Below are 109,917 nucleotides of genomic sequence, written 5' to 3'. Positions count from 1 at the left end.
GATGCTGGACGTGCACCACAAGGGCAAGGCGGTGGTCTCCAGCGGGGCCCGGGAACGCATGGAGCACGACGCGGCGCAGCTGCACGCGTACGGCCTGTGGGCGACGGTGGACCGGTCGTGAGCGTGCGGAGTGAGCCGGTGCTGCGAGCCCCGCAGTCGGGACCGAGGGCGGCGCGGTGAGCATGTTCCGTCGCCGGGGCGACAGCTACGTGGCCAGTTTCGCGGTGGACGAGGTGCGCGTGCTGCGCAAGGTCGCCTCCGAGGTGGTCGGGCTGCTCACCGACGGCTTCGACCACGGCGACCCGGTGGTCGGCCGGCTCTTCCCGGAGGTCTACCCGGACGACGACGCCGGCACCGCCGAGTTCCGCCGCTACACCGAGGGCGACCTGAAGACCGCGAAGATCGACCAGGCCGGCGCGATCCTCGCCGCGTTGCCCGACGGCGACGCGGGCGGCGAGGTGCGGCTGGACGCGGAGGCGGCCGAGGCGTGGCTGCGGGCGCTCAACGACGCCCGGCTGGCGATGGGTGTCCGGCTGGAGATCAAGGACGGCACCGACCTGGGTGAGGAGCTGGACGACGCGGTCGCCGCGGACCCGGCCTCGTCCCGGGTGTTCCAACTGTCGGTCTACGCCTATCTCGGATATCTCCAGGAGTCCCTGCTCAACGCGCTCATCGACTGAGTGGTGACGGCGGCCACCTCGCCGCCCGGGGTGGCCAGGCGCTAGGCTGGTCGACGTGCTGAGCATCGACCGGTCGATCATCGACGCGATCGTGGCCCACGCGCGCCGGGACCACCCGGACGAGGCGTGCGGCGTGGTCGCCGGTCCCGCCGGCGGCGACACCCCGACCCGGCACATCCCGATGGACAACGCCGCCCGTTCGATGACGTTCTACGAGTTCGACTCGATGGAGCAGTTGCGGGTCTGGCGGGAGATGGACGACCGCGACGAGGAGCCGGTCGTCATCTACCACTCGCACACCGCGACGGAGGCCTACCCGTCCCGCACGGACGTCTCCTTCGCCGGCGAGCCGGGTGCGCACTACCTGCTCGTCTCCACCCGTGAGCCCGACACCGAGGAGATCCGTTCCTTCCGGATCGTCGACGGGGTGGTCACCGAGGAGCCGGTCGAGATCGTGGACGCCGCCGTGGACCCGAACGCCGTCCAGTCCTACATGTTCGGGCAGAGCCCGGCGACGGTCGACTACGAGTGTTCCGGCCGCTGATCCCCCAGCGCCGGCATGCCCTTTCCCGTCCGTCACCTGGCACGACCCTGAACGAGGAGCACGAGACACCATGGCCATCGAGGTTCGCATCCCCACCATCCTGCGCAGCTACACCGGCGGCGCGAAGGTCGTCGAGGGCAGTGGCGACACGCTCGCCGACCTGCTCACCGACCTGGACTCCCGGCACGCCGGCCTGCGGGGCCGGCTGGTCACCGACGCCGGTGCGTTGCACCGGTTCGTCAACGTCTACGTCAACGACGAGGACGTCCGCTTCCTCGGCGCGCTGGACGCGAAGCTCAACGACGGCGACAGCGTGACCATCCTGCCGGCCGTGGCCGGCGGCGCGTTCGGCTTCGCCGCCGCAGCGGCGCTCGCGTCGCACAGCGCCGCCGCGGCGGCGACCGCGCGCGCCGTCGCCGTCCGCTAGGCGGCCCGCCATGGCGCGGTACGACAGCCTGCTCGACGCCTCCGGGGGCACGCCGCTGGTCGGCCTGCCCCGGCTCTCCCCGACCGTGCCCGACGGGGCGCCGCCGGTACGGCTCTGGGCCAAGCTGGAGGACCGGAACCCGACCGGCAGCATCAAGGACCGCGCGGCCCTGTTCATGGTCCGCGCGGCCGAGGAGGCCGGCCGGCTCCGTCCCGGCGACACCATCCTGGAGCCGACCAGCGGCAACACTGGCATCTCGCTGGCCATGGTGGCGAAGCTGCGCGGCTACCGGCTGGTCTGCGTGATGCCGGAGAACGTCTCCACCGAGCGGGTGCAGCTGCTCCGGATGTACGGCGCGGAGATCATCTTCTCGCCGGCCGCCGGCGGCTCGAACCAGGCCGTCGCCACCGCCAAGCAGATCGCGGCCGAGCACCCGGACTGGGTGATGCTCTACCAGTACGGCAACGAGGCGAACGCCCGGGCGCACTACGAGACGACCGGGCCGGAGCTGTTGCACGACCTGCCGAGCATCACCCACTTCGTGGCCGGGTTGGGCACCACCGGCACGCTCATGGGCACCGGCCGCTACCTGCGGGAGAAGGTCGACGGCATCCAGATCGTGGCGGCCGAGCCGCGCTACGGCGAGCTGGTCTACGGCCTGCGCAACATCGACGAGGGCTACGTGCCCGAGCTGTACGACGCCGGGGTGCTGTCCCGGCGCTTCTCGGTGGGCACCCGGGACGCGGTGCTGCGTACCCGGCAGCTCGTCGAGGTGGAGGGGATCTTCGCCGGCTTCTCCACCGGCGCCATCCTGCACGCCGCGCTCGCCGTGGCGCACGAGGCGGTGAAGGCGGGTCGCCGCGCCGATGTGGCGTTCGTGGTCTGCGACGGCGGCTGGAAGTACCTGTCCACCGGGGCGTACGGCGGCACACTCGCGTACGCCGAGGACGCGCTGGACGGTCAACTCTGGGCCTGACGGCCCGGTGGCGATCCGGTCGGTGGGGACACACCGGCCGGATCGCCGCGATCTCCCGGATCCTGGACGCGTATGGGTGTCACGTTGATGACAACTTCCGGTAGATGATTCTTGCCCGACCGGCCGCCGCGTAGGCTGCGCAGCGTGGCGAGCGCGTCGGTGGAGATCAACGACGGGGCGGCTGCCGACGCATCGACTACCCACGGTGAGATCGAGGCAACCGGATGCGACTGACCGTCCTCGGCTGTGCGGGCAGCTTCCCGGGCCCCGAATCGCCCTGCTCCGCCTATCTGATGGAGGCCGACGGGTTCCGGCTCCTGGTCGACTTCGGCGCGGGTTCGCTCTCCACGCTCCAGCGTTACGTCGGGCTGCACGCCCCGGACGCCATCCTCCTCACCCACCTGCACTGCGACCACATGTTCGACGCGGTGAACTACGTGGTGGTGCGCCGGTACGCCCCGGACGGCCCCTACCCGCCCCTGCCGATGTACGCGCCCTCCGGCGCGCCCGACCGGCTGGCCAGCGCGTACGGGCAGGAGGAGGGCACGGTGGAGGACGTCTACCAGTTCTACAGCCTCCAGCCGGGCACGTTCCCGATCGGCCCGTTCACCGTCACCGTCGACCGGATGAACCACCCGGTCGAGACGTACGGGGTGCGGCTGGAGCACGGTGGCCGGGTGTTCTGCTACTCCGCCGACACGGCGCCCTGCGAGGCGCTGCTGCGCCTGGCCCAGGACGCCGACGTGTTCCTCTGCGAGGCCAGCTACCTGGACGGCATGGACAATCCGCCGGACCTGCACCTGACCGGCCGGGAGGCCGGTGAGGCGGCCACCAAGGCGGGGGTGGGCCGTCTGTTGCTCACCCACCTCGTTCCCGCGTGGGGCAGCGAGTCGCACACCGTGGAGTCGGCGGCCGGGGCGTACGCCGGGCCGATCGAGGTGGTCCGGGCCGGCGCCGGCTACGACGTCTGAGCACACGCGGGCACCGGCAGGCGGCGCGATCGGCGCACCGCATAGGGTGCAGGCATGGCGCGACCTGACGGGCGGCGGCCCGACCAACTCCGACCGGTGACCCTGACCCGGGGCTGGAGCACCCACCCGGAGGGCTCGGTGCTCGTCGAGTTCGGCGCGACGCGGGTGCTCTGCACGGCCAGCGTCACTGAGGGGGTGCCCCGCTGGCGCAAGGGTTCCGGGCTGGGCTGGGTGACCGCCGAGTACGCGATGCTGCCGCGAGCCACCAACACCCGCTCCGACCGGGAGAGCGTCCGCGGCAAGGTCGGCGGTCGCACCCACGAGATCTCCCGGCTGATCGGTCGCAGCCTGCGCGCCTGCGTCGACCTCAAGGCGCTGGGCGAGAACTCCGTGGTGCTCGACTGCGACGTGCTCCAGGCCGACGGCGGCACCCGCACCGCCGCGATCACCGGCGCGTACGTCGCGCTGTACGACGCGGTGACCTGGCTGGCCGAGCGCAAGTCGCTGACCGGCAAGGTGGAGAAGGTGATGCACCGGTCGGTGTCCGCGGTCAGCGTCGGCGTGATCGGCGGCGAGCCGATGCTCGACCTCTGTTACGCCGAGGACGTGACCGCCGAGGTGGACATGAACGTGGTCTGTACCGGCGCCGGCGACTTCGTCGAGGTGCAGGGGACGGGCGAGGCCGGTGTCTTCGCCCGCGACCAGCTCGACGCGCTGCTCGACCTGGGCGTGGCGGGTTGTCTGGAACTGGCCGACGCACAGCGGAAGGCGCTGAACCTGTGACCGACAACAAGGTGCTGCTGGCCACCCGTAACCGCAAGAAGCTCGTCGAGTTGCAGCGGATCCTGGACGGCGCGCTCGGCGCCCACCGGGTCGCCCTGGTCGGCCTGGACGACGTGCCGGAATATCCGGAGCTGCCGGAGACCGGCCTGACGTTCGGCGAGAACGCGCTGATCAAGGCGCGGGAGGGCTGCCGGCGCACCGGCCTGCCGACCATCGCCGACGATTCGGGCATCGCGGTGGACGCGCTCAACGGCATGCCCGGCGTGTTCAGCGCCCGCTGGTCCGGCCGGCACGGCGACGACCGGGCCAACCTCCAGCTCCTGCTGGACCAGGTGGGCGACGTGCCGGACGAGCACCGGGGCGCGGCCTTCGTCTGCACGGTGGCGCTGGTGCTGCCCGGCGGCAAGGAGCACCTGGTCGACGGCCGGCAGCCGGGCCGGCTGCTACGCGCGCCGCGCGGCGAGGGCGGGTTCGGCTACGACCCGATCTTCCTCGGCGACGGGCAGGAGCGGACCAACGCCGAGCTGACGCCGGCGGAGAAGGACGCGGTCAGCCACCGTGGCAAGGCGCTGCGGGAGCTGGCCAAGCTGGTCGCCAAGGTGCTTCCGACGGCCGGCTGACGGCGTCCCGTGACGGAGCGGACGACCGTGGACCTCGCGGGTCCAGGCGTGCTGTGGAGCCGGTGGGGGGTGCTCGGCGCGACTCTCGCCGCGCTCGGCCACGACGACGTCTGGTGGATCGACGCCGACGGGGCCCACCACGACGACCACGGGGGCAACTGGGGGCGGCTGGTCCTCGTCGCCGACGACCGGGCGGTGCTGTTCGGCTACGACCACGAGTACAGCGACACGGTGGACGCGAGCCCCCCGATCGACCTGCTCGCCGGTGCGCCCGCCTGGCTGCCCTGGGCGGAACTGGTTCGGCACGCCGACGACGACCAGCTCGGCTACGTCTACTGGCACGAGCACGGCGACTGGCACCGGGTCCGCTACCCGGACCGGGTCGCCGACGGCCTCCCGCAGACCGTCGGCGCCGTCCTCGACGCCGACCGCGCCCGCCGGGAACTGGCGGAGGTGGTCTTCGAGTGGGCCGGGCACGACGTCGACGACGAGGCGGAGCGGGTGGACGTGGCGACCCACGCCGACCGACTGCTCGCCGCCGCGGCCGGCCACGCGGTCGACGCGGCTGCGCTCACCGGTCTGCTCGGGCGGGTCCGGTCCGTTCCGGTCGATCTGGACGCCGCCCTCGCCTCGGCAGCGAGGGCCGGTCTCACCCCCGGCACTGTCGTACCGGTCGTGCCGGCGAATGCCGAGGTGCCGCCCCGGCGGGTCCGGAAGCTCAGTGAGACGCAGCACGAACGGCTGGTCTGGGCGGCCATGGGTGAGGCGGCCGAGCTGCCCCGCCCGGAGCCGGCCGGCACCGGGGCACTGGCGGCGCTGGTGGACTGGGCGCGGCTCCGGGCCCCGGGCGCGGACGGCCGGTCCTCGGTGATCGTGGAGGCGCTGGACGGCGCGATGCGCCAGATTCCGGGCGAGTGCTGCCCGGTGGACCGGCCCGGGGACGGTTTCCGGGACCTCTTCACGCTGGTCGAGGAACTCCGGGCGGCCGAGGCCGATGCCCGGCACGGGCGCTGGATCTTCCTGCGGTTGGCGACCACGTCGGACGGTTTCTCCGTCGAGCGCCGTTACGACTCCTGGCCGGACTGGATGGGGTCGCGGGACAGCGGCCCGTGGCTGTCCCACCTGCGCACCGAGATGCGGTCCCGGGCCGCCGAGTTCCGCCCCCCTTGGAGCGCCCTGCTCGACCCGGACGTCGCCTACCTTCCCACCCCACCCGCGGACCCCGGTCGCTGATTCACGGAAAGCGCGGCCGTTCGACGTCGAATGGCCACGCTTTCCGTGAATCCGTGCGAAAGCAGGGGCGGGCGTCAGGCGAGGGGGCCGGTGGCGCGCTCGATGGCGGCGCGTAGGTCGGGGCCGGCGACTACGGATCGGGCCGCCTCGATCAGCGGGGCGAGGAAGACGTCCGGACCGGGGTCGCCGATCGTGTCGCCGAGCGCGTCCAACGCGGCCCGGCCGGCCGGGGACGGCTCCAGCGGCGCGCGGAGCTGGAGCCCGCGTACCGCCGCCAGCAGCTCCACCGCGAGCAGGCTGGTCAGGTTGTCCAGCACGGTGCGCAGCTTCTTGGTGGCCGCCCAGCCCATCGAGACGTGGTCCTCCTGCATGCCGCTGGTGGGCAGCGAGTCGACCGAGGCGGGGGCCGCCAACCGGCGGTTCTCCGCGACGATGCCGGCGGCGGTGTACTGCGCGATCATCAGCCCGGAGTTCACCCCGGCGTCGGGGGAGAGGAACGCCGGCAGGTCCCGGTTACGGGCCACGTCGAGCAGCCGGTCCACCCGCCGCTCGGCGATCGCGCCCACCTCGGCGGCGGCGATGGCCAGGTAGTCGGCGGCGAAGCCGAGCGGCGCGCCGTGGAAGTTGCCCGTCGACTCGACCCGCCCGTCCGGCAGCACCACCGGGTTGTCCACCACGGAGGTCAGCTCCCGGCCGGCGACCACCTCGACGAAGTCCAGCGTGTCCCGGGCCGCGCCGGCCACCTGCGGCGCGCAGCGCATCGAGTACGCGTCCTGCACCGCGTGGGCCAGGTCGTCGCGGTGCGAGTCCATCACCGCCGAGCCCTGGAGCAACCGGTGGATGTTCGCGGCCGAGGCGGCCTGGCCGGGGTGCGGGCGGATGGCGTGCAGCTCGGGCAGGAACGGCCGCTCCGAGCCGAGCATCGCCTCGATGGCCAGCGCGGCGGTCACGTCGGCCATGGCGAACAGGTGCCGGGCGTCGGAGACGGCCAGCAGCAGCATGCCGAGCATGCCGTCGGTGCCGTTGATCAGCGCCAGCCCCTCCTTGGCGGCCAGCTCGATCGGGGCCAGCCCGACCCGGCGCAGCGCGTCCGTGGCGGGGATCCGGTCGCCGGCCGGGCCGAGCACCCAGCCCTCGCCGAGCAGCACCAGCGCGCAGTGCGCCAGCGGCGCCAGGTCACCTGACGCGCCCAGCGAGCCGTGTTCCGGCACCCACGGGGTGATCTCGTGGTTGAGCAGGTCCACGAGCGCCTCGGCGACGAGCGGGCGGACGCCGGAGCGGCCGAGCGCGAGCGAGCGTACCCGCAGCAGCATCATGGCCCGCACCACCTCGCGGGGCATCGGCGCGCCCACCCCGGCCGCGTGCGAGCGGATCAGCGCGGCCTGCAACTCGGCCCGTCGCTCGGGGGCGACGAACGTGTTGGCCAGCGCCCCGAACCCGGTCGAGACGCCGTACACCGGGCGGCCGGCGGCCTCGATGCCGTCCACGATGGACCGGCTGGCCGCCATCGCCTCGACGGCGGCGGGGTCGAGCACGACCTTGGCGGTGCCGCGGGCGACCGCGAGCACGTCGGTGGGGGTGACCCCGGTGGACAGGATGGTGACGGTGGTCATCGTGGCACTCCGTTGTGCAGAACCTGACGGATCAGTGGCACCCCCGGCCGGTAGGCCAGGTGCAGGTGGGTCGGCGCGTCGAGGACGACCAGGTCGGCCCGGGCTCCGACGGTCAGCCGCCCGACGTCGGTGCGGCGCAGCGCCGCCGCCCCGCCGGCGGTCGCCGCCCACACCGCCTCCGCCGGGGTCATTCCCATCTCGCGTACGGCGAGCGCGACGCAGAACGGCATCGACGAGGTGTACGACGAGCCGGGGTTGCAGTCGGTGGCCAGCGCCACGGTGACACCGGCGTCGAGCAGCCGGCGGGCGTCCGGGTAGGGCGACCGGGTGGAGAACTCGGCGCCGGGCAGCAGCGTGGCGACCGTCTCCGAGCCGGCGAGCGCGTCCACGTCGGCGTCGGTCAGGTGCGTGCAGTGGTCGACGCTGGCCGCGCCCAGTTCCACGCCGAGCCGGACGCCCGGCCCGGGGCCGAGCTGGTTGGCGTGTAGCCGGACGCCCATCCCGACCGCCTGCCCGCAGGTGAGGATCGCCCGGGCGTGGTCGGCGTCGAACGCGCCCCGCTCGCAGAACACGTCGATCCAGCGGGCGTACGGCGCGGCGGCGGCCAGCATCGGCCCGCACACCAGCCCCACGTAGTCGTCGGGCCGGTCGGCGTACTCGGCGGGCACCACGTGCGCGCCGAGGAACGTGGTGTCCTCGGTGAACTCGGCGGCGATCCGCAGCGAGCGGGCCTCGTCGGCGACGCTCAGGCCGTACCCGCTCTTGATCTCGACGGTGGTGGTGCCCTGCCGCCGCATCTCCGCGCGCAGCCGGCCCACGGTGGCGCGCAGGTCGTCGTCGGAGGCGGCGCGCGTCGCGCCGACGGTGGTCCGGATGCCGCCGCCGGTGTACGGCTCGCCGGCCATCCGGGCGGCGAACTCGGCGGCCCGGTCACCGGCGAAGACCAGGTGGGCGTGGCTGTCCACGAAGCCGGGCAGCACCGCCGCGCCGGCGGCGTCGACGCGCCGGCCGGCGGCGGGCGCGTAGCGGGCCGGACCGACCCAGGCCACCCGCCCGTCCTCGACCAGCAGCGCGGCGTCGCGGCGGACGCCCAGCGGGTCACCGCCCCGGCCGTCGTTGGTGACCAGCTCACCGATGTTGTCCACGAGCAGGCTGCCGGTCATGACGTGACCGCCGCGATCGAGTCCCGCAACTCGGTGGGGACGTCCACGGTCAGGTGCCGGCCGTCGGCCACCACGGTCCGGCCGTCCACCACCACCTGCGTGACGTCGGCGGCGGTGGCCGCGAAGAACACACCGACCGGCGGCACCCCGGCGGTGCGGGCGCTGTCCAGCCGTACCGTCACCAGGTCGGCCCGGTCGCCGACGGCGAGCCGGCCGGCATCGCCCCAGCCGAGCGCGGCGTGGCCGGTCACGGTGGCGGCGGCGAACAGTTCGGCGGCGGTGAAGTGCCCGCGCCTGCGGGTGCGCAGCCGTTCGTCCAGCTCCACCGCGCGGGCCTCCTCGAACAGGTCGACCACGGCGTGGCTGTCGCTGCCCAGGCTGAGCGGGCTGCCCGCCTCGACGATCCGCCGGGCCGGGCCGATCCCGTCGGCCAGGTCCCGTTCCGTGGTGGGGCAGAGGCAGACTCCGGTACGGCTGTCGCCGAGCAGCGTCACGTCGGCGCCGGTCGGGTGGGTGGCGTGCACGGCGGTGGTGTGCCGGCCGAGCACCCCGTGGTCGGCCAGCAGCCGGGTCGGCGTGCAGCCGTGCACGGCCCGGCAGGCGTCGTTCTCGGCCGGCTGCTCGGAGACGTGCGCGTGCAGCGGCAGCCCGTGCCGGTCCGCCCAGCCGGCCACAGTGGCGAGCTGCCCGGCCGGCACCGCGCGCACCGAGTGGATCGCCGCGCCGCGCCGCACGTGCCCGTCGGTCGGGCGGAACGCGTCGACCCGTTCCGCCCAGCGCAGCGCGTCGCCGTCGCCGAACCGGCGCTGCGGTCCGACCAGCTCCGCGCCGTCGACGCCCGCCGTCAGGTACGCGGCGTCCAGTAGCGTGAGCCGGATCCCGGCGTGCGCGGCGGCCTCCACCAGCGCGGCGGACATCGTGTTCGGGTCGTCGTACCGGGTGCCGTCCGGGCCGTGGTGCAGGTAGTGGAACTCGCCGACGCAGGTGATCCCGGCGAGCGCCATCTCCGCGTACGCGGCCCGGGCCAGCGCCAGGTAGGAGTCGGGGTCGAGGCGGGCGGCGACCGCGTACATCGGGTTCCGCCAGGACCAGAAGTCGCCCCGGCCGGCGTGGGTACGCCCGCGCAACGCCCGGTGGAACGCGTGCGAGTGGGCGTTGGCCAGGCCGGGCAGCGTCAGGCCGGGCAGTCGGACGGCGTCCACCGTCACGCCGGCGGCCGGCGGACCGCCACCGGTCAGCGGCGTGACCGCGGTGAGCCGCCCGTCCGTCGCCTCGATCAGCACGTCCGGCGTGGGTTCGGCGTGGTCGGGCAGCCAGGCGTACTCGGCCAGCCAGCGGGTCAGCGGCATGCCAGTTCCTCCAGCACCCGGGCCAGGGCGGTCACCCCGGCCGCGCAGTCGGCGTCGGTGGCGGACTCGGCCGGGGAGTGCGACACCCCGGTCGGGTTCCGCACGAACAGCATCGCGGTCGGCAGGTGCGCGGCCAGCACCCCGGCGTCGTGCCCGGCGCCGGTCGGCAGCGTCGGCGCGTCGAGCAGCGCGACCAGCCGCTCCGCCAGCCCGCCGTCGAACGCGACGAGCGGCGTTGCCGACTCCCGCGTGCAGGTCAGCGCCGTGCCGTCCCGGCCGGCCCGCTCGGTGGCCTTGGCGCGTACCGCCTCGACCAGGCCGTCCAGCGTCGCCGCCTCGGCCGCCCGGGCGTCCAGCCAGCCGGTCACCCGGGACGGGATCGCGTTGGTGGCGTTCGGCTCGACCGACACCCGGCCCACGGTGGCGTGCGCGTCGCGCAGCCGGGCCTCCTTGTTCGCCGCGAGCACGGTGAACGCGTAGGTGAGCATCGGGTCGCGCCGGTCGGCCATCCGGGTCGTACCGGCGTGGTTGCCCTCGCCGGTGAAGTCGAACCGCCACCGGCCGTGCGGCCAGATGGCGGACGCCACCGCGACCGGCGCGTCCGTGTCGACGAGCGCGCGGCCCTGCTCGACGTGCAGCTCCACGAAGGCCGCGAAGCGGCCGAGCAGCGCCGGGTCGGCGCCCGCCGGCCGCCCGCCCAGCGCGTCGGCGAAGCTCACCCCGGCCTGGTCGCGCAGCCCGGCCGCGCGGTCGACGTCGATCTCGCCGGTGAGCAGCCGTGACCCCAGGCAGGGTACGCCGAACCGGGCGCCCTCCTCCTCCACGAACGCGGCCACCACGACGGGCCGACTCGGGGTGGCCCCGGCGGCCCGCAGCTCGTCCACGGCGAGGAACGCGCTGACGATGCCGAGCGGCCCGTCGTACCCGCCGCCGTGCGGCACCGAGTCGAAGTGGCTGCCGGTGAGCACCGCGCCGCCGGTCGCCGGCTCGCCCCACCAGGCGAACAGGTTGCCGTTGCCGTCCTCGCTGACCGGCATTCCCCGCCGGTCGGCCTGCTCCCGGAACCAGCCGCGCAGCCTGCGCTCCGGCTCGGTCAGCGCGTACCGCAGGTAGCCGCCGCTGCCGGCGTCCCGCCCGACCGGCGCGATCTCGTCCCACAGCACGCGGAACCTGTTAACAAGGGGCCCGTCCTCTACCGAATGCGTTAACAAGGGGCCCCTCCTTACGCCTCGGCCATGGGGACGCGGACGGCGGTGCGCTCCGCGACCGCGCGGGCGTCGTCGTAGCCGGCGTCGACGTGCCGGATGACGCCCATCGCCGGGTCGTTGGTGAGCACCCGCTCGATCTTCTGCCCGGCGAGCGCGGTGCCGTCGGCGACGCAGACCTGGCCGGCGTGGATGGACCGGCCGATGCCGACCCCGCCGCCGTGGTGGATGGACACCCAGGACGCGCCGCTGGCGGTGTTGACGAGCGCGTTGAGCAGCGGCCAGTCGGCGATCGCGTCGGAGCCGTCGGCCATCGCCTCGGTCTCCCGGTAGGGGCTGGCCACGCTGCCGCAGTCCAGGTGGTCCCGGCCGATCACCACCGGCGCGCTCAGCTCACCGGAGGCCACCATCTCGTTGAACCGCACCCCGGCGCGGTCCCGCTCGCCGTAGCCGAGCCAGCAGATCCGGGCCGGCAGGCCCTGGAACGCGACCCGCTCGCCGGCCATCCGCATCCACCGGGCGAGCGACTCGTTCTCCGGGAACAGGTCGAGGATGGCCCGGTCGGTGGCGGCGATGTCGCGCGGGTCGCCGGAGAGCGCCGCCCAGCGGAACGGGCCCTTGCCCTCGCAGAACAGCGGCCGGATGTACGCCGGCACGAAGCCGGGGAAGTCGAACGCCCGCTCGTACCCGCCGAGCTTCGCCTCGCCCCGGATCGAGTTGCCGTAGTCGAACACCTCCGCGCCGGCGTCGAGGAAGCCCACCATCGCCTCGACGTGCTTCGCCATCGACGCCCGCGCCCGGTCGGTGAACTCGGCCGGCTTGGCCGCCGCGTAGTCCCGCGCGTCGCCCGGGTCCACCCCCTCCGGCAGGTACGACAGCGGGTCGTGCGCGCTTGTCTGGTCGGTCACGATGTCGATCTCGACGCCGCGCGCCAGCAGCTCGGGGAAGACGGTGGCCGCGTTGCCGACCACGCCGACGCTGAGCGCCCGCCGGTCCCGCTTCGCGGCCAGCGCCCGCGCCACCGCGTCGTCGAGCGAGTCGGCGATCTCGTCCAGGTAGCGGTCGTGCGCCCGGCGCTCCAACCGGGTCCGGTCCACGTCCACGATCAGGCAGACGCCGCCGTTCATGGTGACCGCGAGCGGCTGCGCGCCGCCCATCCCGCCGCAGCCGGCGGTCAACGTCAGCGTGCCGGCCAGGCTCCCGCCGAAGCGCTTGGCGGCGACCGCGGCGAACGTCTCGTAGGTGCCCTGGAGGATGCCCTGGGTGCCGATGTAGATCCACGACCCGGCGGTCATCTGCCCGTACATGGTCAGGCCGAGCGATTCGAGGCGGCGGAACTCCGGCCAGGTGGCCCAGTCGCCGACCAGGTTGGAGTTGGCCAGCAGCACGCGCGGCGCCCACTCGTGGGTGCGCAGCACGCCGACCGGCCGGCCGGACTGCACCAGCATGGTCTCGTCGTCACGCAGCTCGGTGAGCGTCCGCACCAACGCGTGGTAGGACGGCCAGTCCCGGGCCGCCTTTCCGGTGCCGCCGTAGACCACCAGGTCGTCGGGGCGCTCGGCCACCTCCGGGTCGAGGTTGTTCATCAGCATCCGCAGCGCGGCCTCCTGCGGCCACCCCTTCGCGGTGCGTACGGTGCCGCGGGCGGCGCGGACGGGCTGGTGCATCTCGTACTCCTCTCAGCCGAGGAACAACTGGCGGCGGGCGGCGGACGACTCGAACGCCTCGAGCCGGGCCTGGGTCTCGGCCGGGGCGGCGTCGCAGATCGCCTGCAACACCACCATGGCCAGCGTCATCGGGGCGGTGTGCAGGTCGAAGACGAGGTCGGTGCCGACCGCGGCGGGCAGCACCACCTCGGCGTGGTCGGTGGCCGGGCTGACCGGGGAGTCGGTGATGGCCACCACCGTCAGCCCGGCGTCGCGGGCCTCGCGCAGCGCGTCCAGCGTCTCCCGGGGGTAGCGGGGCAGCACGAACGCGAGCAGCGCGGTGGCGCCGGCGGCGACGGCCTGGTCGAGACGGTCGGCGAGCAGGCTGCCGCCGTCGTCGAGGACCCGCACGTCCGGGTGCACCTTCGCGGCGAAGTACGCGAAGTACGCGGCCAGCGGCGCGGCGGCGCGCAACCCGAGCACCGGCAGTGGTCGGGTGGCCGCCAGCAGCTTGCCCACCTCGGCGATCCGGTCGCCGTCGGCGAGCTGCCCGGCGAGCCGGTCGAGGTTGTCCCGCTCGGCGTGCACCGCCCGTTGCAGCGGGTTCCCGGCCGCGGCCGGCTCGGTCGTCCCGGTGGCGGCCAGTTCCCGCAGCCGGCGGCGCAGCGCGGGGTAGCCGTCGTGCCCGAGCGTCATGGCGAACCGGGTCACCGACGGCTGGCTGACCCCGGCCAGCTCGGCCACCTCGGCCGCGGACAGGTACGCCGCCGCGCCGGCGTGGCGTACCAGGCAGTGCGCGATGCGGCGCTGGGTCGGGGTGAGCCGCACGCCGTGGAAGAGGTCGAGCAGGCGGTCGGCGCTGGACGCAGCGCTTTCATTCACCCGCTGACTCTATGCATGAAAACTTTCAGCAGGCAAGCGGGGTGGCGGCGGTCCCGCTCAGGCCGACGGGTGCGCGCCCAGCCCGGCGGTGAAGGACCGGCAGGCGTCGTAGTCGGGCAGCCGGCCCGCCGCCCGCGCCTCGGCCAGGCTCGGCGCGGCCGCGTCCCGCGCGGACAGCAGCGGCGTCGCGGTCGGCCAGTCGATGGCGAGGGCCGGGTCGAGCGGGTGCACGGTGTGCTCGGCCGCCGGCCGGTACGTGGCGGAGCAGAGATAGCTGATCGTGGCGTCGTCGGTCAGCGCGCAGACGCCGTGCCCGAGCCCCTCGGCGAGGTAGACGGCCCGCCGGTCGGCGTCGTCCAGGCGTACCGCCTCCCACCGGCCGAAGGTCGGCGAGCCGACCCGGACGTCCACCACCACGTCCAGCACCGCCCCCCGGACACAGGTCAGGTACTTCGCCTGGCCGGGCGGGACGTCGGCGAAGTGGATGCCGCGCACCACGTCCCGCGCGGAGACCGAGAGGTTGGCCTGGGCCAGCCGCAACGGATGCCCCACCGCCTCGGCGAGCCGGTCGTGGCGGTACCACTCCAGGAAACGCCCGCGCGGGTCGCCGTGCTGCTGCGGCGTGACCTCCCAGGCCCCCTCGATGCCCAGCGGCCGGATCCTCACGAGCCGCTCCGGACGGTGCCCGGCCGCTCGGCCAGCAGGCCCAGCAGGTAGTCGCCGTAACCGCTGCGGGTCAGCGGGTGGGCCAGCGCCCGCAGCCGCTCGTCGTCGATCAGCCCGGACCGCCAGACCACCTCCTCGACACAGCCGATCTTCATGCCCTGGCGCTCCTCGATCACCCGGACGAACTCGGCGGCCTGCATCAGCGAGGTGAACGTGCCGGTGTCCAGCCAGGCGGTGCCCCGGTCGAGCACCGTCACGGACAGCTCGCCCCACCCGCGGTAGGTCTCGTTCACCGCCGTGATCTCCAACTCGCCCCGGGCGCTGGGCGTCAGCTTGCGGGCGATGTCGACCACCCGGTTGTCGTAGAAGTAGAGGCCGGGCACCACGTACCGGGAGCGGGGCCGGGCCGGCTTCTCCTCGATCGACAGCACCCGGCCGGCCGCGTCGAACTCGACCACGCCGTACGCCTGCGGGTTGGCGACCGGATACGCGAAGACCCGCCCGCCGGCCGGGTCGCCGTGCTGCGCGAGCTGCCGGCCGAGACCGACGCCGTGGAAGATGTTGTCGCCCAGGACCAGCGCGACCGAGTCGTCACCGATGAAGTCCGCGCCGATCAGGAACGCCTGCGCGATGCCCTCCGGCCGGGCCTGCTCGGCGTACGTCAGCCGCAGCCCCCACTGGCCGCCGTCGCCGAGCAGCCGCTCGAACTGCGGGCGGTCCTCCGGCGTCGTGATCACCAGGATCTCCCGCACCCCGGCCATCACCAGCGTGGACAGCGGGTAGTAGACCATCGGCTTGTCGAAGACCGGCATGAGCTGCTTGGAAACGGCCCGCGTGATCGGCCAGAGCCGGGATCCGCTGCCACCGGCGAGAAGGATTCCGCGCACCCGCGGAGCGTACCGTCGCGTAAACTCTACGATCCGTGAGGATCCTCGTCACCGGTGGCGCCGGCTTCATCGGCTCGGAGTACGCGCGGATGCTGCTCGGGCGGCCCGGCGGCGACGGGGCGTGGACGCCGGACCCGGTGCCCGCCGCGGTGACCGTGCTGGACAAGCTCACCTACTCCGGTAACCCGGCCAACCTCGACCCGGTACGCGACGATCCCCGCCTGCGCCTCGTGCCCGGCGACATCTGCGACGCGGCCCTCGTCGACGACGTGGTCGGAGGCCACGACGTGATCGTCCACTTCGCCGCCGAGTCGCACGTGGACCGGTCCATCACCGGCGCGGCCCCGTTCGTCACCACGAACGTGCTCGGCACCCAGACGCTGCTCGACGCCGCGCTGCGCCACGGCACCCGCCGCTTCGTGCACGTCTCCACCGACGAGGTGTACGGCTCGATCGACGTCGGCTCCTGGACCGAGGCGTGGCCGTTGGCGCCGAACTCCCCGTACTCGGCCTCGAAGGCCGGCGCCGACCTGCTGGCGTTGGCCTACCACCGCACCCACGGCCTCGACGTGGTGGTGACCCGCTGCGCCAACAACTACGGGCCGTACCAGTTCCCGGAGAAGGTCGTCCCGCTCTTCGTCACCAACCTGCTCGACGGCGGCACCGTGCCGCTCTACGGCGACGGCGGCAACGTCCGGGACTGGCTGCACGTGCACGACCACTGCCGGGGCATCGCGCTGGTGCAGGAGAAGGGCCGCGCCGGCGAGGTCTACCACATCGGCGGCGGCACCGAGCTGACCAACCGCGAGTTGACCGGCCGGCTGCTGGCGGCCTGCGACGCCGGCTGGGACCGGGTGGTGCCGGTCCCCGACCGCAAGGGCCACGACCGCCGCTACTCGCTCGACATCACCAAGATCCAGAACGAGCTGGGGTACGCCCCGCGCATCGACCTCGACCGGGGCCTGGCCGACACCGTGCGCTGGTACCGGGAGAACCGGGCCTGGTGGGAGCCGCTGAAGGCGGCGCACCGGTGACCCGGCTGCTGGTCACCGGCGCCGGTGGCATGCTCGGCCGCGACCTGGTGACCGTACTGCGCGCCCGCCCCGACCGGTCCGTCACCGCCGCCACCCGCGCCGACCTCGACGTCACCGACCCGGACGCGGTACGGGACGCGGTCGCCGGGCACGACGTGGTGCTCAACGCCGCCGCGTGGACCGATGTGGACGGCGCCCAGACCCGGGAACGGGACGCCACCGCCGTCAACGGCGACGCGGTCGCGCACCTGGCCCGGGCCTGCGCCGCCACCGGCGCCCGACTGGTGCACGTCTCCACCGACTACGTGTTCGGCGGCGACGCCACCCGGCCGTACCCGGAGGACGCGCCGACCGGCCCGGTCAACGCGTACGGGCGGAGCAAGCTCGCCGGGGAACGGGCGGTGGCCCGGCTGCTGCCCGAGCGCGGGTACGTGGTGCGGACCGCCTGGCTCTACGGCGCCCACGGGCGCAACTTCGTCACCACCGTGCTGCGGCTGGCCGCCGACCGCGACCGGCTCGACGTGGTGGCCGACCAGCACGGGCAACCGACCTGGTCGTACCGGCTCGCCGAGCGGCTCGTCGCGCTCGCCGACGCGGCGCTGGCCGGCGACGCCGCGCCGGGCGTCTACCACGGCACCGCGTCCGGCGAGACGACCTGGTACGGCCTCGCCCGCGCGGTGTTCGCACTGTCCGGCCTGGACCCGGCGCGGGTCCGCCCGACCACCGGCGACCGCGTTCCGCGCCCGGCGCCCCGCCCCCGCTACAGCGTGCTGGGCCACGACCGGTGGGCCGCCGCGAAACTGCCGCCGCCCGGCGACTGGCACACGGACCTGGCCGAGGCGCTGGCCGGCCACCGGGCAGGTTGGCGGCGGTGACGTGCGCCCCGATCACGGCCAGGTCGTCACCCTGGAACAACGTCGCGACCGATCTCGACGACCGGCCGGGAACACCTCCGCCAGGATGACTCGTCCGGACGGACGACGTCGCCCGTCGGTCGGCCCGCCCGCCCGGCGCGGGCCTTGCGGCCGAACCGTGCGGGATCGATGATGGCCGAAACGACCGGATCGGACCGAGGAGTCGACATGCAGGTGATCCACCAGCCGCGGGTGGCGTGGGACACGGCCCGGGTGATCGGCGACGCGCTCCGGGACGACGCCCTGTTCGGCTGGCTCCACCAGGAGTTCGGCGGCCTGTTCGGGCCCGCCGCCGGGGATGCCCTCACGGAGAGCCGCGACCGGGTCCGCTGGGCCGGCGACGCCCGCCTCCCGGTCGAGACCGGCCTCTGGCGGGTCCGCCTGGAGGACGCGCTGCGGCAGCGCCCGGAGCTCGCCGACGAGCTGGCCGGTCTCGCCTCGGTCGCCCGCGCGCACCGGCCTTAGCTTTCGCTTAGCCCGCTTGTCCGGCGACCACCCGGTCCGGCAGCATCGACCGGCGTGACCGACGGCAGCGCGCCCCACCCCTCCACGTCCACCGGCGACGGACTCCCGCCCATCCGGACCGGCCGTCGCCGTACCCCGTCCCGGGCCCGCCGCCGGCTCGCCGCCGCCGGCCTGGCCACCCTCGCCGCCGTGGTCGCGGTGACCCTCGCGGTACGCGGCGGCGCGGCCCCCGCCTGCGCCGCCCCACCCCGCGTGGCCCTTCCGTTGGCCGCCGTCCCCGCTCGCGCGTCCCTTCCGTTGGCCGCCCCGCCGGCTGGTGGCGTCACGCACACCGGCAAAGCCACGTTCTACGACTCGAAGGGCGCCGGCGGCAACTGCTCCCGGCCCGCCGCGCCCGCCAACCGGCTCTACGTCGCGCTCGGCCCGAGCGAGTACGCGGCCGGCGCGTCCTGCGGCGGCTTCCTCGACGTCACCGGCCCGCGTGGCACCGTCCGGGTGCTCGTCATGGACCAGTGCCCGGAGTGCGCCCCCGGCCACCTGGACCTCTCCGCCGAGGCGTTCGCCCGGATCGCCGACCCGGTGCAGGGCGTGGTGCAGGTCCGCTACCGGGCCGTGGTCGACCCGCCGCTGCCCGGCCCGCTCACGTTCCGCCTCAAGGAGGGCGCGTCACAGTGGTGGTTCGCCGTCCTGGTCGGCGACCACGGCAACCCGCTGCGCTCGGTGGAGGTCCGGCAGAACGGCTCGTGGCGCGCGGCGGCGCGCGAGGACTACAACTACTGGCTGATCCCGTCCGGCGCCGGCCCCGGCCCGTACGCGATCCGGGTCACCGACGTGTCCGGCCACCGGGCCACCGCCACCGGCATCCGGATGCTCCCCGGCCAGGTGCAGCGCAGCACCACCCGGATGTACGGGGGCGGCACCGCGACCACCGCCCGTACCGCGAAGCCGTCCCGCTCGCCGTCGTCTCCCCGCCCGACCCCGACCCCCAGCCGTCCCGCCTCCCCACCCCCGTCCACGCCACCCTCGGCCACCCCGCTCCGGGCCTCCCCGTCCCCGCTGACGCCCCTCCGCGAGGCCGCCGCCCCCACCTGCGCCTGACCCCCCACCCCCACCCCCTCACCCACCCCGTGCCGCCTGATTTACGGAAAGCGTGGCCATCCCGGCCGGAATGACCACGCTTTCCGTGAATCAGCGCCCCTTTTCGGGGCGGGTGAGGGGTCAGGGGAGGGGGGGGTCTTGCCACATGAGGATCTCGTCGCGGGAGTCGGTGGGGGAGAGGCGTAGGGCGGCGGGGAGACGGCCGACCTCGCGGTAGCCGAGGCGGCGGTAGAAGCGGTCCAGGCCGAGGCCGTCGCGGACCGTCACGTGCAGCGCCGTCACGCCCAGCGAGCGGGCCACCCGCTCGGCCTCGCGCATCAGCGCCGCGCCGTACCCGCGTCCCTGGGTGTCGGGGTGCACCATGACGCGCTTGAGCACCCGCCAGTGCGTCTTGAGGTGGAAACGGTTGTCGCTGATGACCAGGACGGCGACCAGCCGGTCACCCTGGTAGCCGGCGAGCAGCCGGTCCGGTCCGTCGGCGACGTCGGCGAGCGTCGACTCGGCGACCGGGCGCACCTCGGCGGCGCTCACCGGGGCGACGAAGCCGACCGCGCCGCCGGCATTGGTCGCCTCCACCCAGAGGGCGACGAGCCGTTCGCGCAGCTCGGGGGTCAGGTCGGGGTCGAGCACGAAACGCAGGTCCACGCCGCCATCCTGCGGTGGCCGCCCCAATGACGGCGCGTGTTGGTGACACGGTCGACATCGCTGATGGTGCGGGAGGGGGGTTTCGAACCCCCACGTCCTCTCGGACACAGGCTCCTAAGGCCTGCGCGTCTGCCGTTCCGCCACTCCCGCCGACCTGCTGAGTCTAAGGCGTGGGGCCGGAGTGGTGTGCAGCCCGGCCCGTGCCGGAACGACGGGCGTCGCCGGCCTTGTTGCGGCCCGCGAAGGTGTCGGTCTGGCTGTGACAGTTCGGGCAGAGGATCCGCAGGTTGGGCGGCCGGTTGTCGAGGAAGTCACCGTTGATGTGGTCGACGTGCAGGGTCAGTGGGCGGCCGAACCAGACCGGCCCGCAGCGGCACTGCTCACATTCCTGCGGCACACCGATGTCGCCCAGCGCCCACTTCAGCCGGGTGCCGGGAGTACGCCGTGAGCCGGCCGGAAGTCGGAGGAGCAGTTGTGACGACGTCGTCCGGCGCGGGCTCGGCTGTCCCTTGTTGTGGGCCTGCCCGGTGAAGTGTGAGGTGTCGATGCCGAAGCGCTTGAGCTGCCGGCTGATGTGCGCGTGCGACCCGCCGCTGATCCGCACCCCGAGCAGCCGCATGACCTCGGTGACGCTGTGCGCCCGCGCGGCGGTCGCGGCCAGCAGCTCGGGGGAGTACCGGTAGCGGACCACCCGCAGACGGTAGCGGCGGCCTCCGACAGCGTCAGTCGAGACCGAGGTCGCGGCGCAGCTTGGCGACGTGCCCGGTGGCCTTGACGTTGTAGAGCGCCCGCTCGATCTTGCCGTCGGCGTCGATGACGAACGTGGAGCGGATCACGCCGGTGACGGTGCGCCCGTACGACTGCTTCTCGCCGTAGGCTCCGTACGCGGTCAGCACCGCCTTGTCCTCGTCGGCGACCAGCGGGAACGTGATCGAGTCCCGCTCGCGGAACTTCGCCAGCTTCGCCGGCTTGTCCGGGGAGATGCCGACCACCTGGTAGCCGGCGGACTGCAACGAGGCGAGCGAGTCGCGGAAGTCGCACGCCTGCTTCGTGCAGCCGGGCGTCATGGCAGCCGGGTACGCGTACAGGATGACCTTGCGACCACGCAGGTCGGCCAGGGAGAGCGTCCCGCCGTCGTCGGTGGGGAGCGCGAAGTCGGGGGCGGGGTCGCCGGGGTTGAGGCGGTCGGTCATGGCGGGAACGATACCGCCGCGCGCGGGCCGGAGGCGGGCGGCGACGCGCGGCCGGCCGGTGATCATCACCATGGCTTGTTGCAAGGGATTGGCAACAACGTCTCCCGGGAAATAGGCTCTGCCCGTGGAAACCCTGGCGATGCACATCTCCAACGGGATCATCGACGGTCCCGTCGCCGCGATCTTCGCGGCCTTCGCGCTCGCCGCGCTCACGTTCTGCGTGCTGCGCGGCCGGGCCGACCTCGACGACCGGCTGGCGCCGATGGCCGGCCTGGTGGCCGCGTTCATCTTCGCCGTGCAGATGCTCAACTTCCCGATCTTCACCGCCGGGGTGAGCGGTCACCTGCTCGGTGGCGCGCTCGCCGCGCTGCTGGTCGGCCCGTGGGTGGGCGCGCTCTGCGTCGCCGTGGTGCTGGTCGTGCAGGCCCTGGTGTTCGGGGACGGCGGGGTGGCCATGCTCGGCCTCAACATCACCAACATGGCGATCCTGGGCACCGCCGCCGCGTACCTGCTGATCGCGCTGCTGCTGCGGGTGCTGCCGCGCACCCCGGCCGGGCTGGCGATCACCGCGTTCGTGTCCGCGCTGGTCAGCGTCGTGGTCGCGTCCCAGGGCTTCGTGCTCCAGTACTGGCTGGGCGGCACCACCGACCTCGGCGGCAACCTCGGCGGGCTGGCCGGCACGATGGCCGTCGCCCACCTGCTGATCGGCATCGGCGAGGGTCTGATCACCGCGACCACGGTGGTCACCGTCGCCAAGGTCCGCCCCGATCTGGTGTACGCGTTGCGCGCCCTGAAGAAGCCGGCCGTACCGGCCCCCGCCGTCCCGGTCGCCGGAGGTGCCCGATGAGCAAGCGTTCCTGGCCGTTCCTCCTCGGTGGCCTGCTGGTCGCCCTGCTGCTGGCCGGCGTGGTCAGCAACTACGCCTCGTCCCACCCGGACGGGCTGGACTCCTCGCTGCTCAAGGGCTGCACGGTGAACGCCGACGACGAGATCACCGGCGGTAGCTGCCCGGCCCAGCAGGCGAAGGACCACGAGTTGGCGGACAGCCCGCTGGCCGACTACGGCGTCCGGGGGATCGGCAACGACTTCCTCTCCACCGGCCTGTCCGGCGTGCTCGGCGTGCTGCTCACGTTCGCGCTCGGCGGCGGCCTGTTCTGGCTGGCCCGCCGCCGCGGCCCGACGAGCGGCCCGGCAACCGGCCCGACGAGCGGCCCGGCCACCGGCGACAGTGGGACCACCACGCAGCCCGCCGGCACCCGCTGAGCCCGGGGGAGCGACGAATGGGCGCCGGGCACGGGCACGTGCTCTACCGCGAGTCCGGCTCGCCGGTGCACCGCCTCCCGCCGGAGGTGAAGATCACCGCCATGGTGCTCTTCACCGTGGCGGTGGTGGCCACGCCCCGGGAGGCGTACTGGGCGTTCGGCGGGTACGCGCTGCTGGTCGTCGCCGTGGCGGCGCTGGCCCGGGTCGGCCCGCGCTGGCTGCTCGGCCGGGCGCTGATCGAGCTGCCGTTCGTGCTGTTCGCGTTCGCGCTGCCGTTCCTCGGCACCGGTGAGCGGGTCGGGGTGGCCGGGCTGAGCCTCTCCGTCGACGGGCTGCACGGCGCGTTCAACATCCTGGCCAAGGGCACGCTTGGCGTACTCGCGTCGCTCCTGCTGGCCGCGACCACCACGACCCGGGACCTGATCCTCGGCCTGGACCGGCTGCGCTGCCCGCAGATCCTCACCCAGATCGCCACGTTCATGCTGCGCTACCTGGAGGTGCTGGTCGGCGAGGCCCGGCGGATGCGGCTGGCCCGGGTGTCCCGGGGCGACGACCCGCGCTTCCTCTGGCAGTTGCGCGGCTTCGCGGCCGGTGTCGGCGCGCTGTTCCTGCGCGCGTTCGAGCGCGGCGAGCGGGTCTACCTGGCGATGGTCTCGCGCGGCTACACCGGCCGGATGCCGGCGGTGTGGCAGGGGACCGGCGCGGCCACCGCCGGGCAGTGGGCGGTCGCCGCGACGGTCCCGGTGATCGCGGCCTCCATCGCCGCCGCCGCGCTCGTCCTGCAATGATCGGGTACGTGCAGCCGCCGCCCTCCCTGGACGTCCGTGGCGTCCGGTACGCGTACCCGGACGGTCACGTCGCCCTGCACGGGGTGGACCTGACCGTGCCGCGCGGCGACCGGGTGGCGCTGCTGGGGCCGAACGGCGCCGGCAAGACCACGCTGGTGCTGCACCTCAACGGCATCCTCACCCCGACGGAGGGCACGGTCGAGGTGGGCGGCCTGACCGTCTCCCGCTACCGGGGCACGCTGGCCGAGGTGCGCCGCCGGGTCGGCATCGTCTTCCAGGACCCGGACGACCAGCTCTTCCTGCCCACGGTGGCGGAGGACGTCGCGTTCGGTCCGGCCAACCTGGGGTTGCGCGGGGCCGAGCTGGCGGAACGGGTCGACGAGTCCCTGGCGGCGGTGGGCATGGCCGAGCACCGGGACCGCGCGCCGCACCACCTGTCGTTCGGCCAGCGCCGGCGGGTGGCGGTGGCCACCGTGCTCGCGATGCGGCCGGAGATCCTGGTGCTGGACGAACCGTCGTCGAACCTCGACCCGGCGGCCCGCCGGGAGCTGGCGGAGATCCTGCGCGCCCTGCCGGTGACGCTCCTGATGGTCACGCACGACCTGCCGTACGCGGCCGAGCTGTGCCCCCGCGCGGTGATCCTGGACGGCGGCCGGATCGTGGCCGACGCCCCCACCAAAGACCTCCTGGCCGACACCACCCTGCTCGCGCAGCACCGCCTGGAACTCCCCTACGGCTTCACCCCACCCCTCCCCCACCCCTAACCCGCCCCCCACCCCTCGCCCCCACCCCTCGCCCCCGAACCTCGGCGATCTTGCACTTTCTGCCCCGGCAAAAAGGGCAGAAGCCGCACCAACCGGGCCGCAACTGCAAGATCGCCGGGCCGGGCCGGGGTGGGGTGGGGTGGGTTAGGGGATCAGGGTTGCGTGGGGCGGGGTGGGGCGGGGGGTGGCGCGGGCGGTGGTGCGGAGGCGGAGCAGGCCGGCGGCGACCGCGCCGGCGCCGGTGGCCAGCGCCACGGTGACCAGGACCCGGATGAGCGTGGGTGGGCCGGCGGCCGGGGGGACCGAGCGGGCCAGCACGGCGAGGTTGGACACGCCGGCGAACAGCGTGAGGCAGGCGCCGGCGAGTGCCAGCGTGAAGTCGGCGGCCGGCCGGCGGGCCAGCGCGTACCCGCCGGCGGCCAGCGCGCCGAGGCCGGTGAGCAGCGTCCACACCTGGCCGGTGACCAGTTCGGCGAGCAGACCGCCCGCCCCGGGCGCGCCGGTGTCGAGCGCCCGGCCGACGGTGAGCGCCACGGTGGCCGCGCCACCCACGGCGAGCAGTCCGACCACCGCGCGCAGCGCGCGGACGCCGGCAGCCGTGCCGCCGGGCACCAGCCCGGCCGCGCCGAGCGTCAGGAAACCGAGCGTGGCGGCCACCCACCACGGGTACGGGTCGGGCGGCGGCACCCAGTCCAGCGTGCCGCGTACCTCGGTCGGGGTGTCGCCGGCGCGCAGCGGCACCACCCAGTCGCGGACCCGCTGGACGCGGCCCGGGTCGGCGGCGGCGGCGGGCGGGCCGTCGGAGCGCCAGAGCGTGCGCTGGTCGTGCCAGCGGTAGGTCGGCCCGTCGGCGATCCGTCGCCAGGCCGGCGCGGCGGCCGGGTCGGCCTCGGCGGGGAGTCGTGTCTCCCCGGCGATGGTGCGGTTCAGCCAGGTGGCCGGCGAGCGGCTGTTCTCGAAGACCCCGCCGGGGCCGATCCGCAGGTACGGCTCGCCGGAGTAGCCGAGCACGGTGACGTCGGCGCCGCCGCGGTTGGTCAGCTCCAGCCGCGCGCCGGCCTCCACCATCCGGGCGGTCAGCCCGGTCCGCTCCGGGCCGACGCCGGTGACGGTGGCCCGGTAGTCGGTGCCGTCCGGCGCGTCCGCGCCGTGCGCGGCGGCCGGCGAGGCGAACGCGAGCAGGGCGGTGGTCGCGGCGGCGGCCAGCAACCCGGCCCGGCGCAGCGGTGCGGGGATCACTTGCCGGCCGCCGCCACGGCCGCCTTGATGCCGTCCGGGCTCTTGTCCGCCAGGTCGGTGCCGTTGACCTTGATGGTGGGGGTGCCGGTGACGCCGGACCGGCTGGCCTCGTCGGTGACGTGCCCGGTCCACGCCGTGTACGTGCCGTCGTTCACGCATGAGCCGAAGTCGTCCCGGTTCAGCCCGAGGCCCACGCCGATGTCGATCAACTCGTCGTTGCTGAGCCCGGCGCTGCCCTCGGCCGGCTGCTTCGCGAAGAGCTGGTCGGTGAACTCGCGGAACTTGCCGCCCTTCGCGGCGCAACCGGAGGCGGCCGAGGAGCGGGTGGAGTACTCGGTGGTGGAGAAACGGTTCAGGAACGCGACCGGGTGGAAGACCACCTTGGCCTTGCCCGCGCTGACGAGCTGGTTCACCGTCTCGCCGTTGACCTGCTGGAACTGTTTGCAGACCGGGCAGAGGTAGTCCTCGTAGAGGTCGATGGTGACCGGGCCGGAACCGTAGACGATGCCGGTGCCGGCGTCGTTCGCGCCGGGCGGGGCGGTGAAGTCGTCGGACTTCTGCGAGGAGTAGACGGCCCAGCCGATGCCGCCGGCGATGACCAGCACCAGCACCGCGGCGATGGTGGTGAAGAGCGTGCGCTTGCGGCGCTTCTCCCGGGCGATCTGCTCGCGTACCACGCGCGAGGCGTCCTTGCGGCCCTTGCGGCTACTCATCGTCGTCCTCCACGGTGTCGCCCGCGAGCCACCCGTCCACCGAGAACGGGGTGCGGGGCCAGATCAGCAGGAACCCGGCCAGTGCCAGGAACCCGAGGTCCCGGAGGATCTCCGGGAGGTAGCTCGGCGTCTCCCCGGCGCCGAGTTGGCCGCCGCTGCCGAAGCACCCGCAGTCGATGGCCAGGCCGCGGACCCAGGCCGACGCGATGCCGGCGACGAAGACCACCAGCAGCGCCGCGGAGACGCCGGCGCTCACCCGGGTGGCCAGCCCGGCGAGCAGCAGCAGGCCCAGGGCCAGCTCCACGAACGGCAGCGCCGCCCCGATCACGGTGGCCACGTCGTACGGCATCACCTGGTAGGCGTTCACGGCCCGGCCGGAGGCGGCCAGGTCACCGACCTTGGCGCCGCCGGCGACCAGCCAGACGGCGGCCAGGCCGAGGCGGGCCGCGACGCCCAGCCAGGGGCGCAGCGCCGGCCAGCGCGCGGCGGCAGGGGAGGGGTGCACAGTCATTCGTCGTCCGGCGGCCACGAAAGGTTCCCGCTATCCGGCCCGCGTGTCGCCGACGGCGTCGACCAGTTCGTCGCGGGCCCGGGCGACCCGGGAACGGATGGTGCCCACCGGCACCCCCTCCACGTCGGCGGCCTCGACGTAGGAGAGGCCGAGCAGTTGGGTGAGCACGAACGCGGAGCGTCGCTCGGCGGGCAGCCGGCGGACCAGGTCGGTGGCGCCGAGCTGGCCGGCCGGGTCCGGGTACGGCCGGTCGGTGGCCGCCTGGGCGGCGAGCCGCTCGTCGAGCCGGCGGCGGCGCACCAGGGTACGCAGGTGGTCGGCGCAGGCCCGTCGGGCGATGCCGAGCAGCCAGGTGCGGGCGGTGGACCGACCCTCGAAGCCGGGCAGCGCGCGCAACGCCCGCAGGTAGGTCTCCTGGGTCAGGTCGTCCGCGCTGTCCGGGTCGACCAGGGCGGCGGTGAAGCGCCAGACCTCGGCCTGGGTGGCCCGGACGAACGCGGCCCGCGCGTCCGGGTCGCCGTGTCGGGCCGCCAGCGCCCAGTCGGTGACCGTCTCCCGCGCAGCCCCGGGCCCCGCCCGGAGGCGGTCGGCGGCGGTGTCGCGCGGGGCGGGGATCACGTGAGACGAGGTTACGCGGCGTACCTGTGCCGGACAGGGTCCTTCGGCCCATTCCGTGGTCCGGCACACGCCGGGAACTTTTTCCACCCACTCACCGACTACCCCCGCATGACCTCCGACCAGCACGCGGGCCGGGCACCTCGCCGTGCCCGACGGAGGTCGGCTCGCCGGAGGCCGCGCGGTTCGGGAACCATGGCGGTCATGAATGCTGCCGTACGCCGCCCGCCCGGGGCCGTCGCCGCCCGCTCCGGGGCCGCCGCCGGGCTGCTGCTCCTCCTGCTCGCCCTGCTCCTCGCCCCGGCCACTCCGGCCAGCGCCCACGCGGTGCTGGTGAGCAGCAGTCCGGCCGCCTCCGCGGTGGTGCCCGAGGCGCCCGCCCAGGTGGTGATCACGTTCAGTGAGGGGGTCCGCAAGGTCCCCGGGAAGGTGCGGGTGATCGCCCCGGACGGTTCGCGGGCCGACCGGGGCGAGCCGACGTTCCGGGGCGCCGAGGTCAGCATCCCGGTGGACCCGTCCGGCGGGCGCGGCACCTACCTGGTGAGCTACCGGGTCATCTCGGCGGACAGCCACCCGGTCTCCGGCGCGTTCACCTACTCGGTCGGCGCCCCGTCCGAGCCGCCGACCGACACCGGCTCGGACAACCGGGCGAACCCGGTGACCGAGAACGCGGTCAAGGTGGCGAAGTACGCCGGCTACGTCGGTCTGCTGCTGCTGGTCGGCCCGGCGCTGGTGCTGGCCGCGCTCTGGCCGCGCCGGCTGTCCCGGCGGGGGCCGGCGCGGCTGGCCTGGGCCGGGCTCGGCGTGCTGGCGGTGGCCACGCTGGCCGAGCTGTGGCTCCAGGTGCCCTACACCAACGGCGGCGGGCTGTTCGACGTCACCTCGGCGGGCGTGGGCGACGTGCTGGGCAGCACCTACGGCGCCACCCACCTGGTCCGGCTGGGCCTGCTCGCGGCGGCGGCGTTCCTGCTCCGTCCGCTGTTCGCCGGGCCGGTCGGTCGCACCGACGGGATCATCCTGGCGGTCCTGGGCGGGGCGGCGTTGTTCACCTGGCCGCTCGCCGGCCACGCCGCCGCCTCGCCCGCGCCGGCGGTCTCGGTGGTGGTCGACGCCGTACACCTGGGCGGCATGGCGGTGTGGCTGGGTGGCCTGGTGATGCTGGCCGTCTTCCTGCTGCGCCGCGCCGACGAGCGTGAACTGGGCGCGATCCTGCCGATCTGGTCCCGCTGGGCCGCGCTCGCGGTGGCCGCGCTGCTGCTCGCCGGCACCGTGCAGGGGCTGATCGAGGTGGCCACCCCGAAGGCGCTCGTCGACACCACGTACGGCCGGCTGCTGCTCGCCAAGATCGCGCTGTTCGCGCTGGTGATCGGCGTGGCCGCGTACTCCCGGGCGCTGGTGCGGCGGCGCGTCGCCGCCGGCCGGCCGGGCGCGATGCGGCGGGCCGTGGTGGCCGAGCTGGCGATCACCGCGGTGGTGCTCGGCCTGTCCGCCACCCTCGTGCAGACCACCCCGGCGCGGACCGCGGGCACCGGCGTGACCGGCGGCTCGGTCGACTACTTCTCGACCACGCTGAGCAGCCCGAAGTATTCCCTCCAGGTGGAGCTGGACCCGGCCGGGACCGGCAACAACTCGCTGCACCTCTACGCCTACACGACCGACAACCGGCCGCAGGCGGTGCAGGAGTGGAAGGTCACCGCGGCGCTGCCGTCGGCCGGGATCGAGCCGATCACGGTGCCGCTGCTGCCACTGAGCGACAACCACGCCACCGGCGAGGTCAGCCTGCCGTCCCGGGGCGACTGGCAGCTCCGGATCACCGTCCGCACGTCCGACATCGACCAGGCCACGGTGACCGCCACCGTGCCGATCAAGTAACGGAAGGTTCCCTCTGATGATCCGTCTCCGGCGTTCCGCGACCGCCGCCGCGCTGACTCTCGCCGCCGTCTCCGCGACCGTGCTCGGCCTGGCCGGGTCGGCCTCGGCGCACGTCACGATCAACCCGAAGGAGGGGACGCAGGGCGGCTACGGCCGGTTCGCGTTCCGGGTGCCGAACGAGAGCGACACGGCGTCGACCGTCAAGGTCGAGGTGAACCTGCCGGCGAACGCGCCTGTCGGGTCCGTCTCCACCATGCCGGTGCCGGGCTGGACGGTGGCGGTGGAGAAGCGCAAGGTCGACCCGCCGGTCGAGGTGCACGGCAGCCAGCTCACCGAGGCGGTCTCCAAGCTCACGTTCACGGCGGCGCCCAACGGTGGCGTGAAGCCTGGCGAGTTCCAGGAGTTCCCGGTCTCGATGGGGCCGCTGCCCCAGGTCGACACCATGGTGTTCAAGGTGCTCCAGACGTACTCCGACGGCAACGTCTCCCGCTGGATCGAGGAGCCCACGCCGGGCGCGGAGGAGCCGGAGAACCCGGCCCCGGTGCTCGCGCTGGCCGCCGGTGGGGCGTCCGCGTCCCCCGGCGCGAGCGCGCCGGCCGTCGCGGCGGACGACGACGATGACGACGCGGACTCCGGGGCGGCCACCGCGTTCGGGGTGGCCGGGCTGGTCGCCGGCCTGGCCGGCCTGGTCCTGGGTGGGCTGGCGTTCGCGCGTACCCGGCGGGAGCCCACCGCGAAGTCCTGAGCACGGCACGGTCACCGGCCCGGCGGATCACGTCCGCCGGGCCGGTGACCGTCGGGGGGCCGGGTGCGGTGGATATCCGGCGATCGGTGGAGCGTCGTCGGTAAGGTCGGCCGGGTAGTTGGCTACCGAGAGGGACGACGCGAATGCGTTTCGTGCGCACGATCGCCGGCATGCTGCTGCTGGCCCTGGGAATTCCGGCGCTGCTGCTGGGCGCCGGGCTCTGGCTCACCGCCCGGCACGCCGATCCGGCCGGCGGCTTCACCGCCCGTTTCGAACCGGTCCGCACGCCCGCCCGCGCGGTCGTGGTGACCGACGTGGACGCGCTGCTGCGGGCCGACCTGCCGGCGGCCCGCACCGGGCAGATCCGGCTGCGGCTGGCCGCGCGGGACGCAGGTGGCCCGGTGTTCCTCGGCCTCGCCCCGACCGACCAGGTGCGCCGGTGGCTGGCCGACGTCCCGCACAGCACCGTGCGGCGTGTCGCGGTCACCCGGGGCCCGCTGCCGGTCCGGCTCGACCCGGCCACCGCCGGCGTCGCCACCGCCGTCCCGGACGGGCAGTCCTTCTGGGTACGCCAGGGCGTCGGCTCGCTCCAGTGGCGCCCCGCCGAGCTGGGCGACCGGTCGTTGAGCCTGGTGGTGATGCGCGCCGACGGCGCCGGCGGGCTCGACCTGAGCCTGCGGGGCGAGGTGCGGGCCGGCTGGTTCCCGGGCGTGGCGTGGGCGTCGCTGGCCGGCGGGACGCTGCTGGTGGTCCTGGCGGTGCTGGTGCTGCTGCGCCCGCACCGGCCCCGGGAGGTGGTCTTCGTGGTCGAGCCCGACCAGGTCCCGGTACTGGCCGGGCAGCTCGGCATCAGCTCACTGAGCGGGCTGGGCCGGCAACCGGACCGGGCGTCCGGCCCGGACCGGCAACTGGTCGCCGTCGGCCCGGTCGCCGGTGAGCGGAGCCGCGCGGCGATCTCCGCCGCGCCGAGCCGGCGCCCGGCCAGCCTGGCCGACCTGCCGGCCGGCCGTGACTGGTCGTGGCCGCCGATCTCCCGGCGGGACGACAGGTGATCCCGGCGCGACGGCAGGTGGCCCTCCGCGCTGCCGACGCGGAGGGCCACCGTCACCGGGGGAATTCGGTGCTACCTGGGAGAAAACAGAGGTAGTTGGGACAAGATTAGCGCCGAACGCCACCGTTTGCGAGGTCTGTCCGTTCAACGACCGTCGCGGTTCGCCGGCGGACCGGCAGCACCGCCAGCAGCAGCAGGCTCAGCAGCACGTACGCGTTACGCGTGACGAAGTCGACCGGGTCGTCGGTACGCGCCGGACCGGCGCCCCAGTCCTGGAACGTCACCACCCCGTACACGATCACCACACCGGCGCCCACGGCCAGCGCGAGCAGGCCACGACGCCGGCGGATCCCGGCCGCCGTCGACCGGTCGGCGTCCAGCGCGGCGTCCACCAGCACCACCACCGCCGGAATGAACCAGTACAGGTGGTGGGTCCAGGTGATCGGGGAGATCAGGCCGCCGACCAGGCCGGTCAGCGTCAGGCCGGCCAGCGCGTCCCCGGCCCGCGCCGCGCGCGCCGCCCGCCACAGCCCGTAGCCGGCGACCAGCAGCGCGAGCACCAGCCACGGCAGCCGGCTCGGCTCCTCCGGCGCGGTGATCCGGCTGAGCAGCCCGAACAGGGACTGGTTGCCGGTGTAGTCGGTGCGGCCCACCCGGTCGGTGGCCCACAGCTCATGGGTCCAGAACCGCCACGAGTCGTTCGGCGCGACCGCCGCCGCCAGCAACGTGGCCGCCGTCGCGGTCGCCGCCGCCACCGCCGCGGCCCGCCACCGCCGGGCGGCCAGCAGATAGAGCACGAAGATCCCCGGGAACAGCTTGAGCGCCGCCGCCAGCCCCACGCCCACACCGGCCCAGCGCCGCCCCTGGGGTACGGCGAACAGCAGGTCGGCCAGGATCAGCACCACCAGCAGCATGTTGATCTGCCCGAAGGTGATCGTCTCCCGGGTGCTCTCCACCGCCAGCACCAGCAGCACGGCGACGGTCAGGCCGAACACGCGGGGCAGGCCGTGCCGCCGCAGCACCGGCGTCACCAGCCAGCGGGTGGTGACCACCACGCCGGCCACGGTCAGCACCGTGAACGCGGCGATCGTGGCCCCCAGCGGCAGCAGCGCGAACGGGCGCAGCAGCAGCGCCGCGAACGGGGGATAGGTGAAGTAGAGCGCGCCCTGGACCCGGTCCGGCTGGACGTAGTCGTAGAGCGGGTGCCCGGCCGCCCACCAGTCCATGGCCCGCATGTAGATCTTCAGGTCGAAGTAGTCGTGCACGAAGCCGGGCAGGTAGAGCGCCGGCAGCATGGCCGCCAGCGCCAGCACCGTGACCACCCGCCGAGCCGTACGCCCGCCCGCGTCGTCCGGGGTGACGGCGGGTGGGGCGACGGGTTCGGCTGGCACGGGGAAACCCTAGCGGTCCACCTGGCCGACCGGGCCGAGGCGCGGGCGGGTCGGCGGCGCGTAGTCTGTCCCGGTGGCTGATCTTCTCGTCTGGATCGATTGTGAGATGACCGGGCTCGACCTCGGCCGGGACGCCCTGATCGAGGTCGCCGCGCTCGTCACCGACCCCGATCTCAACGTGCTCGGGGACGGCGTGGACGTGGTGATCCACGCCGACGACGCGGCGCTCGCGGGCATGCCGGAGATCGTGCGCACCATGCACGCCAAGTCCGGCCTCACCGAGGAGGTACGCCGGTCCACGGTCACCCTCGCCGAGGCCGAGGACCTGGTGCTCGACTACGTCACCAGCCACGTGAAGGACCCGAGGACCGCGCCGCTGTGCGGCAACTCGATCGCCACCGACCGGGGCTTCCTGGCCCGCGACATGACCCGGCTCGACGCCCACCTGCACTACCGCATGATCGACGTCTCCTCGATCAAGGAGCTGTGCCGGCGCTGGTACCCGCGGGTGTACTTCGGCCAGCCGCAGAAGGGCCTGGCCCACCGCGCGCTGGCGGACATCCGGGAGAGCATCCGGGAGCTGGAGTACTACCGGCGGACCCTGTTCGTGCCGCTGCCCGGCCCGGACGTGGAGACCGCGAAGGCGATCGCCGCCCAGCTCTGACGTCCGGGTCGGAACCCGGTGGACGGGGCGGGGCCGGGTGTGGCTATTATTGGTCCGCGCACCGCCCGGGTGACCGGAGCGGCGAGCATGGTGGCTGTAGCTCAGTTGGCAGAGCACCGGGTTGTGGTCCCGGTTGTCGTGGGTTCAATTCCCATCAGTCACCCCAAGCGTTTCCCGCGTCAGGGCCGGTTTTCACCGGCCCTGACGCGTATTCGGAGAGCACGGTGGGGGCAGCCACCGGCGGCGCATCCTGCCGACGGCCACGCCGACGCGGAACGCCCCACGGTCTGCCGGCTGCGGGGCAGCCGATGAGGTCGCGGGCCCGCAGGTAGAGGGCGGGGAAGCCGACGACCGCGGCGCAGAAGATGTGGGCGATCTCCACGCGGTTGAGGCCGGTGGTCTGGCTGGACGCGAGGATCTACACCACCCAGATGCTCTTGACGGTGGCGAGGGCGCTGAAGACCTTGGTGAGGGTGAGGGGCCCGCACTCGTAGGTCTGATGGTTGCTCTGTCGTGTCGCGGTGTCCGTCACGGTGGTGCTTCTCCGATCGTGGCTGTGCTGGGGGAGGGTGATCGGAGGCGGTAGCGGCCGCCTCCTGCCAGGCCCGGTGTGTCACCGGTGCCGGCGCGTGCCCATCGGGGTGGGCGCGGTGCGGCTCAGGTTGGTCCGGGCTCGATGCAGGTGTGCCGCGAGTCGGGGAGTTGGGAGCGGGCCCGCGTGTGGCTGAGGCGTGCCAGGGCGGGTGGATGAGGGCGGCGGTGGTGTCGGTGGCGCCCCTGGCGAGGGCTGCTGGCCGCCGGGTTGGTGGCGCCGGAGGGGTTGCCGAGTGTGCCGGGGCATCCGCCGTCGGTCAGGGTTCGGTGGTGGGGTCGAGGTTGAGGCCGTCGTAGGTGTGCTGGTCGGCGTGGTCGCGCCCAGGCGGCTGCCAGTAGTCGGGTTCGGGTGGGGCGGCTTCGAAGGCGAAGCCGGGTGGTTCTCCGATTGCAGTCGGCGGGGTGAGTGTTTCGGCGATGGTGGGGCCGGAACAACGCCCCGCTCACCTTCGGGTGGGCGGGGCGTTGCGTTGCGTTGGATGGTCAGACCGCGTGTAGCTCTCGGACGCTGCGGTCGGTCGCCACGTACTGCGGCCAGTCGTCCGTGTGGCACTCCGCGGCGTGCAGGGCGGTGCGTACCTGCGACAGAAGGATGTGGACGGCGCTCTCGAAGTCGTCGGCTTCAATGCTCGTGGCGAACTCCACGGTGCGATCGGCCAGGCTGGCAGCCATCTGCACCTCGCAGTCCAGGTTGTCGAGGTGTTCCTGCACGGCGTCGAGGAACTCCTCGTACTGCGCGTCGGTGCCGTGTGGCGTACTTTCGAGCGTCATCTGGATCGCGATGCGATGCTGCTGCATGATCATCCCTTCTCCCAGCATGTGGCTCGTTTGAGCTGTCCAATAAGATCTTTTAGGTAGTTCGCACCAGAGGGGTGCACTTCACGGTCTTCCAGTGCTTTTCAGGGCATGGGCAGTACAGCTTGAAGTACCTGTTGCCCCCGCCGTCAACTCTCCAGTTCTTGCGCTCAGCCTCGCGGAGAACGTCCTCAAGTTCTTTAACTCTGTGCTTGGGGCGTGACACTCGGTAAACGCTCCTTGCCTCTTGAGGTTACCTACCCGGAAGATCCACTAACAGACGCGGTTGGTCACAGACGCGCCAACGAGTGAAGAGGGCATCGGACGCGGAGCGTAGGGTCTCCGATCGGTGTACCGTGACCGCTTCGTCGGCAACGCGACACCGAGGTCAGGCGCGCGCCCGTTCGTCGCGCCACCGCCGCGCCAGCTCCAGGCATCCGGCTCCGGCTGGCGCGACGCGGCCGGAGCTGAGCAGCTCGCGGAACGCCAGCCTCAGTGAACGGGACTCTCTCCGCCAGAACGGCGCCCTCGTCGTTGCGGTCGACGAAGTCGCAGGCGAGATGTCGAATACCTCCGCGTCGTCTGCGGCACAGCCTCGTCGCGTGGTTGCTGTCGGCGAAGGAGCCGCCGTCGTTGACGGCGATCCAGCGGCGCCTGGGGCACGCGTCGATCTCGGTCACGTCGGACCGCTACGGGCACCTGGTGCCGGCGGTGGATGAGCGGATCGCGGCGGCGTTGGATGCGGCGTTGCCGCGTTCGGGCTGGGGGCAGTGAGCCCGACGCAACCCGTCCCAGCCGAACGCAATCCGAGGCATCTAGCACGGGAAACGGTGGGTCACGCCCGTGGCCTAGATGCCACGGCTGTTTCAATTCCCATCACCCCAACGACGAAGCCCTCCCCTCCGGGAGAGGGCTTCGTCGTGTGCGCTGTGGGATCAGGCGGTCGGCTCGGCGCTGGGCGTCCCGGCGTCCGGGCTGGCGTCGTCGCCCGGCGCGGCCGGCGGCTCGTACGGCAGGGCGCTGCCCTTGACGTACTCGTCCCAGCTCATGTTCCAGTCGGTCCAGCCGTTGCCGTTCTGGAGCTTGCGCTCGGTGCCCTTGACCGTGATCGGGTCGCCCAGGCGGGTGTTGGCGAACAGCCAGTTGCCGTCCTTCATCGAGACGTTGACGCACCCGTGCGAGACGTTCGAGCGTCCCTGCACACCCTCGGACCAGGGGGCCGCGTGGATGAACTCGCCGCCCCAGGTGAGCCGCTGCGCGTAGTCGATCTCGGTGCGGTAGCCCTCCTCCGGGCCCAGCTCCTCCATGGTGTCGAAGACGGTGTGCCGGAGCTTCTCGATGACCACCATGGTGCCGCTGGACGAGGGGGTGCTCTTCTTGCCGAGGCTCACCAGGATCGTCTTGACGACCTTGCCGTCCTTGGTGACGGTCATCCGCTTGGTGCGGTTGTCCACCGTCATCACGAACGACGGGCCGATCTTCACGTCGACGGTCAGGTCGGAACGGCCGTACCAGCCGTCGCCCAGCGGCAGCCCGTTGGCCCGCACCTGGTAGGAGACCGTGCTGTTGGCCTTCCAGAACGTCTTGGGCCGGTAGTGCACCTCGGTCGGGCTGATCCAGCGCCAGATGCCCTCCTGGGCCGGCTGCGCGGTCACCGTCATCCGGCGCTGCATGTCGTCGCGGTAGTCCTCCGGGATGGCCCGGCCGAACTTCACGATCAGCGGCATGCCCACGCCGACGACCTGGTTGTCGCCGAGGAAGCTGGTCACCCGGACCTGCTTGGCGGGCTTGGCCATCACGGTGAACGTGCTGGTGGCGGTCGCCGGCTTGCCGTCGTCGCCGGTCGCCGTCACGGTCGCGGTGTACGTCTGGGCGTAGTCGAGCGCGGCGGCGGGCTCCCAGCTCTTGCCGTCGGCGGCGAGTGTGCCCTCCACCGCCTTGCCGGCGGCGTCCTTCAGCTCGACGGCGGTCTCCTGCGCGTCCTTCGTGGTGAAGGTGATGGCGGTGGTGGCCGGGACGTCCTTGGCGTCGGCGGCCGGCTCGCTGATGGTGGCCGCCGCCTTCGGGGCCTTCTCGCCGCCGTCACCGCCGCCCTGCCAGCTCGACGGTTTGTCGCCGCCGCCGGTGCAGGCCGTCAACGCCATGGTGGCGACGAGCACCGCGGCGGCGAATGCGCGGCGCCCGCCGCGGCGGGCGCTCCCGCCCCGGATCGGTTCGTCCTGGCCAGCTCGCATGATTCCCTCACAAGTGTGCTGCGCGGTCCCGATCGTCTCTGGTCAGACGCGTCGGACCGGGTACTCGTTGCCGGAAGTGAACCGGAACACCCCGGTGACGGTGTAACGATTCTGTCGTCGTCCGGCGCTTCGTTGCTGGGGACGAGTCCCGGCGCCGCCGCAAGCGGCTGCGTCCGACAACGGTACGCCGCTTAGAACGGTGCGCCCTGCCCGCCCTTCGGCACCGGCAGGGCGCTGCCGGCGACGAACTCCGACCAGCTCAGGCTCCATGCCGTCCAGCCGTTGCCGGGCACCAGCCGCCGTTCGGTGCCCTTCACCGTGATCGGGTCGCCGACGAGCGTCTTGCCGAACAGCCACCGACCGTCGGCCATCGAGACGTTCACACAGCCGTGCGACACGTTCCGGCGGCCCTGCACCCCCTCCGACCAGGGCGCGGCGTGGATGTACTCACCGCCCCAGGTGAGCCGCTGGGCGAAGTCGATCTTCGTGACGTACTGGTTGTTCGGGTCCGGCTCGTCGCGGGTGTCGAAGACGGTGGACTCCTTCTTCTCCATCACCACCATGGTGCCGCTGGAGGACGGGGTGCTCTTCTTGCCCAGGCTCACCGGCAGCGTACGGATCACCGCGCCGTTCTCCGAGACCGTCATCTTCTTGGTCGCGTTGTCCACGGTCATCTCGAACGCGCGGCCGATCTTCGCGGTGGCGTTCCGGTCGACGTTGCCGTAGCGGCCGTTGCTCAGCGGGATGCCGGCCAGGGCCAGCCGGACGGTGAGCGTGGTCCCGGTCTTCCAGTACTCCGGGGCGCGGTAGTAGGCCTGGGTGCCGTTGGCCACCCAGTACCAGGCGCCGGGCTGCGGCGGATCGGTCTGCACGAACATGCGCTTCTGCACCGCGGCCCGGTCCTTCTTCGGGATGCCCGGCGAGAACTCGGCGACCACCGGCATGGCCACGCCGTACGTCTTGTCGCTGAACAGGTAGAGGCCGGAGCCGATGGTGGACTTCGGCTTGCCCATCGTGGTGAACGTGCTGGTGCCCTGGTGGGTCGCGCCGTCCGGGCCGGTCCCGGTGACCGTGGCGGTGTACTTCGTGGCGTACTTCAACGGGGAGGACGGCACCCAGCTGGAGCCGTCGCGCCGCATCCGCCCGTTGACCGCCGTGCCGTCGGCGGTGGTCAGGACGACCTTCGACACCGTGCCGCCGCCCGGGACCCGGGCGCTGATCTCGGTGCTGGCCGGCCGGCCGGTCGCGCCGTCGGCCGGGCTCACCGACAGCGGCGAGGCGGCGGGGGCCGCGTCGCCCGACGGGGTGCCCGTCGGATCCGGCGCGGTGGACGAGACGCCACCGACCTCCTGCTGCTGGCCGGGCACGAAGGCCGGCTTCTCCTCGTCGCCGCCGCACCCGGTCAGTGCCAGCGACGCCGTGAGGACCAGGACGCCCACCATCGCCCCGGCCCGCGCGAACCTGCCCATGCCCACCCCTGTCGTAGCGTGCCTGGCGGACATCGTGCCCCATCGACGCCATGACGCCCGTCCCCGTAGGGGCTCGGCTGTCGGTTTTGGTCGGTTTCGCCGGTTAAGCTCGTCCGAAGGGTGGACCCCGGTATCGGATTGGAACCCCGCTCAGCGGGCATGCTAAGGTTCTTCCCGTTGTCAGCGAGCGCCGCTAGCTCAACTGGCAGAGCAGCGGACTCTTAATCCGCGGGTTCGGGGTTCGAGTCCCTGGCGGCGCACCAGCAGCAAGGCTCTGACCTGGGGTTACTCCCCGGGTCGGGGCCTTTCTCGTTTCCGTGCCGATGAAGTCCATCGCGTGGGGTGTGGCGGTGACCGCCGTGGTCCAGGACCGTTGGTGTGCGGTGTTGATCAGGGGTGGGGTGACGTCGGGGGCGGAACCGACGGCTATGCCCGGGCCTACTACGGCATGCTGTCGCAGTCGAACAACAGCACGATTTTCGTCGCCCCACAGGGCATCAACAACGGCTGGGCCAACACCAACGGTGAGGACGTGACCTTCACCGACGACCTGATCCGCATGATCGATAACGCACTCTGCGTCGACACGACGCAACGCTTCTCGGTCGGGTTCAGCCATCGCCGCCGCCGCTCGTCAGCGACGGCCGGTGCGGGCCTCGGGTGACGTGCCGCCGTAGGTGGACGGATCGACGCTGATCAGGGCCGAGTGGATGGGACTTCGCTGCCGGCGGGCTGACCGTGCGGGCCACCGTGGGCATGGGGGATCGCTCGGCGTCCGCGTCCCGGGATCGGCCGGGGCGGTGGTGGCGCCGTCGAGGCGCGGACGACGAGCTCGACCGGTTGGTCGGCCGCCGGTGGAAGCTCGACGTCCGGCTTCTCGATGACCTGTACCAGCAGCGCGAGACCCTGCCGCGTGACCTCGTCGAACGGCTGCCGCACGGTGGTGAGCGGGGGAGTGACGTAGGCGGCGACCGGGATGTCGTCGAACCCCACGACGCTGATGTCCTCGGGCACCCGGCGCCCGGCCTCGAGCTGCGCGCGGATGAGCCCGATCGCCATGTCGTCGTTCGCGGCGAACACCGCGGTCACGGTGCCGTCGTCGGCCAGTTCCCGGCCCGCCGCGTAGCCGGACGCGGCCGACCAGTCGCCCTCGACGACCGGCGGCTCGTCCGCGCCGTGGGCTCGCAACGCCTCGCGCCAGCCGGCGATACGGTCCCGTGCCGAATACCACCGCTGCGGGCCGGCCAGGTGATGGACGGTCGCGTGCCCCAACTCCAGCAGGTGCTCGGTCGCGGCCCGCGCGAGCCGGCCCGCGCCGACCCTGGCGGTCACCACCTGCGGCGCGGTGAAGGTGGGCGGCGCGCCGAGGACCAGGACCGGCACGTCCACGCTGATGAGGCCGACGCCCTCGTCGATCGGCTCGGAGATGACCACGCCGTCCACGCCCTGGTCCAGCAGCGACGCCAGGGCGCCCGTGATGCCGCCCGGGTCGCCCTCGATCGTGGTGGCCACCCGCAGCGTGTAGCCCACCTTCCGGACCGCCCGCTCGACGCCCATGAGCCACGACGCCGGCCCGTACAAGGCGCTGCCGAGCGTCACCACGCCGATCGACCGGGTCCGCCCGGAGGCCAGCGCCCGGGCCACCTGGTTGCGCCGGTAGCCGAGTTCCTCGGCGGCGTCCAGGACCCGCCGGCGCACGTCGGCCGAGACATACGGCTCGTCGTTGAGGACCCTGGACACCGTCTTCTGGGAGACGCCGGCCAGCCGCGCGACGTCCACGCTGCGCGGCGTCGGAGGGCTTCCACCCGGCCTCGCCAGTCGCGTCATGGCACCTCCCACCGCCGGCCATAGTTATGTATGATTGCGCTGTCATGTCTGCGCAGTCAGACACTCGCCACCAAGATCCCGCAACCCACCTGTGATGCTGGCGAGGCACGTTCCCTGCCGACACCCTAACCCCAGTTTCGAACCGAACAGGCCGGGCCGGGCCGCCCACCGGCTTCGCCGATGACCGCAGTGCTGTCCACGCCTTCGACGTGTCACGCGGCCGGGCCCCGCAGCGGCGAATCGATTCGCCGCTCGGTCGGCACCGCGTCGGTGAGCCGGCGAGACGGAATGCCTGAGCGTGACGCTCTAGCGCTCCGGAAGGGGCGTACTCATCGGCGGCCGTTCGAAGCCTGCGAGGTGCCAGGAGCAGGAAGTAACCGCCTTGAAACCTTGACTTCACGCTCCATGGACCCATTAATGCATATCTATGTATCCGGGCCGTGGCTGCCCTTCCCGGGTGGTCGGCGACGCCGGCAGATTCGTCGAATCGGTTCGAGTGTCGGCCTTGAGGCTGCGCCCTGAACCGGTGTTGCCGAGCTGGCGGATGAGTCACAGGAGGTTGCCGTGCATCGTACGAACGCCCGCTGGGGTGGCCGATTGTCGGCGTCGGCCAGAGGGCTTGCCGCGACCGTGGCGCTCGGCCTGAGCCTGACGCTGGGCGGCCTGCCCCTGGCGACCCCCCGGTCGGCCCTGGCCGCGCCGGGCGCGATGAGGGCTGTGGCCGCCGCCGGTGTTGACGGTGTGGCGGCCGGGAACGCCGCGATCGCCTCGGTCGACCTGAGCGGGACCTGGGGCTTCACGCCCGCGGGCCGGGCGGCGACCACGATCGCGGTGCCCGGTGGCGGCTGGTACAAACAGGGCTTCACCACCGTGAACGAGGCGGTGTACTCGCGCAGCATCACCGTGCCGGACTCGGGGCAGCCCCAGTCGAGCTGGATCGAGTTCGGCGCCGTCAACCACCAGGCGACACTGTCGGTCGACGGCCGCGTGGTCGCCACCCAGACGACGGCGTTCACCCCGTCGAACTTCGACATCAGCGCCTACGCGGCGCCCGGCACCACCCACACGATCACCGTGAACGTGAAGGGCCGCGGCGCGTTGAAGGCATCCAACGGCCGGTACCTGGTGCCCGACGCCGCCACGTGGTCCGAGGCGGTACCGCAGGGGATCTTCGGGTCCGCGTTCCTGCGGGTGTACCCGGCGGTGTACGTCAGCGACACATTCGTGCGTACGTCGGTGGCGAACAAGACGCTGACCTACGACGTGACGGTGCGGAACACGTCGGGCACTCCCCGGTCGGTGACGTTGACCGGGTCGCTGTCGTCCAGGAACGGAACGGCTTTCAGCTACCCGGAACTGCCCAGCCGTACGGTCACCGTGGCGGCCCGCTCGACCGTGACCGTGACCGTCGGGCCGGTCGCGTGGAACCTCGACAGCACCTCGTACTGGTGGCCCAACGTGCCGTACCGGTCGGGGTACCGGGCGCAGCTGCACGGGCTGGCGGTGCATGCCGTCACCGACGACGGCCGGACGAGCGACGCCGAGTACCGGTTCGGGTTCCGGGAGGCCACCCAGAACGGTGACTACTACTACCTCAACGGCGTGCGCGTGAACTTCCGCGGCGACAACCTCCAGGGTGCCGACTATGACCGGATCAACAACGGCGGCAAGGGCGACGCATACCACACCCTGCCCGGCTTTCTGCCCCCGTCGTCCGGCAACGGCGGCTGGCCGCAGGCGGTGGACAACTACCAGCGGCTGAACTACAACGTGGTGCGCATCCACCAGGAGCCCGGGAGCCCGTACATGTTGGATGTCGCCGACGAGATGGGCCTGATGATCATCGATGAGGTCGCGATTCGCGGCTCCCAATCCTCGCAGGAGTGGAAGGAATCCGTCGGGCACGACAACATGGTCAACCACGCCCGTGCGCTGGTCCTGCGCGACCGCAACCACCCCGCGATCGTCCGCTGGAGTCAGAACAACGAGCCGAACCAGAGCGGCCAGGATTCCGAACAGTTCGAGAAGGAGCTGTACGCGGCGATGAACGGCGCCGACGGCACCCGGCCGATCATTGTCGAGGTGGGCGTCGGCGGGAATGTCAGCCTGTATCCCGGCATGACGTACGCCAACTTCGCGGTGATCCCGCACTACGTCGACGGCTTCGGCAGGTACGGGGAGGGCCTGATCACCGTGAACGGACGGCCCGACGGCGAGGGCGAGTACATCTGGCCGGCATGCAACAACAAGCAGGGCTTCGAGTGGTTCGCCACGGCAACCCTGGCCAAGCGCGGCAAGGGCGCCACCGACCTGCGCCCGTACACGCTGCTGTCCGCCTGGGCCAGCGTCGTGCCCGGCGTGCGGACCACCGACTTCACCCCGGAGGAGGGTGGTCACCCCATCTACGGCGTGGACAACCTGCCCGACCCGTGGAGCAACCCGCAGATCCAGCGCGTGCAGGCGGCGTTCAACCCGGTGGCCGCGGTCGACCTCCCCTACTGGTCCGCCTCCGGCAATTCGGACTCGAACGGCACCTTCCCGCTGCCGCAGGCGGTGCCCAGCTACGCCCGCAACGCCACGGTGACCCGCAATATCACCGTGTTCAACGACGATGTCGTCGACACCTCCGTGGGCTTCACCTGGACGGCGCGCCTCGACAGCCCGACCGGCGCGGTCGTGGCATCCGGCAGCACGACCCTGACCGTCCCGCTCGGCTCACGGGTCACCCAACCGGTGACCTTCACCACCCCCGCCACCGGCAGCCGCGTGTATCTGCAGCTGTCGACCACGAAGTCCGGCAGCACCGTCTTCACCGACGCGGTCGAGTACTTCAACCTCGGCGGAGGCAGCGGAACCGGACCCACTCCCGGCACCTACCGCATCGTCAACCGCAACAGCGGCAAGCCCCTCGCCATCGCCGGCAACTCCACCGCCGACGGCGCCAAGGCGATCCAGCAGAGCGGCAGCCCCACGTGGACGGTCAGCGCCACGCAGGACGCCTACACGCTGCGCTACACCGCCTCCGGAAAGGTGCTCGACGTCAACGGCGGCAGCAGCACGCAGGGCCTGCAACTGCAGCAGTGGTCGGCAAACGGCGGCACCAACCAGATGTGGTACCTGCGGCCCACCGGTGACGGCTACTACACCATCGTCAGCCGTGGCAGCGGACTGGCAGCCGACGTCTACGGCGCCTCGACCAGCGACGGAGCGCAGGTCGTGCAGTGGACCGCCAACGGCGGTACCAACCAGCAGTGGCAGTTCGTACCCGCCTGACAGAGAACAGAGGCGGATGTCACGCCCGACCGCCGGTAACGGACTGCCGATCGTTGCGCCGACTCGGGGGTGCGGTTTGTACGCCCGAGTCGGCCACGATCCGATCGCGGTGGGGCACGAGCTACCCATCCGGACAGACGCCAGCCTGGTCCGCTCGCTACCCGAACGTGAGTCAGGCCCAGGGCGTCGCGACTGAGTGCATGGACTCTGGGTGCCGTCCATGCACCCCAGAGGTCGGACGGCTGGGCCGATTGCGATACGCATAGTCGACGGACGATCCGATGGTTGCGCCGTAAACGTCTGACGTCTACGCTGCAAAGCAGCATTCTGTGACCATGGGCAAGCGGGTGTGAGCGGGCATCGGGCGTTACCGACGGCACGGTAGGTGCCGCCGGGCGGTGCTTCTCGCTCGAAGCGCGCGTGGCCCCGCGGCTGTTCTTGCCGCTCCTTGTCAGAGACCCACCATGGTCGGAATCGCCCCCCGTGTTCTCCCTCCGTCGGCCGTTATTCGTGCGGTGGTCCACCGTCGCGCCCCGAGGACGATTGTCCAGCGAACATGCCCTGTCGGCGGTAAGCGAAAGGAATGGTACGTGAAACCAGCCGTCTCTACCGTTCGAAGGTCACTGCTGGCAGTTCTGCTGGCCGTCGCCTCCACAGTCCCGGCAGTGGTCGCGAGTCAACTGCCGGCCTCGGCCGCCGTCCAACAGACCTACTATGTCGCCCCGGACGGAAACGACGCCAACCCGGGAACGCTCCAATCACCATTCCGGAGCCTGCAACGTGCGAGGGACGCCGTTCGTACGGTGAATTCCAGCATGACGGGCGACATCCAGGTCTACCTGCGCGGTGGAAGTTACCCGGTGAACAGCACGATCGAGTTCGGGGCCGGTGACTCCGGCACCAACGGATATCGGGTCAGCTATTCCGCCTACCCCAACGAGACCCCCGTTCTCGAGGGTGGGGTGCAGGTGACGGGGTGGACCCAACACAGCGGCAACATCTGGAAGGCGCCGCTCGACCGCGCCAACAAGCTGCGCGCGCTCTACGTCAACGACAAGCGGGCGTACATGGCGTCGAAGACGATCGGCTCGGCGGGCTGCTACGGGACGTACACCATCACGGCCGGGCAGGCCGCGTGGGCCTGGGAGTCGGGGTCGCAGTGCGACGGCGCCAAGTACAACCTGAACGACTTCCCCGCCGTCGCCCGCAACTCCGACGACATCGAGATCGAGACGGGGACGACCTGGACCACGGCGATCGTGGGGGTCCGCCAGGTGACCACGAGTTCCGACGGTGCCAACCGGGTGGCGCTGTTCCAGCAGCCGGGTGCCGCCATCGCCCAGGGCGCGTTCAACGGCAACGCCCAGACCGGCGGCAGCCACAAGGTGATGAACGCCTACGAGTTCCTGGACACGCCGGGTGAGTTCTACTTCGACAAGGGCAGCCGGACGCTCTACTACTACAAGAGCAGTTCCGAGAACATGGCGACCGCGTCGGTCTTCGCGCCGAACAACGTGACCACCCTGTTGCGGGTCGCCGGCACCTCGACGAGCAGTCACGCTCGCAACATCACGTTCTCCGGCCTCACCGTCCAGCACTCCGACTGGAACCTGTTCAACGTCGCCGGTTCGTCGTTCAAGCAGGCGCAGCAGGGCAACCTCGGTGCGCAGGCGTATGCGAAGCGGAACTTCCACGACTACTACTACCGCAACGTCGACGTCACCCCGGGCATCATCCAGGTGGAGAACGCCGACGGGATCCTCCTGCAACGCAACCGGATCCAGCACACCGGCGCCGACGGCATCAACATGGTCAACGACGTGCAGAACAGCCAACTGGTCGGCAACCACACCAACGACATCGCCGGCTCCGCCGTCACCGTCGGCCATCCCCAGCACGTCTACATCGGCGACGGGACGTCGACCAACCGCGAGAAGTGGTCCCCGCAGGTCGAAGGGCTGCCGAAGAACATCGCCATCAGAAACAACTACATCTACGACAGCGCGGTGCTGTTCAACGGGCACAGCCCCATCTCGGCGTACTTCGTCGACACCCTGACGGTGCAGCACAACCGGATCGAGAAGTCGCCGTGGGCGGGCATCACGCTCGGTTGGGGCTGGTGGAACTTCGACGGATCATCGGGCTCGATCGCGCCCAACCGGCCGACCACGACGGCGCGGAACAACACCATCAGCTACAACCACATCATCGACACGGTGCAGCGCCTCAGCGACACGGCGCCCATCTACACACTGGGCAGCCAACCGGGCACCACGATCACCAACAACTATCTCCAGGGCGTGCCGTCCGGGCACAAGTACGGCCTCCACCCCGACGAGGGATCGGCGTACCTCACCTTCCGCGACAATGTCCTGAGCGTGGACAAGAACGTCACCTGGATGATCAACTCCGACGACTTCGGGCGCAAGCACGACCTGAGCATCACGCAGACCTACGGCCCCATCAACAAGGTCTCGAACAAGAACCTGCCCAACAGCACGATCAACGACATCATCGTCTCCGCCGACTACGTCTGGCCGGCACCGGCGTACGGCATCGCCGTCAACTCCGGCCTGGAGGACGCGTTCCGGGACATCGTCCCGGCGGCCAACCTGTCCCTGCCGAACCATGTCCTGCCGGCCAGCACCTACGTCACGAGCGGGACGGCATCGATTCCGATCCGGAGCGCCGGGGACGCGACCAGGGCGGTCTGGTTGGCTCCCGCCGGCACCACCGTCTTCACCGCCGGCCCGACGATGACCAGGGCCGGGGGCACCGACACGTCCATCGCCGTACCGACGTCGCAGGGCGAGTACCGGCTCTACGTCCTCGACGCGCAGGGCAACCGGTCGGCCGAGTCCAGCTCGATCGTCCGGCAGCAGGGCACCGGCACCGGCCAGCAGGGCGGCCGGCTCGTGGGCGGCCAGTCCGGCCGGTGCGTCGAGGTGCCGAACTCCGCCACCACCAACGGCACGCAGGTCCAGCTGTGGGACTGCGCCGGCGGCGCGAACCAGCAGTGGGCCTACACCGCCGGCAAGCAACTGACCGTGTACGGCAACAAGTGCCTGGACGCGAACGGCGCGGGCACCAGCAACGGCACCACGGTCATCATCTGGGACTGCCACGGCGGCACCAACCAGCAGTGGAACGTCAACGCCAACGGCACCGTCACCAACGTCCAGTCCGGACTCTGTCTCGATGCCAACGGCGCCGCCACCGCCAACGGCACGAAGATCATCCTCTGGTCGTGCAACGGTGGCGCGAACCAGCAGTGGAGCCTTCGCAACTGACCGACGGCCCCGGGGCCGGGCGACCCGGCCCGGCCCCGGGCCGGCGCACCGACGAGCAAGGCCCTGATGTCCGCTTTCGCGGGTCGGGGCCTTCTCCGCGTCCCGCGGGCGGTAGGCGGTCGCTCGGTGCCGCTCGCCGAGGTGGGCCCGGCACACCGGGCCCACCTCGACGTCGGGCTACCAGCTCAGTGGCAGGGTGCCGATGAACCGGGTGAGCGCCCCGGCGATCAACTGGTCGTCGCGCCGCGACGGGTGCCAGTCGCAGCCCAACTTGTCCAGGCCGAGCGCGTTGTCGTCGTAGTAGAGCGAGCGGACCCGGGTGTCGCCCGCGTCCGTCCGGGTCCGGACGACCTGCTGCACGGAGCTGGCGAGCGGCGTGCCGGACAGGTCCGGGTAGGTGAGCACGATGAACGTGTCGGGGCCGTAGCGGGCCCGCAGCTTGTCGAGGAAGCCCAGGTACGCGGTCCGGAAGTCCGCGGCGAGCTGGTCGGGGGTGCTCCACCGCTCACCGGCGTGCAGGGCGGTGGAAAAGTCGTTGATGCCCAGGCCGACCACGACCAGTTGTGGTTGCCAGGTGGCCGGCTTCTGCCACACGGTGCTGTTCCAGAGCGCCTGGAGGTCGGTCTCGTAGTAGGTGCGGAAGTTGTCGGTGCCCCCGCCGTTGTAGTTGCGCACCATGCCCAGGCCGGACCAGGCGATGAGCTGGAAGTCGGCGTCCAGGCTCTGTGCGGTGAGGGCGCCGAACGTGACGTCGGCGTTGGAGTTGCGGGTGACCCCGCCGTTGGCGGAACAGTCCCGGGTCGTCGACATGTTGCCGTAGCCGGCGGTCCACGAGTCGCCGATGAACTCGATCTGCCGGCTGCGGGCGGCGGGCCTGGCGAGGACCACGCCACCGGGTGCGGCGACGAGACCACCGAACTCGCCGGCCGCCCACGGGCTCTCGGTGCGTTTGACGAGCCGTACGGTGTGGACGGCGTCGGCGAGGTTCCGGACCCAGTAGGTGGTCTGCCCGGGGGTGACCAGGGTGGCGACGGTCGTGCCGTCGATCTCGACGGCGTAGTCGTTCTGGCTGTCGTTGAGCACGATCCCGACGCCGGTGCCCCGGAACCGCCCTTCGAAGTAGGTACCGGGCCAGGTGTACTGGACGCTGCTCCCGACCGCCCGGACCCGCCCGACCGTGTTCGTCTGCGCGGCCGACGGCGGCGGCGGGCTGGTGGGCGGCGGGGTAGGCGTGGCGGTGGGTGGCCAGTTGGTCGGTGGCGGGCCGGTGGTCGGTGGCGGGGTGGTCGGTGGCGGGGTGGTCGGCGGCGGGCTGGTGGTCGGTGGCGGGGTGGTGGGGGTCGGGCTTCCGGTGCACGGCACGCCGTTGAGCGCGAAGTCGGTCGGCGCCGGGTTCGACGAGTTGTTCCACGAGCCGCTGAAGCCGAACTGCGCGCCGGCGCCGGTGCCGAGGTTGCCGTTCCAGCCGGTGTTGGTCACGGTGACCCGGCCGCCGGACTGGGCCACCGTGCCGTTCCACAGTTGCCCGACCACCTGCCCGGCGGTGAACGACCAGGTCAACCGCCAGGTGGTGAGCGGATCGCCGAGGTTGGTGAGGTCGACGTTCGCGCCGAAGCCGCCCGGCCACTGGCTGGTGACGGTGTAGGCGACCCGGCAGCCGGCGGCGGCCTGCGCGGAGACGGTGGTGGTGAGTGCGGCGGTGACGGCGGCGGTGACGGCGGTGGACACCGCCACCGCCGACCGGAGCCGGGTACGGGTGGGTGACATCTGGGTTCCTCCGGGGCGACGGGATGACGGGAGCGCTACGCGCCGGAGCAGGTGATTCCGCTCGGGGCGGGGGAACTGCTGCCGTTGGCGAGGAAGCCGAAGCTCGTCGACCCGCCGGCGTTCAGGGACCCGTTGTAGGCGGCGTTGCGCACGCTGACCGGGCCGCTGGCACCGGTGGCCACGCCGTTCCACACGTTGCTGATGCTCTGGCCACCGGCCAGGGTCATCCGCACCGTCCAGCCGCTGATGGCCGCCGTGCTGCTCACCGTCACCTCGCCCTGGAAGCCGCCGGTCCAACTGCTCACCAGGCGGTAGGTGGCGGTGCAGACACCCGAGGGGTCCGGCGGCGGCGTGGTCGGTGGCGCGGTGGTGGGCGGCGGCGTGGTGGGCGGCGCGGTGGTGGGCGGCGGCGTGCTCGGCGGCGGGGTGCTGGGCGGCGGGGTGGCGCCGTCCGGGGCGACCGCTCGGCCGGTGGCCGGCGAGATCATGCCGGCGCACAGGCCGCGGTTGGCGAGATCGCTGACGATCCGCGGAATCGCCGCGATCGTGTTCGCCGGCCAGTCGTGCATCAGGATGGACCCGCCGGCCTGGAGCCGGCTGGCGTTCTGCACGATCTGGTCGGTGCTGGCGTTGTTCCAGTCCTGGGAGTCCACGTCCGCGTTGATCTCGGTCAGCCCGAACTGGGCCTCGACCGCCCGCAGCGTCGCGTTGGACTCCAGGTAGGGCGGCCGGAACAGCTTCGGGGCCGTGCCGGTGGCCTGCTGGATCGCCTGCTGCGTCTGGGAGATCTCCGAGGCCATCTGCGCCTGGCTGAGTTGGGTCATGTGCGGGTGCGTCCAGCTGTGGTTCCCGATCCACATGCCGGCGTCCCGCTGCGCCCGGACCAGCGCCGGGTTGCTCTGCGCGTTCTGGCCGACGTTGAAGAACGTCGCCCGTACGCCGGCCGCCCTGAGCGTGTTGATCAGTGTGGTGGTGTTGCCCGGGGTGGGCCCGTCGTCGAAGGTCAGGGCCACGTAGCCGGTGCAGGCGGCGGCCATCGAGGGCGCGGCGGTGACGGCCAGGCCGGACGTCACGGCGGTCAGCAGCGCGGCGGTGGCCGCCGCCAGCAGCGTCGGGCGACGCGAGGATCGGGTGGGGGCAGCCGTCGGTCCGGCCGGGAAGGGTGTCATCGGTGGTTTCTCCCGCTGGCGTTCGAGGTGCTGCTCGGCGCCGTCACGGCTCGCTCCGCCCGGGAGACGGGCCGCGACGTGGCTCAGTGGCCCGCTGGCAGCGACGTCGGGTGGGTGCCCACGGTTCGCCGGTGTCGGCGCACCGCGAGGTTCGGCCTGTGGCCAGCCCGGCTCCGGTGGAGATTATCCCGCTATGCTTCGACGGTCGTCAATTCCTGGAGGCCCTCCGAATGAAGATCGTTGCGTTGTCCTGCACCCAGAAGCGCCTGCCGTCGGTGACCGACGCGCTGCTGGAGGCAGCGATCAGCGGCGTCGTCCGGGAGGTCGACGGCGCGGAGATCCAGCGGATCCGGTTGATCGACCATTCCATCGCCATGTGCGAGGGCGAGGACACCTGTCTCGATCCCGACGTGGGTCGGTGCCCGATCGACGACGACTTCGCGCACGTCGTCGAGCTGGCCGAGGGCGCGCAGGCGATGCTGCTCGCCATGCCGGTGTACGCGGGGAACGTCCCCGCCGTGCTGAAGATCTTTCAGGAGCGCCTGAAGAGCTTCATGAACGCCCGGCAGCGACCGTTCGGCAACCTGCTGGTCGGGACCATCGTGCATTCGCGCACCATGCTGACCGAACCGGCGCTGGGCGCGTTGTTCCCGTGGTACCTGCGGCTGCGGAACAGGAATGTGGCGTCGGCCTGCTTCACCCGTAACGATCATGAGGACCTGACCCGCACCGCGGCGTTCGACATGTGTGTGGCAGTGGGCCGGCAACTCGGCATGACGCTCGCCGGCAGCGGGTCGCCGGCCGACGAGCGCACGCTGCTGCCGGTGGTTCAGCCGCCGGCTCGTCCGCGCTGCGGCGACCCGTCCGTCTCCTCGCCCGGGACGTGAGACTCCGCGCGCCAGGTGCACCCGTCGCCGGCCCGCACGCACGACACCCTGACGTCCGGTTCCAGGTAGCGGGCGGCGATGGTCTCGTGGAGGGGCTGGCAGTACGTGCACGGTGAGGAGAGCGTCAGCACGACGCCGGCGCGGGCGGCCTTTCTGCGGTAACGCAGGATCCCGCAGTCGGTGTTGCGCAGGACGGTGCCCGAGGGCTGACGCTCGCTGGTCACCGCCGAGTCGTACAGCAGCAACTGACGTTGCAGCCGGGTCATGAAGTGGTCGGTGGCGGACATCCCGGCGGGCCGTTGCGCCCGGAGCAGCGCCGCGGTGATGCGGGAGTTCGCCCGGATCCACGCGGTCAGGCCCGCCTCGCCGTGCTCGCCCAGGACGAACTCCTCGGCGGCGGCCTGGGCCTCGAAGAACCGCTGGCGCCACAGGTCGACCTTCTCGTCCGGGTCGAGGGGGGACGGCTGACCGGTCACGCGGTCCTCCCGGCGGCGTCGTCCAGTTCGGCGAAGACCTCCTGGGCCACGCGCAGCCCGTTGTTGGCGACCGGCCAGCCACCGTAGTAGGCGAGCTGGATGATGACTTCGACGATCTTCTCCCGCGACATCCCGAGGTGCAGGGCGGCACCGATGTGGCCGCGCAGCTCCCAGTCGGTCCGGGCCAGCGCGACAGCGGTCAGCGCGACCAGTTCGCGCTCCTCGACGCTCAGGTGCGGGCGTGTCCAGATCTCCCCGAACAGGTGGTCGACCGTGATCCGCAGGAACTCCGGGTAGGAGCCCGGGCGCGGCTCACGTCCGAAGACCTGCTGGAACATGGCCTCACCCCGCTCGTGGCGGTCAACCGGCTGATCCATCGTCAACTCCTTCGGGTCGGACGAACGGTGGTCAACGTGCCCGACGCCACGAAGGCGACGGCCAGCAGCGCGGCGCCGCTGGCGAAGGCGGCCGGAACGTTCACCCGCTCGGCGACGAGCCCCACGACGACCGGTCCGGCCACGGCGCCGATGTCGGTGCACATCGAGAAGCCGGCGACGCCGCTGCCGGCCCGGCCGGCCACGACGTCACCGACCAGCGCGGCCGGCGCGGCGTTGAGCAGCGCCGATCCCGCGGCGTACACGCAGAGCAGCGCGACGAGCCAGGCGTACCGGTCGACGAACGCCAGGGCGGTGACGGAGGCCGCCGCCACGCCGGTGCCGGTGATCATGGCGGCCCGGCGGCCGGCCCGATCGACCATCCGGCCGGCCGGCATGATCAGCAGCGCCTGGACGGCGGCGGACAGGGTGAACGCCCACCCCACCCATGACACGTCGTGTCGCCACGCCACCACGACCAGCGTGGGGACCAGGGCGCTGCGCAGTCCGAACAGGACCCAGCCCTGCGCCAGCGCGGCGAGGCAGGCCACCACGTAGCGTCGGTCCCGCAGCAGCGCCGGTAGTCCGATCACCGGACGGCCGGGCTCCGCGCCGGCGGTCCGGTCGGTGCGTAGCAGCGCCGGCGTCAGCACCGCGGCGGCCAGCAACATCGTGGCGTACGCCAGGAACGGCGTGGCGAGGGTGACCAGCGCGAGGAGCCCGCCCAGGGCCGGTCCGCAGACTCCGCCGAGCAGGAAACCCGCCTCGAACACGGCGCTGGCCCGCCCCCGCCGGTCGGCCGGCGCGACCGCCAGGAGCATCGCCAGCGCGGACACCGAGAACAGCACCGAGCCGACGCCGCCGAGGCCCCGGAACACGAGCAGTTGCCCGTAGGACCTGGCGAAGGCCGTCAGCGCCGAGGAGACCGCACAGAGCAGCAGGCCGGCGACGAGGACCCGCCGCTCCCCGAAACGCACCCCCAACCGTCCGCAGAACGGGCTGGCGACCAGCCGCATCAACGCGAACAGGGCGACGAGCGCGCCGATCCGGGTCGGCCCGGCCCCGAACGTCGCCGCGTACACCGGGAGCACCGGGAGCACCAGCCCCAGGCCCAACATGACGCATCCGCCGACGACGCTGAGGACGTAGACCTCGCGCGGGAGACCCGGTCGGACGGCGGCGACCGGTGGGACGCTGCCCGGAACGGCCGTCTTCACTGCCCGGTCACAGGATGATGCTGAGCTTTCCGTGCTCGACCAGCGTCTCGTGGTCCAGCACCACGACCCGGCGCCGGGCCCGGAACGACCCGCCCTCGGCGACCAGCTCGAACCGGTACTTCCCGACGTAGGCGTCGGAGCGCCCGTGCCCGAACCGGTGTACGACGACATTCGCCGCCACGTCGAGGTGGGTGCCCCGGTCGGCCAGGATCTCCACGTTGCCGACCAGCCGGTTCGTCCGCGATCGTGGGTTCTCGCACCACACCTCGCCGGTGAGGAGCTGGTCGATGCGCTGGCGCAGGCGGGCCGCGTCGTCGTCGATGAGCCCGAGCACGTTGGCCCCCTCGTCGCGGACGTCGGTGGCCGGCACCCGGTAGCGGATGTCGTCGGTCAGCATCTCGTCGTACCACTCGCGCAGGCGCCACTCGTCGAGCAGTCGCGCCTCCCGGAAGAGGAACTGGTTCACCCGGTGCCACAACCGCACCTGGGCCGATTCGTCGACGGTCAGCTCGATGGTCATCGCGGTTCCGCCCCCTGCCGCTCCGCCGGCCGAGCGATCTCGTGGTGATCGTCGTCGCCGTGCATCAGCCGATCCCACTGCCGCCAGAACTCGCGGGCGGGAAGCTCGTCCGTCGTCTCCGGTACGGCCCTGTTCATGCCGCGGGACAGGTCCGAGTAGCGGACCGACCGGTTGAGGTAACCCCGCTGGCAGGATTCGATGATCTCGATGTCGTCGGGGGTGGCGAAGCCGGCGGGACCGAGGAACGTCAGGTAGTGGCTCTTGCGGAGTTCCCGGATGTCCGGATCCTCGTCCTTCGGGGCCAGCGCGACCGAGGTGATGGCCATCCGGTCGGGGGCGATCGGGTCGATCTTGCGGATCGTGATCGCGATCGCGTCGATGATCATCAGGTTGGGAAAGATCAGCAACGCGCGGTTGGTGCCGGTGATCCGCTCGGCGCGTTCGGCACCGAACCGGTCGACGAACCGGGCGGCCGTCGCCTCGATCCGCGGCCGGACCTCCGGGCTGAACATCGGCGTCCAGTACGCGAGCGGGCGGGCCGCCGCCGGTGGCAGCTCGTTGGCGCCGTGTCCCAGCCCGAGGGCGCAGCCGAAGCCGCCTCGCCGTCGTGGTGGCACCGACCCCAGCGACTCCATGTAGCCGACGTAACGCTTGTGCAGGGCCCGGAAGTGGTAGATGTCGACGCTGTTCTCCATCATGAGCTTCCAGTTGGCCCGCGCGCCGTGGAGCTGCGCGCCCTGGATCACCTCCATCCCGACCTCGGACTGGTCGTCGATCAGGTCGAGGTACTCCGTCGCGCCCGCCAGGTACTCGGTCAGCGTGCGCCGCTGTCGCGGGTCGAAGGTGACGAACACGAATCCGCGGTAGGCGTCACCACGGTGCTGCGTGAGGCCGTGGTCCGCCTTCCGGAAGCCCGGTCCGTACCCGTCCGGGATCGGGACCCCGACCAGGTCGCCCCGGTTGGAGAACGTCCAGTCGTGGTAGGGGCACCGGAACGACCTGGCCCGCCCGGCCGGCTCCGCGCAGATCAGCGCCCCGCGGTGCGGGCAGCTGTTCGCGAACACCCGGATCACCCCGTCGGATCCGCGCGCCATGACCACCGGCCGCCCGCCGACGTCACGTGCCACGTAGGAGCCCGGTCCGGGCACCTCCGACTCGTGTCCGACGTACAGCCAGCAGCGGTCGAAGATCCTGGTCATCTCCCGGGCGGCCAGCTCACCGTCGGTGTACGCGCGGCGATCCACCAGGAAGGAGTCGCGCTCCCGGTCGTCGATCACGATCGGGTCGCCCGCCGGTCGCCGCGACTCGGTCGTCACCGCTTCTCCTCGCGCGGTGGCGTCCCGGCCGTGTCGAGGACCAGCTCCGCCGTCCGCGCGGCGGAGTCGCCGCACTCCGGCTGTGCGGCGCGCAGCCGGGCCCGGTAGTCCCGGGTGGGGTCGAGCAGGTCGGCGACGGCGTCGGTGACCGCCCGCGCGGTGACGTCGGCCGGCGCCAACGCGGTCCCGAAGCCCGCACTGCCCACGAAGTGCGCCTGCACCGGCTGATCCACCGCCAGCGGGATCACCAGCATCGGTGTCGCCGCGCGGATCGACTCGGCCACGGAGTTGTACCCGCCGTGGGTGACGAACACGTCGGCGCGTTCGAGCACCTCACGTTGCGGCAGGTACGGGGCGGTGAGCACGTCGTCGGGCAACGCGAGGTCCTCGGCGAGGTCGCCGACCGCGGCGATCACCTGGGCGCCGGTGGCCGCCGCGCCGGTGATGACCGTGCGCAGCAGGTCGGGTCGCCGGTAGAAGATCGTGCCGAAGGAGACGTACACCACCGGACGGCCCGGCTCGATCCGGTCGAGGCCGGCGAAGGCCACCTCGTCGCCGCGGGCTCCGGCGGCGCCCGGCAGCCCGATCAGCCGTACGCCGTCGTCGGTCACGCCGTCGTTCCCGACGAGCGCGGGAATCGTCGGCATCAGATTGAGAATCGGCGATCGCGCCGAATGGGTCCGGGTCGACCACCGCACCCCGTGTCGGGTCAGATAGTCGCCGACCTGTTCGTCGTAGGCCCAGCGCCCCCGTCGGTGTTCGCGTGGGCAGACGCCACCCAGGTTGGCCCAGATCATCCCGTACGGAATGCCGGAGGCCTCGGTGCCGACCATGGCCGACGCGGTGACCGGCAGCGAGTCGACGAGCACGAAGTCCGGTGCCGTCGCGCGCAGCGCGTCGGTCGTCTGGTCCGCCACCGGGGACGCCTGGAGCATCGCGCCGATCTTCGCCGGATCGTCGCTCCACGGTGCCATCTCGACCTTCCCGACCAGGTGGACCGGCGTGGTGCCGAGGGCCTGGCGGCGCTTGTCGTCGAGCATGCCTCCGTCCGCTGACAACAGCAGCAGCGTGACGTCGCTGCCGGCGGCGCGGAGCGCGTTGACCACCGGAACGTACGGGTTCAGATGACCGTGCTGCGTCGTGGTCAGGAGGGCGACGCGCATCAGATCTCCGATCCGTCGGGAAAGCGGTATCAACTCGTCCTCAAGCACGCGGAAAAGGTGCGTCAGCGAAAGGAAAAGCTGAAATGCGGCCCGCTTTCCGGCGTTCCGCAAAGCCTGCCGGGGCAAGGGATCGATGTCAATGCCTGCTGTCTGTCACCCGTCGTCGGTCAACGGCGTACAAACATCGTCGGGGCTTCGGATAATTGGCACTTGAGTGTTTCGGACGAGTCTGAGCGGTTGGACGCATTTGGTCGACAAAAGGCAATGCCGGGCGCTCTCGCCGATGCCTTTGGCGACCCCGCCCCCTCGCCGACCCGGAGGGCAATCTGATCGGCCTCGCCGCCCTGCCGTGACGCGTCCGCCTGGCGCCCGTCCGCCGCTGGGCGACCGGTCCCCGACAGAGCACGGGCATCGTGGCGTCGCGCCCCTACAGTCCCCTCCATGAAGTGGACGGTGCGTTTCACGACCGGGCTCGCCGTACTGGTGACGGCCCTGGTGGCCGGGGCGGTGAGCGCCGCCGCGGCGCCCGCCGACGGCGGCCTCGGCCTGGCCCTGCGCCCACCGGCGGCGGACTACCGCGCCGGCGGCCAGGTCCGCCTGGATCTCACCGTCACGAACACCACCGCAGCGGCGTGCGCGCTGCCCACCCAGGCCGCCGGCACCGTCCAGGTGACCGGGGTACGCCGGGACGGGCGCGACCTCACGCCGGTGCTCGCCCGCAGCTTCCACGACGACGGGATCGCCGCCGCCGCCACCGCCGGCCTGACCACGGTCGAGCCGGGCGCGACCGCGACCGTGACGCTTACCGGCGTCCGGGTGCACGACGGCGACGCGCCTGGCGACGTGGTGCTCCGGTCGGTGGCCGCCACTGCGGACGGCGGCGGCCTGGACTCGCTCTGGCCGGTCGGCGCAGCCGGCCGGTACGAGGTCACGGCCGGCTACGTGACGCTGCCGGTCACCGGTGCGGCGAACCCCTGCCCGGGCGCGACGGAACTGCGGACCACCACGTTCACGATCGGCGACGGCGGCGCGCCCGTCCGCCGCTGGCTCTGGCCGGCCGCCGGGGCATTGCTGCTGGTGCTCCTCGTCGCCGCGCTGGTGGTCCTGCTGTGGGTACGCCGTCACCGTCGGCCGGCCGCCGCCGGCGTGGCACTGCTGCTCGTCGCGGTCGGCGCGCTGGTCGGCGGCGGGTCGCGGCCCGCCCGGGCCGACTACTCGGTCGACCCGACCGCCGGCGTGCCGGTCAGCGGCGTCGACTTCCAGGCCGCGGTCGACGGCTGCCTGGCCGGGTTCGCGCTGCCCGGCGGGGATCCGGCCGGCCTGCTGCCCCGGTTGAAGGACAAGAAGAGCCCCAAGGTGCGGATCATCCCCACCCCGGGCGGCTCGGGCGCGTTCGAGACGCCGGAGAGCGCCGACGGCAAGGGCTCGTCCACGGTCACCTGGAATCCGGCGTCCACCGACCCGTACGAAGACGGGGTGGCCCGGAACCCCTGCGCCGCGCTCTACCACGAGCTGAACCACGCCGACGACATCTCCCGCGACGCGGTCCCGGCGGGCCAGTGCGGGAGCACCGGGATCCCCACCGCGGAGGTGAAGGCGACGCTCGCGGAGAACCGCTACCGGGCGGCGAAGGGCCTGCCGCCGCGCACCCAGTACAAGGGAAACCCGCTGCCGAAGAGCATCGACGAGTGCAAGAAGCCGGCGAAGAAGACGCCCCCGCCGAAGGGCCCAGTGAAGCTCTGCGAGGACGGGGCCGACTGCGGCGGCAGCAACGGCGACCCCCATCTGGTCACCTTCGACCGGGTCTACTACGACTTCCAGGCCGTCGGCGAGTTCACGCTGGTCGCCGCCGTCGGCGGTGACCCGCTGGAGGTGCAGGTCCGGCAGGCGCCGATGGCCGGCACCCGCACCGCCTCGGTCAACTCCGCGGTCGCGTTCCGGGTCGGCGCCCACCGGCTGGCGCTCACCCTCACCGACGGCACCACCCGGGTCCACGTCGACGGCGCGCCGCTCGCCGCGCCGCCGGAGCGGACCGACCTGGCCGGCGGCGGCAGCCTCACCCGCCGTCCCTCCGACACCGGACCGACCGACGGGTACGACGTCACGTGGCCTGACGGCTCCGCCGCCGCGGTCGACCAGATCGGCCGGTACGGCTACCGCGTGCTGGTCCGGCTCGCCGACGGTCGGGCCGGAAAGGTGCGTGGACTGCTCGGCGACTTCGACGGCGACCCCGCCGACGACATCGCGCCCGCCTCCGGCCCCGCGCTCACCCAGCCGGCGCCGTTCGCGAAGCTCTACCCGGCGTACGCGGACAGTTGGCGGATCACCGCGGACCGGTCGCTGTTTTCCTACGGCGACGGGGAGGACACCGGCACGTTCACCGACCGGAGCTTCCCCGAGCGGCAGGTGACCGCCGGTGACCTCGACCCGGCCCGCCGCGCCGCCGCCGAACAGGTCTGCCGGTGGGCCGGCGTCACCGCCCCCGGCCCGCTCGCCGAGTGCGTCTTCGACGTCGCGGTCAGCGGGCGCCCCGAGTTCGCCGTCGCCGTCGCCACCACCGAACGCGTCGCCCCGCCGGCCGCCGCGCCGATCACCGCCGTACCGGTGGCCACCGCCAGCCTGACGCCGGGCGGTGAGCCGCTGACGTTCGCCGGCCGGGCCGGGGACGCCGTCTTCGTCGACGCCACCGCCCCCGGCATCGACGACCGCTGCTCGCCGTACCTGCTCGTCGATCCTGGTGGGCGGGAGATCGCGAGCGGCTGCAACATCAACGGCGCTGGTTACGTCGACCGCGTCGACCTCCCCACCACCGGCACGTACGCGATCCGGGTCGCCGCCGTCCCCGGCGACGCCGGCCGTGCCGCCGTCCGGGTCTACCTGGCCCGGGACAGCGGCGGCACGCTTCAACCGAACGGCCCGGCCGTGATCGCGACCGTCGAACAGCCGGGCGCCCGGGCGCAGTACCGGTTCACCGGCCGCAAGGGGGAGCGGGTCTTCGTCGAGGTGCCCGAGAGCACGCTGCCCGACCAGTGCTCCCCACTGGAGCTGCGGGACCCGGCGGGGCAACTGCTGCGCAGCGGCTGCGTCGTCAACGGCGTCGGCGAGGTCGACGGCACGCTCCTGCCCGCCGGCGGGACGTACACGGTGCTTGTCGACCCGGTCGAGCGCGGCACCGGCACGGCCACGCTGCGCCTGGTCACCGGCCGGGACCGGGATGCGACGATCATGGTCGGCGGGCCGCCGGTCGTCGCCGGGATCGACCGGCCCGGGGCGGTCACCGGCTACCGGTTCACCGCCGCAGCCGGCACGTCGGTGACGGTCACCGCGACCGCCGCGACGCTGCCCGACCAGTGCGGCACGCTGGTGCTGAGCGCCCCGGACGGCAGCACGCTCGCCACCGGGTGCGTGATCAACGGGGCCGGCGGGATCGACTCGACCACGCTGCCGGCGGCCGGGGAGTACACGCTGTCGGTGGATCCGTCGGGGGCCGCGACCGGGGAGGTCACGCTGGCGGTGCGATGAGGTGGCCCTGCCGTCGAGGGCCGGCGGGCAGGCTGCTAACGTTCCGTCCCGTTGCCGGCGAGCGCCGCTAGCTCAACTGGCAGAGCAGCGGACTCTTAATCCGCGGGTTCGGGGTTCGAGTCCCTGGCGGCGCACCAACGATCAAGGCCCTGACCGGGTGTTTCACACTGGGTCGGGGCCTTTTCGTGTACGTGGTTGGCGGGCGGTCGCTCGGTGGGTGCTCGGGAGCCATTGGACCGGGCCGGCATCCACGCGGGGCCGGTCATCGCCGATTACGCTGGCGGCGTGGGGGGACAGCCTCGGGTTCGTGTGCAGGGGGATCTCTATCACCCGGTGGTGCCGCCGGGTGCCGTGTACGTGGGGCGGCAGGGGTTCGGGTTGCGGCGTTCTCCCTGGGCCAATCCGTTCAGCCTGCGGAAGCATGATCGGGCGGAGGCGTTACGCCTCTATCGGCAGTGGCTTGTGGGGCAGCCGGCCCTTGTTGACCGGGCGCGTCGGGAACTCACGGGGAAGCAGTTGGCGTGCTGGTGTCGGGTCGAGGATGCGTGCCACGCCGACGTGCTGGCCGACGTCATTGGTTGACGTGCAGCCGGTGCCGGGCGGTGGGCCGTCTCGGTGCGTAGACGCCGCCGATGCTGAAGGACTGCGGTCGCGCCGCCTGGTTGCCTACGTAGAAGGCGACATCGCGGTCGGCGGCGCAGAGCTGGGTGAGGAACTTGTTCTTCAGCTGCTCCTCGGCCTCCGGGTCGGTGAGCTGGCCGAGGCGACGTTGTAGGGCGACGAACTCCCAGTCCCAGAGTGTCTGCTGGTGACCGCGGCACTGACGGTCCGCGCAGCGGTAGCGGTAGGTGCCGGTGAAGCGTGGTGCTTGAATCGGGCTGCGTTTGGCCGGTTCCAGTAGGTCGAGCTGGTTGAGGTAGCCGGCGATCTTCCTGCGATCCTCCGCCGACCATCCGGGGTGTCGCTTGACCCGCAGAGCCGAGATGTCGGCCACGCGAATCAGCGCGATCGATCGTGCGCTCGGGTCGTCGCGGGCCTGTCTGTTGAGCCGGCACATGGAGTCTTCGACGAGTGGGTCGAGGAGGTTTCGACGCGACTGCCGACTGGCGAGGTGCCGCTCGGTGGTGATGGTGTCCACGATCGGTTTCCAGCTCTCGCGTCGCTGGTCCTGCCTGGCTGGCAGCGCGTCGACGTGGATGATGTCGTACTTGTGGAACGTGCCGTCGTCGTCGAGGCACCGATAGTGGACCGGGTAGAGGCGAATCCAGCCCGTCCAGGGCGGGTCCATGCCCAGTGCCCCGACGCAGACCGTCTCCCCGTACCGCGCGGAGGGGTTGGGTGCCGCCTTCACTGTGATCAAGAGGCGCAGCTTTGCCGGTCGTGCCAGGACCGGCTTCGGTCTCGGATCTTCGTCGGTGCTCGGTCCCCACAACGGGAGCTGTTCCAATGGAACCACCCACATCGCTAAAAGCAGCCGTATGGACACATTTAGTTACATAGACAGTCTCACATCCAAGTGGAGCGAGCGCCAGCCCGAGCCAGCTCTCGACGACGTCGTACCCGTCGAGGTTTCGTCGGCTGTTCACTGGTGACGGCCTGGAATGCTTCGGCCATGCCTTCCTTCCCACCCACCTTCGCCGACCGGGTCGTCGCGTTGCCGGCCGGCGCCCAGTTCGAGGCGTTCCTCGACGAGCACCGCGACGCGCTCAACGGCTGCCTGGACGGGCTGACCGAGGAGCAGGCCCGCCGGTCGCTCGTGGCTTCCCGGACCACGTTGCTGGGTCTGGTGAAGCACGTGACCTTCGTGGAAAAGGTCTGGTTCGACGAGGCCGTCACCGGCCGGTCGCGCGCCGAGATCGGCATCCCGGAGCGGTCGGAGGAGTCGTTCGTCCTCGACGACGGCGACACGATCGCCACGGTGCGGCAGGCGCACCGCGACGCCTGTGCGGCGTCCCGCCGTACCACGTCGTCCCTCGGTCTGGACGACGTCCTGCGTGGACATCGCCGGGGCCCGCTGCCGCTGCGCTGGGTGTACCTGCACGTGCTGCGTGAGCTCGCCCAGCACTGTGGGCACGCGGACATCCTCCGTGAGCAGCTCCTCGACGGCTGACCTCCCGCGCGGGTCCGGTCGTGCCGCGGCTCAGCCCTGACGGGTGGGCCGGATGGTCAGGTCGCCGATCTCGACGTCGTCGGGCTGGTCGATGGCGAAGGCGATCGCCCGGGCCACCGCCGCCGGGTCGATACCGAGGTCGGCCATGTGCCGCCGGGCCTGCTCGCGCGTAGCCGGGTCGTCCACCGCGTTGTCGATCAGCTCGGTACGGACGTAGCCGGGGGAGATCGACGTGGTGCGCAGCGTGCCGTCGGTACTCTCCTGGCGCAGCGCTTCCAGGAGGGTGCGGACCGCGTTCTTCGTGCCGGCGTAGACCGCCTGGGTGGGGACGATCTTGAGCCCCGAGGTCGACACGACGGTGACCAGGTGCCCGCTGCCCTGGCGGCGGAACGTCGGCAGGGCAGCGGCGATCCCGTGCAGGATGCCCTTGACGTTCACCTCGATCATGGCCGACCAGCCGGCCACGTCGAGGTCGGCCAGTGGGCCGATCCGGGTCATCCCGGCGTTGCCGACCAGGACGTCCAGCCGCCCGTACCGCTGCACGGCGGTGTCGACGAGCGACGTGACGTCGTCGGCGTCGGTGACGTCGACGCGTACGGCGGTCGCGGTACCACCGGCGGTGGTGATCTCGTCGACGAGCTGGTCCAGCCGGTCGGTGCGGCGGGCGCCCAGCACGACGGTCGCGCCGAGCGACGCGAGGTGGCGAGCCGTCGCCGCCCCGATACCGCTGCTGGCGCCGGTGATGGCGACGACCTTGCCCTGGATGGCCATGATGCCTCCCCCTAGACTGGACACATGTCCGGTTACCCCGACCAGCCTAGCGGACACGTGTCCGCTTCCGCCACCGGTCAGCCGTCGCGGCGGGCCGACGCGCAGCTCAACCGCGAACGGATCCTCGCGGCGGCCCGCGAACTGGTGCGCCAACCGGGCGAGCTGAAGCTCAACGCGGTCGCCAAGGCGTGCGGCATCGGGCAGGGGACGTTGTACCGGCACTTCCCGACCCGGGAGGACCTGTTGGCCGAGGTCTACCGCCAGGAGGTCGACGAGCTGGTCGCCGCCGCCCCGCGACTGCTGGCCCGACACCAGCCGGTGGACGCGCTCGCGGCCTGGTTCGACCGGGTGGCCGCGTACGCCCGGGTCAAGCGCGACGTGTTCGCCGCCGTGGAGGCGGCCACCTGGCGCGGCCTGGCCGCGCACAGCCTGGGCCCGATCGGCGAGGCGGTCGAGCTGCTGCTCGCCGCCGGCCGCGCGGCGGGCGCCGTCCGTCCCGACGCGGACGCCCGCGACGTCATCGTGCTCATCAGCTGGCTGTCGCGTCTGGACGACGCCGAACTCGACGCCCGCGGGTCCCGGCTGCTCGCCATCCTGGTCGACGGGCTCCGGGCGGGCCCGGCCTGAGCCGGCGCCCCGCCGGGTTTCCGTCCGGCGACCGCACGGTGCGGGCCGGACGGGACCGGACGGGTCGGCGCGTCAGGCCGGCTGCGGCGTGAAGAAGCGGACGAGGTCCTCGGCGGCGGTGGGCGACAGCATCATCGCGTGCACCCGGGCGGACATCTCGGCGATCGGCTGGATCCTGCGGAACATCGCCTCCTCGTAGGCCCGGATCGCCGCGTCCGGGTCGGCGGGGGAGTCGACGAGCGCGGCGGCGAGTTCCGCCGCGTCGAGCATGGCCTGGTTGGCACCCTCGCCGACCGGCGGCATGAGGTGGGCGGCGTCCCCGACGAGGGTGACGCCGGGCCGGTGCGTCCAGCGGGTGCCGGCGGGCATGGCCTGGATCCGGCGGAGGATCGGCGGGCCGTCGCCGGCTTCGACGAGTGCGGTCAGGCGAGGGCTCCAGCCGTCGAAGAGGGCCAGCAGGTCGTGCTTGGTACGGCAGGTGTCCGGGTGCCGGTCGTCCGCGGGCAGGGAGATCCCGACCCGGATGCTGCCGTCGCCGAGGCGTTGCGCGGACAGGATCTGGCGTACCCCGACGCCCCAGAGGTTGCCGGGGCCGACCAGCTCGGCGATCTCCGGGTGGCGCCGGTCCGCGTCGTCGATGCGGAGCTCCACCGCGGTGGACACGGCGGTGAGGGGAGCGTCGGTGAGCAGCGACCGGACGACCGAGCGGGCGCCGTCCGCGCCCACGAGGAGATCACAGTCGTCGCGGTGGCCGCCGTCGAACGTCAGCCGGAAACCGCCGTCGGGCCGTGGGCCCGCCGCGACGAGCCGGTGCCGCCACCTGACCGTGCCGGCGGGCAGCGAGTCGAGCAGCAGGTCCCGCAGTGCGGCGCGGTCGATCTCGGGGCGACCGTCGAACGAGCCGGGCTGCGGCACGTGGTGCAGGAGGGTCCGGCCGGCCGGGTCGAGGATGCGGTGTTCCTCGCCCTCCGGTCGCGCCTCGGACCGGAACCGGCCGGTGAGGCCCGCCTCGTCCAGGGCCCGCTGGCCGGACTCGGGGTGCAGGTCCAGCATCCCGCCCGGGGAACGCGTCGTGCGGTCGGCCTCGCGCTCGTGGACCACCGCGTCGATGCCGTGCCGGTGCAGGATCCGGGCCAGCGTCAGGCCGCCCAGGCCCCCGCCGGCGATCGCGATTCGCATCGCCACCTCCTTTAACGTACGATGTATTGCATGGATACACCGTACGGTAGCGTACCGTTGCCGGTCTGGGAACGCCCCGAGCCGCAGCCGCGGGCGGCGCCCGTGCCGTTGAGCCGGGCGAAGATCGCCGCCGCCGCGATCCGGCTCGCCGACGCCGACGGCCTCGACGGGGTGTCGATCCGCAAGCTCGCCAAGGCGCTCGACGTCGGCCCGATGCGGCTCTACGACTACGTGCTCAACCGGTCCGAGCTGCTCGACCTGATGGTCGACGCGGTGTACGCCGAGATCGCCGAGGCCGACCGGCACGACGGGTGGCGCGACACGGTGCTGGCCGTCATGCGGCGGACCCGCGAGGCCGCGCTCGCGCACGAGTGGTTCGTCGACCTGCTCGGCGCGCGTCCCCACCTGGGCCCGCACGCGCTCGCCGTCGGCGAGGCGACCGCGGCGGCGCTCAGCCGGGCCCCCGCCGTACGCGGGATCGACGATCTGCAACGGGCCCTGGGCGCGCTCAACGCGTTCGTCGTCGGGGCGCTCCGCCGGGAGATCACCGAGCGACGCACCGCCCGGTCGACGGGCACCGACGTGGCCGCCTGGCAGACCGCCCTCGGGCCCTACCTGTCCCGCATGCTCGACACCGGTCGTTATCCGACAGTCGCCCGGCTCGTCGTCGAGGGCGCCCACCTCGACGCGGCGGAAACGTTCCACCACAACCTGGTCACCGTGCTGGACGGCATCACCGGCCGTCCGTGACGGCGCCGGTCGGGTCCGTGGCGACCGGTCACGTGAGCCGCTCCGGGACGCTCCGGAGTCGACGGTCGGCGTAGCATCGCCTTCATGATCGAGGACTTCGCCGGTCGGTTGGTGCGCGACCTGGCCCGCCTCGACCCGTGCGCGGCGGTGGTCGAGGTCGGCGACCAGGAGGTCGACGGGCTCACCGACTACAGTCCCGAGGGTCACCAGGCGCGCGCCGACCTCGCCGCCTCCGCACTGCGCGAGCTGGCGGCGTGGCCCGCGCAGGGCCCGTGGCACGCCCACCTCACCGAACGGCTGCGTACCCGGATCACCTTCCACGAGGCCGGGGAGGACCTGCGCGAGCTGCACGCGGCGGCCACCGGCCCGCTCTCGCTCATCCGCCAGGCCGTCGAGGCCGGGGTCCCCGGCCGGGACGTCGAGGGTGCGACCTACGAGGATGGCTGGGCGCGGGTGGGCGCGCGCCAGGCCGCGATCCCCGCCACCCTGAAGGGCTACGCCCGCAGCCTCCTGCTCGCCGCCGAGCGCGGCCACCTGCCCACCCGACGCCAGGTGGAGCTGGTGACACGGCGCTGTCATGCCTGGGCGGACGAAGACACCGCCCTGGTGGAGCGGTACGGCGACGGGGCCCAACGGGCGACGTTGCAAGCGACGGCGCGGGGCGCGCGGGACGCGTACCGAGAACTCGCCGCCACGCTTGCCGCGGGTCTGGCGTCGCGGGCGCGCGACGACGAGGCGTTCGGGCCGGAGCGGTACGCCCTCTGGGTGCGGACCTTCCTCGCCGGCGAGCCGGATCCGCGCGAACTGCACGACTGGGGTTGGGACGAGTTCACCGCGACAGAGGCGGAGCTGGTCGCCGAGGCGAAGGCCCTGGGCGGGAGGGTGCCCGAGGTGATCGAGCGGCTCGACCGCCCCGACGGGCCGGGCGTCCGGCACGGCCGGGCCGCGTTCGGCGCGTGGTTGCAGGAGCTGCTGGAGTCCACCATCGGGCACCTGGACGGCGTGCACTTCGACATTCCCGCGCCGCTGCGGCGGATCGAGTCCCGGATAACCAGCTCGGCCGGCACCTCCTACACCGGGCCGTCGCGCGACCTGACGCGGCCCGGCCGGGTCTGGTGGTTCCTTCCCGAGGGCCGGGAGAGCTTTCCCACCTGGATCGCCTACAGCACCGCGTACCACGAGGGTGTTCCCGGCCATCACCTCCAGCTCGGCCGCGAGGCGTGTCAGGGTGGGCTCGGGCAGCGGTTGAACCTGCTCGGCGGGCTATCCGGCTGCCGGGAGGGGTGGGCGCTGTACGCCGAGCGGTTCATGGACGAGATCGGTTTCCACCAGCAGCCGGGTGCCCGTCTGGGGTACCTGCTCATGCAACTGTTGCGGGCCGCCCGGGTCGTGCTCGACACCGGCCTGCACCTGCGGCTGCCGATCCCGTCCGGTGGCGGCGAGCCGTGGACGCCGGGGGCCGCCCTGCGACTGCTGCGGGACCGCTGCCACCAGGGTCCGTACGCGTCGGCGGAACTCGCGCGCTATCTGGGCCGGCCGGGACAGGCGCTCACCTACAAGGTGGGGGAGCGGGTGTGGTTGGCCGGCCGCACGTCCTTCCGCGGTGACCGGCGGGCCTTCCACCGGCGGGCGCTGGCGGTCGGCTCGCGAGGGCTGGACCAGTTGGCCGGGGCGCTGGCCACATGACTGGGCCGACCGTGCTGTCCTTTCCGCCCGTCACCGCCGCATGGGTGGGCGGGATCGAGGCGGCGGGCGTCCGCCGGGTGCGGCACCGGACCCGCTCCTGCGATCATCATGCGATGCGGGGAGCGGCATGAGCATCACGTCGGTGATCAACTACAAGGGCGGGGTCGGCAAGACCACCATCACCGCGAACCTCGGCGCCGAGCTGGCCGCCCGTGGCCGCCGGGTCCTGCTGATCGACCTCGACCCGCAGGCCAGCCTCACCTTCTCGTTCTATCCGGCGGACGAGTGGGAGAAGGACCTCGCGTACGAGAAGACGATCCTCCAGTGGTTCGGCTCGGTGCTGGCCGAGGAGCCCACCGGCCCGCTGCACCCGTACGTGATCACGCCGGAACCGGCCAACGCGCTGCTGCCCGACGAGGGCCGTCTCGACCTCGTCGCCTCCCACCTGGGCCTGGTCGACGTCGACCTGGACCTCGCCGCGGCGCTCGGCGGGTCGCGCTTCCAGCACGGCAGCCCGCACTTCCTGCCGCTGCACCGGGCGCTGGCCGACGCGCTCGCCGCCGAGGAGTTCGCCGGGTACGACGACATCCTCATCGACTGCGCGCCGAACTTCACCATGGTCACCCGGACCGGCATCGTGGCCAGCGAGCACATCCTCACCCCGGCCCGGCCCGACTACCTGTCCACGCTCGGCATCGACTACCTGCGCAGCAAGGTCTCCGAGCTGGTCCGGGACTTCAACCGGGTCGCCGCGCCCGGACCGACCATCGACCCGCAGTACCTGGGCGTGGTGTTCACTATGATCCAGTACGCCGCGGGCGGGCCGATCAACGCGTCCCGCAACTACATGCGGCACACCGACAGCCTGGAGGTCCCGGTGTTCCGGCAGACCGTCCGGGAGAACAAGACCCTGTTCGGCACCGCCGGTGAACGGCGGCTGCCCGCCGTGCTGGTGCCGAACGCCAACGAGACGGTGCAGCACGAGCTGCGGCAGTTGGCCAGCGAGTTCCTGGCCCGCACCCGCCTGTGAGAAGGAGACTCCCGGTGTCCCACCCCGCCGACCTCGCCCACGCCGTCCTGCTGCGGGTGGCGGAGTTCGTCCGCGCGCTCCCCGCCGACCAGCTCACCGCGCTGGCCGACGGCACCGCGAAGCTGGCCGTGGTCGACCGGACGCGGACCGTCGCCCGGCCGGCCACCACCGCGTCGGCCGGCGTGGACACCGACCGGGTCCGGGCCGACCTCGCCGCGATCGGGGACCGCGCGGCCGGCGTCCGCTACCTCGCCGACCTGAAGCTCACCGTGGCGAAGCTGCGGGCGCTCGCCGGCGAGTTGGGCATCGCGGTGCCCGGCAAGGCCCGGAAGGCCGACATCGAGCACGACATCGTGCAGTGGACGGTGGGGCGACGGCTGGACTCGGCCGCCGTCAGCCGTCCGCCGGCCGCCCGGGGCTGACCGCGCCCCCCGGCCGTTCGGGGCTGCCTCCGTCCGCCGGCCGTCCCGGGCTGCCGGCGGTCTCCGGCAGCAGGGTCCGCACCTCGGCGAGCACCTCGGCCCAGAACGCGGCCGGGGCGGCGCTGCGCACCTGCCCGGCCAGGTGTTCGGCGAGCCGCCGCGCCTCCCGCCTGCTGAACGGCGCGTCCGTCGGGCCGCCCACCCGCTGCCGGGGCCGGGCCGGCGCGTCCAGCGGCACCGGGTCGCCGGTGCAGACGATGTCGAGGTGCCCGGTGGTGCGCGTCAGCGCCACGTAGAGCAGCCGGTGACCGCGTTCGTCGCCAGCCACGATCTCCTCCGGCTCGACCACCACCACCGCGTCGAACTCCAGGCCCTTGGCCTCCTGTGGACTGACCAGGTTGACCGCGCCGCCCAGCTCGCCCCGGTCGGCGCTGCTCCAGGCCATGTCGTTCGCCGCCAGCGCCGCCTCGACCGGGCGTCGCTGCCGCGGCGGGCAGACGATGCCGACGAACCGGCCGGCCTCGGCGTGCTCCCGCGCCACCGCGACCGCCCGGGCGGCCAGCTCGGCCAGGCCGACCCGGTGCACGCCGGTGTCGGCCGGGCCGTCCCGGACCACCTCCACCGGCGGCACGCCCGGCGCGGCCACCGGCAGCAGCGCCGCCGCCGTCGCGTACGCCTGCCGGGGCACGCGGTAGCCGTACCGCAGTGGGGCGACCCGGGCCGGATGCACGGCCGGCAGGTGCGCGAGCACCTCGTCCCACGAGTCGCGTGCCCACCTGCCGGTGGACTGGGCGAGGTCGCCGACCACTGTCAGCGACCCGGTGGCGCTGCGCCGGGCCACCGCGCGCAACTGCATCGGGGACAGATCCTGTGCCTCGTCGACCACCACGTGCGCGTACCGTCGGCCCGGCCCGTCGATGAGGAACGCCAGCTCGTCCAGCAGCGGCAGGTCGGCCGCCGACCAGGTCTCCCGGGACAGCCGGTCAGCGCCGCGCCGGTGCAGCGCCGCCACCTCGGCCGGGGCGAACGCGTCCCCGGCGGCGGCCCGCAGCCGGGCGGTGGAGCCGAGCAGGTCGCGCAGCAGCCCGGTCGGCGTCTGCTGTGGCCAGAGCCGCTCGACGAGGTTGCCGACCGCCTCGGACCGGGTCGGGTCGACGCCGGCGCGGGCCGCCACCAGGGCGGCGAGCCGGTCACCGAGCAGCCGGCGCCGGCCGGCGTACGGCAGGGCGGCGGCCCGGGCCATGGCGAGCGCCTCGGCCACCTCGGCGCCGGGCAGCGTGACGAACCGACCGCCGACCAGCAGCCGCTCGGCCGGGTCGGGGACGCCGACCCGGGCGTCCAGCGCGCGGGCCAGCAGCTCGGCCATCCGGGCCTCGCCCTTGATCCGGGCGACCGCGTCGGACTCGGTCCGCCCGCGTGGCACGTCCGGGGCGAGCCGGTCGACGTCGCGCAGCTCCACCCCGTCGTCGCCGAGGGCGGGCAGGAGCTGACCGATGTAGCGCACGAAGGTCGGGTGCGGCCCGACCACCAGCACGTCCGCGGCGGAGAACTCGGTGCGGTGCTGGAACAGCAGCCAGGACACCCGGTGCAGCGCCACGGCGCTCTTGCCGGTGCCGGGACCTCCCTCGATCACCAGCACCTGGTCACGCGGGGCGCGGATCAGCGCGAACTGGGCGGCCTGGATGGTGGCCACGATGTCCCGCATGGTGCCGGTGCGGCCCCGGCTCAGCTCGGCCAGCAGGTGCGCGTCCACCGCCTCGGCGATCTCGGCGAGGATGGTGTCGGTCAGGTCGTCGATGGTGTTGCCGGTGCAGGTGAAGGCGCGCTTGCGGCGGATCCCGGCGGGATTCTCCGGGGTGGCCTCGAACCAGCCGGCGGCGGCCGGGGCCTGCCAGTTGACCACCAGCACCTCGCCGTCGGCGTCCCGGATCAGGTGTCGTCCGACGTACCGGGTCCCGCCGGCCTCGTCGTCGGTCCGGCCGAACGCCACCGCCTCGTCGGCCGCGCCGAGCGCCCGCCCCGCGGCGTCGGCGTAGCGGCGCAGGTGGGCCGCGGCGGTGGCGTGGGCGGCGGCGGACGGCAGCCGGGCGAGGTGGTCGCGGCGCTGGTCGCGGCGCTCGGCCGCGGTGTCGAAGTATTTCTGCTCGGCGGCGATGTCGGCTTCCCTGGACGCCACGCAGCCCTCCCTCACGCCGGTGTGGACCGGTCCGGCCGACGGGACTCGGTCGGGGCTCACCGTACCGGCTCGGCCCGACGTCACGGGCACCTCACCCGCCGGCAACAGCATTGACATACTTCACTGCTCGGCCTAGGGTCTGGTCGAATCGATTCGAGTCGCGCTGTGGCGTTCCAGCGGCGACGGCGGGCGGTTCGGGTCGCGATCGGGCACGTGCGGTGCGGGTGCCGCCGCCGACGCGACGGCCGGCTGGTCGCGCACCGGGCATGCGGACCAGGGGCGAAGTCCGGGACAGCTACGCCGCGCACGGCGGACCCGGTCGTGCGCGTTCTCCCCGTGCCGGCCGGCGGAGTGGCGGTGCGGGGGTCGTCGTCGATCCCCGTACCGGACAGGTTCCCACCAAGTGGCGAAGGAGCCGCGTCATGAGATTACGCAGCACCGTCCTCGGGCCCCTCGCGGCCGTGGCGGTCCTGGTCGTGGTGGCCGCGACGACAGTGGCGGGCGGCCCGGGCGGGTCCGCCTCGGCCGCGGCGTCCGGCACGCTCGCCGGGACCGCCGGTTGTGGCCGGGCGCCCACGCTGACGAGTGGTCCCCGGACCATCCAGAGCAGTGGCCAGAACCGGAGCTTCATCCTGCGGATCCCCGACAACTACGACCGGAACCACGCCTACCGGCTGATCTTCGGATTCCACTGGAACGGCGGCACCGCGAACGACGTCGACTCCGGTGGGGCGGACCGGGAGGCCTGGTCCTACTACGGTCTGCGACAGCAGGCGAACAACAGCACCATCTTCGTCGCGCCCCAGGGCAACGGCAACGGCTGGGCCAACCCCGGCGGTCAGGACGTCACCTTCGTCGACGACATGATCAGGCTGATCGAGGGGGACCTGTGCGTCGACACGACGCAACTCTTCGCGCTCGGCTTCAGCTACGGCGGCGGCATGAGCTATTCGCTGGCCTGTTCCCGGGCGGGCGTGTTCCGCGCCGTCGCGGTCTACTCCGGCGGCCAACTCAGCGGGTGCGCCGGCGGCACGCAGCCGATCGCGTACATGGGGATCCACGGCATCGGTGACCCGGTGCTCAACATCTCCGCCGGACGCTCGCTGCGCGACACGTTCGTGCGCAACAACGGCTGCACCCCGCAGAACCCGCCGGAGCCGAGGGCGGGCAGCCTGACGCACATCACCACCACCTACGCCGGCTGCCGGTCCGGCTATCCGGTGGTGTGGGCCGCGTTCGACGGCGGCCACACCCCCGGTCCGGTGGACGGCGGCGGGGACAGCGGTGCCCGGACCTGGACGAAGACCGAGGTGTGGCGGTTCTTCACCCAGTTCGGCGGCACCGATCCGACCCCGACCCCGACGGTCAGCCCGACCACTCCGCCGCCGGGCGGCACGTCGATCGTCCGCAACGCCGCCTCCGGTCGGTGCCTGGACGTCAACGGCGGCTCGCAGGCCAACGGCGCGGCGGCGATCATCTGGGACTGTCACGGCCAGAGCAACCAGTCCTGGACCTCGACGGCCGCCCAGGAACTGCGGGTCTTCGGCGGCAAGTGTCTCGACGTCAACGGCGCCGGCACGGCCAACGGCAGCTCCGTGATCATCTGGGACTGCAACGGCCAGTCCAACCAGAAGTGGCGGCTCAACGCGGACGGCACCATCACCGGGGTCGGATCGGGTCGGTGCCTGGACCTGGTGGGCGCCGGCACGGCCAACGGCACGCGGACCGAGATCCGGGACTGCACCGGCGCGGCCAGCCAGCGGTGGAGCCGCGCCTGAGCCGTTGACCGTTCCTTGTGTGAACGCTAACATATGACGTCTTATAGATTGACATTGATCGATTAAGCGGGACTGGGAGGCGGATCGGATGTTCAGCACAGTGAGTCGTCCACGGAGATCGTGGCGGGCGGTGATGTCGGCTGCGGCGGCATCGGTCCTCGCGGCGGCGGCCGTTCTGACCGCGTCCGCCTCCCCGGCCCAGGCGGCCACCGCCATCACCATCAACGGGTCGTCCGGCGGGCGGGCGCTCGACGGCGTCGGCGCGGTCAGCGGCGGCGGCGGAAACAGCAGACTGCTGATCGACTACCCCGAACCGCAGCGCAGCGACATCCTCGACTACCTGTTCAAGCCGGGCTACGGCGCCGCGATGCAACTGCTCAAGGCGGAGATCGGCGGCGACACCAACTCCACCTCCGGCGCCGAGCCCAGCCACGAGCACACCCGGGGCAGCGTGAACTGCAACCGGGGCTACGAGTGGTGGCTGATGGAGCAGGCCAGGCAGCGCAATCCCAACATCGCGCTGGTCGGCCTGGCCTGGGGAGCGCCGGGCTGGATCGGCAACGGCAACTTCTGGTCCACCGACTCGATCAACTACCTGGTGGGATGGCTGGACTGCGCGGCGACGCACGGGCTGACCATCAACTACCTGGGCGGGTGGAACGAGAAGGGCTACAACATCACCTGGTACAAGAACCTGCGGTCCACGCTCAACTCCCGCGGTTACGGCAACGTGAAGATCGTCGCCTCGGACGACTTCGGGTGGGGCGCCGCCGACGACTCGCTCCGCGACCCGGCGTTCGCCAGCGCGGTACAGGTCTTCGGCAGCCACTACGTCTGCGGCTACCGCAGCGCCCAGACCAACTGCCCCAGCTCCGCCAACGCCATCTCCACCGGCAAGCAGCTCTGGGCCAGCGAGAACGGCTCCGACGACTACAACGCCGGCGCGCCGGCGCTCGCCCGGGGCATCAACCGGGGCTACATCGACGGCAAGATGACCGGCTACATCAACTGGCCGGCGATCGCCGCCATCACCCCGAACATCCCCTGGGCGACCACCGGCGTGGCGGTGGCCCAGCAACCGTGGTCCGGTGCGTACTCCATCGGCAAGAGCACCTGGGTGATGGCACACACCACGCAGTTCACCGCCCCGGGCTGGCGCTACCTCGACGCGTCGAGCGGCTATCTCGGCGGCAACCGCAACAACGGCAGCTACGTCTCGCTGAAGTCCACGAACAACAGCGACTACAGCACCATCATCGAGACGCAGGACGCCGGCTCGGCCCAGCAGCTCGACTTCACCGTCGCCGGCGGGCTCTCCACCGGCACCGTGCGGGTCTGGGCGACCAACCTACGGTCCAACAACAGCGCCGACCACTTCGTCCGGGGCAGCGACATCACCCCGAACGGCGGGCGCTTCTCGCTCACCGTCCAGCCCGGCTACGTCTACAGCATCACCACCACCACCGGGCAGGGCAAGGGCACCGCGGTCAGCCCGGCCCAGGGCAACCTGAAGCTGCCGTACAGCGACAACTTCGACAGCTACGCCACCGGCCGTGAGGCCAAGTACCTGATGGACCAGCAGGGCTCGTTCGAGATCGCCGGGTGTGCTGCCGGCCGCGCCGGCCAGTGCGTCCGTCAGATGTCGGACCAGGCGCCGATCTACTGGACGTCCGGCCAGGCCGAACCGTACACCCTGCTCGGCGACCTGACCTGGCGCAACTACACCGTCTCCTCGGACGTGCTGCTGGAGAAGCCCGGTTACGTCCAGCTCATCGGGCGCGGCAACACCTACAACCACCAGGGGCCGCAGAACCTGAACGGCTACTACTTCCGGGTCACCGACGGCGGCGCCTGGTCCATCCGGAGCAACAACACCAGCGGCAACTGGCGCACCCTGGCCAGCGGCAACACCTCGGCGCTGGGCACCGGACGCTGGCACAACCTGTCGTTGAAGCTCAACGGCAGCACGCTCACCGCGGCGGTCGACGGCACCACGGTCGGCACCGTGTCGGACGCCACCTGGGTCGCCGGCCAGATCGGGTACGGCACCGGCCAGGGCGTCACCGCCCAGTTCGACAACCTCTCCATCACGCCGGGCGACGGTTCCAGCAGCCCGACCGGAGAGATCCGCAGCGCCAGCGCCAACCGCTGCCTGGACGTCAACGGCGCCAGCCAGGCCGACGGCGCGGTGGTGCAGATCTGGGACTGCAACGGCGGCGCCAACCAGCAGTGGACGGTCGGCACGAACAACCAGCTCACCGTGTACGGCAACAAGTGCCTCGACGTGGCGGGCACCGCCTCCGGCAGCCGGGCGCGAATCATGACCTGCACCGGCGGCAGCAACCAGCAGTGGCGGCTCAACGCCGACGGCACCATCGTCGGCGTCGGCTCGGGGCTCTGCCTGGACGTCAACGGCGCTGGCACCGCCAACGGCACCGCGGTCCAGATCTGGACCTGCAACGGCGGCAGCAACCAGCAGTGGGTACGCGGCTGACCCCGTCACCCGTCGTCGACCCGGCCGTCCCGTCACGGGGCGGCCGGGTTGGCGCGTCGCTCCTACGATGACGGCCATGGATGTCGCCGCGGTGACCAACGTGGTCGTGGCCGCGATCTCGGTGCTCACCGTCGTCGTCTCGGCGTTCTTCGCGCTCCGGCAGCTCCGGCTGGCGCAGGGCGCGAACCACACCCTGGTCGCGATCGAACTGCTCACCCGGGACCGGATGAGCGACACGTTCCTGGACAGCCAGCAGTTCGTGCTCACCGAACTGCGGACCGCCTCCCCGCGCGGCGTGCCGGTCAGCGAACTGCCCGCCGACGCCCGCAAGCACGTGAACCGGATCGCGCTCTACTACAACGGGCTGGGCCAGATGCTGGCCTTCAGGGTGGTCGAGCCGGCGCTGCTGCTCGGCACCGGTGGCTACCGCGCCCGGGAGGCGTGGGCCGTGCTGGAGCCGTACATCCTCGCCGAGCGGGCGGTGCGCGGTGAGTCGTACCTGTCCAACTTCGAGCATCTCGCGGTGCTGGCGACCGAGACGCCGTGGCCGGTCGCGGTGCGCAAGCTGGGCCTGCGCCGGTTCGACCACTACCCGGCGGACGTGGGTCGGGCGCCCCGGCCGGCCGACGAACCGGAAACCTGAGCGTCTCCTCGCCCTGGGCCGACTACCATCCGCGCGATGGCGGAGTTCGTGCACATCACCCGCGCCCGATCGGCGCGACGCATCCGGCGCTCGGGCGTCGCCGCGCGCAGTCGGGGGCGCGTCGGCGAGCGGGGGGTGTACTGCATGCCGGTGCTGCCGCCGTTCACGCTCACCCATCAGTGGGTACGTGAGCTGCGGCGCTGGCATCCGGGCGTGCTGGTCGCGGTGTGGCTGCGGCTGCCCGACGACGAGCCGGTGACCGTCGGCCCCTACGCCGGCCCGGCACGGCAGGTCACCGCCGCCCAGGCGGTCGCCACGGTGCGTGCCCTCGACGACCCGCGCGGCTACGAGGTGTTCGTCCCCCGCGCGATCACGGCCGCCGAGGTGCGACGGATCCGCGACGTGCCGCAGGGCGTCGGGTGGCGTTACGTGCCGGCCGCGCACGGCCGGATCCCGTGCGGCTGTCCGGGCTGCCTCCAGCGCGGCACCTACAAGGTGGCTCGACTGCGCCGCCGGTTCCCGTACGACAAGCCGCCCGGCCCGAAGAGTGAGCTGATGGCACGGTTGCGGGCGGCCACCGGCCCGGACGAGATCATCGATGCGCTGTACGAGTTGGGCCGTGGCCGGCGTGGCGGGGCCGAGGAGTTGGCGTACCTGGCCGACCATCCCGATCCGGACGTGCGGGAGACGCTCGACGGCACGTTGCGGGCGTACCGCGGCCGGGAGGCGCGACGGCTGCGCGAGCGGGTCCGGCGAACGCTGCCCGAGGACCCGTCCCCGTGATCCCCACGACGCGATGCGAGGCGTCAACCGGGGGTTGACGGAGTCCATGCGTCAACCTATGGTTGACGCATGGACGAGACCGAACCGCTCAAGATGAGCCACCCGGTGCGCCTCGACGACCTGATCGAGGGCATCAAGAAAGCCCGCCCCGACGCACTCGACCAACTGGCCGACGCGGTCCTCCTCGCCGACCACCTCGGCGACGTCGCCGACCACCTGATCGGGCACTTCGTCGACCAGGCGCGCCGCTCGGGCGCCTCGTGGACGGAGATCGGCCGCAGCATGGGGGTGAGCAAGCAGGCCGCCCAGAAGCGCTCCGCCGCCAAGGCCGAGACCGCCGCCGCGCTCGACCCGAACGCCGGGTTCGGCCGGTTCACGCCGCGCGCCCGCAACGTGGTGCTGGCCTCGCAGGAGGAGGCACGGGCCGCCGGCCACGCCGAGATCACCCCGGAGCACGTGGCGCTGGGGCTGCTCGCCGAACCGGACGGGCTGGCCGCCGCGTTGGTCAAGGCGAAGGGCGTACCCCTGGAGATGTTCCGGGAGGCCGTGGCCGCGACCCTGCCGGCGAAGGCCGACCAGGTTCCGGACCTGATCCCCTACGACGCGCGCGCCAAGAAGGTCCTGGAGCTGACGTTCCGGGAGGCGCTGCGGATGGGGCACAACTACGTCGGGACCGAGCACATCCTGCTGGCCCTGCTGGAGGAGGAGGGGGCCGACGGCGTGCTCGGTGGCCTCGGCCTGACGAAGGAGGCGCTGGAGTCCGCGGTGGAGGGCGCGCTGGCGGAGCTGGCCCGTAAGCGGGCCTGAGCCGCGTCGGGCACGCGCCACGGGGGCGCGTGCCCGACGTGCGGTTGTCAGTCGGCGGCGGGGAATCCGTAGCGGGCGGCGTGCTCCGGGTCGGCCGGGTCGACCTGGCGGATGCCGGCGTCGGCGAGAAGCTTGTTCACCTCGTCGAGCCGGTCCCGGACCAGCCGGGCCTCCTCCTCGGTGACCCGGCCGCGGTGCGGCCGGCCGGCGTGCTCGATGGTGCCGTAGTCGACCTTCTCGGCGGTACGCCGCGCCTTCGGCGGCCGGACCCGCTCGGCGGTCCGCAGCAACCGCGCCATCGGCACGTCGGTCGCCATCGCGTCGAACTCGCTGGCGGTCAGCACCACCCGGCGCGGCTCGCCGCCGCCGTGCCGGTCGTGGATCTCCACCACGGCCACGTCCAGCGCCGCGTCGTCGATGCTCTCCACGTCGACCGGGGTGGCGTCCAGTTGCACGGGCCCGGCGACCAGGTCCGGGTGCTCCAGCACGACGACCCGGACCACCTCGTCGTCGGGGGACAGCACCTGGCCGGTGAAGTCGGAGACGTGGATCGTCTTCTTGCCCATGCGCGGAGCTTCTCCTGTCGTAGGCCGGAAATCGGACCACAAGACGCTACCGCACAGGCGTACGAAGGCCGGTACGACCGCCGCCCGGTGTGTCGCCGCCCGCCCTACCCCGTCGTGAGGCCGCGCCAGGCGGGGGTGCCGGCCGGCTGCGCGTTCAGCTCGGCCCAACAGGGCCCCCGGTGTCGGGCCTCGCGGTAGGCCGGCTGCGCCGGGAAGCGGCCAGCCGCTTCGGCGGCCCGCCACCTCCGCGGCGGGTCCTGCTGGAATCGGTCATTCGGCTTCTGAGGCATGACCACTACCGTCCCAGAGAAACTTGTCCATGTATGAAAGTGAATATGACGCGGGGTCGAGGCGTTCGGTTCCGCCGAAGCGTCAGATTCCGGCGGCCGGCAGGCGGACCACGAATCGGCATCCGTCGCTGACGTTCTGGACCTCTACCCGTCCGCCGTGCGCCTCAACCAACCCGCGCACGATCGCCAGTCCGAGCCCGCCGGACCCGCTCGGCTCCACCGCCGCCGGCGTACGGGCCGGCTCGCCCCGGAACGCCACGTCGAAGACCCGGGGCAGATCGTTCGCCGGAATGCCGCCACAGGTGTCCGCGACCGCCAGCCAGGCGGTGTCGACGTCCCGCCCCGCGTCGACCGTCACCGTGCCGTCGGCCGGCGTGTAGCGGATCGCGTTCAGCAGCAGGTTGCCCACCACCCGCGCCAGCTCCCGCTCGCTGGCCGTCACCGCCGGCCAGCCCGACTCGGGGGCGACCAGTCGGATCCGGCGGGCGGCGGCCAGCGGCGCCGCGCCGGCCAACGCGTCGGAGACCACGTCGCCGAGCGCCACCGTGGACAGCGACAACCGGAGCGCCCCGGCGTTGATCCGGGACAGCTCGAACAGGTCGTCCACCAGCCGGGTCATCCGGTCGGTCTCGATCCGGATCCGGCGGTGGTACTCGGCCACCGTCACCGGCTCGTCGACCACCCCGTCCTCCAGCGCCTCGGCCATCGCCCGCAACCCGGCCAGCGGGGTCCGCAGATCGTGCGAGACCCAGGCGACCAGATCGCGGCGCCCCTTCTCGATGAGGCGTTCCCGGGCCCGGGCCTGGTCCGCCCAGACCGCGGCGGCGGCCAGCCGGCGGCCGAACAGCCAGCCCACCGCCAGGCTCACCACCGCGGCGGCGGCGAGCGTGGTCAGCACCACCTGGAGGTCGTGTGGGGAGAGGAACATGGCCTGGGCGACCACCGCCACCCCGGCGGCCACCGCGCCGACGGTCGTGGCCAGCAGCACCGAGATGTGCACGGTGATCGACCGGCCGCGCAGCGCCCGCAGCGCCACCGCGCCGGCCAGCCCGACCGCGAGCGCCGCGGCCAGCGACGCACCGAAGATCAGCGCGAGGTCACCCATCGGCCGGCTCGTACCGGTAGCCGACACCCCAGACGGTGACGATGCGCCGGGGACTGGCCGGGTCGGTTTCGATCTTCTCCCGCAGCCGCCGCACGTGCACGGTCACCGTCGACTGGTCGCCGAAGCTCCAGCCCCAGACCCGCTCCAGCAGCTCGGCCCGGCGGAACGCCCGCGCCGGATGCCGCATCAGGTGCGCCAGCAGGTCGAACTCGCGCAGCGTGAGGGCCAGATCCCGGCCGTGCAGGCGGGCCACCCGGGGTCCGGTCTCCACCTCCAGGCCGCCGTCGGTGAGCAGCTCCGGCAGCACGCCGGCCGGCTCGCCGCCGGCCCGGCGCAGCACCGAGCGGACCCGCAGCACCAGCTCGCGCGGAGAGAACGGCTTGCCCAGGTAGTCGTCCGCGCCCAGTTGCAGGCCGAGGATGCGGTCCGCCTCGTCGCCGCGCGCGGTCAGCATGACGATGGGTACGCCGTCCGGCCGCTCCCGCAGCCGCCGGCACACCTCCAACCCGTCCAGTACGGGGAGCATCAGGTCCAGCACCACCAGGTGCGGCGGCCGGCGGGACACGGCGTCCAGGGCTGCCGCCCCGTCCCCGGCGTGCTCGACCTCGTAGCCGGCGTGCTCCAGGTAGCGGCAGACCACGTCGGCGACCGTCCGGTCGTCGTCGACCACCAGCACCCGCTGCCCCACGGTGCACCTCCTGCCGGCCGGGAGGTCAGCGTAGCCACGGGCGGGCGCGTGATCCATTGCCAGGTTCTTACGGTCGGCGGCGACCGGGCGGGCCCGGTGGGCGTACCGTGATCATGTGCTCGACCGACGGCTCTTCCTGCACCTGGCGACCTGGTTGGGGCAGTGGCCGGCGGCGCCCGGGTTGCACGTGGTCCGGTCCTGGCGCCGCGCCCGCCCGGCCTGGGACGGGCGGCTGCGCCCGGCGATCGGGGTCGCGGCGGGCGGCAGCGCGATCCTGTCGGTGGCGCCGGCCCGCGTCGAGGCGGTGCGCGCGCTGGTGGCGGGGCGGTCGATCGAGGAGTGGCTGCCCGCGCTGCCGGCGGCGGTCGGCACCCCGGAACTCACCACGAACCGGGGCGTGTTCCGCTGGTGCACCGACCCGGCGCCGCTGCCCGACGTGGGGGAGTGGCTGCCGCCGGAGATGCCCGGCGCCCCACCGTGGCTGGGTCTGTTCGACACCGACGTGCTGGTGGTCCGGGACGCCGACGGCGCGTACCTGGCCGGCGTGGGGATCAAGCGGCACGACGCGTTCGGGCACGAGCTGGCGGTGGGCACGGTGCCGGCGGCCCGGGGGCGCGGACTGGCCCGACGGCTGGTCGCGCAGGCGGCCCGGCGCGTGCTGGCCGAGGGCGCGATCCCTACCTACGTCCACAACCCGGGCAACCTGGCGTCCGCCCGAGTGGCCGAGGCGGCCGGGTTCCCGGACCGGGGCTTCACCTCGTTCGGCGTCTTCCCGCACTGAGCGGCGGCGCGGACCGTGGATCCCGGGCCGGATCCACGGTCCGCTGCCTCTCCCCCCAGGCCCCGATGTTGGTAACGCTAGGTAAACCCATGCGGCCGAGCAAGACGCTGACCTTGTCCGGTTGTGGACTTGACCTGTGGAATCGTTGTCGCAGCCGAACGGTGGGTCAGTGACGCAGCGTGTGGATCAGTGTGACCGCCTGGCGGGTGACCGGGCGGAGCACCCGCAGCCGGGACAGCCCCACGAGCCGGTCGACCAGCGGGACCACGCCGTCGATGAGCTGCCGGGTCTTGGCCTGGCCGGGCGAGCGGTCGTGCACCCAGTAGAGCACCACGCCCAGGTAGCCGAGCCAGAGCAGCTCCGGCAGGGCCGCCCGCAGCTCCTCGTCCAGTTTCGCGGCGGAGCCCGACAGCACCTCGCGGAAGAGCGCCACCGACGCCTCGCGGGGCGCCGACGACTCGGCGGAGAACGGGCTGAGCGGCGAGGTCGGCTCCGCCGCCGTTTTGAAGAAGGTGCCGGCGAACGAGTGGTACGGGCTCAGCACGTCGACGCCGGCGTGCAGCACGCCGGCCAGCCGCGGCGCGAAGTCCCGCTCCCGGGCGAGCACCGGCGCGGCGGCGGTGCGGTGCTCGCGCTGGGTGTCCGCGTAGAACTCCTGGATGAGGTGTTCCTTCGAGCCGAAGTAGTAGTAGGCGTTGCCCACCGCCACGCCGGCCTCCTGGGCGACGGCACGCATGGTGGTGCGCGCGTACCCCCGCTCGCGGAACAGGCGCATCGCGGTGTCCAGGATCAGCTGGCGGGTCTGCTCACCCCGGGCGGTCGCCCCACCGCTCGGGTCACCCGCACCGGTCGTCGGCGCACTCTGTTCGGTCATCGTGGTCACCGTATCCCGGTTCCCGGACGCGTTCGCGGACCGCGGCGGCGACCGCCACCACCCGCCGGGCCAGTGGCAGCAGGTGCGGGCGGGTCAGCCGTTCGGCGGTGGCGCGGTGCCCGGCGAGCGCCCAGAGACAGGCGAACCAGGCGCCGTCGCCGGTCCAGACCGCGCCGGTGTCGGCGACCACTGTCAGGTCCCGCAGTGTGGCGTCGTGGTCGAGCCCGGGGAAGCGGCGCCGGGCCTGCGCCGACCCGGCCGCCACGAACTCCAGCGGTACGAGGTGGTCCCGCGAGGCGAGCCACCGCCGGGCGGAGCGGCACAGCGGGCAGCCGGCGTCGTAGAGGACGGTGAACCCGCGGATCCCACCGGCCCCGTGCCCGGTGGGATCCGACGGGTGCCCGCCGGGGGCGGACGTCACCGGGCCGGCGGGTTCGGGCCGGCGGGCGGGACCGGTCGCGGGCCACCCTGCGGCGGGTGCGCGGCGCCCTGCGGCGGGAAGACCACGCCGGGCGGCGGGAGCATGCCGGCCGGCGGGAGCGGCGGGTGGCTCGCCTGGTGGCGCAGCCGGCCACGCCGGTAGCGGCCGAGCGCGAACACGTTGAAGAAGTGCAGGGCGCCCAGGACCAGGAGCACCATCCCCACCTTCAGGGACAGTTGCTCCAGCGCCTGACTGGCGTCGCCGATCGGGTCGGACTCCTTCATGGCCACCGTGACGTAGCCGAGGTTGAGCAGGTAGAAGCCGACGACCAGCAGGCTGTTGACCGCCTCGGCCAGCCGGCTGTCGGGGAACACGTCCCGCAGGAAGACCAACCCGTTGCGGGAGAGCGTCCGCGCCACCCAGACGGTTAGCCCGATGCTGACCGCAAGGTACGCCAGGTACATCCAGACCTTCGCATCCATCCCCGCCGCCTTTCTTGAACGCGTTCAAATTTGCGTCGCGCTGAGCGTACGACGTCTTTTGAACGCGTTCAAGTCGACGGTGCCCGGGACGCGCGCCGGCCCGCCGTCGGTGGACGGCGGGCCGGCGGGCACGGACGGATCAGCCGGTCAGGCCGAGCACCCGGGCGGCGGCCCGGCCGTTGGCGTGGCTCGCGCCGTAGGTGGCGACGAACGCGCGCGCCCCGGCCGGCCGCCAGGCCCCCGGCCAGCCCATCTCCACCACGGTCACCGGATGCGTGGCGGCCAGCGTCTCGACCAGCTCCCGCGCCCCGGGCAGCCGGTGCAGGTGCCGCCCGACCAGCACCACCGGCCGCTCGCCGGCGAGCCGGCCCAGCTCGCCCGGGTCGGTCTCGCCGGCCACCGCGCGGACCTGCTCGACGCCGGCGGCCAGGTGCGGACCCAGCCCCCACGGCACCCGCCCCTCGGCGATCGTGGCGGCGGCGTGCACCTGCACCACCAGCGGGGCGCCCGGACCGGGCAGGTCGCCCTCGACGCGCACCGCCCGTAGCGCGGCGGCGTAGCCGAGGCCGTCGGCGGGCGGGGCCGGTGCGTCGGCCGGTCCGGCCCAGCCGGCGAGCGCGGCGGTCCGGCCAGCGGCCTCCTCCACCCGGGCGCGGTCCAGCCGGCCGTCCCCGAGTGCGGCGACGATCTCGGCGGCGATGTGTTCCACCAGGGCGGCGTCGACCTGCGCGCCGATGCAGAGCAGGTCGGCGCCGGCGGCCAGCGCGCGGACCGCGGCCGGACCCACCCCGCCGGCGGCCAACGCCGCGCCCTTCATCTCCAGCGCGTCGGTGATCACCGTGCCGGTGAAGCCGTACTCGCCGCGCAGCAGGTCGTGCAGGACCGCCCGGCTGAACGTGGCCGGGCCGTCGCCGGTCAGCGCCGGCACCCGGATGTGCGCGGTCATCACCGCGCGGACGCCGGCGTCGACCACCGCGGCGAACGGCGGCAGGTCCCGCTCCCGCAGCACGGCCGGCGGCACGTCGACAGTGGGCAGCTCGTGGTGGGAGTCGGCGACCGTCGCGCCGTGCCCGGGGAAGTGCTTGGCGCAGGCGGCCACGCCGACCGACTGGAGGCCGGCGACCGCGGCGGCCGAGTGCACCGCCACCCGCTTCGGGTCCGCGCCGAACGAGCGGGTGCCGATCACCGGGTTCTCGTCGGCGGTGTTCACGTCGACCGTGGGGGCCAGGTCGAGCGTGAGGCCGAGCGCGGCCAGCTCCGCGCCGATCGCCGCGTACACCGCCCGGGTGAGGTCCGGGTCGTCGACCGCGCCGAGCGCGGCGTTGCCCGGGTACGGGCTGCCGGTGGCGTGGGCCAGCCGGGTGACGTCGCCGCCCTCCTCGTCGATCGCGACGATCACGTCCGGGCGGCCGGCGCGCAGCGCCGCCGTGGACGCCGCCACCTGGGCCGGGTCGTGCACGTTCGTGCCGAACAGGGTGTGCCCGGCGAGCCCGTCGGCGAGCAGGTCGACCGCCCAGTCCGGCGGCACCGGGCCCGGGTACGCGGCCAGCAACGTGCCCAGCGCGAGCCGACGGAGTCCTGGATCCAGCCCCACTGTCGTTCCCCTTTCCCTGCCGGGTCGTCCGACCTCCGTCGGACAGGGTGGCCGATACGCTAACGGGCACCCTTCGGCAGGCGTTTTATGGTTAGCAACCTTACGAAAAAAATTGAGGACGTTGGCATGAGTGCGACCCGGCTGCCCGGCACCCCCCGACTGTTGCGGGCGCTCAACGACCGTGCGGCGCTGGAGCTGCTGCTCGAACGCGGTCCGCTGACCCGGGCCCGGATCGGCGAGCTGACCGGGCTGTCCAAGGTGACCGCCTCCCAGTTGGTCGAGCGGCTGGAGGAGCGCGGCCTGGTCGCCCGCGTCGGCGAGCAGGCCGGCGGGCGGGGCCCGAACGCCCAGCTCTACGCGGTGCGTCCGGGCAGCGCGTACGTGGTCGGCGTGGACGTCGGCGCGGAGCGGGTGGTGGCGGCCTGCGCCGACATCACCGGCACCGTCGCCGGCCGGGTCGAGCAGTCCACCAAGGACACCGACGACCCGGTCGGGGTGGTGCACAACGCCGTGGTGCAGGCCGCCAGCAGCGCCGGCGCGGAGCTGTCCGCGGTCCGGCGCGTCGTGCTGGGCACCCCCGGCCTGGTCGATCCGCAGACCGGCGACATCACGTTCGCGTTCAACCTGCCGCGCTGGCACAGCGGCCTGCTCGCCGCGCTCCGGGAGGACCTGGACACCCCGGTCGTGTTCGAGAACGACGTGAACCTCGCCGCGGTGGCCGAGGCGCAGTCCGGCGCCGCCCGGGGCACCGCCGACTTCGTGTTGGTCTGGGTGGACGCGGGCGTCGGCCTGGCGATCATGCTGGGCGGCCGGCTGCACCACGGCAGCAGTGGCGCGGCCGGTGAGATCGGCTACCTGCCGGTGCCCGGAGTGCCCATCCCGCGCGACGTGTCGCGGCGGGCCAAGCCGGCGTTCCAGCAGCTCGCGGGTGCCGACGCGGTGCGCGCCGTGGCGGCCGAGCACGGCTTCGCCACGCCGGACGCGGCCGAGCAGGGTGTCGCGGCGGCGTGGGCCGCCGAGGCGGTGCAGGCCGCCATCGCCGCCGGCGAGGCCGGGGGCCCGGTGCTTGACGAGCTGGCCCGCCGGCTGGCGCTCGGCGTGGCGAGCACCTGCGTGGTGCTCGACCCGCCGCTGGTGGTGCTCGCCGGCGCGGTCGGTCGGGCGGGCGGGGCGGCGCTGGCCGAGCGGGTGCAGCAGGAGGTCGCGGCGATCACGCTGGTCCGCCCCCGGGTGGTGAGCACCGGGCTGACCGAGGAGCCGATCCTGCGCGGCGCGTTGCGTACCGCGCTCGACGCGGTCCGGGACGAGGTGTTCGGCTCGACGGTCGGCTGACCGCCGACCTGTCACCGCACCGGCCGCCATGTGAAGGAATTCTTCACGCTGTAGGCGAAGTCTGCAAGGAGTTGCCGGCGACGTCCGGTCGGCCCGCGTCGGCGCGGCCCGGCCGGACCGGGCCGCGCCGACGTGCTCAGATCAGGTCACGGCGGCGGAACACCGCGAACGCGGCGGCCACCAGCGCGGCGGTGAGCCCGAGCAGGACCACCAGGCCCGCCGGCCAACCGAGCGTGTACGAGCCGTCGCAGAAGCCGGAGATCCCGGTGCCGCACGCGTTGTCGTCCCAGAACCGCACCTGGCCGGCGAGCCACGCCCCCAGGTAACTGGAGAGCATGAACCGGTCCGGTCGGCCGACCTGGAGGATCTGGAACACCAGCCGCGCGCCCAGCTCCCACACCACCACGTACGCGGCCACCGTGCCGAGCGCCGCCGAGGTGTGCCGGCCCAGCGTGGCGACGGCGAACCCGAGCGCCGCGGCGAGCAGCACCAGCACCACGCCGCGCGCCCAGACCGCGCCGAGCCCGGCCCAGAACTCGCCGCTCATCCGGCCGGTCAGCCCCGACGCCTGGCCGATCAGCCAGAACGCCCCGAGGTACGCCACCGACGCCAGCACGGAGAGCCCGAGCAGGCCACCCAGCAGCGTGCCGAGCTTCGCGGCGAACACGGTCGGCCGGCGGGGCCGCCACAGCAGCAGGTTGACCACGCCGCCGGAGTTCAGGTCCGCCCCGATGTAGGAGGCGCCGACCAGGAACCCGAACAGCGCCAGGAACGCGATCAGGAAGTAGAGCAGCGGCTTCGCCTCCTTGGTGAAGACGAACACGCCGCTGAGGTGGTCGGACGCGGTCGGCAACTGCTCGGACTGCGCCGGGTCGATCTGGGCGCAGTCGCGCGGCAGGTAGTCGTTCTCGTCCGGGGCGAGCGTGCCCGCCTTGATCCGCAGGCACCTGTCGTGCGCCAGCTCCAGGCGGCGCACCTCGTCCGCCGCCTGCGACTGGGCCCGGCTCAGCTCCACCTCGGTCGGCCGGTGCGAGCCGCCCAGCGTGGTCACCACCGTCACCGCGAACGCGACCGCCAGCAACACCACCATGAGCTGCACGAAGCGCCGGGCGGCGAGCCGCTCCAGCTCGGCACGGACCAGGTTCACGCGTCCACCTCCCGGCTGCCCCGGACGTCGAGATCGATCACACCGTCGTACGCCGGCGCGCCGTCCACCTGGCGCGGTACCGCCACGTGCTCGTCGCCGCCGGTCAACTCCAGGAAGACGCTCTCCAGGTCGGGGCGGAGCGGGACCAGCTCCCGCACCCACATGCCCTGCTCACCCAGCGTGCGGCTGATCACCTCGGGGTCCTCCACGCCGGTCACCACCAGATGGTCGGCGTGCCCTTCCACCGACAGGCCGGCCCGGCCCAGCAGCAGCGCGGCCGGCTCGGGCTCGGCCACCCGGACCCGCCACTGGTGCTGGTCGAAACCGGCGAGCACCTCGTCGACCCGGCCGGACGCGACCCGCCGTCCCCGGCTGACGATCGTCACGTGGTCACAGATCAACTGGATCTCGGCGAGGATGTGGCTGGACAGCAGCACGGTCACCCCGGACGCGGCGAGCGACCGGGTCAGGTCGCGCATCTCCCGGATGCCGGCCGGGTCGAGCCCGTTCGCCGGCTCGTCGAGGATCAACAGCTCCGGGCGCTTGAGCAGGGCCGAGGCCACCGCCAGCCGCTGCTTCATGCCGAGCGAGTAGCCCTTGACCCGCTCCTCGCCCCGGTCCCGCAGGCCGACCTGCTCCAGCACCTCGTCCACCCGGGAGGTGGGCACGCCGCCGGCGAGCGCCAGCAGCCGCAGCGTGCGGTGCGCGGTGAAGTTGCCGAAGAACTGCGGACTCTCCACGATGGCGCCGACCCGCCCGGCCACGTCCGGCAGCCGCTCCGGGGAGCGGGCGCCCAACACGTGCATCTGGCCGGCATCCGGCCGGACCAACCCGAGCAGGGCCCGCAGCGTGGTCGTCTTGCCCGAGCCGTTCGGCCCGAGGAAGCCGTGCACCTGGCCCGCCTCGACCAGCATGTGGAAGTCGTCGACGGCGACCCGGCGCCCATGACGCAGCGTGCGGAACGTCTTGCGGAGACCGGCGATCTCGATGACCGCGCTCATCCGCCTGCCTCCCGGCAGCGGTCGGGCATGAGTCGTCCTTCCTCAGGCGGTGACCAACGACACGGCGCCCCACCCTATGGCGGCGGCGCCGCCCGTGGGGGGCGCCGGGCCGGGTGCGTGGTTGGATGGGGCGGTGACTGGTGACCTGATCCCCGGCGCCGTGGGCGCCCCCGCCCCCTCGACCGTGGACGCGGATCTGGTGGTCAGCCTCGACGGGGTCGGCGTCACGCGCTCCGGCACCGCGCTGGTGCGCGACGTCGACTGGCGGGTCGAGCTGGACGAACGGTGGGTGCTGCTCGGCCCGAACGGCGCCGGCAAGACCACCCTGCTCAACCTGGCCGCCGGCCGGCTGCACCCGAGCAGCGGCGTCGCGCACGTGCTCGGCGAGCGCATCGGCCGCACCGACGTCAACGAGCTGCGTACCCGGATCGGCCTCTCCACCGCCACCCTCGCCGAGCGGATCCCCGCCGACGAGCGGGTCGTCGACGTGGTGGTGACCGCGGCCTGGTCCGTGGTCGGCCGCTGGCGGGAGAGCTACGACCGCACCGACGAGGCGCGGGCCGCCGCGCTGCTGAGCCAGCTCGGCGTCGGCCACCTCGCCGAGCGCGGCTACGGCACGCTCTCCGAGGGCGAGCGCAAGCGGGTGCAGATCGCCCGCGCCCTGATGACCGACCCGGAGCTGCTGCTGCTCGACGAGCCCGCCGCCGGGCTCGACCTGGGCGGTCGGGAGGACTTGGTGGCCCGGCTCGCCGAGCTGGCGTACGACCCGGACGCGCCGGCCATGGTGCTGGTCACCCACCACGTCGAGGAGATCCCGCCCGGCTTCACCCACGCGCTGCTGCTGCGCGAGGGCGGTGTGGTGGCGCAGGGCCTGCTCGCCGACGTGCTCACCGCCGACAACCTGTCCAAGACCTTCGGCCTGCCGTTGGTCGTCTCGCGGACCGGCGACCGCTGGACCGCCCGCGCCGCCTGACCGACGGGAACCCACCGTGCCACAGACCCGGATCGCCGTCGTCGGCAGCGCCAACATGGACCTGGTCGGCACCGCCGCCACGCTGCCCCGGCCGGGGGAGACGGTGCTCGGCAGCGACTTCGTGATGCTGCCCGGCGGCAAGGGCGCCAACCAGGCGGTCGCCGCGGTCCGCGCCGGCGCGTCCTGCGTCTTCCTCGGCGCGATCGGCTCGGACGCGTTCGGCGTCACCCTCCGGGCCCGGATCACCGCGGCCGGCGTCGACACCAACCACCTCCGGGTGGCGTACGGCCCGTCCGGTGTCGCCCTGGTCATGGTCGGCGGCGCGGGGGAGAACGCGATCCTGGTCACCCCGGGCGCGAACGAGGCGTTCACCGGGCCGACCGAGGACGAGCTGGCCGCCGTACGCGAGGCGGACGTGCTTGTCGCGCAGCTTGAGGTGCCGGTCGAGACGGTGACCGAGGCGGCGCTGGCGGCCCGGTCCGCCGGCACCCGGGTGGTGCTCAACGCGGCGCCGGCCCGGGCCCTGCCGCCCGAGTTGCTGGCCGCGACCGACCTGCTGGTGGTCAACGAACCCGAGGCGCAGGCGTTGACCGGCCGCGGTCGGGACGAGCCGGCGGCGCTGCTCGACCTGGTGCCCCGCGCGGTGCTCACGCTCGGCGGCGACGGCGCCTGGTACGTCGACCGGGACCGACCGGCGCTGCACGTGCCGGCGCTCCCGGTGGAAGTGGTCGACTCCACCGCTGCCGGGGACGCCTTCACCGCCGCGCTGGCGGTGGCCTGGGGCGAAGGACGTGACCTGGTCGAGGCGGTGCGCTGGGCGGCGGCGGCCGGGGCGGCCTGCGTCCGCAAGCTCGGCGCCTCGGTTGCCCTGCCCCACCGCGCCGAGATCGACGCGCTGTTCGGCGGGCGGTAAGGAGGGGCCCTCTGTTAACGCCTCCGGTATAGGCGGGGCCCCTTCCTAACCCTCGGCGCGCTCGCCGCGGCGGCGGAGCATGCCGAGGCCGGGGATGCCGGCCACCGCGAGCTTCAGGTCCCGGGTGACGTCCAGCAGGTCGTGCAGGTCCGGGCCGACCCGGTCCAGCGTGGCCAGGATCGGCAGCACGTCCGAGGTGAGGTGCTCCTTCAGCTTCGGCAGCTCGTCGACGAGCCGGATCGCGGCGGTCACCTCCTCCGGGCTGAGTTGCTCGACGAAGCGGGCCGCCATCGGCGCGGCCCGGCGCAGCGTCGCCTCGTACGCGGCCAGCAGCTCGGTCGCGGTGCCGGCGGCCTGCTCGGCGGTGGCCACCGTGCCGGCGGCCCGGGTCGCCACCGTGTCCGCCTCGGCCACCACCCCGGCGGCGGCCCGCGCCACCCGGTCCGCCTCGCCGACCACCGTGGCGGCGGCAGCCGAGACGCGCTCCGCCTCGCCGACCACCACCGCCGCCGCGGCGGCCACCTCGGTCGCGGTGTCGATCGCGGTGGTGGCGGCGGCGCTGATCACGGCCACCTCCCGCACCGCCCCCTCGGCGTCGGTGAGCACCCGGTCGGTGCGGTCGAGCGTGCCCTCGATCCGGTCGACCACCCCGTTGATCCGCCGTACCAGCGCCTCCACCTCGTCGAGCACGGCGAAGGCGCGGGCGGGCACGCCGGCGAACGCGGCGGCCGAGCCGAGCGCCTGGTCCAGGGCGGAGCGGGTGAGGCCGACGACGGCGCCGGGCCGGGGAAGTGGGATCGCCATGCCGACAAGTGTGCGTCGCGCCGGCCACCGACGCTCGCCGGCCGTCGGGCGGCGCACGTGTCAGGTGGCACCCGGGCAACGAGGCATCCGGGTGGCGGAGACCCGGGGCAACGCCGGCTCTCCCGCGGCGCGGGCGTGCCGCGTAGGGTGCCGGCATGCCCGCCCCCGGCTCGGCCCCGCGGCGACTCCTCGTGCTCGGCGCGTTCGCCCTGCTCGCCGTCGTGCTCGGCACGCTGCTGCTGGTCCGCGCGGACGCCGGACTGAGCACGCGGCGGGCCACCGTCGCCGGCGTGCCGCTCACCGAGGTTCGCCAGTCCGGGACGGGCGGCGGCGACCGTCGACCGGGGGTGGTGATCGCGCACGGGTTCGCCGGCTCCGCCCGGCTGATGCGACCGCTGGCCGACTCGGTGGCCCGGCACGGCGCGGTCGCGGTGCTGCTCGACTTCGCCGGGCACGGCGCCAACCCGGCCGGGCTGCCCGGTGCGGGTCGGGACGACGAACGGGCCCGGGCGGTCCTGCGGCACGACCTGGACGTCGCGCTGGCCTGGCTGCGGAGCCGGCCGGACGTCGACCCGGACCGGATCGTCCTGGTCGGCCACTCGATGGGCGCCGGGGCGGTCACCCGATACGCGGTCGACCACCCGGAGATCACCCGGACCGTGGCGATCTCGCTGCCCGACGCGGACGACGTGCCGCCCGGCTGGGCGGGCCGCCTCACGGTGGTGGTGGGCGGGCTGGAGTTCCCCGACTTCCGCCGGGCGGCCGAGGCGGCGGCGGCCGGCGGGCCACCGGGGGCGCGGGAGCGGGTGGTGGCACCCGGCACCGAGCACATCTCGGTGCTCTTCGCGCCGCGCACCCACGCCGCGACGCTGGCCGCGATCCCGGGTCGCCCCGGCGGTCCGCCGCCGGCCCCGCTGACCCGCCTGGTCGGCGGTGGGCTGCTTCTGCTCGGCCTGGGCGTCGGCTTCGTACCGCTGGCCGCGCTGCTGCTGCGCGGCCCGCCGGCCGCCGCGTCGCCCGGCGGACCACGCTCCCGGCCGGGTCGGTGGCTCGCGGTGGCGGTGCCGGCGGCCGGGCTCGGCGCGGTCCTCGCCGCGCCGTTGCCGACCGACCGGCTGCCGCTCGCGGTCGGCGGGCACGTGGCCGTGTTCCTGCTGTTCACCGGCGTGCTGCTGGTTGCGGCGTACCTGAGGTTCCGGCCCCGCCGGCCGGCCGGTCACGCCCGCCGGCCGACGCGCGCCGCCGGGGTGACGGCGGTGCTTCTCGGGTACGCGGTGCTCGCCGTCGCGTTGCCGTTGCACCTGGGGTTCACGTCGACGGCACCGGTCGGCGCCCGTTGGTGGCTGCTGCCCCTGGTGACGCTCTGTTGTCTGGCCTTCCTGCTCGGCGCCGAGCTGGTCACCGAGGGCCGGGGCGTGGCCTACGCGGCGGTCGGCGGGCTCGCGGTGGTGGTCCTGGCCGCAGCGGCGGTGACCGGCCTCGCGCCCGGGTTCGTGCTGCTGGTGGTGCCGCTCTTCGCGGCGCTGGTCGCCTGGCAGGCGGCGTGGGCCGGGGTGCTGCGCCGGCGCGCCGCGCCGTGGTGGCTGCCGGCGGCGGTCGGTGCGGTGGTGCTCGCCTGGCCGATCGCCACCACGCTGCCGCTGACCTGAGCCGGGGCGGGAATCAGCGGTTCGGCCGGGCCACCCGCAGCGCCCACCAGATCAGCGGCGCCTGCATCGGCACCCGGCCGTAGGCGACCGCCCGCCTCACCGGCCGTCGCCGTCGCCAGTCCCAGGCCATCTGCGCGTTGGCCGGCAGCACCGCGACGAACAACGCCGCCGCGGCGAGGCCACCCCGTCGTCGGGTCGCCGGATGCGCCACCGCCGCCGCCACGGCCAGCTCCGCGACCCCCGAGGCGTACGTCCAGAAGCGGGCCGGCCCGGGCAGGACGCGCGGCACGATCGGGTCGTAGAAACCGGGGCGGGCGAAGTGGGTGACGCCCGCGGCGGCGAGCAGCCCGGCGAGCGCGACGGCCTCGCCGCGACGGTGGGTCATCGTCGGTCTCCCTGCTGTTCGACGGCGCGCTGCACGGCCCGGTAGATCTGCCCGAACCGTAGCGCGTCGGGCGTGCGGACCAGCATCGTCTCCCGCCCGTGCACCTGCACCCACAGCTCGTGCACCCGGTTGCCCCGCTCGTAGGAGCGGTCCAGCCAACCCAGCGGCACCTCCAGGAACGGGGTGAGCACGAGCCCCAGCACGACGAACGCGGCCAGGATGATCAGGGCGAGTTTCCAGTCGCCCCGGTCCTGCGCGGCCCAGGCCAGCGACAGCACGCAGACCAACGCCACCAGCGGCGGCAGCGACAGCAGCAGGACCAGTACGCCCCGGCCCAGGACCCGGCCCCGGACCGCCATCGTGGTGGTGCCGCGGGCGTGCCAGACGTACGTGATGTCGGCGAGCGCGACGACCTGCCCGCCGGCGTGGATGGTCTGCGAGGTGACCTGTACCGCGTCGTCCCGGTAATAGAGGGTCATAAATCAGCGTAACCATCCGTGCGCCATCCGTGCCGCTGCGTGTCGCTCTTGATCGACTCCATCTCGGCGAAGCGGCGGTATCGGAGAGTGTCGGTTCACGCCACCTCGGCGAAGTGGAGTGGATCAAGAGGGAAGTTGGGCCCGTTGAGGCCGTGAGTCGTTTGTGCCATCAGCTCGAAAGGGAGCGTGCATGCACTCTCTGGCGGCGGGCGAGGCGGAGTGCGACTCGCTAGCGTGGGGGCATGACGGACTCCGACGAGCGGGCGCGCAACGTCGAGGTGGTCCGGCGGTACCTGCGGACGTTCGTCACCAAGGACCTGGCCGAGCTGGCCGAGGTGGTGGACGAGGACGTGGCGATCTACGGTTCCGGCTCGGCGGTACGCGGCCGGCGGTGGTCCGAGGCTGCCGTCTCCTCGCCCGGCCTGACCGTGCTCGACCAGGACATCCGGGAGATCTTCGCGGCCGAGGACCGGGTGGTGGTGTCGATCGCGCAGACGTACCGGAGGGACGCGACCGGGGCGACCACGGTGCAGAGCGCCTGCAAGATGTACCGGCTGGCCGGCGGCCGGATCGTCGAGTTCTGGGGCGAGCAGGACACCTACGGCCTGCTGCGCGGGCTGGGCCTGGTGCCGGACGACCCGATCACGTTCTGACCGGGCACGCGCTCCATGGCCCGCTGCACCGCCCGGTAGATCTGGCCGAAGCGCAGCGCGTCGCGGGTGTGCAGCAGCCGCACCGGCCGACCCCGCCAGGTGGCCCACATCTCCAGCTCGCGGCTGCCCCGCACGTACGAGCGGTCCAGGTGTTCGAAGAGCACGTCGGCGAGCGGCCCGACCGCGAGGCCGACCAGCACGGAGGCCCCGACGATGGCGATGGTGACGGTGAGCGAGCGGTGCAGCCAGACCGCCAGCGCGATGCCCAGCAGCGCGGCCACCAGCGGCCCGGCGAGCGCCGCGCCGATCGCGCCGCGCCCGGCCAGCACCCGCCAGGAGCGGTCGCCCCGGCGGTGCCACACCATGGTCAGCTCGGCCAGCGGGTAGCTGTGCTCGTCCACCCGCAGCGCGGTGGACGTGACCCGGACCGACCGGTCGTCGTAGTAGGTGGTCATGACCTCACTCCCGGTGTCCGGCGGCTACCGCACTGTCTACCCCAACGACGTGGGTCGTAAGGTTGGCACGCTACTTCGACGAGGAAGTGAGGGCGGCGTGGGCGAGTTCGTCAGGCTGGAAGTGAAGGACGGCATCGGGACCATCCGGCTGGAGCGGCCACCGATGAACGCGCTCAACACGCAGGTGCAGGAGGAGTTGCGCGCCGCCGCCACGGCGGCCACCGCCGACGCCGAGGTCCGCGCCGTCATCGTGTACGGCGGCGAGAAGGTCTTCGCGGCCGGTGCGGACATCAAGGAGATGGCCGACATGTCCTACGTGGACATGGCGGAGCGGGCGGCCGACCTGTCCAGCGCGCTGGGTGCGATCGCGCGCATCCCCAAGCCGGTGGTCGCCGCGATCACCGGGTACGCGCTCGGCGGCGGGTGCGAGCTGGCGCTGGCCTGCGACTGGCGGATCGTGGCCTCCGACGCGAAGCTCGGCCAGCCGGAGATCAAGCTCGGCATCATCCCGGGCGCCGGCGGCACCCAGCGGCTGGCCCGGTTGGTCGGCCCGGCCCGCGCCAAGGAGCTGATCATGACGGGCCGGATGGTCGACGCCGACGAGGCGCTGCGTATCGGCCTGGCCGACCGGGTGGTGCCGGCCGCCGAGGTGTACGACGCCGCGGTGGCGTACGTGAAGCCGTTCCTGACCGGGCCGGTGCAGGCGCTGCGCGCGGCGAAGGCGGCGGTCGACGGCGGTCTGGACATGGACCTCACCTCCGGTCTGGCCTGGGAGAGCCAGCTCTTCGCGGCGCTGTTCGCCACCGACGACCGGCGCGAGGGCATGGCCGCGTTCGTGGAGAAGCGCAAGCCGGGCTTCACCGGCCGCTGACGCGAAGGTTGTTCACATCCGGTCTACCGGCCAGTAGCGTGTGACTCCGGTCGCGCGACGAAGGGGAGTGGCATGACGGAACGCCTCGAGGGGCACGGCGGCGAGTTGGCGCTGGCGGCGCTGCTGGCGCACGGCGTACGGGAAATGTTCACGCTCTCCGGCGGGCACGTCTTCCCGCTCTACGACGCCGCGCACAAGTCCGGCTTCCCGCTCTACGACGTGCGGCACGAGCAGTCCGCCGTGTTCGCCGCCGAGGCGGTGGCCAAGCTCCAGCGCCGCCCCGGCCTGGCCGTGCTCACCGCCGGCCCCGGCGTCACCAACGGCGTCTCCGGCCTGACCAGCGCGTTCTTCAACGCCTCGCCGGTGCTGGTGCTGGGCGGGCGCGCGCCGCAGTTCCGCTGGGGCTCCGGCAGCCTCCAGGAGATGGACCACCTCCCGCTTGTCGCGCCGGTGACCAAGCACGCCGAGACGGTGTTCAGCGCCGACGACATCCCGCGCGCGGTGTCGGCGGCGCTGACCACCGCGCTCACCCCGCACCGGGGCCCGGTCTTCCTGGACTTCCCGCTGGAGGCGGTCTTCTCGGTCGGTGACGCCGACCTGCCGGCGGTCACCCCGCCCGCACCGATCGAGCCCGACCCGGACGAGGTGGCGAAGGCGGCCGGCCTGATCGCCGGCGCGTCCCGCCCGGTGATCATCGCCGGCTCCGACGTGTACGCCGGCGACGCGGTCGACGCGCTGCGTGCCGCCGCCGAGGCGTTGCAGGTGCCGGTGTTCACCAACGGCATGGGCCGGGGCGCGCTGCCGCCGTCCCACCCGCTGGCGTTCGCCAAGGCCCGCCGGGTCGCGCTGAAGGGCGCCGACGTGGTCGTGGTCATCGGCACGCCGCTGGACTTCCGGCTCTCCTTCGGCGACTTCGGCGACGCCACGGTGGTGCACGTGGTGGACGCGCCCAGCCAGCGCGCCGGGCACGTGCAGCCGGCCGCCGCGCCCGCCGGTGACCTGCGACTGATCCTCGGCGGGTTCGCCGAGCACAGCGGCGACCGGGCCGACCACGCCGGCTGGCTCGCCGAGCTGCGTACCGCCGAGGACGCGGCGAAGGCGCGCGACGCCGAGGAGATGGGCGCCGAGACCGACCCGATCCGGCCGGCCCGGGTCTACGGCGAGCTGCGCAAGGTGCTCGCCCCGGACGCCATCACCATCGGCGACGGCGGCGACTTCGTCTCGTACGCCGGGAAGTACCTGGAACCCGCGCAGCCCGGCACCTGGCTCGACCCCGGCCCGTACGGCTGCCTCGGCACCGGCCTGGGCTACGCGATGGGCGCCCGGGTCAGCCACCCGGACCGGCAGATCTGTGTGCTGATGGGCGACGGCGCGGCCGGCTTCTCGCTGATGGACGTGGAGTCGCTGGCCCGGCAGAAGCTGCCGGTGGTGATCGTGGTCGGCAACAACGGCATCTGGGGGCTGGAGAAGCACCCGATGCGCGCCATGTACGGCTACGACGTCGCCGCCGACCTCCAGCCCGGCCTGCGCTACGACAAGGTGGTCGAGGCGCTCGGCGGCGCGGGCGAGACGGTGGAGAAGGCCGCCGACCTCGGCCCGGCACTGGGTCGCGCGTTCGACGCCGGCGTGCCGTACCTGGTCAACGTGCTGACCGACCCGGCGGACGCGTACCCCCGCTCGTCGAACCTGGCCTGACCACGACCGTGACCGCCGCCGCCGGGTGACCGGCGGCGGCGCGTTGCCTTTCAGACCTCCGGGCGGTCCCGGTCGTCGGGGCGGTCCCGCAGTTCCGCCTCGCGGCGGCGCAGGTCCTCCTCCCAGCGGCGGAGGCGGTCCTGGTCCTCGTCGCGGGAGCGCTTGTCGAGCGAGGCGAGGAAGTCGGGGTCGTCGTCCGGGGCGAGCGGCCCGCGGACCGGCGCGGCGGGTCCCCCGAACCCGGTGCCGGCGGCCGGCCCGGTCGGGCGCTCGCGACCGGCCACGAACCAGGCGATCGAGCCGACCACCGGGAAGAACAGGATGACCAGCACCCAGATCATCCGGGGCAGTGCCTTGACCTGCCTGTCCTCGGCGGAGAGGCAGCTGATCAGCGCGCAGACGGCGAGCACGACCTGGACCAGGAAGAGCAGTACGTAGAGGCGGGCCATGCCCCATGATGGCCCACCCGACGGGGTCAGTGCACCCGGCCGAGCACGTGCGCCACGCCGAGCAGGGCCAACGCGGCGGCGCCGAGCGCGGTCAGCGGCATGGACAGGCGGCCGAGCCGGCGCGGGCCGGCCCCGGCGGCTCGTCGCCAGGCGGCGGCGAGCACGACCAACCAGACCAGGATCGCGACCCCGGCCAGCACCGCGTCCACGACCCGGCCGGTGAACGCCGGCCGAAGTTGGAGCAGCAGCACCACGGTCAGGGTGAGCAGCGTCCGTCGCCAGGCCAGCCGGGTGCGTTCGGCGGGCAGCCCGACGTCGGCGCTCATGGGGTTGTTCCCCGGATGAGCACGGCGCCCACCAGGAGCAGCGCGCCGACCGCGACGATCAGCGCCAGCACGGCGGGGAAGCGGGACGCCGGCAGTTCTTCGCCCAGCCGGATGGCGCGTTCGGTGCGGGCCCAGTGGTCCACCGCGCGGATCGACACGGTGGCGCCGAGCAGCAGCAGCCCGACGGCGAGCATCTCGCGCAGGTGGGCCAGCGGGAGCGGCGGGAGGAACTGCGCGGCGGCCAGCCCGCCCGCGACCAGCGCCAGCCCGGTCCGCAGCCAGGCCAGGAACGTCCGTTCGTTGGCCAGCGAGAAGCGGTAGTCCGGCGTGCTGCCGACCGAACGCAGCTCCCGCGGGTCGAACCAGCGCTTGATCGACTCCCACACGGCACCGATTATCCGCTTTGCCGCCGGCCTAGCCTGAGGGGATGACCGATCTTGACGCGCGCGCCCTGCGCGACGCCTACGACACGCAGGTCCGTCCGGAGCTGCCGGACCCGGTGCCCGCCGGGGTGACCATCGAGCGGGACGGCCCGCTGTTCCGGGTGCTCGGGCTGGATCAGCGTGGCTTCCTCACCTACCGGACGCTCGACGGCCTGGCCGGCGCCGAGCTGGACGCGTTGATCGCCCGGCAGGTCGAGGTGTTCCGGGCCCGCGGCGAGGCGGTCGAGTGGAAGCTCGCCGGCCACGACGAGCCGGCCGACCTGGGCGACCGGTTGCGCGCCGCCGGCTTCGTCCCGGAGGACGAGGAGACCGTCGTGGTCGGCCCGGTGGCGCCGCTGGCCGCCGCCGTCCCGGTCCTCCCCGAGGGGGTACGCCTGCGCGAGGTCGCCGGCCGCGCCGACCTGGAGCGGATCGCCGCCATGGAGGAGGAGGTCTGGCACGACGACCGGGGACACCTGGTGACCGGGCTGGCCCGGGAGATCGAGGCGGACCCGCAGTCGATCACGATCGTGGTGGCGGAGGCGGGGGAGACGGTGATCAGCGCCGGCTGGATCCGCTACCAGGCCGGCACCGGGTTCGCCAGTCTCTGGGGTGGCTCGACGCTGCCGCAGTGGCGTCGGAAGGGCGTGTACCGGGCGCTGGTGGCGTACCGGGCGCGGCTGGCGCAGCAGCGCGGCCGGACGTTGGTGCAGGTGGACTGCTCGCCGGACAGTCGGCCCATCCTGGAGCGGCTGGGGCTCGTTGCGGTCACCACCACCACGCCGTACGTCTACACTCCGTGATCATGGACCGGTTGACGGAGGACGAGCAGCTCACCCTGAAGACCGGCGCGTTCGGGGCGGTGTTCCTGGTCTCCAACGCGGTGCCCGGGGTGCTGGGCATGGTACGCGAGAGCATCGCCGCCTCCGGTGCGCTGGCCGACGTCGGTGGCGTGGTCAAGGAGGCGCTCACCACCGGCCCGCTGCCGCAGTTGCCCCGCGACTCCGCGCTGGAGATCGAGTCGGTGGTGCTGCCCGCGCTGGGCCGGGCGGTGGAGATCCTGCGCGCCAAGTCGCCGGGCGACGTCGAGGCGTACCGGTCGGTGGTGCTGGCGGCGGCGGACCGGGTGGCGGCGGCGCACCGGGGCGTGGCGCCGGCCGAGGCGGCGGCCATCGACAAGATCCGGGTGGCGCTGACCGAGGCGGCGTGACGACCACAGGTTACGGTGAGTTGCGTCACTCCGGGCTCCCGGGGAGTCGATGCTACTTGCGGGTAACATTGCCCCGTGGGCAAGTGCACAGCGGCCTGCGGTTGACCGAGCGTTAAGTCACGCGGCAGGCTGCGCCCGTGACCGGGCGAGTGATCGCTACACCAAACAGGAGGGTCGTCGAAGCGCGATGAACATCGTCGTACTCGTCAAGCAGGTGCCCGATTCGGGCGCGGACCGCAACCTGCGTCCTGACGACAACACCGTCGACCGCGGCTCGGCGAACAACGTCATCAACGAGATGGACGAGTACGCCATCGAAGAGGCGTTGAAGATCAAGGAAGCGCACGGCGGTGAGGTCACCATCCTGACCATGGGTCCGGACCGGGCGACCGAGTCGATCCGCAAGGCGCTCTCCATGGGGCCGGACAAGGCCGTCCACGTCGTCGACGACGCGCTGCACGGCTCCTGCGCGGTGGCCACCTCGAAGGTGCTCGCCGCCGCCCTCGGGCAGCTCAACGCCGACCTGGTCATCTGCGGCGCCGAGTCCACCGACGGTCGGGTGCAGGTCATGCCGCACATGATCGCCGAGCGGCTGGGCGTGGCCGCCCTGACCGGCGCGCGCAAGCTCACCGTCGACGGCTCGACGCTGACCGCCGAGCGGCAGACCGAGGAGGGCTACGAGGTGGTCACCGCCTCGACGCCGGCCGTGGTCTCCGTCTGGGACACCATCAACGAGCCGCGCTACCCGTCCTTCAAGGGCATCATGGCCGCGAAGAAGAAGCCGGTGCAGACCCTCTCCCTGGGCGACCTGGGCGTGGCCCCGGCCGAGGTGGGCCTCGACGGCGCCACCAGCGCCGTGTTGGAGCACACCAAGCGCCCGCCGCGCTCCGGCGGCGAGAAGATCACCGACGAGGGCGAGGGCGGCGTCAAGCTGGTCGAGTTCCTCGCCACCGAGAAGTTCGTGTGAGAGGTCTGGACATGTCTGAGGTTCTCGTCGTCGTCGAAGCCACGAAGGAATTCGGCGTCAAGAAGGTCACCCTGGAGATGCTCACCCTCGCCCGCGAGCTGGGCACCCCGAGCGCGGTCGTGCTCGGCGGCGCCGGCGCCGCCGAGGCGCTGAGCGCCAAGCTGGGCGAGTACGGCGCGGAGAAGATCTACGCCGCCGAGGGCGAGGAGATCGACGGCTTCCTGGTGGCCCCGAAGGCCACCGTGGTCGCCGAGCTGGTCAAGCGGGTGCAGCCGGCCGCCGTGCTGCTCGCCTCCTCGCAGGAGGGCAAGGAGATCGCCGCCCGCCTGGCGGTCAAGCTGGACAACGGCATCCTGACCGACGTGGTCGCCCTGGCCGCCGACGGCACCGCCACCCAGGTCGCGTTCGCCGGCTCCACCATCGTCAAGTCCAAGGTCACCAAGGGCCTGCCGCTGGTCACCGTCCGGCCGAACTCGCTCAACCCGACCCCGGCCGCGGCCACCCCGGCCGTCGAGCAGCTCACCGTGTCGGTCACCGACGCGGACAAGCTGGCCAAGGTCGTCGAGCGGGTCGCCGAGCAGAAGGGCTCCCGCCCCGAGCTGACCGAGGCGTCGATCGTCGTCTCCGGCGGTCGCGGCGTCGGCAACGCCGACAACTTCAAGCTGGTGGAGGAGCTGGCCGACCTGCTCGGCGGCGCGGTCGGCGCGTCCCGTGCGGCGGTCGACTCCGGCTTCTACCCGCACCAGTTCCAGGTCGGCCAGACCGGCAAGACGGTCTCCCCGCAGCTCTACGTCGCGCTCGGCATCTCCGGCGCGATCCAGCACCGGGCCGGCATGCAGACGTCGAAGACCATCGTCGCGGTGAACAAGGACGGCGAGGCGCCGATCTTCGAGCTGGCCGACTACGGCGTGGTCGGCGACCTGTTCAAGATCGTCCCGCAGGCCGCCGAGGAGATCCGCAAGCGCAAGTGACCCCACGGTCGTGAACGAAGGCCGCCGCCCGGATCACCGGGCGGCGGCTTCTTCTCGTAGGGAGCTGATCGGCGGGCCGGGGAGCTGAGCCGGCCCGCCGATCAGCCCGTCAGGGTGCCCCTCAACAGGCTGTCGCCGGAGTGGCGGGTGTTGTTGTCGTACTGCTCGGCGCTGATGTCGACGACGGTGAAGGTGCTCAGGTCGACGTTGCGGGGGATCGGCAGCAACGCGTCCCCCGATCCGTTGCTCAACGTGCCCACCGAGAACATCTCCATCGTCTTCGGATCGATCAGCCAGACCTCGTAGTACCCCGGAACGCTCGGGAGATTCGCCACGTGCAGATGCAATTGGTTGTCCCCGAGCACCCGGGCGTCGCCCGAGGCGTCCTTCGGCGTCGCGCCGAACGCGGCCAGCGGCGCACTGGCCAACACCGTCGGCTGCGGCGCCGGATCGTCACCGCCGGCGCCGAGCACCGCGACGGTGCCCGCGACACCGATCACCGCGGCGGCGGTGGCGGTGACCGCGGTGCTCGCCCACCTCGGCAAGCGGCGGCCACGGCGTGGGCGGACGACGGTCGACGGTCGGTCGCCGACATCGGCCGGATCGCCGGTACGCGGCAGCCGGCGACCGTTCAACGTGGGCAGTTCCTCGGCGGCCCGGATCTCGGCGACGATGCCCTGCCAGACGTGCTCCGGCGGATCGGGCAGCTCGGTCAGGCCCTGGGTGCCGGCGCCGAGCCCGGCGACGTGCCGGAGCGTCTCCAGCTCGCCCTGGCAGTGACCGCAGGAGGCGAGGTGGGTGGATTCCGCGTCGGCCGCCTCGCTCTCACCGAGCGCCAGAAAGACCAGCCGGTCGTGTTCCAGGTGCTGCACCGTCCACCTCCCATCTGCGTTTCAGGCTCTGCATGCCGCGTCGGATGTGGCTCTTGACCGTGCCGAGCGGCACCCCTGTCACGGCCGAGATCTGCTGGTGTGTCAGGTCGTCGTAGAACGCCAGCTCCAGCATCCGCCGTTGCTCGTCGGGGAGCCGGGCCAGCTCGTCGGCGACCACCAGCCGGTCGACCACCGTGTCCGGGTCGGGGCCGGTGTCCACCGGCTCGGGCAGTTGCCTCACCGTCTCGACCACCCGGGTCTCCCGGGCCGCGGCGCGGATCCGGTCGACCACCTTGCGTCGCCCGATGCCGAGCAGCCAGCCGATCAGTGATCCCTTCGCCGGGTCGAACGTCTCCCGGCCGAGCCAGGCGGCGACGAACGTCGCCTGCGTCACGTCCTCGGCGTCACTGCGGTTGACCAGCGTCGTGGTGGCCAGGTGCAGCACCGCTCGGCCGTATCTGTCGTACGCCTCGCGCAGGGCTGCCTCGTCGCCGTCGCGGAACCGTGTCGCGAGGTCGTCCTCGACCGGCGGCTCGGGGCCTTGCCTCGCCGCCGTCACCGGGCGGCTCGCCATCCGTGGGGCATGCCGAACTGTAACTCCCACCGCCCCCGCCCCACTCCCGGTGTGTCCGACACGACGCTCATCACCTCCTCCTTCGTCGGCGAGGGGCCCGACAGATGCGTCCGCGGCCGGAAAAAGAAAACGGATCCGGTGCGCATCCGGGGGCGGCGGGGCCGGCGTAACCCGTTCTGCAAGCCAGGCCTGACGAATCAGCACCAACCACCAGGAGGCACTCAAATGCAGCACGCCATGTTCCGTCGGGTCGCCGCGGGCGGCGCGGTGGCCGCCCTCACCTTCGCCGGCGTCGGCGCCGCCACGATGAGCCCGGCATACGCCGCCTCGTCGAAGGTCTCCGTGGTCCACGGCATCCCGGACACCCCGGTCGACGTCTACGTCAACGGCAAGAAGACGCTCGACAACTTCAAGCCCGGCGACGTGGCCGGCCCGCTCACGCTGCCCGCGGGCGAGTACGACATCGCCCTGACCAAGCCCGGTGAGGCGGTCGACAAGGCCATCCTGAAGGTCGACGACGCCGAGGTGCCGGGCGGGGCGAACATCAGCCTCGCCGCCCACCTGAGCGCCGACGGCAAGCCGCAGATCACCCCGTTCGTGAACGACGTGTCCAAGGTGGGCGCCGGCAAGGCCCGGCTGATCGTCCGGCACACCGCCGCCGCGCCGGCGGTGGACGTGCGGGCCGGCGGCAAGCCGGTCTTCGAGGGGCTGACCAACCCGAAGGAGGCCAAGGCCGACGTGGCCGCCGGCACCGTCAAGGCGGACGTGGTGCTCGCCGGCACCGACACCGTCGCCATCGGCCCGGCCGACCTCAACCTGAAGGAGGGCACCGCCACCATCGTCTACGCGATCGGCTCCGCCGAGGCCAAGAACCTCGACCTGGTCGCGCAGACCATCAGCGGCCTGCACTCGGCGCCGGGCGGCGTGCCCAGCGGCACCGGCGGCCAGGCCGGCACCGGCGTGGACACCTGGTGGTACGTGCTGGCCGGCGCCGGCGTGCTGCTCCTGGTCGGCGGCGGCGCGCGGGTGGCCACCGCCCGGGCCGGTCGCCGGTGACGGTGCGCAACCGCGGGGCGCTGGCGGCGATGGCCGCCGGCGTCGCCGCGCTCACCGTGGCGACGCTGGTGGCGTGCGGGTCGCAGCCCGCCGAGGACGTCGGCGCCGACGAGGCGGCGGCGCTGGCCAGCGCCACCCCCAGCGCGACGCCGGCGGCGACCCCGACCGGGGACGCGTCGGTGCCGGTGAACGCCGGCACGCTGCCGGCGGACGGCAAGGCCGTGCCACCGGTACGGCTGAGCATCCCGCCGATCAAGGTCACCGCCTCGGTCAACCCGGTCGGCATCAACGAGCGCACCAACGAGTTCGAGGTGCCGCCCAGCGTGGACCAGGTCGGCTGGTACCGCTACGGCCCGGGACTGGAGGCCGACGCCGGCTCGGTGGTCATCGCCGGGCACGTGGACAGCGCGGAGCAGGGCAAGGGTGCGTTCTTCCGGCTCCGTGAGCTGAACCGGGGGGACACCTTCACCGCCACCGGCGCGGACGGGAAGGACCGTCGCTACCGGGTGGTGGCCCGGGAGGAGTACACCAAGACGAAGATCCCGCTGGCGCGGTACTTCGCCCGCGACGGCAGCCCGCGACTCACGTTGATCACCTGCGGCGGCCCGTTCGACCCGAAGACCCGGCACTACCGCGACAACATCGTCGTCACCGCGGTTCCCGCATGAGCGTCCGGACCGTCCGTCCCGCCTCCGCACGGGACGGGCGGTCCGGCCAGCGGTGGCCCGCCCACCGGCCGTTAGGCTGAACGGTGATGGCATACCTGGATCACGCGGCGACGACCCCGATGCTCGACGAGGCACTCGAGGCGTACGTCGCCACCGCCCGCGAGGTGGGCAACGCGTCGTCGCTGCACGCCTCCGGCCGCCGTGCCCGGCGGCGGGTGGAGGAGTCCCGCGAGCGGGTGGCCGCCGCGCTCGGCGCCCGCCCCTCCGAGGTGATCTTCACCGGCGGAGGCACGGAGAGTGACAACCTCGCCGTGAAGGGCATCTTCTGGGCCCGCCGCGACGCCCGGCCCGAGCGGGTCCGGGTGGTCTCCAGCGCGGTCGAGCACCACGCCGTGCTGGACGCGGTGGACTGGCTCGTCGGGCACGAGGGCGCGGAGGCCGGCTGGCTGCCGGTCGACGCGACCGGCCGGCTCGACCCGGAGCGGCTCCGCGCCGAGCTGGCCGAGCACGGCGACCGGGTGGCGGTGGTCACCGCGATGTGGGCCAACAACGAGGTCGGCACCGTCCAGCCGGTGGCCGGGCTGGCCGCGGTCGCCGCCGAGCACGGGGTGCCGTTCCACACCGACGCGATCCAGGCGGTCGGTCAGGTGCCCGTCGACTTCGCCACGACCGGCGTGTCCGCGCTCACCGTGACCGGGCACAAGCTCGGCGGTCCGACCGGCGTCGGCGCGCTGCTGCTGGCCCGCGACGTCGCGGCCGTCCCGCTGCTGCACGGCGGTGGCCAGGAGCGCGACGTCCGCTCCGGGACGCTGGACACGGCCGGCATCGTCGCGTTCGCGGTCGCCGTCGAGGCCGCGGTGAAGGGCCAGCAGGAGTACGCGGCCCGGGTCGCCGCGCTCCGCGACGAGCTGGTCGAGCGGGTCCGTCGGGCGGTGCCCGAGGTGGTGTTCAACGGCGACCCGACGGACCGACTCCCCGGCAACGCGCACTTCTCCTTCCCCGGCTGCGAGGGGGACGCGCTGCTGCTGCTCCTCGACGCCCAGGGCATCGCCTGCTCGACCGGGTCGGCCTGCTCGGCCGGCGTGGCCCAGCCCTCGCACGTGCTGCTGGCCATGGGCGCCGACGACGACCGGGCCCGCTCCTCGTTGCGTTTCACGCTCGGTCACACCAGCAGCGGCGCGGACGTGGACACGCTCATCGCCGCGTTGCCGGCCGCCGTCGAGCGGGCCCGCCGCGCGGCCGCCCTCCGTACCCCCCGCTGACCCGGATACCCTCGGTGGGGACGAGGGGAGTGGGCCGGTGAGGGTTCTGGCGGCGATGTCGGGCGGGGTGGACTCCGCCGTGGCGGCGGCACGTGCGGTGGAGGCGGGGCACGACGTGACCGGCGTGCACCTGGCGCTGGCCCGCAACCCGCAGACCTACCGCACCGGCGCCCGGGGCTGCTGCACCCTGGAGGACTCCCGGGACGCCCGGCGGGCCGCCGACGTGCTGGGCATTCCGTTCTACGTGTGGGACATGGCGGACCGGTTCCACGACGACGTGGTCGACGACTTCGTCGCCGAGTACGCGGCCGGCCGTACCCCGAACCCGTGCCTGCGCTGCAACGAGAAGATCAAGTTCGCCGCGGTGCTGGACCGGGCCGTGGCCCTGGGCTTCGACGCCGTGGTGACCGGCCACCACGCCCGGCTCGGCCCGGACGGCCTGCTGCGGCGCAGCGTCGACGAGGCCAAGGACCAGTCGTACGTCCTCGCGGTGCTGACCCGCGCGCAGCTCGACCGGTCGGTCTTCCCGCTCGGTGACTCGACCAAGGCCGAGGTGCGCGCGGAGGCCGCCCGGCGCGGCCTCGCCGTGGCCGACAAGCCGGACTCGCACGACATCTGCTTCATCGCCGACGGCGACACCCGCGGCTTCCTGGCCGAGCGGCTCGGCGAGGCCCCTGGTCAGGTGGTGGACGCGCTCACCGGCGCGGTCGTCGGCAACCACAGCGGCGCCTACCAGTACACCGTCGGGCAGCGACGCGGGCTGCACCTGGACCGCCCCGCGCCGGACGGCCGGCCCCGCTACGTGCTCTCCATCACCCCGAAGACCAACACGGTGACGGTCGGCCCGGCCGAGGCGCTTGAGGTCTCCGCGGTGCGCGCGGTCCGCCCGGTCTGGACCGGCGGCCCGCGCCCGGACGGGCCGGTCGAGTGCGAGGTGCAGCTCCGGGCACACGGCGACGTGGTCCCGGCTGCCGTCTCGGTCGACGCCGACGGCCTGCACGCCGCGCTGCGCCGACCGCTGCGCGGGGTCGCCGCCGGCCAGGCGATCGTGGCCTACCGGCCGGACCCGGCCGGTGACGTGGTCCTCGGCTCCGCCACCATCACCGCCTGACGGGTCAGGGCGCGACGGGCCTGGCGGGTCACCCCACCCGGCGACGGCTCCGCCGGGCGGCCGTGGCGCAGCCGGTCCGTGCCGCCACCGGCCGGGCCGGGCGCCGTAGGCGGTGTTCTCTCCGGCGCCTTTAGAGCTGAGAGCACGAACGACTCACCGACCGGCGCCCGCTGCCGTGCCCGGGGCTACCTCATGGCGCGACCCGGGCGGCGCGACCCGGGCGGCGCGACCCGGGCGGCGCGACCCGGGCGGCGCGACCCGGGCGGCGCGACCCGGGCGGCGCGATCGGGGCGGTGCGACCCGGTGGGCGTGACCTGGGTGGGGCGCGACCCGGTGTGACCCGGGCGGTAGGCGCGGAGCAGCGCCGCCCTCCGGAACCGGGTGAGTCGTTTCCGCTCTCAGCTCGAAAGGGCCGGTGAAGCGCTCTGGTCGCCGGCCCGCGCCCCGGCCCGCCCGTCGGCCGGCAGCGGCTAGGCTTCGGCGGTGACTGATCAGCAGTGGCCCTGGCCGGCCGGGGCGGCGACCGGAATCGGTTCGCTGCCCGGCACCGACATCGCCGAGGCGCAGCGGATCGTGCTCGGCGAGCTGCCCACGCTGCCGCATCTGCCGGAGCTGCCCGCCCGGGGCCCGGGCGCGGATCTCGTGGGCCGCACCGCCGGGCTGCTCGTCGAGCTTCCGGTCGAGCTGTACGCGGCCCGCTGGCGGGTCGCCCTGCGCCCCGGCCGGGACCTGCGCCGCGCCCGTGACCTGATGGAACGCGACCTCGACCAGCTCGCCGAGCAGGCCGAGGAGTACGCCGGCCCGGTCAAGGTCCAGGCCGCCGGCCCGTTCACCCTGGCCGCCACGCTGGAGCTGCCGCTCGGCGGCCGGGTGCTGCGCGACCCCGGCGCGGTACGGGACCTCGCCGGCTCGCTGGGCGAGGGGCTGCGCGGCCACCTGGCGGCGGTGAGCCGACGACTGCCCCGCGCCACGGTGCTGCTCCAGCTCGACGAGCCGTCCCTGCCGGCGGTGCTGGCCGGGCGGGTGCCCACCGAGAGTGGCCTCGGCACCCACCGGCCGATGGAGGCCGAGGTGGCCCGCGCGCTGCTGCGCGGCGTGCTCGACGCGGCCGGCGTCCCCACGCTGGTGCACTGCTGCGCGCCGGACGTGCCGTTGGAGCTGATCCGTTCCGCCGGTGCCGTCGGCGTCGCCCTCGACCTGTCCCTGGTCAAAGACCTGGACCCGCTCGGCGAGGCGCTCGACGCCGGGTTCGGGCTGCTGGCCGGCGCCGCGCCGACGCTGCCGCCGTCGTCCGGCCGGGCGCCCACGTCCGCCGAGGTCGCCGACCGGGTCCGCCGGCTCTGGGACCAGCTCGGCTTTCCCCGCCGGCGGCTGGCCGAACAGGTGGTGGTCACGCCCGCGTGCGGGCTGGCCGGCGCCACCCCGGCGTACGCGCGGGCCGTGCTGGCCGCCTGTCGCGACGCCGGCCGGCGGCTCGCCGAGGAGTGACGTTTTCCTGTCGTAAGCCGGGGGCAGGATGGCCGGCATGATCGGACGACTGCGTTCCACCGTGATCGACTGTCCCGACCCGCGTGCGCTGGCCGGCTTCTACGCGGAACTGCTCGGTCTCCCGCTGATCGAGGACAGTTCCGACGGCGACGACTGGGTGGTCCTCGGCGGCCCGCCCGGGCACCAGCCGCGGCTCGCCTTCCAGAAGGCGCTCGACCTGCGGGCACCCGACTGGCCCGACCCGGAGCGTCCGCAGCAGTTCCACCTGGACGTGACGGTGGACGACATCGAGGCGGCCGAGAAGGCGGCGCTGGCCCTCGGCGCGCGGCGGCTGCCCGGCGAGGGGGAGGGCTTCCGGGTCTACGCCGACCCGGCCGGCCACCCGTTCTGCCTCTGCTGGGACTGACCGCACGGGGCTTGCGCGGCCATTGCATGATCACCACCGTGACCGCCTCCACCGACCGACGCGCCGCCGGCTCGCTCTTCGGCCTGGCCTACGGCGACGCCCTCGGCAAGCCGACCGAGTTCCTCACCGTCACCGAGATCGTCCGGCGCTACGGCCCGGCCGGTCCCCGCGAGCTGGAAGGTGACCCGGCACTGGTCACCGACGACACCCAGATGGCGCTGGCCGTGGCGTGGGCGTTGCACGACGCGCCGGCGTACACGGCGGAGGCGGTGGAGCCGCTGCTGCGGCAGCGCTTCCTCGACTGGGCGGCCAGCCCGGAGAACAACCGCGCGCCGGGCATGACCTGCCTACGGGCCTGCGCCGAGCTGAGTCGGGGCACCCGCTGGCAACAGGCCACGGTCGCCGGTTCGAAGGGCTGTGGCGCGAACATGCGGGTCACCCCGGTCGGGTTGCTCGACGTCGACCTCGACACGCTGGCCGGGCTGGCCCAGCTCCAGGCCGGCCTCACCCACGGGCACCCGACCGGGCTGGCGGCCAGCGAGCTGACCGCGTACGCGGTCCGGCTGCTGCGCGACGGCGCGGCGCTGCCGGCGCTGCCCGGCCTGCTCACCGAGCGGGCCCGCGAGCAGCGCACGGTCTACCGGGGCGAGTGGCTCGGCGACCTGTGGCAGCGTCCGGGCGTCACCGACCCGGCGGAGTTCATCGCCCGCGGCTGGGACGACTGCCTGCGGGTGCTCGGCCGGCTGGAGGCGGCGCTGGCACGCCCCGACGACGGCGGCGACCCGTGTCGGCTCACCGGGGAGGGGTGGATCGCGGAGGAGGCGCTCGCGACCGCGCTGCTCTGCGCGCTGCGGCACCCGGACGAACCGGTCGCCGCGCTGGCCCGGGGCGCCACCACCGCCGGCGACTCGGACTCCATCGCCGCGCTGGCCGGGGCGTTCCTCGGGGCCGCGTACGGGATGGCCGCCTGGCCGGCCGACTGGTCCGCCCGCATCGAGTACGCGGACCAGCTCACCGCCCTGGCCGACCCGCTGGACTGAGCGGTGTCCCGCGCTACGCGGTGAGGTGGGGCAGGCGGCGGACGCCGCGCCACACCTCGGGGTCGCAGTCACCGGCGCGGTCCGCGAACTCGTCGAGCGGCACCCGGATCGGTTCGCTGACGTCGAGGAAGCTGTCGTGGTCCGCGCCGGGGTCCCAGGTGCGGGTCGGGATCCGCACGTGGTCGTCCCGGTCCGACTTGTCCTGGCTGGTGATCTTCAGGACCTCGGCCGCCCGGCCGTCGACGCGCAGCACCAGGCAGGGGCGCACCTTCGAACCGGTGCCGTCGGCGTACGGCACGTCGGCCCACCAGATCGCCCCGGGCCGTGGCCGGTCGCCGGTCGGCCGGTCGGCCCCACGCGGCTTCGGCGGAGCGGCGACCCGCCCACCACCGGGTCGGTTGTCCCGGCCGCGCCCCGGCCGGCTGCCCCGCCCACCACCGGGCCGGCTGCCCCGCCCGTCGGCGGCGCGGCGGCGCCACTCGCTCCACAGCCAGCCCGCCGCCACACAGGCCACGATCACCAGTGCCCAGATCAGCGCGTCGCGCATCCGTGCCCGCCTTCCGTCCGCTTCGGCCCAGCGATCGTCGCACGGTTGCGGCCCGTCCGCTCCGCGGCGCGGCACGCGTCGCCGGGGCGGCGGGTCGCCCTGCTCAGCGCGGGTGGGCGGACGGTTGTCACAGCCGACCGTTACGGTTCGGGGGTAGCACGAGCACGGGAGGTCGACAGCGTGTCCGATGGTGGCGGCGTGTCCGAAGAAGCGGTTCCCCCGACGGTCGACGCCGCCCAGGAGGCGGCGGCCGGCGTCGAGCCGACCCCCGAGGCCCGGGAGCGGCACGCCACGCTGAGCCAGGAGCTCACCGAGCACCAGTACCGCTACTACGTGCTGGACGCGCCGACGATCACCGACGCCGAGTTCGACAGGCAACTGCGCGAGCTGGAGGCGCTGGAGGCGGAGTTCCCGGCGTTGCGCACCCCCGACTCGCCCACCCAGCGGGTCGGCGGCACGTTCTCCACCGACTTCACCCCGGTCACGCACGCCGAGCGGATGCTCTCGCTCGACAACGCGTTCGCCGACGAGGAGTTGGCCGCCTGGGCCGAGCGGGTCGAGCGCGACGCCGGTGGCCCGGTGCCCTACCTCTGCGAGCTGAAGGTCGACGGCCTGGCCATCAACCTGACCTATGAGAAGGGCCGGTTGGTCCGGGCGGCCACCCGCGGCGACGGCCGCACCGGTGAGGACGTCACCGCCAACGTCCGCAGCATCAAGGGCGTGCCGGCCCGGCTGACCCCGTCCGACGACTTCCCCGACGTGCCCGAGCTGATCGAGGTGCGCGGCGAGATCTACTTCCCGGTGGCCGGGTTCGCCGACCTCAACGCGAGCCTGGTCGAGCAGGGCAAGGCGCCGTTCGCCAACCCGCGTAACGCCGCCGCCGGCAGCCTCCGGCAGAAGGACCCGCGGGTCACCGCCGGTCGGCCGCTGCGCCTGATCGTGCACGGCATCGGCGCCCGCAAGGGCTACCGGCCGTCCGCGCAGTCCGAGTCGTACGCCGCGCTCAAGGCGTGGGGACTGCCCACCAGCGACCGCTGGAAGGTGGTGGCCGACCTGGCCGGCGTGGCGGAATACATCGCCTGGTACGGCAAGCACCGGCACGACGTCGAGCACGAGATCGACGGCGTGGTGGTCAAGGTCGACCCGGTCTCCATCCAGGGTCGTCTCGGCTCGACCAGTCGCGCGCCGCGTTGGGCGATCGCCTTCAAGTACCCGCCGGAGGAGGTCAACACCACGCTGCTCGACATCGACGTCAACGTCGGGCGCACCGGCCGGGTCACCCCGTTCGCCGTGCTCCAGCCGGTCCTGGTGGCCGGCTCCACGGTCGCGCTGGCCACCCTGCACAACGCCCGCGAGGTCGAACGCAAGGGCGTGCTCATCGGTGACACGGTGGTGCTGCGCAAGGCCGGCGACGTCATCCCCGAGATCCTCGGCCCGGTGGTCGACCTGCGGCCGGCCGACGCCCGCCCGTTCGTCATGCCGACCACCTGCCCGGCCTGCGGCACGCCGCTCGCGCCGGCCAAGGAGAGCGACGTCGACATCCGCTGCCCCAACGGGCGGACCTGTCCGGGGCAGATCCGCGAGCGGGTCTTCTACCTGGCCAGCCGCAAGGTGCTCGACATCGAGGTGCT

Annotated in this window: 111 protein-coding genes and 4 tRNA genes (2 of these 115 only partly in view); 63 read left to right on the top strand and 52 right to left on the bottom strand. The window is 73.2% G+C overall.

From position 1 onward, the window contains the following. The 9 genes from clpS to ACZ6O5_RS08920 all read left to right on the top strand — a co-directional run. Positions 1–121: the end of an ATP-dependent Clp protease adapter ClpS gene (gene clpS, locus ACZ6O5_RS08960; protein ID WP_107162392.1), read on the top strand. It extends 170 nt beyond the left edge of the window; only the last 121 of its 291 coding nucleotides appear in the window; the start codon falls outside the window, past its left edge; its stop codon occupies positions 119–121. A 61-nt stretch (positions 122–182) separates the two neighbouring features. Next, positions 183–680: a DUF2017 domain-containing protein gene (locus ACZ6O5_RS08955; RefSeq protein ID WP_199199973.1), complete on the top strand. Its 498-nt coding sequence runs from the start codon at positions 183–185 to the stop codon at positions 678–680. Positions 681–735: 55 nt separating this feature from the next. Then, a complete protein-coding gene (locus ACZ6O5_RS08950) occupies positions 736–1,224 on the top strand; it encodes a M67 family metallopeptidase (RefSeq protein WP_343443220.1) in 489 nt (162 codons plus the stop codon). Positions 1,225–1,294: 70 nt separating this feature from the next. Further along, a complete protein-coding gene (locus ACZ6O5_RS08945) occupies positions 1,295–1,651 on the top strand; it encodes a MoaD/ThiS family protein (protein WP_465975618.1) in 357 nt (118 codons plus the stop codon). 10 nt (positions 1,652–1,661) lie between these two features. After that, the gene (locus ACZ6O5_RS08940) at positions 1,662–2,627 is read left to right on the top strand and encodes a PLP-dependent cysteine synthase family protein (protein WP_465975616.1); all 966 of its coding nucleotides are present in this window, start codon (positions 1,662–1,664) and stop codon (positions 2,625–2,627) included. A 224-nt stretch (positions 2,628–2,851) separates the two neighbouring features. After that, positions 2,852–3,598: an MBL fold metallo-hydrolase gene (locus tag ACZ6O5_RS08935; protein ID WP_465975614.1), complete on the top strand. Its 747-nt coding sequence runs from the start codon at positions 2,852–2,854 to the stop codon at positions 3,596–3,598. A gap of 54 nt (positions 3,599–3,652) precedes the next feature. Beyond that, a complete protein-coding gene (gene rph / locus ACZ6O5_RS08930) occupies positions 3,653–4,381 on the top strand; it encodes a ribonuclease PH (RefSeq protein ID WP_107162398.1) in 729 nt (242 codons plus the stop codon). Continuing rightward, positions 4,378–5,001 carry an RdgB/HAM1 family non-canonical purine NTP pyrophosphatase gene (gene rdgB, locus ACZ6O5_RS08925; RefSeq protein WP_465975612.1) on the top strand — a complete coding sequence of 208 codons (624 nt, stop codon included), beginning with the start codon at positions 4,378–4,380 and terminating at the stop codon, positions 4,999–5,001. The genes rph and rdgB overlap by 4 nt, the downstream gene beginning before the upstream one ends. Before the next feature lie 9 nt (positions 5,002–5,010). Continuing rightward, positions 5,011–6,234: a hypothetical protein gene (locus ACZ6O5_RS08920; RefSeq protein ID WP_465975610.1), complete on the top strand. Its 1,224-nt coding sequence runs from the start codon at positions 5,011–5,013 to the stop codon at positions 6,232–6,234. Positions 6,235–6,308: 74 nt separating this feature from the next. Here ACZ6O5_RS08920 and hutH read toward each other — a convergent pair whose 3' ends face one another. The 8 genes from hutH to rfbA are packed head-to-tail and all read right to left on the bottom strand — an operon-like array spanning position 6,309 to position 15,645. Next, positions 6,309–7,847: a histidine ammonia-lyase gene (gene hutH / locus ACZ6O5_RS08915; RefSeq protein WP_465975608.1), complete on the bottom strand. Its 1,539-nt coding sequence runs from the start codon at positions 7,845–7,847 to the stop codon at positions 6,309–6,311. Continuing rightward, positions 7,844–9,010, bottom strand: a complete 1,167-nt coding sequence (gene hutI / locus ACZ6O5_RS08910) for an imidazolonepropionase (protein ID WP_465975606.1) — start codon at positions 9,008–9,010, stop codon at positions 7,844–7,846. The genes hutH and hutI overlap by 4 nt, the downstream gene beginning before the upstream one ends. Continuing rightward, complete coding sequence (locus tag ACZ6O5_RS08905) at positions 9,007–10,353, bottom strand: formimidoylglutamate deiminase (RefSeq protein ID WP_465975909.1); 1,347 nt, start codon at positions 10,351–10,353, stop codon at positions 9,007–9,009. The genes hutI and ACZ6O5_RS08905 overlap by 4 nt, the downstream gene beginning before the upstream one ends. Next, positions 10,350–11,570, bottom strand: a complete 1,221-nt coding sequence (locus ACZ6O5_RS08900; protein ID WP_465975604.1) for an allantoate amidohydrolase — start codon at positions 11,568–11,570, stop codon at positions 10,350–10,352. The genes ACZ6O5_RS08905 and ACZ6O5_RS08900 overlap by 4 nt, the downstream gene beginning before the upstream one ends. 11 nt (positions 11,571–11,581) lie before the next feature. Next, positions 11,582–13,231 (bottom strand): urocanate hydratase, encoded by a 1,650-nt coding sequence (hutU, locus tag ACZ6O5_RS08895; RefSeq protein ID WP_465975602.1) that lies wholly within the window; start codon positions 13,229–13,231, stop codon positions 11,582–11,584. Between the two features lie 12 nt (positions 13,232–13,243). Then, on the bottom strand, positions 13,244–14,092 hold the full coding sequence (locus ACZ6O5_RS08890) for a MurR/RpiR family transcriptional regulator (protein WP_465975600.1): 849 nt from the start codon (positions 14,090–14,092) through the stop codon (positions 13,244–13,246). 57 nt (positions 14,093–14,149) lie between these two features. Then, positions 14,150–14,758, bottom strand: coding sequence for a dTDP-4-dehydrorhamnose 3,5-epimerase family protein (locus tag ACZ6O5_RS08885; RefSeq protein WP_465975598.1), 609 nt, complete (start codon positions 14,756–14,758; stop codon positions 14,150–14,152). Beyond that, positions 14,755–15,645 carry a glucose-1-phosphate thymidylyltransferase RfbA gene (rfbA, locus tag ACZ6O5_RS08880; RefSeq protein ID WP_465975596.1) on the bottom strand — a complete coding sequence of 297 codons (891 nt, stop codon included), beginning with the start codon at positions 15,643–15,645 and terminating at the stop codon, positions 14,755–14,757. Before rfbA ends, ACZ6O5_RS08885 begins: the two co-directional genes overlap by 4 nt. Before the next feature lie 35 nt (positions 15,646–15,680). Here rfbA and rfbB point away from each other — a divergent pair, with 35 nt between their 5' ends. The 4 genes from rfbB to ACZ6O5_RS08860 all read left to right on the top strand — a co-directional run bounded on the left by rfbB (position 15,681) and on the right by ACZ6O5_RS08860 (position 19,156). After that, positions 15,681–16,679, top strand: a complete 999-nt coding sequence (gene rfbB / locus ACZ6O5_RS08875; RefSeq protein WP_465975594.1) for a dTDP-glucose 4,6-dehydratase — start codon at positions 15,681–15,683, stop codon at positions 16,677–16,679. Further along, positions 16,676–17,554, top strand: a complete 879-nt coding sequence (gene rfbD / locus ACZ6O5_RS08870; protein WP_465975592.1) for a dTDP-4-dehydrorhamnose reductase — start codon at positions 16,676–16,678, stop codon at positions 17,552–17,554. The genes rfbB and rfbD overlap by 4 nt, the downstream gene beginning before the upstream one ends. Positions 17,555–17,761: 207 nt before the next feature. Continuing rightward, positions 17,762–18,058, top strand: a complete 297-nt coding sequence (locus ACZ6O5_RS08865; RefSeq protein WP_465975590.1) for a hypothetical protein — start codon at positions 17,762–17,764, stop codon at positions 18,056–18,058. A 54-nt stretch (positions 18,059–18,112) separates the two neighbouring features. Continuing rightward, positions 18,113–19,156: an expansin EXLX1 family cellulose-binding protein gene (locus ACZ6O5_RS08860; RefSeq protein ID WP_465975588.1), complete on the top strand. Its 1,044-nt coding sequence runs from the start codon at positions 18,113–18,115 to the stop codon at positions 19,154–19,156. 120 nt (positions 19,157–19,276) lie between these two features. On the opposite strand, the gene ACZ6O5_RS08855 is transcribed toward ACZ6O5_RS08860, so the two are convergent. The 4 genes from ACZ6O5_RS08855 to bcp form a co-directional block, all read right to left on the bottom strand. Next, positions 19,277–19,801, bottom strand: coding sequence for a GNAT family N-acetyltransferase (locus ACZ6O5_RS08855; RefSeq protein ID WP_465975586.1), 525 nt, complete (start codon positions 19,799–19,801; stop codon positions 19,277–19,279). A gap of 64 nt (positions 19,802–19,865) precedes the next feature. Further along, positions 19,866–19,951, bottom strand: a tRNA-Leu gene (locus tag ACZ6O5_RS08850). A gap of 13 nt (positions 19,952–19,964) precedes the next feature. Next, positions 19,965–20,492, bottom strand: a complete 528-nt coding sequence (locus tag ACZ6O5_RS08845; RefSeq protein WP_465975584.1) for a hypothetical protein — start codon at positions 20,490–20,492, stop codon at positions 19,965–19,967. 31 nt (positions 20,493–20,523) lie between these two features. Continuing rightward, on the bottom strand, positions 20,524–20,994 hold the full coding sequence (bcp, locus tag ACZ6O5_RS08840) for a thioredoxin-dependent thiol peroxidase (RefSeq protein WP_465975582.1): 471 nt from the start codon (positions 20,992–20,994) through the stop codon (positions 20,524–20,526). A 124-nt stretch (positions 20,995–21,118) separates the two neighbouring features. Between bcp and ACZ6O5_RS08835 the strand changes: the two genes are divergently transcribed. Genes ACZ6O5_RS08835 through ACZ6O5_RS08820 form a run of 4 tightly spaced genes read left to right on the top strand, consistent with a single transcriptional unit; the run spans position 21,119 to position 23,809 of the window. Further along, positions 21,119–21,841, top strand: coding sequence for an energy-coupling factor ABC transporter permease (locus ACZ6O5_RS08835; protein ID WP_465975580.1), 723 nt, complete (start codon positions 21,119–21,121; stop codon positions 21,839–21,841). After that, positions 21,838–22,257, top strand: a complete 420-nt coding sequence (locus ACZ6O5_RS08830) for a PDGLE domain-containing protein (RefSeq protein WP_465975578.1) — start codon at positions 21,838–21,840, stop codon at positions 22,255–22,257. The genes ACZ6O5_RS08835 and ACZ6O5_RS08830 overlap by 4 nt, the downstream gene beginning before the upstream one ends. 17 nt (positions 22,258–22,274) lie before the next feature. After that, entirely contained in the window at positions 22,275–23,045 is a 771-nt protein-coding gene (gene cbiQ, locus ACZ6O5_RS08825) for a cobalt ECF transporter T component CbiQ (RefSeq protein WP_465975576.1), read from the top strand. Continuing rightward, positions 23,042–23,809, top strand: coding sequence for an energy-coupling factor ABC transporter ATP-binding protein (locus tag ACZ6O5_RS08820; protein ID WP_465975574.1), 768 nt, complete (start codon positions 23,042–23,044; stop codon positions 23,807–23,809). The genes cbiQ and ACZ6O5_RS08820 overlap by 4 nt, the downstream gene beginning before the upstream one ends. 144 nt (positions 23,810–23,953) lie before the next feature. Here ACZ6O5_RS08820 and ACZ6O5_RS08815 read toward each other — a convergent pair whose 3' ends face one another. The 4 genes from ACZ6O5_RS08815 to ACZ6O5_RS08800 are packed head-to-tail and all read right to left on the bottom strand — an operon-like array spanning position 23,954 to position 26,890. Continuing rightward, positions 23,954–25,048, bottom strand: coding sequence for a hypothetical protein (locus tag ACZ6O5_RS08815; protein WP_465975572.1), 1,095 nt, complete (start codon positions 25,046–25,048; stop codon positions 23,954–23,956). Next, a complete protein-coding gene (locus ACZ6O5_RS08810) occupies positions 25,045–25,761 on the bottom strand; it encodes a DsbA family protein (protein WP_465975570.1) in 717 nt (238 codons plus the stop codon). The genes ACZ6O5_RS08815 and ACZ6O5_RS08810 overlap by 4 nt, the downstream gene beginning before the upstream one ends. Further along, positions 25,754–26,272: a MauE/DoxX family redox-associated membrane protein gene (locus ACZ6O5_RS08805; protein WP_465975568.1), complete on the bottom strand. Its 519-nt coding sequence runs from the start codon at positions 26,270–26,272 to the stop codon at positions 25,754–25,756. Before ACZ6O5_RS08805 ends, ACZ6O5_RS08810 begins: the two co-directional genes overlap by 8 nt. Positions 26,273–26,302: 30 nt before the next feature. Continuing rightward, positions 26,303–26,890 carry a sigma-70 family RNA polymerase sigma factor gene (locus ACZ6O5_RS08800; RefSeq protein WP_465975566.1) on the bottom strand — a complete coding sequence of 196 codons (588 nt, stop codon included), beginning with the start codon at positions 26,888–26,890 and terminating at the stop codon, positions 26,303–26,305. Between the two features lie 201 nt (positions 26,891–27,091). Here ACZ6O5_RS08800 and ACZ6O5_RS08795 point away from each other — a divergent pair, with 201 nt between their 5' ends. The 3 genes from ACZ6O5_RS08795 to ACZ6O5_RS08785 all read left to right on the top strand — a co-directional run bounded on the left by ACZ6O5_RS08795 (position 27,092) and on the right by ACZ6O5_RS08785 (position 30,556). Next, positions 27,092–28,759, top strand: a complete 1,668-nt coding sequence (locus tag ACZ6O5_RS08795) for a copper resistance CopC/CopD family protein (RefSeq protein WP_465975563.1) — start codon at positions 27,092–27,094, stop codon at positions 28,757–28,759. Positions 28,760–28,775: 16 nt separating this feature from the next. After that, a complete protein-coding gene (locus ACZ6O5_RS08790; protein WP_465975560.1) occupies positions 28,776–29,504 on the top strand; it encodes a YcnI family copper-binding membrane protein in 729 nt (242 codons plus the stop codon). Between the two features lie 143 nt (positions 29,505–29,647). Beyond that, positions 29,648–30,556, top strand: a complete 909-nt coding sequence (locus ACZ6O5_RS08785; RefSeq protein WP_465975558.1) for a hypothetical protein — start codon at positions 29,648–29,650, stop codon at positions 30,554–30,556. A 106-nt stretch (positions 30,557–30,662) separates the two neighbouring features. Here ACZ6O5_RS08785 and ACZ6O5_RS08780 read toward each other — a convergent pair whose 3' ends face one another. Further along, positions 30,663–31,946, bottom strand: a complete 1,284-nt coding sequence (locus tag ACZ6O5_RS08780; protein WP_465975556.1) for a glycosyltransferase 87 family protein — start codon at positions 31,944–31,946, stop codon at positions 30,663–30,665. A gap of 73 nt (positions 31,947–32,019) precedes the next feature. On the opposite strand from ACZ6O5_RS08780, the gene orn reads away from it, so the two are divergent. Continuing rightward, positions 32,020–32,610: an oligoribonuclease gene (gene orn / locus ACZ6O5_RS08775; RefSeq protein ID WP_281936007.1), complete on the top strand. Its 591-nt coding sequence runs from the start codon at positions 32,020–32,022 to the stop codon at positions 32,608–32,610. A gap of 90 nt (positions 32,611–32,700) precedes the next feature. Beyond that, positions 32,701–32,776: transfer RNA gene (locus ACZ6O5_RS08770), tRNA-His, on the top strand. 911 nt (positions 32,777–33,687) lie between these two features. Here ACZ6O5_RS08770 and ACZ6O5_RS08765 read toward each other — a convergent pair. Continuing rightward, entirely contained in the window at positions 33,688–34,002 is a 315-nt protein-coding gene (locus ACZ6O5_RS08765; protein WP_281936005.1) for a hypothetical protein, read from the bottom strand. A 630-nt stretch (positions 34,003–34,632) separates the two neighbouring features. Between ACZ6O5_RS08765 and ACZ6O5_RS08760 the strand changes: the two genes are divergently transcribed. Beyond that, entirely contained in the window at positions 34,633–34,773 is a 141-nt protein-coding gene (locus ACZ6O5_RS08760; RefSeq protein ID WP_465975554.1) for a hypothetical protein, read from the top strand. Between the two features lie 161 nt (positions 34,774–34,934). Here ACZ6O5_RS08760 and ACZ6O5_RS08755 read toward each other — a convergent pair whose 3' ends face one another. Next, positions 34,935–36,233 carry a L,D-transpeptidase gene (locus ACZ6O5_RS08755; RefSeq protein WP_465975552.1) on the bottom strand — a complete coding sequence of 433 codons (1,299 nt, stop codon included), beginning with the start codon at positions 36,231–36,233 and terminating at the stop codon, positions 34,935–34,937. A 191-nt stretch (positions 36,234–36,424) separates the two neighbouring features. Further along, entirely contained in the window at positions 36,425–37,702 is a 1,278-nt protein-coding gene (locus ACZ6O5_RS08750) for a L,D-transpeptidase (protein WP_465975550.1), read from the bottom strand. 187 nt (positions 37,703–37,889) lie between these two features. Between ACZ6O5_RS08750 and ACZ6O5_RS08745 the strand changes: the two genes are divergently transcribed. Further along, a tRNA-Lys gene (locus tag ACZ6O5_RS08745) sits at positions 37,890–37,965 on the top strand. A gap of 113 nt (positions 37,966–38,078) precedes the next feature. After that, positions 38,079–38,366, top strand: a complete 288-nt coding sequence (locus tag ACZ6O5_RS08740) for a hypothetical protein (RefSeq protein ID WP_465975549.1) — start codon at positions 38,079–38,081, stop codon at positions 38,364–38,366. Positions 38,367–38,398: 32 nt separating this feature from the next. Here the strand turns inward: ACZ6O5_RS08740 and ACZ6O5_RS08735 are convergent, their stop codons facing one another. After that, entirely contained in the window at positions 38,399–39,481 is a 1,083-nt protein-coding gene (locus tag ACZ6O5_RS08735; RefSeq protein WP_465975547.1) for a LacI family DNA-binding transcriptional regulator, read from the bottom strand. 612 nt (positions 39,482–40,093) lie between these two features. On the opposite strand from ACZ6O5_RS08735, the gene ACZ6O5_RS08730 reads away from it, so the two are divergent. Beyond that, complete coding sequence (locus ACZ6O5_RS08730) at positions 40,094–42,802, top strand: RICIN domain-containing protein (protein WP_465975545.1); 2,709 nt, start codon at positions 40,094–40,096, stop codon at positions 42,800–42,802. 815 nt (positions 42,803–43,617) lie between these two features. Next, complete coding sequence (locus tag ACZ6O5_RS08725; RefSeq protein WP_465975543.1) at positions 43,618–46,092, top strand: RICIN domain-containing protein; 2,475 nt, start codon at positions 43,618–43,620, stop codon at positions 46,090–46,092. A 177-nt stretch (positions 46,093–46,269) separates the two neighbouring features. Here the strand turns inward: ACZ6O5_RS08725 and ACZ6O5_RS08720 are convergent, their stop codons facing one another. Both ACZ6O5_RS08720 and ACZ6O5_RS08715 read right to left on the bottom strand, forming a co-directional pair. Further along, entirely contained in the window at positions 46,270–47,859 is a 1,590-nt protein-coding gene (locus tag ACZ6O5_RS08720; RefSeq protein ID WP_465975542.1) for a cellulose binding domain-containing protein, read from the bottom strand. Between the two features lie 35 nt (positions 47,860–47,894). Then, positions 47,895–49,028 carry a polysaccharide deacetylase family protein gene (locus tag ACZ6O5_RS08715; RefSeq protein ID WP_465975540.1) on the bottom strand — a complete coding sequence of 378 codons (1,134 nt, stop codon included), beginning with the start codon at positions 49,026–49,028 and terminating at the stop codon, positions 47,895–47,897. 158 nt (positions 49,029–49,186) lie between these two features. Here ACZ6O5_RS08715 and ACZ6O5_RS08710 point away from each other — a divergent pair, with 158 nt between their 5' ends. After that, a complete protein-coding gene (locus ACZ6O5_RS08710; RefSeq protein WP_465975538.1) occupies positions 49,187–49,915 on the top strand; it encodes a flavodoxin family protein in 729 nt (242 codons plus the stop codon). Here ACZ6O5_RS08710 and ACZ6O5_RS08705 read toward each other — a convergent pair. From ACZ6O5_RS08705 to ACZ6O5_RS08680, 6 genes are read right to left on the bottom strand one after another with little or no spacing between them, the layout of a single operon-like run. Next, entirely contained in the window at positions 49,858–50,391 is a 534-nt protein-coding gene (locus ACZ6O5_RS08705) for a hypothetical protein (RefSeq protein WP_465975536.1), read from the bottom strand. The genes ACZ6O5_RS08710 and ACZ6O5_RS08705 overlap by 58 nt on opposite strands. Then, positions 50,388–50,768, bottom strand: a complete 381-nt coding sequence (locus ACZ6O5_RS08700) for a carboxymuconolactone decarboxylase family protein (protein ID WP_465975534.1) — start codon at positions 50,766–50,768, stop codon at positions 50,388–50,390. Before ACZ6O5_RS08700 ends, ACZ6O5_RS08705 begins: the two co-directional genes overlap by 4 nt. Before the next feature lie 2 nt (positions 50,769–50,770). After that, positions 50,771–51,982 carry an MFS transporter gene (locus ACZ6O5_RS08695; protein ID WP_465975532.1) on the bottom strand — a complete coding sequence of 404 codons (1,212 nt, stop codon included), beginning with the start codon at positions 51,980–51,982 and terminating at the stop codon, positions 50,771–50,773. A 7-nt stretch (positions 51,983–51,989) separates the two neighbouring features. Beyond that, entirely contained in the window at positions 51,990–52,502 is a 513-nt protein-coding gene (locus tag ACZ6O5_RS08690) for an aromatic-ring-hydroxylating dioxygenase subunit beta (protein ID WP_465975530.1), read from the bottom strand. Beyond that, positions 52,499–53,818 (bottom strand): aromatic ring-hydroxylating oxygenase subunit alpha, encoded by a 1,320-nt coding sequence (locus ACZ6O5_RS08685; protein WP_465975528.1) that lies wholly within the window; start codon positions 53,816–53,818, stop codon positions 52,499–52,501. The genes ACZ6O5_RS08690 and ACZ6O5_RS08685 overlap by 4 nt, the downstream gene beginning before the upstream one ends. Then, positions 53,815–54,981: a glycosyltransferase gene (locus tag ACZ6O5_RS08680; RefSeq protein ID WP_465975526.1), complete on the bottom strand. Its 1,167-nt coding sequence runs from the start codon at positions 54,979–54,981 to the stop codon at positions 53,815–53,817. Before ACZ6O5_RS08680 ends, ACZ6O5_RS08685 begins: the two co-directional genes overlap by 4 nt. Here ACZ6O5_RS08680 and ACZ6O5_RS08675 point away from each other — a divergent pair. The 4 genes from ACZ6O5_RS08675 (at position 54,943) to ACZ6O5_RS08660 (ending at position 59,085) form a co-directional block, all read left to right on the top strand. Further along, positions 54,943–55,311, top strand: coding sequence for a hypothetical protein (locus tag ACZ6O5_RS08675; protein ID WP_465975524.1), 369 nt, complete (start codon positions 54,943–54,945; stop codon positions 55,309–55,311). The genes ACZ6O5_RS08680 and ACZ6O5_RS08675 overlap by 39 nt on opposite strands. A 111-nt stretch (positions 55,312–55,422) precedes the next feature. Further along, positions 55,423–58,503, top strand: a complete 3,081-nt coding sequence (locus ACZ6O5_RS08670; protein WP_465975522.1) for a VWD domain-containing protein — start codon at positions 55,423–55,425, stop codon at positions 58,501–58,503. A 61-nt stretch (positions 58,504–58,564) separates the two neighbouring features. Then, positions 58,565–58,640: transfer RNA gene (locus ACZ6O5_RS08665), tRNA-Lys, on the top strand. Positions 58,641–58,716: 76 nt separating this feature from the next. Continuing rightward, positions 58,717–59,085 carry a DUF4326 domain-containing protein gene (locus ACZ6O5_RS08660; protein ID WP_465975520.1) on the top strand — a complete coding sequence of 123 codons (369 nt, stop codon included), beginning with the start codon at positions 58,717–58,719 and terminating at the stop codon, positions 59,083–59,085. On the opposite strand, the gene ACZ6O5_RS08655 is transcribed toward ACZ6O5_RS08660, so the two are convergent. Further along, positions 59,075–59,965: a hypothetical protein gene (locus tag ACZ6O5_RS08655; protein ID WP_465975907.1), complete on the bottom strand. Its 891-nt coding sequence runs from the start codon at positions 59,963–59,965 to the stop codon at positions 59,075–59,077. The genes ACZ6O5_RS08660 and ACZ6O5_RS08655 overlap by 11 nt on opposite strands. Before the next feature lie 150 nt (positions 59,966–60,115). Between ACZ6O5_RS08655 and ACZ6O5_RS08650 the strand changes: the two genes are divergently transcribed. Continuing rightward, on the top strand, positions 60,116–60,613 hold the full coding sequence (locus ACZ6O5_RS08650; RefSeq protein ID WP_465975518.1) for a DinB family protein: 498 nt from the start codon (positions 60,116–60,118) through the stop codon (positions 60,611–60,613). Between the two features lie 30 nt (positions 60,614–60,643). Here the strand turns inward: ACZ6O5_RS08650 and ACZ6O5_RS08645 are convergent, their stop codons facing one another. Continuing rightward, positions 60,644–61,384 (bottom strand): SDR family oxidoreductase, encoded by a 741-nt coding sequence (locus ACZ6O5_RS08645; RefSeq protein WP_465975516.1) that lies wholly within the window; start codon positions 61,382–61,384, stop codon positions 60,644–60,646. A 57-nt stretch (positions 61,385–61,441) separates the two neighbouring features. Between ACZ6O5_RS08645 and ACZ6O5_RS08640 the strand changes: the two genes are divergently transcribed. Beyond that, a complete protein-coding gene (locus ACZ6O5_RS08640; RefSeq protein ID WP_465975514.1) occupies positions 61,442–62,011 on the top strand; it encodes a TetR/AcrR family transcriptional regulator in 570 nt (189 codons plus the stop codon). Positions 62,012–62,083: 72 nt separating this feature from the next. Here ACZ6O5_RS08640 and ACZ6O5_RS08635 read toward each other — a convergent pair whose 3' ends face one another. Beyond that, positions 62,084–63,190: an FAD-dependent oxidoreductase gene (locus ACZ6O5_RS08635; protein WP_465975512.1), complete on the bottom strand. Its 1,107-nt coding sequence runs from the start codon at positions 63,188–63,190 to the stop codon at positions 62,084–62,086. A gap of 30 nt (positions 63,191–63,220) precedes the next feature. Here ACZ6O5_RS08635 and ACZ6O5_RS08630 point away from each other — a divergent pair, with 30 nt between their 5' ends. The 4 genes from ACZ6O5_RS08630 to ACZ6O5_RS08615 all read left to right on the top strand — a co-directional run bounded on the left by ACZ6O5_RS08630 (position 63,221) and on the right by ACZ6O5_RS08615 (position 67,078). After that, a complete protein-coding gene (locus ACZ6O5_RS08630) occupies positions 63,221–63,940 on the top strand; it encodes a TetR/AcrR family transcriptional regulator C-terminal domain-containing protein (protein ID WP_465975510.1) in 720 nt (239 codons plus the stop codon). Between the two features lie 84 nt (positions 63,941–64,024). Beyond that, entirely contained in the window at positions 64,025–65,626 is a 1,602-nt protein-coding gene (locus tag ACZ6O5_RS08625) for a DUF885 domain-containing protein (protein ID WP_465975508.1), read from the top strand. Positions 65,627–65,753: 127 nt separating this feature from the next. Next, a complete protein-coding gene (locus ACZ6O5_RS08620; protein ID WP_357301429.1) occupies positions 65,754–66,656 on the top strand; it encodes a ParA family protein in 903 nt (300 codons plus the stop codon). Between the two features lie 14 nt (positions 66,657–66,670). Further along, complete coding sequence (locus tag ACZ6O5_RS08615) at positions 66,671–67,078, top strand: hypothetical protein (protein ID WP_465975506.1); 408 nt, start codon at positions 66,671–66,673, stop codon at positions 67,076–67,078. Here ACZ6O5_RS08615 and ACZ6O5_RS08610 read toward each other — a convergent pair. Further along, a complete protein-coding gene (locus ACZ6O5_RS08610) occupies positions 67,050–69,254 on the bottom strand; it encodes a HelD family protein (protein WP_465975504.1) in 2,205 nt (734 codons plus the stop codon). The two genes, ACZ6O5_RS08615 and ACZ6O5_RS08610, sit on opposite strands and share 29 nt — an antisense overlap. Positions 69,255–69,676: 422 nt before the next feature. On the opposite strand from ACZ6O5_RS08610, the gene ACZ6O5_RS08605 reads away from it, so the two are divergent. From ACZ6O5_RS08605 to ACZ6O5_RS08585, 5 genes are all read left to right on the top strand, one after another. Next, positions 69,677–71,032, top strand: coding sequence for an RICIN domain-containing protein (locus ACZ6O5_RS08605; RefSeq protein WP_465975502.1), 1,356 nt, complete (start codon positions 69,677–69,679; stop codon positions 71,030–71,032). Positions 71,033–71,120: 88 nt separating this feature from the next. Continuing rightward, on the top strand, positions 71,121–73,526 hold the full coding sequence (locus ACZ6O5_RS08600; protein WP_465975500.1) for a ricin-type beta-trefoil lectin domain protein: 2,406 nt from the start codon (positions 71,121–71,123) through the stop codon (positions 73,524–73,526). 76 nt (positions 73,527–73,602) lie between these two features. Next, positions 73,603–74,169 (top strand): DUF4760 domain-containing protein, encoded by a 567-nt coding sequence (locus ACZ6O5_RS08595; RefSeq protein ID WP_465975499.1) that lies wholly within the window; start codon positions 73,603–73,605, stop codon positions 74,167–74,169. 36 nt (positions 74,170–74,205) lie between these two features. Continuing rightward, positions 74,206–74,952 carry a HEAT repeat domain-containing protein gene (locus tag ACZ6O5_RS08590; protein ID WP_465975497.1) on the top strand — a complete coding sequence of 249 codons (747 nt, stop codon included), beginning with the start codon at positions 74,206–74,208 and terminating at the stop codon, positions 74,950–74,952. A 69-nt stretch (positions 74,953–75,021) separates the two neighbouring features. After that, positions 75,022–75,759, top strand: coding sequence for a Clp protease N-terminal domain-containing protein (locus ACZ6O5_RS08585; protein ID WP_465975495.1), 738 nt, complete (start codon positions 75,022–75,024; stop codon positions 75,757–75,759). A 47-nt stretch (positions 75,760–75,806) separates the two neighbouring features. On the opposite strand, the gene ACZ6O5_RS08580 is transcribed toward ACZ6O5_RS08585, so the two are convergent. The 3 genes from ACZ6O5_RS08580 to ACZ6O5_RS08570 form a co-directional block, all read right to left on the bottom strand. Continuing rightward, the gene (locus tag ACZ6O5_RS08580) at positions 75,807–76,325 is read right to left on the bottom strand and encodes a hypothetical protein (protein WP_405092737.1); all 519 of its coding nucleotides are present in this window, start codon (positions 76,323–76,325) and stop codon (positions 75,807–75,809) included. A gap of 372 nt (positions 76,326–76,697) precedes the next feature. After that, on the bottom strand, positions 76,698–77,720 hold the full coding sequence (locus tag ACZ6O5_RS08575; protein ID WP_465975493.1) for a sensor histidine kinase: 1,023 nt from the start codon (positions 77,718–77,720) through the stop codon (positions 76,698–76,700). Then, a complete protein-coding gene (locus ACZ6O5_RS08570; protein ID WP_465975491.1) occupies positions 77,713–78,408 on the bottom strand; it encodes a response regulator transcription factor in 696 nt (231 codons plus the stop codon). The genes ACZ6O5_RS08575 and ACZ6O5_RS08570 overlap by 8 nt, the downstream gene beginning before the upstream one ends. A 115-nt stretch (positions 78,409–78,523) precedes the next feature. Here ACZ6O5_RS08570 and ACZ6O5_RS08565 point away from each other — a divergent pair, with 115 nt between their 5' ends. Further along, positions 78,524–79,189, top strand: a complete 666-nt coding sequence (locus ACZ6O5_RS08565) for a GNAT family N-acetyltransferase (RefSeq protein ID WP_465975489.1) — start codon at positions 78,524–78,526, stop codon at positions 79,187–79,189. 166 nt (positions 79,190–79,355) lie between these two features. Here the strand turns inward: ACZ6O5_RS08565 and ACZ6O5_RS08560 are convergent, their stop codons facing one another. The 4 genes from ACZ6O5_RS08560 to ACZ6O5_RS08545 all read right to left on the bottom strand — a co-directional run bounded on the left by ACZ6O5_RS08560 (position 79,356) and on the right by ACZ6O5_RS08545 (position 82,560). Then, positions 79,356–80,063, bottom strand: coding sequence for a TetR/AcrR family transcriptional regulator (locus ACZ6O5_RS08560; RefSeq protein WP_465975487.1), 708 nt, complete (start codon positions 80,061–80,063; stop codon positions 79,356–79,358). Continuing rightward, on the bottom strand, positions 80,026–80,484 hold the full coding sequence (locus ACZ6O5_RS08555; protein WP_465975485.1) for a thiol-disulfide oxidoreductase DCC family protein: 459 nt from the start codon (positions 80,482–80,484) through the stop codon (positions 80,026–80,028). The genes ACZ6O5_RS08560 and ACZ6O5_RS08555 overlap by 38 nt, the downstream gene beginning before the upstream one ends. After that, positions 80,481–80,966 (bottom strand): hypothetical protein, encoded by a 486-nt coding sequence (locus ACZ6O5_RS08550; protein WP_343443147.1) that lies wholly within the window; start codon positions 80,964–80,966, stop codon positions 80,481–80,483. Before ACZ6O5_RS08550 ends, ACZ6O5_RS08555 begins: the two co-directional genes overlap by 4 nt. 139 nt (positions 80,967–81,105) lie before the next feature. After that, entirely contained in the window at positions 81,106–82,560 is a 1,455-nt protein-coding gene (locus ACZ6O5_RS08545) for a glycoside hydrolase family 3 protein (RefSeq protein ID WP_465975484.1), read from the bottom strand. A 126-nt stretch (positions 82,561–82,686) separates the two neighbouring features. On the opposite strand from ACZ6O5_RS08545, the gene ACZ6O5_RS08540 reads away from it, so the two are divergent. Then, positions 82,687–83,892, top strand: coding sequence for an ROK family transcriptional regulator (locus ACZ6O5_RS08540; RefSeq protein ID WP_465975482.1), 1,206 nt, complete (start codon positions 82,687–82,689; stop codon positions 83,890–83,892). Positions 83,893–84,028: 136 nt separating this feature from the next. Here ACZ6O5_RS08540 and ACZ6O5_RS08535 read toward each other — a convergent pair whose 3' ends face one another. Then, positions 84,029–85,039: an ABC transporter permease subunit gene (locus tag ACZ6O5_RS08535; RefSeq protein ID WP_465975480.1), complete on the bottom strand. Its 1,011-nt coding sequence runs from the start codon at positions 85,037–85,039 to the stop codon at positions 84,029–84,031. Further along, on the bottom strand, positions 85,036–86,040 hold the full coding sequence (locus tag ACZ6O5_RS08530; RefSeq protein WP_465975478.1) for an ATP-binding cassette domain-containing protein: 1,005 nt from the start codon (positions 86,038–86,040) through the stop codon (positions 85,036–85,038). Before ACZ6O5_RS08530 ends, ACZ6O5_RS08535 begins: the two co-directional genes overlap by 4 nt. 76 nt (positions 86,041–86,116) lie before the next feature. Here ACZ6O5_RS08530 and ACZ6O5_RS08525 point away from each other — a divergent pair, with 76 nt between their 5' ends. Together ACZ6O5_RS08525 and ACZ6O5_RS08520 are read left to right on the top strand one after the other, a co-directional pair. After that, positions 86,117–87,013 (top strand): ABC transporter ATP-binding protein, encoded by an 897-nt coding sequence (locus ACZ6O5_RS08525; RefSeq protein ID WP_357301531.1) that lies wholly within the window; start codon positions 86,117–86,119, stop codon positions 87,011–87,013. 16 nt (positions 87,014–87,029) lie between these two features. Then, positions 87,030–87,926: a ribokinase gene (locus ACZ6O5_RS08520; RefSeq protein WP_465975476.1), complete on the top strand. Its 897-nt coding sequence runs from the start codon at positions 87,030–87,032 to the stop codon at positions 87,924–87,926. 45 nt (positions 87,927–87,971) lie between these two features. Here ACZ6O5_RS08520 and ACZ6O5_RS08515 read toward each other — a convergent pair whose 3' ends face one another. Beyond that, entirely contained in the window at positions 87,972–88,730 is a 759-nt protein-coding gene (locus tag ACZ6O5_RS08515; RefSeq protein WP_465975474.1) for a hypothetical protein, read from the bottom strand. Positions 88,731–88,885: 155 nt separating this feature from the next. Here ACZ6O5_RS08515 and ACZ6O5_RS08510 point away from each other — a divergent pair, with 155 nt between their 5' ends. After that, entirely contained in the window at positions 88,886–90,379 is a 1,494-nt protein-coding gene (locus tag ACZ6O5_RS08510; RefSeq protein WP_465975472.1) for a dienelactone hydrolase family protein, read from the top strand. A gap of 13 nt (positions 90,380–90,392) precedes the next feature. Here ACZ6O5_RS08510 and ACZ6O5_RS08505 read toward each other — a convergent pair whose 3' ends face one another. Both ACZ6O5_RS08505 and ACZ6O5_RS08500 read right to left on the bottom strand, forming a co-directional pair. Next, positions 90,393–90,764: a hypothetical protein gene (locus tag ACZ6O5_RS08505; RefSeq protein ID WP_396775412.1), complete on the bottom strand. Its 372-nt coding sequence runs from the start codon at positions 90,762–90,764 to the stop codon at positions 90,393–90,395. Then, positions 90,761–91,243, bottom strand: coding sequence for a DUF6232 family protein (locus ACZ6O5_RS08500; protein ID WP_465975469.1), 483 nt, complete (start codon positions 91,241–91,243; stop codon positions 90,761–90,763). Before ACZ6O5_RS08500 ends, ACZ6O5_RS08505 begins: the two co-directional genes overlap by 4 nt. Positions 91,244–91,485: 242 nt before the next feature. Between ACZ6O5_RS08500 and ACZ6O5_RS08495 the strand changes: the two genes are divergently transcribed. Further along, the gene (locus ACZ6O5_RS08495) at positions 91,486–91,896 is read left to right on the top strand and encodes a nuclear transport factor 2 family protein (protein ID WP_465975467.1); all 411 of its coding nucleotides are present in this window, start codon (positions 91,486–91,488) and stop codon (positions 91,894–91,896) included. On the opposite strand, the gene ACZ6O5_RS08490 is transcribed toward ACZ6O5_RS08495, so the two are convergent. Beyond that, a complete protein-coding gene (locus tag ACZ6O5_RS08490; protein WP_465975465.1) occupies positions 91,842–92,351 on the bottom strand; it encodes a DUF6232 family protein in 510 nt (169 codons plus the stop codon). The genes ACZ6O5_RS08495 and ACZ6O5_RS08490 overlap by 55 nt on opposite strands. A gap of 97 nt (positions 92,352–92,448) precedes the next feature. Between ACZ6O5_RS08490 and ACZ6O5_RS08485 the strand changes: the two genes are divergently transcribed. After that, entirely contained in the window at positions 92,449–93,222 is a 774-nt protein-coding gene (locus tag ACZ6O5_RS08485) for an enoyl-CoA hydratase/isomerase family protein (protein WP_465975463.1), read from the top strand. A 72-nt stretch (positions 93,223–93,294) separates the two neighbouring features. Further along, positions 93,295–94,917: an acetolactate synthase gene (locus tag ACZ6O5_RS08480; protein ID WP_465975461.1), complete on the top strand. Its 1,623-nt coding sequence runs from the start codon at positions 93,295–93,297 to the stop codon at positions 94,915–94,917. 50 nt (positions 94,918–94,967) lie between these two features. Here ACZ6O5_RS08480 and ACZ6O5_RS08475 read toward each other — a convergent pair whose 3' ends face one another. The 3 genes from ACZ6O5_RS08475 to ACZ6O5_RS08465 are packed head-to-tail and all read right to left on the bottom strand — an operon-like array spanning position 94,968 to position 96,078. Beyond that, positions 94,968–95,366: a PLD nuclease N-terminal domain-containing protein gene (locus ACZ6O5_RS08475; protein ID WP_465975459.1), complete on the bottom strand. Its 399-nt coding sequence runs from the start codon at positions 95,364–95,366 to the stop codon at positions 94,968–94,970. A gap of 26 nt (positions 95,367–95,392) precedes the next feature. Beyond that, positions 95,393–95,692 (bottom strand): DUF202 domain-containing protein, encoded by a 300-nt coding sequence (locus tag ACZ6O5_RS08470; RefSeq protein WP_107156201.1) that lies wholly within the window; start codon positions 95,690–95,692, stop codon positions 95,393–95,395. Next, a complete protein-coding gene (locus ACZ6O5_RS08465) occupies positions 95,689–96,078 on the bottom strand; it encodes a YidH family protein (RefSeq protein WP_465975457.1) in 390 nt (129 codons plus the stop codon). Before ACZ6O5_RS08465 ends, ACZ6O5_RS08470 begins: the two co-directional genes overlap by 4 nt. A 41-nt stretch (positions 96,079–96,119) precedes the next feature. Between ACZ6O5_RS08465 and ACZ6O5_RS08460 the strand changes: the two genes are divergently transcribed. From ACZ6O5_RS08460 to ACZ6O5_RS08445, 4 genes are all read left to right on the top strand, one after another. After that, on the top strand, positions 96,120–96,917 hold the full coding sequence (locus ACZ6O5_RS08460) for a GNAT family N-acetyltransferase (protein ID WP_465975455.1): 798 nt from the start codon (positions 96,120–96,122) through the stop codon (positions 96,915–96,917). A 2-nt stretch (positions 96,918–96,919) separates the two neighbouring features. Next, positions 96,920–97,324 carry a hypothetical protein gene (locus tag ACZ6O5_RS08455; protein WP_281935906.1) on the top strand — a complete coding sequence of 135 codons (405 nt, stop codon included), beginning with the start codon at positions 96,920–96,922 and terminating at the stop codon, positions 97,322–97,324. A 187-nt stretch (positions 97,325–97,511) separates the two neighbouring features. Then, positions 97,512–98,291: an electron transfer flavoprotein subunit beta/FixA family protein gene (locus ACZ6O5_RS08450; RefSeq protein WP_107156198.1), complete on the top strand. Its 780-nt coding sequence runs from the start codon at positions 97,512–97,514 to the stop codon at positions 98,289–98,291. Between the two features lie 11 nt (positions 98,292–98,302). Continuing rightward, entirely contained in the window at positions 98,303–99,262 is a 960-nt protein-coding gene (locus ACZ6O5_RS08445; RefSeq protein ID WP_465975453.1) for an electron transfer flavoprotein subunit alpha/FixB family protein, read from the top strand. Between the two features lie 101 nt (positions 99,263–99,363). On the opposite strand, the gene ACZ6O5_RS08440 is transcribed toward ACZ6O5_RS08445, so the two are convergent. Beyond that, a complete protein-coding gene (locus ACZ6O5_RS08440; protein WP_465975451.1) occupies positions 99,364–100,134 on the bottom strand; it encodes an anti-sigma factor in 771 nt (256 codons plus the stop codon). Further along, positions 100,088–100,708: an RNA polymerase sigma factor gene (locus ACZ6O5_RS08435; protein WP_465975449.1), complete on the bottom strand. Its 621-nt coding sequence runs from the start codon at positions 100,706–100,708 to the stop codon at positions 100,088–100,090. The genes ACZ6O5_RS08440 and ACZ6O5_RS08435 overlap by 47 nt, the downstream gene beginning before the upstream one ends. Before the next feature lie 225 nt (positions 100,709–100,933). Between ACZ6O5_RS08435 and ACZ6O5_RS08430 the strand changes: the two genes are divergently transcribed. From ACZ6O5_RS08430 to ACZ6O5_RS08400, 7 genes are all read left to right on the top strand, one after another. After that, on the top strand, positions 100,934–101,764 hold the full coding sequence (locus tag ACZ6O5_RS08430) for a DUF4397 domain-containing protein (RefSeq protein WP_465975447.1): 831 nt from the start codon (positions 100,934–100,936) through the stop codon (positions 101,762–101,764). Further along, positions 101,761–102,432, top strand: a complete 672-nt coding sequence (locus ACZ6O5_RS08425; RefSeq protein ID WP_465975445.1) for a class F sortase — start codon at positions 101,761–101,763, stop codon at positions 102,430–102,432. The genes ACZ6O5_RS08430 and ACZ6O5_RS08425 overlap by 4 nt, the downstream gene beginning before the upstream one ends. 86 nt (positions 102,433–102,518) lie before the next feature. Next, positions 102,519–103,694, top strand: coding sequence for a cysteine desulfurase family protein (locus ACZ6O5_RS08420; protein WP_465975443.1), 1,176 nt, complete (start codon positions 102,519–102,521; stop codon positions 103,692–103,694). A gap of 37 nt (positions 103,695–103,731) precedes the next feature. After that, entirely contained in the window at positions 103,732–104,805 is a 1,074-nt protein-coding gene (mnmA, locus tag ACZ6O5_RS08415) for a tRNA 2-thiouridine(34) synthase MnmA (RefSeq protein ID WP_465975441.1), read from the top strand. Positions 104,806–105,288: 483 nt separating this feature from the next. After that, complete coding sequence (locus tag ACZ6O5_RS08410) at positions 105,289–106,293, top strand: methionine synthase (RefSeq protein WP_465975439.1); 1,005 nt, start codon at positions 105,289–105,291, stop codon at positions 106,291–106,293. Between the two features lie 37 nt (positions 106,294–106,330). Beyond that, positions 106,331–106,699: a VOC family protein gene (locus ACZ6O5_RS08405; RefSeq protein WP_465975437.1), complete on the top strand. Its 369-nt coding sequence runs from the start codon at positions 106,331–106,333 to the stop codon at positions 106,697–106,699. A gap of 26 nt (positions 106,700–106,725) precedes the next feature. After that, on the top strand, positions 106,726–107,739 hold the full coding sequence (locus ACZ6O5_RS08400; RefSeq protein ID WP_465975435.1) for an ADP-ribosylglycohydrolase family protein: 1,014 nt from the start codon (positions 106,726–106,728) through the stop codon (positions 107,737–107,739). A 13-nt stretch (positions 107,740–107,752) separates the two neighbouring features. On the opposite strand, the gene ACZ6O5_RS08395 is transcribed toward ACZ6O5_RS08400, so the two are convergent. Beyond that, the gene (locus ACZ6O5_RS08395) at positions 107,753–108,286 is read right to left on the bottom strand and encodes a type II toxin-antitoxin system PemK/MazF family toxin (protein WP_465975433.1); all 534 of its coding nucleotides are present in this window, start codon (positions 108,284–108,286) and stop codon (positions 107,753–107,755) included. Between the two features lie 180 nt (positions 108,287–108,466). On the opposite strand from ACZ6O5_RS08395, the gene ligA reads away from it, so the two are divergent. Then, a protein-coding gene (ligA, locus tag ACZ6O5_RS08390) for an NAD-dependent DNA ligase LigA (protein ID WP_465975431.1) crosses the window boundary here: on the top strand, positions 108,467–109,917 show its 5' portion. The gene runs 703 nt beyond the window's last position; 1,451 of the gene's 2,154 nt are visible here — the first part of the coding sequence; its start codon is at positions 108,467–108,469; its stop codon lies beyond the right edge, outside the window.

Source organism: Micromonospora sp. NPDC049201 (assembly GCF_055586805.1).
Note: the sequence above shows the minus strand (reverse complement) of the source record. Positions and strands in the feature narration are given on the sequence as shown.

Bases quoted from the DNA above. Each gene is read 5' to 3' on its own strand.
- ACZ6O5_RS08395 (WP_465975433.1), bottom strand. From the start codon at position 108,286: ATGCGCGACGCGCTGATCTGGGCACTGGTGATCGTGGCCTGTGTGGCG.
- ACZ6O5_RS08495 (WP_465975467.1), top strand. From the start codon at position 91,486: ATGACGGACTCCGACGAGCGGGCGCGCAACGTCGAGGTGGTCCGGCGG.
- ACZ6O5_RS08470 (WP_107156201.1), bottom strand. From the start codon at position 95,692: ATGAGCGCCGACGTCGGGCTGCCCGCCGAACGCACCCGGCTGGCCTGG.
- ACZ6O5_RS08810 (WP_465975570.1), bottom strand. From the start codon at position 25,761: ATGAGTAGCCGCAAGGGCCGCAAGGACGCCTCGCGCGTGGTACGCGAG.
- rph (WP_107162398.1), top strand. From the start codon at position 3,653: ATGGCGCGACCTGACGGGCGGCGGCCCGACCAACTCCGACCGGTGACC.
- ACZ6O5_RS08585 (WP_465975495.1), top strand. From the start codon at position 75,022: ATGGACGAGACCGAACCGCTCAAGATGAGCCACCCGGTGCGCCTCGAC.
- ACZ6O5_RS08795 (WP_465975563.1), top strand. From the start codon at position 27,092: ATGAATGCTGCCGTACGCCGCCCGCCCGGGGCCGTCGCCGCCCGCTCC.
- ACZ6O5_RS08525 (WP_357301531.1), top strand. From the start codon at position 86,117: ATGGCGGCGGCGCCGCCCGTGGGGGGCGCCGGGCCGGGTGCGTGGTTG.
- ACZ6O5_RS08655 (WP_465975907.1), bottom strand. From the start codon at position 59,965: ATGTGGGTGGTTCCATTGGAACAGCTCCCGTTGTGGGGACCGAGCACC.
- ACZ6O5_RS08635 (WP_465975512.1), bottom strand. From the start codon at position 63,190: ATGCGAATCGCGATCGCCGGCGGGGGCCTGGGCGGCCTGACGCTGGCC.
- ACZ6O5_RS08460 (WP_465975455.1), top strand. From the start codon at position 96,120: ATGACCGATCTTGACGCGCGCGCCCTGCGCGACGCCTACGACACGCAG.
- ACZ6O5_RS08590 (WP_465975497.1), top strand. From the start codon at position 74,206: ATGGCGGAGTTCGTGCACATCACCCGCGCCCGATCGGCGCGACGCATC.
- ACZ6O5_RS08475 (WP_465975459.1), bottom strand. From the start codon at position 95,366: ATGGCCCGCCTCTACGTACTGCTCTTCCTGGTCCAGGTCGTGCTCGCC.
- ACZ6O5_RS08750 (WP_465975550.1), bottom strand. From the start codon at position 37,702: ATGGGCAGGTTCGCGCGGGCCGGGGCGATGGTGGGCGTCCTGGTCCTC.
- ACZ6O5_RS08435 (WP_465975449.1), bottom strand. From the start codon at position 100,708: ATGGCGAGCCGCCCGGTGACGGCGGCGAGGCAAGGCCCCGAGCCGCCG.
- hutI (WP_465975606.1), bottom strand. From the start codon at position 9,010: ATGACCGGCAGCCTGCTCGTGGACAACATCGGTGAGCTGGTCACCAAC.
- ACZ6O5_RS08625 (WP_465975508.1), top strand. From the start codon at position 64,025: ATGATCGAGGACTTCGCCGGTCGGTTGGTGCGCGACCTGGCCCGCCTC.
- ACZ6O5_RS08765 (WP_281936005.1), bottom strand. From the start codon at position 34,002: ATGCAGCAGCATCGCATCGCGATCCAGATGACGCTCGAAAGTACGCCA.
- hutU (WP_465975602.1), bottom strand. From the start codon at position 13,231: ATGCACCAGCCCGTCCGCGCCGCCCGCGGCACCGTACGCACCGCGAAG.
- ACZ6O5_RS08680 (WP_465975526.1), bottom strand. From the start codon at position 54,981: ATGCGCGTCGCCCTCCTGACCACGACGCAGCACGGTCATCTGAACCCG.
- ACZ6O5_RS08755 (WP_465975552.1), bottom strand. From the start codon at position 36,233: ATGCGAGCTGGCCAGGACGAACCGATCCGGGGCGGGAGCGCCCGCCGC.
- ACZ6O5_RS08820 (WP_465975574.1), top strand. From the start codon at position 23,042: ATGATCGGGTACGTGCAGCCGCCGCCCTCCCTGGACGTCCGTGGCGTC.
- ACZ6O5_RS08645 (WP_465975516.1), bottom strand. From the start codon at position 61,384: ATGGCCATCCAGGGCAAGGTCGTCGCCATCACCGGCGCCAGCAGCGGT.
- ACZ6O5_RS08620 (WP_357301429.1), top strand. From the start codon at position 65,754: ATGAGCATCACGTCGGTGATCAACTACAAGGGCGGGGTCGGCAAGACC.
- ACZ6O5_RS08720 (WP_465975542.1), bottom strand. From the start codon at position 47,859: ATGTCACCCACCCGTACCCGGCTCCGGTCGGCGGTGGCGGTGTCCACC.
- ACZ6O5_RS08505 (WP_396775412.1), bottom strand. From the start codon at position 90,764: ATGACCCACCGTCGCGGCGAGGCCGTCGCGCTCGCCGGGCTGCTCGCC.
- ACZ6O5_RS08490 (WP_465975465.1), bottom strand. From the start codon at position 92,351: ATGACCACCTACTACGACGACCGGTCGGTCCGGGTCACGTCCACCGCG.
- ACZ6O5_RS08600 (WP_465975500.1), top strand. From the start codon at position 71,121: ATGTTCAGCACAGTGAGTCGTCCACGGAGATCGTGGCGGGCGGTGATG.
- ACZ6O5_RS08805 (WP_465975568.1), bottom strand. From the start codon at position 26,272: ATGACTGTGCACCCCTCCCCTGCCGCCGCGCGCTGGCCGGCGCTGCGC.
- ACZ6O5_RS08690 (WP_465975530.1), bottom strand. From the start codon at position 52,502: ATGACCATCGAGCTGACCGTCGACGAATCGGCCCAGGTGCGGTTGTGG.
- ACZ6O5_RS08940 (WP_465975616.1), top strand. From the start codon at position 1,662: ATGGCGCGGTACGACAGCCTGCTCGACGCCTCCGGGGGCACGCCGCTG.
- ACZ6O5_RS08955 (WP_199199973.1), top strand. From the start codon at position 183: ATGTTCCGTCGCCGGGGCGACAGCTACGTGGCCAGTTTCGCGGTGGAC.
- ACZ6O5_RS08715 (WP_465975540.1), bottom strand. From the start codon at position 49,028: ATGACACCCTTCCCGGCCGGACCGACGGCTGCCCCCACCCGATCCTCG.
- ACZ6O5_RS08700 (WP_465975534.1), bottom strand. From the start codon at position 50,768: ATGGATCAGCCGGTTGACCGCCACGAGCGGGGTGAGGCCATGTTCCAG.
- ACZ6O5_RS08830 (WP_465975578.1), top strand. From the start codon at position 21,838: ATGAGCAAGCGTTCCTGGCCGTTCCTCCTCGGTGGCCTGCTGGTCGCC.
- ACZ6O5_RS08630 (WP_465975510.1), top strand. From the start codon at position 63,221: ATGGATACACCGTACGGTAGCGTACCGTTGCCGGTCTGGGAACGCCCC.
- ACZ6O5_RS08420 (WP_465975443.1), top strand. From the start codon at position 102,519: ATGGCATACCTGGATCACGCGGCGACGACCCCGATGCTCGACGAGGCA.
- ACZ6O5_RS08580 (WP_405092737.1), bottom strand. From the start codon at position 76,325: ATGGGCAAGAAGACGATCCACGTCTCCGACTTCACCGGCCAGGTGCTG.
- ACZ6O5_RS08500 (WP_465975469.1), bottom strand. From the start codon at position 91,243: ATGACCCTCTATTACCGGGACGACGCGGTACAGGTCACCTCGCAGACC.
- ACZ6O5_RS08560 (WP_465975487.1), bottom strand. From the start codon at position 80,063: ATGACCGAACAGAGTGCGCCGACGACCGGTGCGGGTGACCCGAGCGGT.
- ACZ6O5_RS08510 (WP_465975472.1), top strand. From the start codon at position 88,886: ATGCCCGCCCCCGGCTCGGCCCCGCGGCGACTCCTCGTGCTCGGCGCG.
- ACZ6O5_RS08480 (WP_465975461.1), top strand. From the start codon at position 93,295: ATGACGGAACGCCTCGAGGGGCACGGCGGCGAGTTGGCGCTGGCGGCG.
- ACZ6O5_RS08405 (WP_465975437.1), top strand. From the start codon at position 106,331: ATGATCGGACGACTGCGTTCCACCGTGATCGACTGTCCCGACCCGCGT.
- ACZ6O5_RS08540 (WP_465975482.1), top strand. From the start codon at position 82,687: ATGAGTGCGACCCGGCTGCCCGGCACCCCCCGACTGTTGCGGGCGCTC.
- ACZ6O5_RS08445 (WP_465975453.1), top strand. From the start codon at position 98,303: ATGTCTGAGGTTCTCGTCGTCGTCGAAGCCACGAAGGAATTCGGCGTC.
- ACZ6O5_RS08595 (WP_465975499.1), top strand. From the start codon at position 73,603: ATGGATGTCGCCGCGGTGACCAACGTGGTCGTGGCCGCGATCTCGGTG.
- ACZ6O5_RS08935 (WP_465975614.1), top strand. From the start codon at position 2,852: ATGCGACTGACCGTCCTCGGCTGTGCGGGCAGCTTCCCGGGCCCCGAA.
- ACZ6O5_RS08605 (WP_465975502.1), top strand. From the start codon at position 69,677: ATGAGATTACGCAGCACCGTCCTCGGGCCCCTCGCGGCCGTGGCGGTC.
- ACZ6O5_RS08650 (WP_465975518.1), top strand. From the start codon at position 60,116: ATGCCTTCCTTCCCACCCACCTTCGCCGACCGGGTCGTCGCGTTGCCG.
- ACZ6O5_RS08790 (WP_465975560.1), top strand. From the start codon at position 28,776: ATGATCCGTCTCCGGCGTTCCGCGACCGCCGCCGCGCTGACTCTCGCC.
- ACZ6O5_RS08670 (WP_465975522.1), top strand. From the start codon at position 55,423: ATGAAGTGGACGGTGCGTTTCACGACCGGGCTCGCCGTACTGGTGACG.
- ACZ6O5_RS08515 (WP_465975474.1), bottom strand. From the start codon at position 88,730: ATGGCGATCCCACTTCCCCGGCCCGGCGCCGTCGTCGGCCTCACCCGC.
- hutH (WP_465975608.1), bottom strand. From the start codon at position 7,847: ATGACCACCGTCACCATCCTGTCCACCGGGGTCACCCCCACCGACGTG.
- ACZ6O5_RS08430 (WP_465975447.1), top strand. From the start codon at position 100,934: ATGCAGCACGCCATGTTCCGTCGGGTCGCCGCGGGCGGCGCGGTGGCC.
- ACZ6O5_RS08865 (WP_465975590.1), top strand. From the start codon at position 17,762: ATGCAGGTGATCCACCAGCCGCGGGTGGCGTGGGACACGGCCCGGGTG.
- ACZ6O5_RS08530 (WP_465975478.1), bottom strand. From the start codon at position 86,040: ATGAGCGCGGTCATCGAGATCGCCGGTCTCCGCAAGACGTTCCGCACG.
- ACZ6O5_RS08550 (WP_343443147.1), bottom strand. From the start codon at position 80,966: ATGGATGCGAAGGTCTGGATGTACCTGGCGTACCTTGCGGTCAGCATC.
- ACZ6O5_RS08455 (WP_281935906.1), top strand. From the start codon at position 96,920: ATGGACCGGTTGACGGAGGACGAGCAGCTCACCCTGAAGACCGGCGCG.
- ACZ6O5_RS08575 (WP_465975493.1), bottom strand. From the start codon at position 77,720: ATGGGTGACCTCGCGCTGATCTTCGGTGCGTCGCTGGCCGCGGCGCTC.
- ACZ6O5_RS08450 (WP_107156198.1), top strand. From the start codon at position 97,512: ATGAACATCGTCGTACTCGTCAAGCAGGTGCCCGATTCGGGCGCGGAC.
- bcp (WP_465975582.1), bottom strand. From the start codon at position 20,994: ATGACCGACCGCCTCAACCCCGGCGACCCCGCCCCCGACTTCGCGCTC.
- ACZ6O5_RS08400 (WP_465975435.1), top strand. From the start codon at position 106,726: ATGATCACCACCGTGACCGCCTCCACCGACCGACGCGCCGCCGGCTCG.
- ACZ6O5_RS08945 (WP_465975618.1), top strand. From the start codon at position 1,295: ATGGCCATCGAGGTTCGCATCCCCACCATCCTGCGCAGCTACACCGGC.
- cbiQ (WP_465975576.1), top strand. From the start codon at position 22,275: ATGGGCGCCGGGCACGGGCACGTGCTCTACCGCGAGTCCGGCTCGCCG.
- ACZ6O5_RS08725 (WP_465975543.1), top strand. From the start codon at position 43,618: ATGACGGGCGACATCCAGGTCTACCTGCGCGGTGGAAGTTACCCGGTG.
- ACZ6O5_RS08785 (WP_465975558.1), top strand. From the start codon at position 29,648: ATGCGTTTCGTGCGCACGATCGCCGGCATGCTGCTGCTGGCCCTGGGA.
- ACZ6O5_RS08675 (WP_465975524.1), top strand. From the start codon at position 54,943: ATGACCGTGCTGCGTCGTGGTCAGGAGGGCGACGCGCATCAGATCTCC.